The sequence below is a fragment of the Pseudomonas karstica genome, from assembly GCF_009707515.1.
Classification (GTDB): Bacteria; Pseudomonadota; Gammaproteobacteria; order Pseudomonadales; family Pseudomonadaceae; genus Aquipseudomonas; species Aquipseudomonas karstica.
On sequence record NZ_WLYI01000026.1, the window covers coordinates 1 to 98,415 of the forward strand.

Sequence of the window (98,415 nt, forward strand, 5' to 3'; positions counted from 1 at the left end):
GGTGGGCTGGAATCGATGGCGCGTTTATGGCGCAGGCCTGGGGCCGGTGGGGGATTTAACCCTGTCGGGTCATACTGAGGAACAGAAGAGGAGGGGCTGATTTGCATGGCAGGACCTCAGGACGCATAGCGTATGGACGGAGTTTTGGATCGTCCGTTTGTGTGGTCGCATGCGTGGGAAGAGTTCCAGTTGTTATGTAGGATGGCTGTACCTGCAACACGTCTGGTCAGGGGCTGAACGGTGCCTGAACAATTTGCGTCAGGGCGCACGGAGCCTTGAACCGATCGTTTATGATCGATTCAAACGCCTGTCATTTTTTCCTACGAGCCTGAACGATGAATCAGAACGCTGAGTACTCTGCGGTCAACGACGCGGTGCGTGGGCAATTTTTTCGCCGAACCTGGGCGATGATCACGCCCTATTGGCGCAGCGAAGAGAAGGGCAAGGCTTGGTTGTTGTTGGCGGCGGTGATCGGCCTGTCGCTGTTCAGCGTGGCCATTTCCGTGTGGATCAACCACTGGTACAAGGACTTCTACAACGCCCTGGAGAGGAAGGACACTGCTGCCTTCTGGCAACTGATCGGCTATTTCGGCGGGATCGCCGCCGTGGCCATTCTCGGTGCGGTATACCGTCTATACCTGACCCAGATGCTGACCATCCGTTGGCGGGCCTGGCTCACCGAAAAGCACTTCGCGCGCTGGCTCGCCGACAAAAACTACTACCAGTTGGAGCAGGGCGGCTACACCGATAACCCGGACCAGCGGATTTCCGAAGACCTCAACAACTTCACCTCCAGTACCTTGGGCCTAGGGCTTGGGTTGCTGCGCAACGTGGTCAGCCTGGTATCGTTCTCGATCATCCTGTGGGGCGTGTCGGGCAGCATCGAAGTGTTCGGTATTACCATCCCCGGCTACATGTTCTGGTGTGCACTGGTCTACGCGGGCGTGGGCAGTTGGCTGACTCATTTGATTGGCCGTCGCTTGATCGGCTTGAGCAATCAACAGCAACGCTTTGAAGCCGACTTGCGTTTCTCCATGGTGCGGGTACGCGAGAACGCTGAAAGCATTGCCCTGTACAACGGCGAGCCGAACGAAAATCAGCGTTTGAGCGCGCGGTTCGGCAAGGTCTGGCATAACTTCTGGGACATCATGAAGGTGTCCAAGCGCCTGACGTTCTTCACCGCCGGTTACAGCCAGATCGCGATTATCTTCCCGTTTATTGTCGCCGCGCCGCGTTACTTCACTGGCAAGATCGAGCTGGGTGAGTTGATGCAGATCAACTCTGCGTTCGGCAACGTGCAAGAGAACTTCAGCTGGTTTATTAACGCGTATTCGGACCTGGCCGGCTGGCGTGCTACCAGTGATCGTCTGCTGAGCTTCCATCAGGCCATGAGCGAAAATGAACAGCGCCCAGCGGCCATCGATGTGCGCGCGCAGGGCGAGCGCCTGGTGGTGCAGGGTTTGGGCATGAGCCTGGCCGATGGCCGCCACTTGCTGATCGATGGCAACATGATCGTGGATCCGGGACAACGCTTGATGCTCAGCGGCCGTTCCGGCAGTGGCAAAAGTACCTTGCTGCGTGCGATGGGCCATCTGTGGCCGGCGGGGCACGGCAGTATCCGCCTGCCGGCGGCGCGTTACCTGTTCCTGCCGCAGAAGCCTTATTTGCCGATTGGTACGCTGAAAACTGTGTTGAGTTATCCACAGGACGATAGCGTTTATCCGGCGCAACGTTACGCGCAGGTGCTGGAGACCTGCCGCTTGCCGCAGTTGGTCAGCCGACTGGATGAAGCCAACCATTGGCAACGCATGCTTTCGCCGGGAGAACAGCAACGCCTGGCCTTTGCTCGTGCATTGTTGTTCGCACCGCAATGGCTGTACATGGATGAAGCCACCTCGGCCATGGATGAAGAGGATGAAGCGATGCTGTATCAAGCGCTGATCGATGAATTGCCTGGCCTGAGCATCGTCAGCGTCGGCCATCGTAGTAGCCTCAAGCGCTTCCATGAGCGGCATGTGCGAATCGAGAACGGTCAGTTGCAAGAACAACCGGTATCCTGAAATTGGAAGCGGGCAAGCCGGGCTGCCGGCTCCCATAAGCCTGAGCGGTGAATGACCGATCAGGCACCCAACAAAAAGCCCGACTGATCATTGATCAGTCGGGCTTTTTAATCTCGCTTGAAGTGATATTACTTCTTCAATCCGTAATGCTTATCCAGCATGCCGGGGGCGTTCGGCGTTTTTGGCGCGTAGTCCCGAGGCGGTTCCTGATCCTCGCGTGGCGGGGTCAGGCGTTCCCGTGGCGCTTGTACCGCATCGGAATGCAGCGCGGCCAGGAGACGCTGGCGGGTGATGTCGTCCAGGGCCAGGCGGTTGGCACCCTCGGCGAGATGATCCTGTACTTCCTGATAGCTCTGAGTGAGCTTTTTCACCAGGGTCGCGGTGCTGTTGAAGTGGGTAACAACCTCGTTCTGATAACTGTCAAAACGTTCCTGAATGTCATCCAGCTGACGTTGCGTGCGGTTAGGCGCGGCATTCGGCAGCAGGCGAGCAACCAGGAATCCAATGGCGACACCGGCAACCAGGGCAAGAGTCGGCAGTAACCAAACTAAGAGCGAGTGTTCCACGAGTCCTTCCTCTATAAACGGCTTTGCTTTACGTTAACGGCTCGGACCTGCGCTGTATACCGCGATTAAGCTCGCAATGATGCAATGCACAGACTTTGTAGCTAGACGAGTCGACCCCATGAGAGGTCACGGAGTTCCTTCCTTGCTGATGCGTGAAACCCCCGTTTTGATCGATGGCCCGGTAGGCCAACTGGAAGCCCTGTACCTGGATCACCCCGAGCCACGTGGCCTGGCGCTGATCTGTCACCCTAATCCGGTGCAGGGCGGAACCATGCTCAATAAAGTGGTCTCGACTCTGCAGCGCACCGCCCGCGACGCTGGTCTGGTCACCTTGCGTTTCAATTATCGCGGTGTGGGTGCCAGCGCCGGAGTTCACGATATGAGCAGCGGCGAAGTGGATGACGCCGAAGCAGCTGTCACCTGGCTGCGTGAAAAGCACCCCAAGCTGCCCATCACCTTGCTGGGGTTTTCCTTCGGTGGATTTGTTGCAGCAAGTCTCGGCGGGCGCCTGGAAGCCAAGGGTGAAAAACTGGCGCACCTGTTCATGGTTGCTGCTGCGGTCATGCGCCTGCGGGATCAGGACGTGCTGCCGCAGAACTGCCCACTGACGCTGATCCAGCCGGAAACCGACGAAGTGGTCGACCCACAGATTGTCTACGACTGGTCGGCGGCTTTGAATCGCCCCCATACGCTTCTGAAAGTGGCAGAATGCGGCCACTTTTTTCATGGCAAGCTCACCGATCTCAAGGATCTTGTGCTGCCGCGCCTTTCGAATTGATAGCAGTCTGATAAGCGATTACCCATGACGACTCGTACCCGCATCCTTACCGGCATCACCACCACCGGCACGCCTCACCTGGGCAACTACGCAGGCGCCATCCGCCCGGCGATCCTTGCCAGCCAGGACACCAACGCCGACTCCTTCTATTTCCTGGCCGACTACCACGCCCTGATCAAATGCGATGACCCGCTGCGCATCCAGCGCTCGCGTATGGAAATCGCCGCGACCTGGCTGGCCGGTGGACTGGATGTGAATCGGGTGACCTTTTACCGTCAGTCGGATATCCCTGAAATCCCCGAGTTGACCTGGCTGCTGACCTGCGTCGCGGCCAAGGGCCTGCTCAACCGTGCCCACGCCTACAAGGCTTCGGTGGACAAGAACCTGGAAAACGGCGAAGACCCGGATGCCGGGATCACCATGGGCCTGTACAGCTACCCGGTGCTGATGGCAGCGGACATCCTGATGTTCAACGCCCACAAGGTGCCGGTGGGCCGTGACCAGATCCAGCACGTGGAAATGGCTCGTGACATCGGCCAGCGCTTCAACCACTTGTTCGGCAATGGCAAGGAGTTCTTCACCATGCCGCAAGCGCTGATTGAAGAAAGCGTTGCCACCTTGCCGGGCCTTGATGGCCGCAAGATGTCCAAGAGCTACGACAACACCATCCCGTTGTTCACCAGCGCCAAGGACATGAAAGACGCCATCTCGCGGATCGTCACCGACTCCCGCGCTCCGGGCGAAGCCAAGGACCCGGATAACTCGCACCTGTTTACCCTGTACCAGGCGTTTGCCACCAAGACCCAGGAAGAACAATTGCGCGGCGAACTGTTGCAAGGCCTGGGTTGGGGCGAGGCGAAGAGCCGTCTGTTCCAATTGCTGGACGATCAACTGGGCGAAGCCCGCGAGCGTTACCACCAGTTGATGTCCCGCCCTTCGGACATGGAAGACCTGCTGCAGATCGGTGCCAGGAAAGCTCGCGCGGTGGCTGCCCCATTCCTCGCCGAGTTGCGCGAGGCGGTAGGCCTGCGTTCGTTCGTCAATCAGGCTGCCGTCGCTGCCAGCACCAAGAAAAAGGCGGCGAAAGCCGCACGCTTTGTCAGCTTCCGCGAAGACGATGGCAGCTTCCGTTTCCGCCTGCTGGCGGCCGACGGCGAGCAACTGTTGCTGTCACGCAATTTTGCCGATGGCAAAGCAGCGGGGGCCGTGACCAAGCAACTGCAGTCGGGCGAAGCGCTGGATGTGCGCAGCGAAGCGCTGGGCTTCAGTGTCTGGCTGCAAGGTGCGGTCGTGGCCGACAGCCCGGCATTCGCTGACAGCGCCGCACGGGATACCGCCATCGAAGCCTTGCGCGTCGCGTTGACCCCACTCGAGGATTAACCCGACCAAGGGTTGATTGCCATTCTCCGGGGCCGTCGTTACAGTGACGGCCCGTTTTTGTTGCCTTGCTAACGAATTATGACGCCCCTAGAACGATATCAAGCTGATCTGAAACGCCCAGAATTCTTCCATGATGCTTCCCAGGAAACGGCGGTGCGTCATTTGCAGCGCCTGTATGACGACCTGGTCCAGGCTTCGCAGAACAAGCCTGGGATGTTCAGCAAGCTGTTTGGCAAGAAAGACCATGCGCCGGTCAAGGGCCTGTATTTTTGGGGTGGCGTGGGCCGAGGCAAGACTTACCTGGTGGACACCTTCTTCGAAGCGTTGCCGTTCAAGGAAAAGGTCCGCACTCACTTCCACCGCTTCATGAAGCGTGTGCACGAAGAGATGAAGACTTTGCCGGGCGAGAAAAACCCGCTGACCATCATCGCCAAGCGCTTCTCCGAAGAGGCGCGGGTGATCTGTTTCGATGAGTTTTTCGTTTCCGACATCACCGACGCCATGATCCTCGGCACGCTGATGGAAGAATTGTTCAAGAACGGCGTGACCCTGGTCGCTACCTCGAACATCGTGCCGGACGGGCTATACAAGGATGGTCTGCAACGGGCGCGTTTCCTGCCGGCCATTGCGCTGATCAAGCAGAACACCGACATCGTCAACGTCGACAGCGGCGTCGACTACCGCCTGCGCCACCTCGAGCAAGCAGAACTGTTCCACTTTCCGCTCGACGAGGCCGCTCAGGACAGTCTGCGTAAAAGCTTCCGCGCCCTGACGCCGGAATGCACCCAGGCTGTGGAAAACGATGTGCTGATCATCGAAAACCGCGAAATCCGTGCCTTGCGTACTTGTGACGATGTGGCTTGGTTCGACTTCCGCGAACTGTGCGACGGCCCTCGTAGCCAGAACGACTACATCGAATTGGGCAAGATCTTCCACGCTGTGATCTTGAGCGGTGTCGAGCAAATGAGCGTCACTACTGACGACATCGCCCGGCGCTTTATCAATATGGTCGATGAGTTTTACGACCGTAATGTCAAGTTGATCATCTCGGCCGAAGTCGAACTCAAGGACCTCTACACCGGTGGTCGCTTGAACTTCGAGTTCCAGCGGACCTTGAGTCGTCTGCTGGAAATGCAATCCCACGAGTTCCTGTCGCGGGCGCACAAACCCTAGTCGTACGATCGTTCCCACGCCCTGCGTGGGAACGATCAGGCCCTATTTATGCCGCCTGCTGGAATTGCTGGCGATACTGGTTCGGCGACAATTCCGTGTGCTGCCTGAACAGGCGCGCAAAGAAACTCGCATCGTCGTAACCCACCTCGTAACTGATGGTCTTGATGCTCTTGCGGCTGCCGGAAAGCAGGCCCTTGGCCGTCTCGATGCGCAGGCGTTGCAGGTAATGCAGTGGCTTGTCGCCGGTGGCGGTCTGGAAGCGGCGCATGAAGTTGCGGATGCTCATGCCGTGTTCCCGGGCGACGTCTTCGAAGCGGAATTTGTCGGCGAAGTGCTCTTCGAGCCAGTGCTGGATTTGCAGGATGATCACGTCCTGATGCAGTTTTTGGCCGCCGAAGCCGATGCGCCCGGGCGCGTAGTTGCGCTGCACCTCATAAAGAATGTCACGGGCCACGGCCTGGGCGATGTTGGCGCCGCAGAAGCGTTCGATCAAATAAATGTAGAGATCGCACGCCGAGGTAGTGCCGCCGGCGCAGTACAGGTTGTCGGCGTCGGTCAGATGCTTGTCCTGATTGAGTTGCACCTTGGGGAAGCGTTCGCTGAAGGCGTTGAAAAAGCGCCAGTAGGTGGTCGCCTCCTTGCCATCGAGCAGGCCCGCTTCAGCGAGCCAGAACACCCCGGTGGCTTCGCCGCAGAGTACGGCGCCACGGGCATGCTGCTCCCGTAGCCAAGGCAGGACTTGTGGATAGCGGATGCACAGGGCCTCGAAGTCGTCCCAGAAAGCCGGCAGGACGATGATGTCGGCGTTTTCCAGCCCGCCATCCACCGGCATGATCACATCGCTGAAGCTGCAGACGGGCTGCCCGTCGGGGCTGACCAGGCGTGTTTCAAAGGCCGGTGTAAGGCCCAGTCCTTGTTGTTTGCCGTAGCGCAGGCTAGCGAGGTGGAAAAAATCCTTGGCTTGCATGAGGGTTGAAGCAAACACCCGATCAATGGCCAAAATGCTGACGCGCCGCAAGGGCGTGGAGATTTGGTTGGACATAATTTCAATTATTCTTATAGGGGAAAGTGGTCACCAGACGGCTGGATCGTCTTATTTTTTGTCGCATGTGTCCAGTGTCCTGTGACGTGCGCGCAGCTTAGGCTCTGTGATCTTGTTCTTGTCTGACAGTCCTCACAGGTGACCCATGATTCCCAGAACCTTGTTCAGCTCTGAGCACGAACTCTTTCGGCAGAGCGTGCGTACCTTTCTCGAAAAAGACGCAGCGCCGTTCCATGCACAGTGGGAAAAACAGGGGCATATTGATCGCAACCTGTGGAACAAGGCGGGGGAGGTGGGGATGCTCTGTTCTCATTTGCCGCAAGCGTATGGCGGCTTGGGCGTGGACTTTCTCTATAGCGCCGTGGTGATCGAGGAAATCAGCCGGCTGGGTTTGACCGGGATTGGGTTTTCCCTGCATTCGGACATTGTGGCGCCGTACATCCTGCACTACGGCAGTGAAGCGCTGAAGCACAAGTACCTGCCAAAATTGATCAGCGGGGAGATGGTGACCGCTATCGCCATGACCGAGCCCGGCGCCGGTTCCGACCTGCAAGGGGTCAAGACCACCGCCGTGCTGGACGGCGATGAGTATGTGATCAATGGCTCCAAGACATTTATTACTAATGGTTTCCTGGCAGACCTGGTCATCGTTGTGGCCAAGACCGATCCCAAGGCTGGCGCCAAGGGCACCAGCCTGTTTCTGGTGGAGGCGAACACGCCGGGCTTCGATAAGGGCAAGCGTCTGGAGAAGGTGGGCATGAAGGCCCAGGACACCTCAGAGCTGTTCTTTCAGGATGTGCGGGTGCCCAAGGAGAACGTGTTGGGGCAGGCGGGGATGGGCTTTGCCTACCTGATGCAGGAGTTGCCCCAGGAGCGATTGACGGTGGCGATCGGTGCCTTGTCCTCAGCGGAAGCGGCTTTGCAATGGACCCTGGAGTACACCCGCGAGCGCAAGGCGTTTGGCAAGGCAATTGCCGACTTCCAGAACACTCGGTTCAAGCTGGCGGAAATGGCCACTGAAGTGCAGATTGGCCGGGTGTTTGTCGACAAATGCCTGGAGCAACACCTGGAAGGCAAGCTGGACGTGCCCACGGCGGCCATGGCCAAGTATTGGGCCACTGACTTGCAATGCAAGGTACTTGATGAGTGCGTGCAGCTGCATGGTGGCTACGGCTACATGTGGGAATACCCGATTGCCCGGGCCTGGGCCGATGCGCGGGTGCAGCGAATTTATGCGGGGACCAATGAAATCATGAAGGAGATTATTGCGCGGGCGCTGTAGGGCAGCAACGAGGGTTCCCATGCAGAGCATGGGAACCCTCGTTGCTGGTCAATCAAGGCGCAGGATTCGGATGATCCTTCTGAATGGCCTCAATCCCTGCCAGCACTTCATCCGACAGTTTCAGGTCGGCGCTGGCGATGTTGCTGTCCAGTTGCTCCAGCGTCGTGGCCCCAATGATGTTGCTGGTCACAAACGGCTGTTGCGTCACAAACGCCAGTGCCATCTGCGCGGGATCCAGGCCGTGTTCACGGGCGAGGCCGACGTAACGGCTGCACGCCGCTTCCGACTGTGCATTGAAATAGCGACTGAAGCGGCTATAGAGGCTCAGCCGACCTTTTGGCGGGCGGGCACCCCCTTCGTATTTGCCGCTCAGCATGCCGAATGCCAACGGTGAGTAAGCCAGCAGGCCGCATTGTTCACGGATTGCGATTTCCGCCAGGCCCACTTCAAAACTGCGGTTGAGCAGGTTATAGGGGTTCTGGATCGACACGGCGCGAGTCCAGCCACGCGCTTGGGCCAGGGCCAGGAACTTCATGGTGGCCCATGGGGTTTCATTGGACAGGCCAATGTGGCGGATCTTGCCTGCCCTGACTTGCTCGTCCAGGGCTTCGAGGGTTTCCTCCAGTGGCGTCAGGTCTTCTTCGGCCTTGTGCTTGTAGCCAAGCTGCCCGAAGAAGTTGGTGCTGCGCTCCGGCCAGTGCAACTGGTAGAGGTCGATCCAGTCGGTCTGCAGGCGCTTGAGGCTGGCGTCCAGGGCGTCGACGATGTGCTTGCGGTTGTGTTTGAGCTGGCCGTCGCGGATGTAGTCGATGGTGTTGCCGGGGCCGGCGATCTTGCTGGCGAGGATCCAGTCGGCACGGTCGCCGCGGCTTTTGAAGTAATTGCCGATATAGCGCTCGGTGGTGGCGTAGGTATCTGCCTTGGGTGGCACTGGGTACATTTCTGCCGTATCGAGGAAGTTGATCCCCGCAGCCTTGGCCCGTTCAATCTGTGCGAAGGCCTCTGCCTCGCTGTTCTGCTCGCCCCAGGTCATGGTCCCGAGACAGATCGAACTCACATTCAGATCGGTCCGGCCCAGTTGTCGATAATCCATCGGGTGCTCCTTCGGGGAAAACAATCATAAAAGCAGGTTGAATTTTTTTTCGCAATCTGCATAATTGCCCACCTCTTTCTGCAGTGGAAGTGATGCGCCGCCTGCCGAAGAATCTTGCCGTTGAACGGACGCGCTGACCCGAGCCCCCGATAGCGTCTGTATCCGGCTGCCTTTGACTTGTCAAAGTACGCACTATTCAGTAAGATCCGCCGTCTAATTTACAGGGCGGCCCCTGAGGCTATTAAAGAATGACAACTTTTACTGCAAAACCGGAAACAGTTCAGCGCGACTGGTTTGTCGTCGACGCCGCTGGTCAGACCCTGGGTCGTCTGGCCACTGAAGTCGCCAGCCGTCTGCGCGGCAAGCACAAGCCTGAGTACACTCCTCACGTTGATACCGGTGACTACATTGTCATCATCAACGCTGAGCAGGTTCGTGTAACCGGCAACAAAGCCCAAGACAAAATGTACTACCGTCACTCCGGTTTCCCAGGCGGTATCAAGTCTTCCAACTTTGAAGGCCTGATTGCCAAGAAGCCTGAAGCCCCGATCGAAATCGCGGTTAAAGGTATGCTGCCGAAGGGCCCACTGGGTCGCGACATGTATCGCAAGCTGAAAGTCTATGCGGGCGCTGCTCACCCTCATGCTGCTCAGCAGCCCCAAGAACTGAAGTTTTAACGGAATAGTTCATTATGTCGGCGACTCAAAATTACGGCACTGGCCGTCGCAAAACCGCAACCGCACGCGTTTTCCTGCGTCCGGGCACTGGTAACATCTCGATCAACAACCGCACTCTGGAAAATTTCTTCGGTCGCGAAACTGCCCGTATGGTAGTTCGTCAGCCGCTGGAATTGACCGAGACTGTTGAAAAGTTCGACATCTACGTCACCGTTATCGGTGGCGGTGTAAGTGGTCAAGCTGGCGCAATCCGCCACGGCATCACTCGCGCTCTGATGCAGTACGACGAAACCCTGCGTGGCGCTCTGCGCAAAGCTGGCTTCGTTACTCGCGATGCTCGTGAAGTTGAACGTAAGAAAGTTGGTCTGCGTAAAGCGCGTAAGCGTCCGCAGTACTCGAAGCGTTAATTCGCTTTTACGTTTCAGAAAACGCCCAGCCTCCTCACGGAGCTGGGCGTTTTTTATTGCCTGCTGTTTATAGGTAATTTTTTGCTGAGACAACTTGCCACATCTGTAGACCCCCTATACTGCAAGGCTTAGAGCTTGGGCTGGGGGTAATTACCTTGTCAGAGGTGGGGCTTTTCATTACCATTCGGCAAAATTTTTATAAGTTCAGATTTAACACTTAGTAGACGCCTGATTTAACAGGCCACAAAGCTGATGGGAGAGGACTGAATGAGCAATGACGGCGTGAATGCAGGCCGGCGTCGCTTCTTGGTAGCAGCCACATCCGTGGTGGGTGCTGCAGGAGCGGTGGGGGCTGCGGTCCCGTTCGTGGGGTCATGGTTTCCCAGTGCCAAGGCGAAAGCCGCAGGTGCACCGGTGAAGGTGAATGTCAGCAAGATCGAGCCAGGTCAGCAGATGATTGCTGAGTGGCGCGGCCAGCCAGTATTCATCGTTCGTCGTACCGAGGAAATCCTGGGGAATCTGAAGAAGATTGAAGGCCAGTTGTCTGACCCCAAATCTGAGAATTCCGACCAGCCCGCCTACGCCCAAAACGAAGTGCGCTCGATCAAGCCAGAGATTCTTCTGCTGGTCGGTCTCTGTACCCACCTGGGTTGCTCGCCTACCTTTCGTCCGGAGGTGGCACCTGTTGATCTGGGCAAGGACTGGGTCGGTGGTTATTTCTGCCCCTGCCATGGTTCCCACTACGATCTGGCGGGTCGCGTCTACAAGTCTCAGCCTGCGCCATTGAACCTGCCGGTCCCACCGCATAACTACGAATCTGACGACGTTATTGTCATTGGTGTCGATAAGGAGAGCGCGTGATGAGCAAGATCATGGATTGGGTTGATGCACGCTTCCCTGCCACTAAAATGTGGGAAGACCATCTCAGCAAGTATTACGCGCCAAAGAACTTCAACTTCTTCTACTTCTTTGGCTCCCTGGCCCTGCTGGTACTGGTCAACCAGATCGTTACCGGTGTCTGGCTGACCATGAGCTACACCCCGTCGGCGGAAGAGGCTTTTGCGTCTGTCGAAGGCATCATGCGCGATGTCAATCATGGCGCTATCTTGCGTCTGCTTCATGCCGTTGGCGCTTCGATGTTCTTCATCGTGGTCTATCTGCACATGTTCCGTGGCTTGCTCTACGGTTCGTACCAGAAGCCCCGTGAGCTGGTGTGGGTGTTCGGCATGCTGATCTACCTGGCGCTGATGGCAGAGGCCTTCATGGGCTACCTGCTGCCGTGGGGGCAGATGTCTTACTGGGGGGCCCAGGTGATTATCTCGCTGTTTGGTGCCATCCCGGTCATCGGCAACGACCTGACCCAGTGGATCCGTGGTGACTACCTGATTTCCGGTATCACCCTGAACCGCTTCTTCGCCTTGCATGTGGTGGCCTTGCCGATCGTTATTCTCGGCCTGGTGGTATTGCACGTCCTGGCGCTGCATGAAGTCGGGTCAAACAACCCGGACGGTGTAGACATCAAAAAACACAAGGACGAGAACGGCGTACCGTTGGACGGCATTGCCTTCCACCCGTACTACACCGTGAAAGATATCGTCGGCGTGGTGGTGTTCCTCTTCATCTTCTGCTCGATCGTGTTCTTTTTCCCGGAGATGGGCGGTTATTTCCTTGAGAAGCCGAACTTTGAGCAGGCGAACGCCTTCAAGACGCCGGAACACATTGCCCCGGTCTGGTACTTCACTCCGTTCTACGCCATTTTGCGGGCAATCCCCGACAAACTCATGGGCGTTATCGCCATGGGTGCAGCCATTGCTGTGCTGTTCGTCCTGCCGTGGCTCGACCGTAGTCCGGTCAAGTCCATGCGTTACAAGGGCTGGATGAGCAAGATCTGGCTGTGGGTGTTTTGTATTTCGTTCGTGATTCTGGGCGTACTGGGCGTATTGGCGCCGACCCCTGGGCGCACGCTGCTGTCGCAGGTCTGCACCTTCCTGTACTTCGCCTACTTCATTCTGATGCCGTTCTATACCAGGCTCGAGAAGACCAAACCGGTTCCGGAAAGGGTGACTGGCTGATGAAAAAATTATTCGTTGCATTGATTCTTGCGGCTCTGCCGGTACTGTCCTTTGCGGCCGAACATGGGCTGGAACTGGAAAAAGTCGATATCGACGTTTCTGACAAGGCCGCCATGCAAGACGGCGCACGTACCTTCGCCAACTACTGCATGGGCTGCCATAGCGCCAAGTTCCAGCGTTATGAGCGGGTTGCCGATGACTTGGGCATTCCCCATGAGGTGATGCTCAGCAACCTGGTGTTCACCGACGCGAAGATCGGCGACCACATGAACATTGGCATGCAGCCCGTGGATGCCAAGGCCTGGTTCGGGGCAGCGCCGCCCGACTTGACCCTGGTGGCCCGCGTGCGCGGCACCGATTGGCTCTACGGTTACCTGAAATCCTTCTACGAAGACCCGGCGCGTCCTTGGGGCGTGAACAACAAGGTATTTCCGAATGTCGGCATGCCTAATGTTCTGGTCGGCTTGCAGGGTCGCCAAGTGGTAGGATGCAAGCAGGTTCAGGTTGTTGAGAACGGCAAGAAGCAATATGACCCGTTGACCGGTACGCCGCTGACTCATGAAGCGTGCGATCAACTGACCATAGTGCCGAAAACCGGTACGCTGAACGAAGAGCAGTTCGACGAGAAGGTCAAGAACCTGGTGACCTTCCTGGCCTATTCGGCCAACCCGGTGAAACTGCAGCATCAGCGCATTGGTACCTATGTATTGCTGTACCTGGCTTTCTTCTTCGTGTTCGCTTACTTGCTCAAGCGCGAATACTGGAAGGATGTGCATTGATCCAACCGTAAGCAATTGCTGTTAATCTTGCGCGCCCAGCGGCATCTCTGAACAGGTAACGGTCTGGTTGATCCAGGCGTTACGGAGATGCTCACTGGGCGCGCTCGTTTTTGAGCGTTTCGATAATTTCAACAAGCGAGGAGGACCGCCATGGGCGTGACCAACCGGTTGGCCTGTTACTCCGACCCCGCCGACCACTATTCCCACCGAGTACGCATCGTACTCGCAGAGAAGGGTGTCAGCGCCGAGATCATCAGTGTGGAGGCGGGCCGTCAGCCGCCGAAACTGATCGAAGTGAACCCTTACGGCAGCTTGCCCACCCTGGTCGATCGTGACCTGGCGTTGTGGGAGTCAACCGTGGTGATGGAATATCTGGATGAGCGTTACCCACATCCGCCTTTGCTACCGGTGTATCCGGTGGCGCGTGCCAACAGCCGTCTGCTGATCCACCGGATTCAGCGTGACTGGTGTGGCCTGGTTGACGTGATTCTGGATTCGCGTAGCAAAGAAGCTGCCCGCGTTCAGGCTCGAAAGGAACTGCGCGAAAGCCTGACCGGTGTTTCGCCGTTATTCGCCGACAAACCTTTTTTCCTCAGCGAGGAACAAAGTCTGGTGGATTGCTGCCTACTACCCATACTCTGGCGCTTGCCGATTCTGGGCATTGAACTGCCGCGGCCTGCCAAGCCGCTGCTTGATTATATGGAGCGCCAGTTTGCGCGTGAGGCTTTCCAGGCGAGTTTGTCTGGCGTCGAACGTGATATGCGCTAAAAGGAGCCGCTAATGAACTCCAGTCGACCTTACTTGGTCCGCGCGCTCTATGAGTGGATTGTGGACAACGATTGCACCCCGCACATGCTGGTCAATTCCGAGTTTCCTGCGGTGCAGGTACCACAAGGTTTTGCCAGTGACGGTCAGATCGTTCTGAACGTTTCACCCAGTGCTGTGAGACACCTGCATATGGATAATGAAGCGGTCAGTTTCGAAGGGCGTTTCGGCGGTGTGCCGCATACGCTGCACGTGCCCATCGGCGCCATCCTGGGGATCTATGCCCGGGAGAACGGCCAGGGTATGGTGTTTGATCTGGAGTCGTCTCTTGAGGATGGCGACGGGATTGAGCTCGAAGGCGATGATGTGCCGCCACCAGATTCCGAGCCGCCGCGTCCTAGCGGTCGGCCTAGTCTGAAAGTGGTGAAGTAACAGATAACTGTCTTCGGGTGGTTGTGAAAAATGCCTTGGCTTTGCCGAGGCATTTTTTTGCGCGGGGAAAACCTGTAGGCCGTGGACGAAAATTGCAGCAAACAGTGATCGTACAACCACCTTGGGCTATGATGCTTCCTTAGTTCAACGCGAGACAGATGATCGACATGGAAAACGCCAGCAACGCCCTCCGTCAGCCCCGCAAGCGTCGCAGCCTTGCCCAGGAATTGGTCACGGTGTTGTCGGAGCAAATCCGTGACGGCCAACTCAAGCGTGGCGACAAGTTGCCTACCGAGTCGGCAATCATGGATGCCCACGGTGTCAGCCGTACCGTCGTACGCGAAGCCATCTCACGATTGCAGGCGGCAGGGCAGGTGGAAACCCGCCATGGCATCGGCACCTTCGTGCTGGATACGCCAAGCCCCAGCGGTTTTCGCATCGATCCGGCCACAGTCGTGACTTTGCGTGATGTGCTGGCCATCCTGGAGTTGCGTATCAGCCTGGAGGTGGAGTCCGCCGGCCTGGCAGCCCAGCGTCGCAGTGACGAGCAGTTGGCAGGTATGCGCTCTGCCCTCGATGCCCTGAACGAAAGTGCGGCCCACGCCGGTGATGCGGTGGCATCGGACTTCCAGTTTCACCTGCAGATTGCCCTTTCCACCGGCAACCGCTATTTCACCGACATCATGACCCATCTGGGTACCAGCATTATCCCGCGTACCCGATTGAACTCAGCGAGCCTGGCCCATGATGACCAACAGCACTACATGAACCGCCTGGGCCGTGAGCATGAGGAAATCTACGACGCCATTGCCCGTCAGGATTCGGATGCAGCGCGCGCGGCGATGAGGCTGCACCTGACCAATAGCCGTGAACGGCTGCGTCAGGCGCATGAAGAGGCGCAGGCGCAGCGGGGTTAAATGTGTAAGCGCGGCAGGCCCTGTGTGGGAGCTCGAGAGCTCCCACATTTGATCTTTGTTTAAGTGTCGCGCTCGCTTAACTGGCTGGCGTATTCGGCTTGTAGTCCTTGAGCAACCAATACGTACTCCAGCCCCACCAGTCGTTGGTCCACTGCTTGTCGTTGAGGTTACTGACGTCTTGGCGGCGTAGCACCTTGTCACCCTCGGCCTTGAATAACGGTGAAAAGTTATTGCCCGGGTTTTGCGCGGCATTCAGGTCCGGTACGTAGAGCGGGGCCCTGAAGTTGGCCGGGGAGGGCGCGATACCGCTGATGAACGTCTCGAAGATCTCGTCTGCTGAAGCCTGTACCGCACGCTTGACCTGGACCCGGTTAGCGCTGTCGTTGGTATCGAAATAGCGTTTATCACCGTAGGCATGCCATTGATCGCCCAAGGCGTTGCGCACGTTGAGCCCGAACTTGCTGTCTTCGTCGTGCATGAAGCGGCTGATCAGCGAGCCTAGCTCTCCCGGTGTCACCACGGCCGCCAACTGTTTGCGCGGCACACGCAGGTGGCCGGCTGAAAACAAGTCAGTCAAAAAGTGATCAGCGAAGCTGTTCATGGCGTAGGCCAATTCCAGTTGTTGTTCGCTGCCGCTTTGGCGCGCCACGAGGGCGTGTTGCAGCGCTGCGGTATGCCCTGCCAGATAAGCCGACAATGCCCACTCACCGAAATGGTCAGCGTTGTCGGCGGCCAATTTCAGGTATCGCCCCAGCGGGACCAGCCCCGACACGGCACTGCCGCCGCCGGTGATGCGGTTCCATTCCTCAGACAATGTATCACCTAGGGTGTCGTAGGCTTCATGGGGTTGTTTGCCGTCCTTGATTGCCTGGTTGACTGCATTGACCTCCTTTTGCATGACCGCAAGTATCTTGCCGGCTTCCTCTCGTGAAGCTGGCAGTACCGCCAACGAATTGAACGCCGCGATGAATCGCTGCACGCGATCGGTTGCCGAGGCAGCATCGCTGATGGGTTGGCCGGGGATGCCATAGAAGTCACCACCCAGGGAGATAATCTGACCGTAGGTCAGGGCCAGGCCGTTGGGTAAATGCAGCTTTACCTGTCGAGCGGAGATCGCCGGCGCATCGTTGATGAAGCGCAATAGGATGTCGTCGCCGATAGCGGTGTGTTCGCCACCTTCGAAACGTAAAGAGGGGGTTTTCGAGCGTGTTACCGATTTAAGTTCTGACATGTAAGCTCCTTGCTATGTCGTGGAATTTTCCTTTTTAGCTGTATGTATATACAGTTTTTTGATCATAGAGGAATAAATTCCTACGTCAAGAGGCCGTTATAGGCACTGCCAAAACCCAATCTGCCCGACAGGTAGGTGAATTGATGTTGACGAATATTTTTATAGTTGTACGATGACGTACGACAATGATCATCTCAACCTTTCACCGATAGTCTTTGCCCCAGGGTGTTCGAATAATGAATCCACAAGAACTGAAGTCCATCCTCTCCTCCGGTCTGCTGTCTTTCCCCGTGACCGATTTTAATGCTCAAGGCGATTTCAACCAGGCAGGTTACATCAAGCGTCTGGAGTGGCTGGCCCCATACGGTGCCACTGCCTTGTTCGCCGCAGGCGGTACCGGTGAGTTTTTCTCCCTGGCAGCCAGTGAATACTCCCAAGTGGTGAAAACGGCAGTCGACACCTGCGCCAACAGCGTGCCCATCCTTGCCGGTGTTGGCGGTTCGACCCGCCAGGCCATCGAGTACGCTCAGGAAGCCGAGCGTCTGGGCGCCAAAGGCCTACTGTTGCTGCCGCATTACTTGACCGAAGCCAGCCAGGACGGCGTTGCCGCCCATGTTGAAGCTGTCTGCAAATCGGTAAAAATCGGCGTGGTGGTCTATAACCGCAACGTTTGCCGCTTGACCGCTCCACTGCTGGAACGCCTGGCCGAACGCTGCCCGAACCTGATCGGCTACAAGGACGGCTTGGGTGACATTGAGTTGATGGTGTCGATCCGCCGTCGTCTGGGGGATCGTTTCAGCTATCTGGGCGGTTTGCCGACGGCAGAGGTTTATGCCGCTGCCTACAAGGCTTTGGGCGTTCCGGTGTACTCCTCGGCGGTGTTCAACTTCATCCCGAAAACCTCGATGGATTTTTACCACGCCATTGCCCGTGAAGATCACGCCACCGTTGGCAAGATCATCGACGACTTCTTCTTGCCGTACCTGGATATCCGTAACCGCAAGGCCGGTTACGCGGTGAGTATCGTCAAGGCCGGGGCGAAAATTGTCGGATACGATGCCGGCCCTGTGCGTACGCCGTTGACTGATCTGTTGCCGGAAGAATACGAAGCCCTGGCCGCGCTGATCGATAAGCAAGGCGCGCAATAACCCATTATCAAGGCCGCTGAGAGATCAGCGGCCTTTTGCGTCAGGAGAAGATTTGTGTCCCAAGCCAAGCGTTTTGACAATTACATCGACGGCCAGTGGGTCGCCGGAACCGATTACTCGGTCAATATCAACCCATCGGAGTTGTCCGATGTGATTGGCGATTACGCCAAGGCCGACGTCGCTCAGGTCCAGACGGCTATTGATGCCGCCCGCGCTGCATTCCCGGCCTGGTCGACCTCCGGTATCCAGGCCCGTCACGATGCCCTCGATAAAGTCGGCAGCGAAATCCTCGCCCGTCGTGAAGAGTTGGGCACTCTGCTGGCCCGTGAAGAGGGCAAGACCCTGCCCGAAGCCATCGGCGAAGTCACCCGCGCCGGTAACATCTTCAAGTTCTTCGCTGGCGAATGCCTGCGTTTGTCTGGCGACTACCTGCCATCGGTGCGCCCGGGGGTCAATGTTGAAGTGACTCGCGAAGCCCTGGGCGTGGTCGGCCTGATCACTCCGTGGAACTTCCCGATTGCCATCCCCGCCTGGAAAATCGCTCCGGCCCTGGCCTATGGCAACTGCGTGGTGCTCAAACCGGCGGAATTGGTGCCGGGTTGCGCGTGGGCCCTGGCGGAAATTATCTCCCGCGCAGGCTTCCCCGCCGGTGTGTTCAACCTGGTGATGGGCAGCGGCCGGGTGGTCGGTGACGTCATGGTCAACAGCCCGAAAGTCGACGGCATCAGCTTCACCGGTTCCGTAGGCGTTGGTCGGCAGATTGCGGTCAGTTGCGTGTCGCGCCAGGCCAAGGTGCAATTGGAAATGGGCGGCAAAAACCCGCAGGTCATTCTCGACGATGCCGACCTCAAACAGGCCGTCGAGTTGTCCGCCCAGAGTGCTTTCTACTCCACTGGCCAGCGTTGTACCGCTTCCAGCCGCTTTATCGTCACGGCCGGGATTCACGACCAGTTCGTCGCGGCCCTGGCTGAGCGAATGAAATCGATCAAGGTCGGCCATGCCCTGAAAGCTGGCACCGACATTGGGCCAGTGGTTTCCCAGGCGCAGTTGGATCAGGACTTGAAGTACATCGATATCGGCCAAAGCGAAGGTGCACGGCTGGTGAGCGGTGGTGGCCTGGTGACTTGCGACACCGAAGGCTACTTTCTGGCGCCGACGCTGTTTGCCGACAGCGAAGCCAGCATGCGCATCAGCCGTGAAGAAATCTTCGGCCCGGTGGCGAACGTAGTGCGTGTGGCGGATTACGAGGCGGCGCTGGCGATGGCCAACGACACCGAGTTCGGTCTGTCGGCAGGTATTGCCACCACTTCGCTGAAATACGCCAACCATTTCAAGCGCCATTCCCAGGCCGGGATGGTGATGGTCAACCTGCCGACGGCTGGTGTGGATTACCACGTTCCGTTCGGTGGCCGGAAGGGCTCATCCTATGGCTCGCGTGAGCAGGGTCGCTATGCGCAAGAGTTCTACACAGTGGTGAAAACCAGCTACATCGGTTCGTAAACGCAACACCAGGCCAGGCTTGTATGGGGCCTGCCTTGTGTAGGAGCCAGCGTGCTCGCTCCTACACAAGGCAGGCCTTGCAAGTTCGAACCACTGCAACACACAACAATTACCCGCAAAAAAAACAATTAGTGGGAGTACACCTCTACATGCAAGCGACCAAGCCCACGCACGTCCGCTATTTGATCCTGCTCATGCTGTTCCTGGTGACCACGATCAACTACGCCGACCGCGCAACTATCGCGATTGCAGGCTCCAGCCTGCAAAAAGACCTCGGCATCGACGCGGTCACCCTCGGTTATGTCTTCTCTGCATTCGGTTGGGCCTATGTGGCCGGGCAAATCCCCGGCGGCTGGTTACTGGACCGTTTTGGCTCGAAGAAAGTCTATGCCCTGAGCATCTTCACCTGGTCATTGTTCACCGTGCTGCAAGGCTATGTCGGTGAGTTCGGTGTCTCTACCGCCGTGGTGGCGTTGTTCATGCTGCGTTTTCTGGTGGGCCTGGCTGAAGCGCCATCCTTTCCGGGTAATGCACGTATTGTGGCCGCTTGGTTCCCCACTGCGGAACGTGGTACGGCCTCGGCAATCTTCAATTCGGCGCAGTATTTCGCCACCGTATTGTTTGCACCGCTGATGGGCTGGATCGTCTACAGCTTCGGTTGGCAGCATGTGTTTATCGTGATGGGTGTGATCGGCATTGTGTTCTCGCTGATCTGGCTGAAAGTTATCCACAGCCCACGTCAACATCCGATGATCAATGAGGCTGAGTTCAAGTACATTGCCGAAAACGGGGCCCTGGTCGACATGGACCAGGACAAGTCCAAGGACAAGAAAACCGACGGTCCGAAGTGGGATTACATTCGCCAACTGCTGACCAACCGCATGATGCTTGGTGTATACCTGGGTCAATACTGCATTAATGGCATCACTTATTTCTTCCTGACCTGGTTCCCGGTTTACCTGGTGCAGGACCGTGGCATGACCATCCTCAAGGCGGGCTTCATCGCCTCGCTGCCGGCGATCTGTGGCTTTATCGGTGGTGTGCTGGGCGGGGTGATTTCTGACTACTTGCTACGCAAGGGCCACTCCCTGACTTTCGCCCGCAAGGCGCCGATCATTGCCGGCCTGCTGGTCTCCAGTAGCATTATTGCCTGTAACTACGTGGACGTTGAGTGGATGGTGGTGGGCTTCATGGCCCTGGCTTTCTTCGGCAAAGGCGTTGGCGCACTGGGCTGGGCGGTGGTGTCCGACACTTCGCCGAAACAGATTGCCGGCTTGAGCGGTGGCCTGTTCAATACTTTCGGCAACCTCGCTTCTATCACCACACCGATAGTGATCGGCTACATCATCAGCACCACCGGGTCGTTCAAATGGGCCTTGGTGTTTGTCGGTGCCAACGCGCTGGTGGCGGTGTTCAGTTACCTGGTGATTGTCGGGCCAATCAAGCGCGTGGTGCTCAAGGAGCCACCAAGCAAAGGTCCTGATGGGCTGACCAACCTTTCCCAAGCGCATTATTGAGAGACCACGTGATGCAGTTGATTGAACATGCCGATTCACCACGCTCTATCCTTTTGCACGAGCGGGATAACGTAGTGGTTGTGGTCAATGACCAGGGTGTACCGGCGGGAACAGAGTTTCCCTACGGCCTGGTGACCGTGGACTTCATTCCCCAGAGCCACAAGGTGACGTTGGAAGATATCCCCGAAGGTGGGCATATCATTCGTTATGGTCAGACCATCGGCTATGCCTTGCAGCCGATCCCCAGGGGCAGTTGGGTCAAGGAGGACCAACTGCGCATGCCCATGGCGCCATCCCTGGACAACCTCCCGCTGGCCACCGAAGTGCCTGAGGCCCAGCCCCCCTTGGAGGGGTTTACTTTCGAGGGGTATCGCAATGCCGACGGTACAGTCGGTACGCGCAATATTCTCGGTATCACCACCACCGTGCAATGTGTGACCGGGGTTCTGGACCATGCGGTCAAGCGCATCAAGGATGAGTTGCTGCCCAAGTATCCGAACGTCGACGACGTAGTGGCCTTGACCCACAGCTACGGCTGCGGTGTGGCGATTACCGCTACCGATGCCTACATTCCGATCCGAACCGTGCGTAACCTGGCACGCAACCCAAACCTGGGCGGCGAAGCGTTGGTGATCAGCCTGGGGTGCGAGAAGTTGCAGGCCGGGCAGGTGATGCATGAGCACGACAGCTCCGTGGACCTTAGCGAGCCGTGGCTATACCGGCTACAGGACTCCAGCCACGGTTTTACCGAAATGATCGAGCAGATCATGGCGTTGGCTGAAACCCGCTTGAAGAAACTCGATCTGCGCCGACGGGAAACCGTGCCGGCCTCTGAGCTGATCCTCGGCATGCAATGCGGGGGTAGCGATGCGTTTTCCGGTATCACCGCCAACCCGGCGCTGGGTTACGCATCGGACCTGTTGCTGCGGGCGGGTGCGACGGTGATGTTTTCCGAAGTCACTGAAGTGCGCGATGCCATTTACCTGTTGACCTCTCGCGCCGAGACCGAGGAAGTTGCCCGGGAACTGGTACGGGAAATGGACTGGTACGATCGTTACCTGGCCAAGGGCGAAGCCGATCGCAGCGCCAACACCACGCCGGGTAACAAGAAGGGTGGTTTGTCGAACATCGTCGAGAAGTCATTGGGCTCTATCGTCAAGTCTGGTAGCAGCGCCATCAATGGGGTGCTTGGTCCTGGCGAGCGCTTCAAGCAAAAGGGCCTGATTTTTTGTGCGACGCCGGCCAGTGATTTTGTCTGCGGCACCTTGCAGTTGGCAGCGGGGATGAACCTGCATGTGTTTACCACGGGACGCGGCACGCCTTATGGGCTGGCAATGGCGCCGGTGGTGAAGGTTTCGACCCGGACCGAGTTGGCCGAGCGTTGGCCGGACTTGATCGATATCGATGCCGGACGGATTGCTACCGGGCGCGCGACGATCGAGGAGCTGGGCTGGGAGTTGTTCCACTTCTACCTGGATGTGGCCAGCGGCAAGAAGCAGACCTGGGCTGAACAGCACAAGCTGCACAACGACATTACCTTGTTCAACCCTGCACCCATCACCTAACCCCTTGTAGGAGCGAGCTTGCTGGCGAAACACGCAGCGACAACGCGTTAAACCAGCATGCTCGCACCTACAAAGGCCTACGCTGGCTTATCATGGGAGCCCTGATCACAGGCCCCAAGGTTTAACCCGCATGCTGGCAATCTTCCTCCAAACCCTGAATATCACCGCGCCGGTGTTTGCCATGCTGTTTCTTGGTGTGCTGCTCAAGCGCATCAACTGGATCAACGATAACTTCATCCACACTGCATCGGCCCTGGTGTTCAACGTCACCATGCCGGCGTTGCTGTTTCTCGGGATCCTGCATGCGGACCTGCACTCGGCGCTCAAGCCAGGGCTGTTGATTTACTTCGCTGTTGCCACGCTGTTGAGTTTCGCCCTGGCCTGGGGCTGGGCCATCTGGCGTTGCCCACGGGAAGATCGAGGCGTTTACGCCCAGGGTGCGTTTCGCGGTAACAACGGGGTGATCGGCCTGGCGTTGGCGGCGAGCATGTATGGCGATTATGGGATTTCCCTGGGGGCAATTCTCGCGGCGTTGGTGATCCTGTTCTACAACACCTTGTCGACCATTGTGTTGGCGGTGTACAGCCCGGTGATCAAGTCTGACCCGTGGAGCATCTGCAAGAGCGTGGTGGCCAATCCGCTGATTATCAGTGTGGTTGGGGCGGCACCCTTTGCCTATTTCCAGCTGGGTCTGCCCGGCTGGTTGCAAACCTCCGGGCAGTACCTGGCGGACATGACCTTGCCATTGGCCTTGATCTGCATCGGCGGAACGTTGTCATTGGCGGCATTGCGCAAGAGCGGCGATATGGCATTGAGCGCCAGCCTGGTGAAGATGATCGGCCTGCCGGTACTGGCGACCCTGGGGGCCTGGCTGTGTGGTTTCCGTGGGCCGGAGTTGGGAATTCTCTTCTTGTACTTCGCCAGCCCGACCGCGGCTGCCAGTTTCGTCATGACGCGGGCAGCCGAGGGTAATCATGAGCTGGCGGCCGCGATTATCGTGATCACCACCTTGATGGCAGCGCTGACCACCAATATCGGGATCTTCGTGTTGCAGGCCGGTGGCTGGATCTAACATCTTTTGTGTTCTTACCCGTGACGGCTATCTGCTATTTAGTTCTGATCAATCATTGCGATTCTTTCTTGTGTTGGCGGCGCCAAGCTCGCAGCGAGGTAAATAACAAGAACGCTACCAGTGCGGGCAGGACGTAAAACAGCATCAGTTGTTCCAGCTTGTTGGCCAGGAGCATACCTGTGGTGAACGAGATCACGTGCAGCCCATAGGCCAGGTACAGCCCCAGTAGCAGCAAACCTTCGGCGCGAGTGATTCGATAACCGGAATAGAACACTGGCAGGCACAAGACCGCGACACCCAGCATCACCGGCAAGTCGAAGGCCAGGGCATTGGGCGATACCGACAGCGGCGAAGGCGCCACCAGGGCAGTAAAGCCCAGCACCCCCAGCAAGTTGAAAAGGTTACTGCCGATCACGTTGCCCACGGCAATCTCGCGCTCTCCCCGCAGGGCGGCAATCAGCGAGGTTGCCAGGCACGGCAGCGAGGTGCTGACGCCGACGATGGTCAAGCCGATGACCCGCTCGGACAAACCCAGGTCACTGGCCACTTCCACTGCCGCGCCCAGCAACAGGTGCCCGGCCAATACCAGCAACAGCAGGCCGGCGATCATCCAGAGCAAGCAGCTCAACCATGGTGCTTGCGCCACCATATCGCGGGTGCGAGGGCGACGGGAGTGGCGAGTCTGGTAGAGCAGCAAGCCAAGGTAAGCCACCAGGGCTGTCAGCAGGAACAGGCCGTCCAGCGGCGTCAGCGTTTCGTTGGCAGCACACGCGAACACCAACAGGCTGGCGAGGATCATCACCGGGATGTCCAGGCGCACCAGTTGCCGGGAGACGCGCAAGGGAATGATCAGCGCCGACAGCCCCAGGGTGACGAGGATATTGAAGATACTGCTGCCGATCACGCTGCCCACGGCAATGTCGGTATTGTCCCCCAGGGTTGCTTGCAGGCTGATGGCCATCTGTGGCGCGCTGCTGCCAAATGCGACGATGCTCAGGCCAATGATCAGCGGCCGTACTTTGAGACTGGCGGCCAGGCGAACGGCGGCGCGCACCAACACTTCGGCACCGAGAATCAACAGCACCAGGCCACTGATGAGCTCGATAAGGCTTAAGGGCGAAAGGGCGGTTAGTCCGAAAATGGTCAGGGCTCCGTCAATCAATTGCTCAGGGCTTGTACGCGAACGCGCGCGGTTCCGCTGCGCAGCATACCCACCTGCTCGGCGGCCTTGCGTGAAAGATCGATCAGGCGGCCGCGGGTGTACGGGCCGCGATCATTGATTCGGACCACGACGCTTTTGTTGTTGCCCAGATTGGTAACCCGCACCCGCGTGCCGAAGGGCAGGCGACGGTGGGCGGCGGTCAGGCCATTCTGGTTGAAAGATTCACCACTGGCGGTTTTTTTGCCGTGGTGCCTGGCGCCGTAGTAGGACGCGGTGCCGGTTTCATCGTAGCCGTTGGGGTCGATGAGGCCGCTGGCGCAGCCGGTAAGCAGGGAGAACAGGGCCAGGAGGCCGAATAGACGCTTCATTCAAGTGTCCCGATGATCGTTCCCACGCTCCGTGTGAGAGTGCAGACGGTGGCGCTGCGCGTTACAAAAGCGGATGCGTAGCGCCCTGTGAAACGTTCCCACGCAGAGCCTGGGAACGATCATTTGATCAGCCTTCGAGCTTGCTTTTCAGCAGTTCGTTGACTTGTTGCGGGTTGGCCTTGCCCCTGGAGGCTTTCATTGCCTGGCCGACGAAGAAGCCGAACATCTTGCCGCGCTTGGCTTCATCCGCTGCGCGGTATTGCTCGACCTGTTCGGCATTGGCCGCCAGCATCTCGTCGAGTACCGCCGAGATCGCGCCACTGTCGGTGACTTGCTTGAGGCCCTGCTTCTCGATGATCTCGTCGGCGCTGCCTGCACCACTGGCCATGGCTTCAAACACGGTCTTGGCGATCTTGCCCGAGATGGTGTTGTCTTTGATCCGCAGCAACATGCCACCCAACTGTTCGGCCGAGACCGGGGCTTCGTCGATTTCCAGGCCCTGTTTGTTCAACAGGCTGCCCAACTCGACCATGACCCAGTTGGCTGCCAGTTTGGCATCGCCGGCGATGCTTACTACTTTTTCGAAGTAGTCCGCTTGCTCGCGGCTCGAAGCCAGCACGCTGGCATCGTAGACCGACAGGCCGAACTGTTCCTGGAAGCGCACGCGTTTCTGCGGCGGCAATTCCGGCAGGGTGGCGCGGATGTCATTGAGGAACGAATCCTCGATGACTACCGGCAACAGGTCTGGATCGGGGAAGTAACGGTAGTCGTTGGCTTCCTCCTTGCTGCGCATGGCGCGGGTTTCGTCTTTGTTCGGATCGTACAGGCGGGTTTGCTGGATCACCTTGCCGCCGTCTTCGATCAGCTCGATCTGGCGTCGCACTTCGGTGTTGATCGCCTTCTCGATGAAACGGAACGAGTTGACGTTCTTGATCTCGCAGCGGGTGCCGTACTCGACCTGGCCTTTTGGCCGGATCGACACGTTGCAGTCGCAACGCAGCGAGCCTTCGGCCATGTTGCCGTCGCAGATGCCCAGGTAGCGCACCAGCGCGTGGATCGTCTTGACGTAGGCCACGGCTTCCTTGGCGCTGCGCATGTCCGGCTCGGAAACGATCTCCAGCAACGGCGTGCCGGCCCGGTTCAAGTCGATACCGGTGGCACCTGGGAATTCTTCGTGCAAGCTTTTGCCGGCGTCTTCTTCCAGGTGGGCGCGGGTAACGCCGACACGCTTGATGGTGCCGTCTTCCAGCGGAATGTCCAGATAGCCCTTGCCGACGATCGGCAATTCCATCTGGCTGATCTGGTAGCCCTTGGGCAGGTCCGGGTAGAAGTAGTTCTTGCGGGCGAACACGTTGTGCTGGCCGATCTCGGCGTCAATCGCCAAGCCAAACATCACCGCCATGCGCACCGCTTCCTGGTTCAGCACCGGCAGTACGCCGGGCATGCCCAGGTCGACCAGGCTAGCCTGGGTGTTCGGCTCGGAACCGAAGGTGGTGGCGCTACCGGAGAAAATCTTCGATTGGGTGGCGAGCTGGGTATGAATCTCCAGCCCGATCACGACTTCCCATTGCATAATGTTTTCTCCTCAGAAGCCGGTTGGGGTGCGAGTGTGCCAGTCAGTGTTCAACTGGTACTGGTGCGCCACATTGAGCAGGCGGCCTTCCTGGAAATACGGTGCGAGCAGTTGCACGCCCACCGGCAGGCCATCGACGAAACCTGCAGGCATGGACAAGCCCGGCAGACCCGCGAGGTTGGCGGTGATGGTGTAGAAGTCTTCCAGATACGCAGCGATCGGGTCGTCGTTCTTGGCGCCGATCTTCCAGGCCGGGTTAGGCGTGGTTGGGCCGAGAATCACATCGACTTCATTAAAGGCTGTCATGAAGTCGTTCTTCACCAGGCGACGGATCTTTTGCGCCTTGAGGTAGTACGCGTCGTAGTAACCGGCCGACAGGGCGTAGGCGCCCACCATGATCCGGCGCTGTACTTCGGCACCGAAACCTTCGCCACGGGAGCGCTTGTACAGGTCGGTGAGGTCTTTCGGGTCTTCACAGCGATAGCCAAAGCGCACGCCGTCGAACCGCGAGAGGTTGGAGGAGGCTTCAGCCGGGGCGATCACGTAGTACGCAGGAATGGCGTGCTGGTTGTTCGGCAGGCTGATTTCCTTGATCACCGCGCCGAGCTTTTCCAGCTCTTTCACGCTGTTATGTACCAGTTCGGCAATACGCGGGTCGAGGCCGGCGCTGAAATACTCTTTTGGTACGCCGATACGCAGGCCTTTGAGCGAGGTATTGAGGCTGGCGCTATAGTCCGGCACCGGCTCATCGATGCTGGTGGAGTCCTGCGGATCGAAGCCTGCCATGCCTTGTAACAATATTGCGCAGTCTTCAGCCGTGCGCGCCAGAGGACCGCCCTGATCGAGGCTGGAAGCGTAGGCAATCATGCCCCAGCGGGAAACGCGACCGTAGGTCGGCTTCAAACCGGTGAGGTTGGTGAACGCCGCTGGCTGGCGGATCGAACCGCCGGTATCCGTGGCCGTGGCCGCAGGTAACAGACGAGCGGCAACAGCCGCTGCCGAACCGCCGGATGAGCCACCTGGCACGTGTTCCAGGTTCCACGGGTTCTTTACCGCGCCGTAGTAGCTCGACTCGTTGGCCGAGCCCATGGCGAATTCGTCCATGTTGGTCTTGCCCAGGGTCACGGCCCCGGCGGCAGCCAGCTTGGCAACCACAGTGGCATCATAGGGCGCCTTGAAGTTGTCGAGCATCTTCGAGCCGCAACTGGTGCGAATGCCCTGGGTGCAGAACAGGTCCTTGTGGGCAATCGGCGCACCCAGCAGCGCGCCGTTCTCGCCGTTGGCGCGGCGGGCGTCGGCGGCCTTGGCCTGGCTCAGGGCCAGCTCTTCGGTAAGGCTGATGAAACTGTTGAGCGCAGGATCCAGCTCGGCGATCCGCGCCAGCAAGGTCTTGGTCAGCTCTTCGCAAGAAAACTTTTTATCGGCGAGACCGCGAGCGATCTCGGCCAGAGTCAATTGATGCATTGCAGGCTCTTTCCCTTTAGTCGATGACTTTCGGAACCAGGTACAGGCCGTTTTCGACCGCTGGTGCGATGGACTGATAGGCCTCGCGATTATTGCGTTCGGTCACGACGTCTGCGCGCAGGCGCTGACTGGCTTCCAGTGGGTGAGCCAGGGGCTCGATGCCGTCTGTATTCACAGCCTGCATTTGGTCGACCAGCCCGAGAATGCTGTTCAGGGCTGCTGTGGTCTGTGGAAGATCGGCTTCATTGAGGCCCAGGCAGGCCAAATGAGCGATTTTTTCCACGTCGGAGCGTTCAAGTGCCATGGGATTCTCCAGTGGAAAACAGAACGTGTGTTAGATTGTCGGAACACTACCGCATTTCTACGGTCATAAGGCCGCGATTGTGGGGGTTGGTGCACAGAAAGTCGGCCAATTTAGCACATTGGCGCCTTGCCCAAAATCCCTGTCGTTGTTAGAGTTTGCCGCACTTTTTTTACCCACGCGTTGCCTAGGGTCCTTTCCCCATGTTCAAGAAACTGCGTGGCATGTTTTCCAGCGATCTTTCCATTGACCTGGGCACTGCCAACACCCTTATTTACGTGCGCGAGCGCGGTATCGTCCTGAATGAGCCATCGGTTGTGGCTATTCGGACCCATGGTAATCAGAAAAGTGTCGTTGCCGTAGGCACCGAGGCCAAGCGCATGCTCGGCCGTACACCTGGCAACATTGCTGCCATTCGTCCGATGAAGGATGGTGTGATTGCCGACTTCAGCGTCTGCGAGAAGATGCTGCAGTATTTTATCAACAAGGTTCACGAAAACAGTTTTCTGCAGCCCAGCCCTCGTGTGCTGATCTGCGTTCCGTGCAAGTCCACCCAGGTGGAGCGTCGTGCCATCCGTGAATCGGCCCTTGGTGCCGGCGCGCGTGAAGTGTTCCTGATCGAGGAGCCAATGGCTGCTGCGATCGGTGCCGGCCTGCCGGTTGAAGAAGCGCGCGGTTCGATGGTGGTGGATATCGGTGGTGGCACCACTGAAATCGCCCTGATTTCCCTGAATGGTGTGGTTTACGCCGAATCCGTACGGGTTGGCGGCGACCGTTTCGATGAAGCGATCATCACCTATGTGCGTCGCAACTATGGCAGCCTGATCGGCGAGTCCACCGCCGAGCGCATCAAGCAGGAAATCGGTACTGCTTACCCGGGCGGCGAAATTCGTGAAGTCGATGTTCGCGGTCGCAACCTGGCCGAGGGCGTGCCACGTGCCTTCACCCTGAACTCCAATGAAGTACTGGAAGCTCTGCAAGAGTCTCTGGCTACCATCGTTCAGGCAGTGAAAAGCGCTCTGGAGCAATCGCCTCCGGAACTGGCTTCCGACATCGCCGAGCGCGGCCTGGTACTGACCGGAGGTGGCGCCTTGCTGCGTGACCTCGACAAGTTGCTGGCCCAGGAAACCGGTCTGCCGGTGATCGTCGCCGAAGACCCGCTGACCTGTGTTGCCCGTGGCGGTGGTCGTGCACTGGAAATGATGGATAAACACACCATGGATCTGCTCTCCAGCGAATAAGATTCCCTGGGTCATCCATGTTTCGCTCACAGGCAGCACTTTGCAGTGCTGCCTGTTGGCGTTTATCTTCTTCAATCTGCATCCGGGCCGGTTTGATGCCGTATGAATAACCTGAACATTTGCCTGGGAGGAGCGGCCTATTAAACCGCTTTTCACCAAGGGTCCTTCGCTGGGCGTGCGCCTGTTGGTGCTGGTCGTGCTATCGGTCGCGCTGATGGTGGTCGATGCCCGCTTCACACTGCTCAAGCCAGTGCGTAGCCAGATGTCGCTGGTATTGATGCAGTCCTACTGGATCACTGACCTGCCGCAGCGGCTATGGCAGGGCGTGTCCAGCCAGTTTGGCAGCCGTACCGAACTGGCGGCCGAAAACGAAAAACTCAAGACCGAAAACCTGCTGCTGCAGGGGCGCATGCAAAAGCTCGCGGCCCTGACCGAGCAGAACGTCCGGCTGCGCGAGTTGCTCAATTCTTCCGCGTTGGTCAACGAGAAGGTCGAAGTGGCCGAGTTGATCGGCATGGACCCTAATCCCTTCACTCACCGTATCATCATCAATAAGGGTGAGCGCGACGGCGTGGTCCTCGGCCAGCCAGTGCTGGATGCCCGCGGACTGATGGGCCAGGTGGTGGAGTTGATGCCGTATACCTCTCGCGTCCTGTTACTCACTGACACGACCCACAGCATCCCGGTGCAGGTCAACCGCAACGGCCTGCGAGCGATTGCCAGCGGTACTGGCAACCCCGAGAGCCTGGAATTGCGGCATGTTGCCGATACTGCCGACATCAAGGTGGGCGACCTCTTGGTCAGCTCTGGCCTGGGACAGCGTTTCCCTGCGGGTTATCCGGTGGCGACGGTCAAGGAAGTGATTCACGATTCTGGCCAGCCGTTTGCTATTGTGCGTGCCGTTCCAACTGCCGCGCTGAATCGCAGCCGCTACCTGCTGCTGGTATTCAGCGACAATCGCACTCCGCAAGAGCGCGCCAACGATGCAGCCCTGGCTCAAGAAGAGGAAGACAGGCAAAACGGCATCACCCCCAATATACCGGTGACGGTGCCGCCACCCGTGCCGCCCGCGGCACCGGCAGTCGTTCCGGTTCCGCCTGCGACGCCGGTGGCTACGCCAGTCAGTGCACGTCCCGCCAATCCCGCGACCGCACCGGCCGCTGCCAAACCACCTGCTGCAGCGCCCGCCATCGTCCAACCGGCGGTGGCTCCGGCAGCTACTCGTCAGAGGGAGGAATAATGGCCGGTACTCATTCGCGCAATGGCTGGATCGTCTGGCTGACTTTCGCCATCGGCTTGTTGCTCAGTGTCTCGCCGCTGCCGCAATTCATGGAAATCCTGCGCCCGTTGTGGCTGGCGCTGTTGCTGGCGTTCTGGTCCCTGGCGCTGCCCCATAAGGTCGGCATGGTCACGGCCATGTGCCTGGGGTTGGCAGAGGATGTGCTCTACGGCACTTTGCTTGGCCAGAACGCGTTGATCCTGACCCTGATTACCTTTCTGGTACTGTCGTTGCAACAGCGCCTGCGGATGTTCCCGATGTGGCAACAGTGCCTGGTGATTCTGGTGATCTTTGGCCTCGCCCAGTTGGTACAGCTATGGCTCAGCGCCTTGACCGGCAATCGCCAACCAACACTGGCACTGGTGCTGCCCGCGTTGGTCAGTGCACTGCTGTGGCCCTGGGTCAGTTTTGGCCTGCGTGGATTGCGTACTCGCTATAAAATCAATTGAATGGATCGCGAGGCTCTGCCTGGTTATCGAACCCTACAGGGAGAGTCTGGAATGAATTCGCTTTATCTGGCCTCTGGTTCCCCCCGGCGGCGTGAGCTGCTGACGCAAATCGGTGTGCCTTTTACCGTGATCAGCGCGGCCATTGATGAAACTCTCCTGAGTGATGAACCGGCGGCGTCCTATGTGGAACGCCTTGCCCGTGGCAAGGCGCTGGCCGGTCGTACCGCGCTGGCGGATACCGCGGGCGCCTGCGTGCTGGGCGCCGATACTGCCGTGATCCTCGACGGCCGGATCCTCGGTAAGCCGCGGGATCAGGCCGACGCCTTGGCCATGTTGCTGGCCCTTTCTGATCGTGAACACGAAGTCCTTACCGCCATCGCCCTGCTTGACGACCAGCGTTGTGAAACGCGGCTGGTGAGCAGTCGCGTGCGCTTTCGCAGGATTTCAGCGGACGAAGCCACCACTTACTGGCACAGCGGCGAACCCCAGGACAAGGCAGGCGGCTATGCTATTCAAGGGCTGGCGGCGGTGTTTGTGGCCGGGCTCAATGGCAGTTATTCCGCGGTTGTCGGCCTGCCCGTGTGTGAAACCTTCGAGCTGCTGGGACAATTCGGCATACCCTGTTGGCAAAATCTTATCGTGCGCTAAACGCAGTACTTGCGCGCCAAGCCTAAGCGATCGGTCATTATTGTGAAAACGCCTGAACGAGACCCAGCCATGAGTGAAGAGATTCTGATCAATATCACGCCGATGGAATCACGCGTGGCGGTGGTAGAAAACGGCGTTTTGCAGGAAGTGCATGTCGAGCGCACCCAGAAGCGCGGGATCGTCGGCAATATCTATAAAGGTAAAGTGGTGCGGGTGTTGCCGGGTATGCAGGCGGCCTTTATCGACATCGGCCTGGACCGTGCTGCTTTTATCCATGCCTCGGAAATTTCCCTGCGCGAAGGCCAGGCGGTTGAAAGCATCAGCGCCCTGGTGCACGAAGGGCAAAGCCTGGTTGTGCAGGTCACCAAGGACCCGATTGCTTCCAAAGGCGCGCGGCTGACGACCCAGCTGTCGATTCCCTCCCGCTACCTGGTGTACATGCCGCGCACCGCCCACGTTGGCATTTCCCTGAAGATTGAAGACGAAGCTGAGCGTGAGCGTCTGAAAAAAGTGGTCAGCGATTGTGTGGCCCAGGAAGGAATCAAGGAAGCGGGTGGCTTTATTTTGCGTACCGCCGCTGAAGGTGCCGGTGCCGATGAAATCCTTATGGATATCCGCTACCTGCGGCGCCTGTGGGATCAGATCGACGCGCAGATCAAGACCATTGGCGCACCGAGTGTCATCTATGAAGACCTGGGCCTGGCCCTGCGCACCTTGCGGGACCTGGTCAGCCCGAAAATCGAGAAAATTCGCATAGACTCTCGGGAAACATTCCAACGCACTACGCAATTTGTCGCTGAACTGATGCCGGAAATTGCCGATCGTCTGGAGCATTACCCAGGCGAGCGGCCGATCTTCGATCTGTATGGCGTCGAGGATGAAATCCAGAAAGCGTTGGAGCGCAAGGTGCCGCTCAAGTCTGGCGGCTACCTGGTGATCGACCCGGCGGAAGCCATGAGCACTATCGACGTCAACACGGGCGCCTTTGTCGGCCATCGCAACCTTGAAGAAACCATCTTCAAGACCAACCTTGAAGCGGCCACGGCCATTGCCCGTCAACTGCGCCTGCGCAATCTGGGCGGGATCATCATCATCGACTTCATCGACATGGAAGATGAAGATCACCAGCGCCAGGTGCTGCGTACCCTCGAAAAGCAGCTGGAGCGCGACCACGCCAAGACCAACATTATCGGCATCACCGAGTTGGGGCTGGTGCAGATGACCCGCAAGCGTACTCGCGAAAGCCTTGAGCAAGTGCTGTGCGAACCGTGCAGCAGTTGCCAGGGTCGCGGCAAGTTGAAAACCCCGGAAACGGTTTGCTACGAAATTTTCCGGGAAATCCTGCGTGAGGCTCGCGCCTATCAGGCCGAGGGCTATCGGGTGCTTGCCAACCAGAAAGTGGTCGACCGGCTGTTGGATGAAGAGTCAGGTAACGTGGCGGAGCTTGAAGGTTTTATCGGGCGTACGATTCGTTTCCAGGTTGAAACCATGTATTCACAGGAACAATACGACGTGGTGCTGCTCTGATTTTCATCCATTTTTTTCAACGAAACCGGCAGGCGTTGATCTGCTGTCCGCCTACTGCACAGAGGGTCGCCTGACATGGAGCGTCTGATACGCTTTTTTGCCGCATTGACCCGCTGGGGCCTGGGCTTGTGTGCCCTGCTGCTGGTTCTGGCAGCGATCTACGTCAGCCTGGGCCGTGAGTTGACGCCGCTGGTGGCGGAATACCGGGGTGAAATCGAAGCCAAGGCGCAGGCTGCGGTGGGTATGCCTTTGAGCATTGGCAGCCTGGAAGGACGCTGGAGCGGCTTTGCGCCGGTGTTGCTGGCTCACGACGTGATGGTCGGCGAGGGGAGCAACGCTTTGCGTCTGGATCAGGTGCAAGTGGTGCCGGATGTCTGGGCCAGCCTGCTGGCGCGGGAAGTACGCCTTGCACATCTACAAGTCAGTGGCTTGCAGGTCAGCGTCAAGGAGGACAAGGACGGTCATTGGGTGCTGCAAGGTTTGCCGGTGCAGGACGATCAACCACTGGATCCGCAGCAGTTGCTCACGCGCATGCAAAGGGTATCGCAGCTATCGCTGCTCGATAGCCAGGTGACTTTGCAGCCGTTCGGTCAGGCGCCATTGACCCTGACCTATGTCGGCGCGAGCCTTGAAACCGGCAGCACCCATCAACGGCTGGACGCCCGCTTGACCTTGCCTGATGGTCAGCCTCTGGCACTGAACCTGCGCACCCGGATACGGCCCAGCCAGTGGAAGGATGCACAGGTCCAGGCCTACCTGAGCCTGCCCCAAAGTGACTGGGCCCGCTGGATTCCGGCGAGTTTGACCCAGCAATGGAAGCTCAGTGAGTTGAAGGCCGGTGGCGAATTCTGGCTGACCTGGAGCCAAGGTAGGGTGCAAAGCGCTGTTGCCCGCCTCAATGCCCCGCAACTGCGTGGCAGCTATGCTGACCGCAAGCCGGCCCATATCGAAAACCTGGCGCTGACTGCGTATGTACAACGTAGCGACAGCGGCCTCAAGGTACTCTTCGACTCCTTGGCGATGAGCCTGGGGGATACTCGTTGGGAGTCGCGTCTTCAGTTGCAGCAGACCCTGGCCACGGGCACGGCCCAGGAGGTCTGGAACCTGCAGGCTGATCGTCTGGACCTGACCCCCATCACGCCTTTGCTCAATGCCCTGGCGCCCTTGCCGGAAGGCGTTGCCACTGCGGTGGAGCACCTGAAAGCCACTGGGATGCTACGGAATGTTCTGGCCGCTTACCGTCCTCAGGACACCAGCGACCAGCGTGTCAGTTTTGCCGCCAACCTTGACCGGATCGGTTTTGATGCCTATTTCGGCGCCCCGGCGGCCCGCAATGTCACCGGCAGTATCAGCGGTAATTTAGGCCATGGCGAACTGCGCATGGACAGCAAGGACTTTTCCCTGCACCTGTCGCCGATTTTTGCCAAGCCCTGGCAGTACATCCAGGCCAATGCCCGGCTGACCTGGAAGTTGGATAAAGCAGGCTTCACCCTGGCTGCGCCGTATATCAAGGTGTTGGGTGAGGAGGGCAAGATCGCTGCCGACTTCCTGATTCGCCTGCACTTCGACCACAGCCAGGAAGACTACATGGACCTGCGGGTTGGGATGGTCGATGGCGATGGGCGTTTTACCTCCAAATACCTGCCGGCCGTCCTCAGCCCGGCGCTGGATGAATGGCTGCGCACGGCGATCCTCAAGGGCGCGGTAGATCAAGGGTTCTTCCAGTACCAGGGCTCGCTGAACCACAATGCCCCCATGGCGGCGCGTAATATCAGCCTGTTTTTCAAGGTGCATGACGCCGAACTGGCGTTCCAGCCGGGCTGGCCCCATGTCAGCAAGGTTGCCGGTGAAGTATTTGTCGAAGAGAGCGGCGTGCGGATCCTGGCCAGCAAGGGGCAGTTGCTCGACACCCAGGTCAAGGATATCTACGTCAATATTCCTCACGCCCCCACTGGCCAGCACAGTCACCTGTTGTTGACCGGCGGCTTTGCGGGAGGTTTGGGCGATGGTCTGAAAATTCTCCAGGAAGCGCCGATTGGTACGGCGTCGACCTTTGCCGGCTGGAAAGGCGAGGGTGACTTACAGGGCAAGCTTGATCTGGACATTCCACTGGCCAAGGGGGCCGAGCCCAAGATTGTCGTGGACTTCAATACCAACAAGGCGCGGCTGCAACTGGCCGAGCCTGCCTTGGACCTGAGCCAGCTCAAGGGCGATTTCCGCTTTGACAGTGCCAAGGGCCTCAGCGGACAGAAGATCAGCGCCCAGGCGTTTGATCGGCCGATCACCGCGCAAATCTTTGCTGATGGCAAGCCGGGCAATATCAGTACCCGGGTCACTGCCAAAGGCCAGGTGACGGTCAAGAAACTGACCGATTGGCTCAAAGTCGATCAGCCCTTGCCTGTTACCGGTGACATTCCTTACCAACTGCAATTGACTCTGGACGGCGCCGATAGCCAATTGATGGTCAGCTCTAACCTCAAGGGCGTGGCGGTGGATCTGCCGGCGCCGTTCGGCATGCCGACCAGCCAAGGGCGCGATAGCGTGTTCCGCATGACGTTGCAGGGCAAGGAGCGCCGCTACTGGTTCGATTATGGCGAGTTGGCGAACTTTACCTTTGCCGCGCCGGTGGATAATTTCGCCGGCGGTCGTGGTGAGTTGTTCCTGGGTGATGGCGATGCGTTGTTGCCAAGCGCCAAAGGCCTGCGCATTCGCGGCGTGTTGTCGGAGCTGGATATCGAGCCTTGGAGAAACCTGGTGGGCCGCTATGCCGGCAATGACCCAGGCGGTAGTGCCAAGCAGCTATTGAGCGCAGCCAACTTCAAAGTTGGCAAGCTGACCGGCTTTGGTACTCAGCTCGATCAGGTCACTTTGCTGTTGGATCGAAAACCGGCTGCCTGGGGTTTGCAGCTCGACAGTCAGCAGGCCAAAGGCATTGTGGGGGTGCCGGATGCCAAGGGCGCACCGATTACGATCAATTTGCAGTACGTGAAGCTGCCGGCGGTCGACCCATCGGTGCAGGCCGATGAAAATGCACCGGATCCGTTGGCGGATGTGGATCCCAAGCAGGTCCCGGCGCTGGATATCGCCATTGATCAATTGTTCCAGGGGCCGGATCTGATTGGGGCCTGGTCGCTGAAAGTACGTCCGACGGCCAAAGGCATGGCGTTCAGCAACCTCGACCTTGGCCTCAAGGGTATGCAATTGAAGGGCGCAGGCGGCTGGGAAGGCGTACCAGGCGCCAGCAGCAGTTGGTACAAAGGGCGCCTGGACGGCAAGAATATTGCCGATGTGCTCAAGGGCTGGGGTTTTGCCCCGACCGTGACCAGCGAGGATTTCCATCTGGATGTGGATGGACGCTGGCCGGGTTCGCCGGCCTGGGTTGGCCCCAAGCGTTTCTCCGGCAGCCTGGACGCCAGTTTCCGCAAAGGCCAGTTTGTGGAGGTGGAAGGTGGTGCCCAGGCTTTGCGAGTGTTTGGCCTGTTGAACTTCAACTCCATTGGCCGGCGCTTGCGCCTGGATTTCTCTGACTTGCTCGGCAAGGGGCTGAGCTATGATCGGGTCAAGGGTTTGCTGGCGGCCAGTAATGGGGTGTTTGTCACCCGTGAGCCCATTACCCTGACCGGACCCTCGAGCAACCTGGAGATCAATGGCACCCTGGATCTGGTGGCGGACCGGGTCGATGCCAAGTTGTTGGTAACCTTGCCGCTCACCAACAACCTGCCGATTGCGGCGTTGATCGTCGGTGCGCCGGCTATTGGCGGTGCGTTGTTTTTGATCGATAAGCTGATTGGTGATCGGGTTGCTCGTTTCGCCAGCGTGCAATACACGGTGCAAGGCCCCTGGAAGGACCCCAAGATCACGTTCGACAAGCCATTTGAAAAAACACGATAAGCGCCCGCAGCCGCAGCCGCAGCCGCAGCACAAGGCTACGATGCGGTCCCCAGGATCGCCCTTACAGTGTCATGGTCTATTACGTCCCGAACACAGGAGCCCGTCATGTCCATCGCCGTCATTCAAATGGTCAGCCAAAGCGACGTACCGGCCAATCTGGTCCGGGCACGTCACTTACTTGAGCAAGCCGCTGCCGGCGGTGCACGGCTGGCAGTCCTGCCGGAAAACTTCGCCGCCATGGGCCGTCGCGACATTGTCGATATTGGCCGCGCCGAGGCTTTGGGCGAAGGCCCGATCCTGCCCTGGTTGAAACAGGCTGCCCGCGACCTCACCTTATGGATAGTGGCAGGCACATTGCCGCTGCCGCCGGAGGGGAGACCGACGGACAAGTCTAATGCTTGCTCGTTGCTGATCAATGAGCACGGTGAAACCGTCGCTCGTTATGACAAGCTGCATTTGTTTGATGTAGACGTCGCTGACAGTCGGGGTCGTTATCGGGAGTCCGATGACTATGCTTATGGCAATCGGGTGGTGGTAGCGGATACCCCGGTGGGTCGCCTGGGGCTGACAGTCTGTTATGACTTGCGCTTCCCGGAGCTGTACAGCGAGTTACGTGCGGCGGGAGCCGAGTTGATTACCGCACCGTCGGCCTTTACGGCAGTGACCGGGGCCGCGCATTGGGATGTGTTGATTCGGGCGCGGGCCATTGAAACCCAGTGCTACCTGCTGGCGGCCGCTCAAGGCGGCGTACATCCGGGGCCACGGGAAACTTTCGGGCATGCAGCGATTGTCGACCCCTGGGGGCGAGTACTGGCACAACAGGATCAAGGCGAAGCGGTGTTGCTGGCCGAACGCGATAGCAGTGAACAGGCGTCGATACGGACGCGCATGCCGGTGGTAGGCCATCGGCGCTTTTTTTCGCAGGGCGCGCAGCGACCTGCTTCAGAACGATGAATTTAAGGCCAAACCTATGAGCGAGTTGTTGTCCTCAGTCAGTGAACATCTCCTGGCGCCCGGTGGCGTGACCATCGAAAGCTTGCAAGCCGTGCTGGGCGATTTGGCCGGGCCGGGTATCGACGCTGCCGACTTGTATTTCCAGGGACAGATCTCCGAGTCCTGGGCCCTGGAAGACGGCATCGTCAAGGAAGGTAGCTTCAACCTCGACCAGGGTGTGGGCGTGCGAGCGCAATCCGGTGAAAAAACCGGTTTTGCCTACAGCAACGCCATCACCCTCGAAGCGTTGGGCCTGGCTGCCCGTGCCGCCCGTTCGATCTCCCGCGCGGGTCAGAACGGCACAGTGCAGGCGTTCAGCACCCAGGATGTGGCCCAGTTGTATGCCCCGGATAACCCGTTGGAAGTGATCAGTCGTGCCGAAAAAGTCGAACTGCTCAAGCGTATTGATGCCGCAACCCGTGCCCTGGACCCACGCATCCAGCAAGTGAGCGTGAGCATGGCCGGCGTCTGGGAGCGAATCCTGGTGGCGTCCACCGACGGCAGCCTGGCGGCAGATGTGCGGCCGTTGGTGCGTTTCAATGTCAGTGTGATCGTTGAGCAGAACGGTCGTCGCGAGCGGGGCGGCCATGGCGGCGGCGGGCGCACGGACTACCGTTATTTCCTCACCGACGACCGTGCCATGGGGTACGCCCGTGAAGCACTGCGTCAGGCACTGGTCAACCTGGAAGCCATTCCGGCGCCGGCCGGTACGCTGCCGGTGGTGCTGGGCTCGGGTTGGTCCGGCGTGTTGCTTCACGAAGCTGTGGGCCATGGCCTGGAAGGTGATTTCAACCGCAAGGGCAGTTCGGCCTACAGCGGACGCATGGGCGAGATGGTTGCGTCCAAACTCTGCACCATTGTCGATGATGGCACCCTGGCCGGGCGTCGGGGCTCGCTGAGCGTTGATGACGAAGGCACCCCGACCGAGTGCACTACCCTGATCGAAAACGGCGTGCTCAAGGGCTACATGCAAGACAAACTCAACGCCCGCCTGATGGGCGTAGCCCGTACCGGTAACGGTCGTCGTGAGTCCTACGCGCATCTGCCGATGCCGCGCATGACCAACACCTACATGCTTGGTGGCGAAAGCGATCCTGCCGAAATCATCGCTTCGGTGAAACGCGGTATCTACTGTGCCAACCTCGGTGGTGGGCAGGTGGACATCACCAGCGGCAAGTTCGTGTTCTCCACCAGCGAGGCGTATTTGATCGAAGACGGCAAGATTACTGCGCCGGTCAAAGGAGCAACGTTGATTGGCAACGGCCCGGAAGCCATGAGCAAGGTGTCGATGGTCGGTAACGACCTGTCGCTGGACAGTGGCGTGGGGACATGTGGCAAAGACGGGCAGTCGGTGCCGGTGGGTGTCGGCCAGCCAACCTTGAAAATTGATGCGATCACCGTGGGTGGCACGGGGTCATAAGCCAAGAGCTTCGGGTGGTGAAGATCACCACCCGGGGAAGAGGATCAGCGCAGGCCGCGTTGAGTCTCGTCCAGCTCACGGATGTACTTGAAGATTTTACGACTGGTGGCCGGTGGCTTGTTCTGCGCCAGTTCGTGCTGGGCCTGACGGGTCAGGGAGCGCAGTTGCTGGCGATCGGCATCCGGGTATTCCAGGACGAACTTCTCCAGGACGGCGTCGTCGCCCGCGATCAAGCGGTCACGCCAGCGTTCCAGATTGTGAAAACGTTCGTTGTACTGGCGCGTGGAGGCATCCATTTGGTCGAGCAAGGTCAGAATGGCGTCAGTGTCCTGGTCGCGCATCAGCTTGCCGATAAACATGATGTGCCGTTTACGCGCGATATTCGCGGTGTGCTTGGGCGCATCGGCCAAGGCCCGGCGCATGGCGTCGGTCAAGGGCAGTTTTGCCAGCAAGTCAGGCTTGAGTGTTGTAAGGCGCTCGCCAAGGTCAACCAGAGCATGCAGCTCGCGTTTGACCTGGGTTTTGCTTTTCTCCCCATCGAGGGAGTCGTCGTAAGAATCAACCATGGTGGCAGTCCGCAAAGAAACGCCGCCATGATAACCAGTCGGGGGCCGCTTGTCCGGCCCGGTCGCTCGAAGGCCTTAACCGAAAGCAGAATTTGAGTGGAGAGAACCATGAGTGCAGCCCAAAGCGTCGGTCCGCAAGCGTTACCGGCACTGCAGGAACAAGTCGAGCAGATCCTTGCCGAGGCCAAGCACCAAGGGGCCAGTGCCTGTGAAGTGGCGGTGTCCCTGGAGCAGGGCCTGTCGACGTCGGTGCGTCAGCGGGAAGTGGAAACCGTTGAGTTCAACCGCGACCAGGGGTTTGGCATCACCTTGTACGTCGGCCAGCGCAAAGGTTCGGCCAGCACCTCTGCCAGCGGCCCGGAAGCGATCCGCGAGACTGTTGCCGCGGCATTGGCCATCGCCAAGCACACATCCGAAGATGAAAGCTCGGGCTTGGCCGATGCGGCCTTGATGGCCAGGGACCTGAAGGACTTTGATCTGTTTCATGCCTGGGATATCACCCCGGAGCAAGCCATCGAGCAGGCGCTGACCTGCGAAGCGGCGGCGTTTGATGCCGACAGCCGCATCAAGAACGCCGATGGCACGACCTTGAGTACGCATCAAGGCTGCCGCGTGTATGGCAACAGCCACGGTTTTATCGGTGGTTATGCCTCCACTCGCCACAGCTTGAGTTGTGTGATGATCGCCGAGGCCAATGGCCAGATGCAGCGCGATTATTGGTATGACGTCAATCGCCAGGGCGAATTGTTGGCTGACCCGGTGAGTATCGGCCAGCGCGCCGCACAACGGGCGGCGGGCCGCCTGGGCGCACGTCCGGTGCCGACCTGCGAAGTGCCGGTGTTGTTTTCGGCGGAACTGGCCGGTGGCTTGTTCGGCAGTTTCCTGGGGGCGATTTCCGGCGGCAACCTGTACCGCAAGTCATCGTTCCTGGAAGGCGCGATTGGCCAGAGGCTGTTCCCTGAATGGCTGACCATTGATGAGCGCCCGCATTTGATGCGCGCCATGGGCAGTTCGTCGTTCGACGGTGATGGCCTGGCGACCTATGCCAAGCCGTTCGTCGAGAAAGGTGAGTTGGTGTCTTATGTGCTGGGTACCTATGCCGGGCGCAAACTCGGCCTGCCAAGCACCGCCAACTCCGGTGGCGTGCACAACCTGTTTGTGACTCATGGCGATGAAGACCAGGCGGCGTTGTTACGACGTATGGGACGTGGTTTGTTGGTCACCGAATTGATGGGCCATGGCCTGAACATGGTCACGGGCGACTACTCCCGTGGCGCGGCAGGTTTCTGGGTAGAAAACGGCGAAATTCAATTCGCCGTCCAGGAAGTGACCATCGCTGGCAATATGCGCGACATGTTCAAGCAAATTGTCGCGGTGGGTAATGACCTTGAACTGCGCAGCAACATCCGTACGGGCTCGGTGTTGATTGAGCGGATGACGGTCGCCGGCAGCTAACCCTGCGAGGTGTCAAATAGGCGCGCCACCCTTTGGGTGGCGCGCTTTTTTTTGCCTGGAATATCCGGGAGATTAATTTGATGCGCTTGTGTTGATTCTCAATATCATTTAATAATAAGTATCATTATCGAGTGAGCATGGATCATGAGTTCTGTCCTGCATGAGGATCCTTACCTGGAAAGTTGGCGCTGGATGAGTCGTCAGATTCGCTGCGGCCTTGATCCCAATGAACCTCGCCTGATCGAACATTACCTCAACGAAGGCCGATACCTGGCGTGTTGCACTGCGACTCACCCGTGGACCATCGCCGAAACCTCATTGCGCCTGCTGCTTGATACCGCCGCCGACATTGCCTTGCCTTGGCACTGGCGCTCCATGTGCCTGGACCAGGCCTGGCGCCCCTTGCGCGACCTGGAAAACCTATCCCGCTGTGCCTGCCGCCTCAAGCGCTGGCAGGCCTTTGCCTGGCAATTGGCAACCTGCGAATTGCTGCCGTCTATTTCTCACTCTGACTTGGTGCAAGGATCTTCTGATGAGTAACACCCGTATCGAACGCGACAGCATGGGCGAACTGCAAGTACCCGCCGAAGCTCTGTATGGTGCGCAAACCCAGCGTGCAGTGAATAACTTCCCCATCAGCCACCAGCGTATGCCGGCGCAATTCATTCGCGCACTGATCCTGGCCAAGACCGCTGCTGCCAAGGTCAATGTCGACCTCAAACAGATCGGCGAAGCCCAGGGCAAGGCCATCGTCGATGCTGCCCAAGGCCTGCTGGAAGGCGACTTCATGCAGCACTTTCCGGTGGATATCTTCCAGACTGGCTCCGGCACCAGTTCCAATATGAACGCCAACGAAGTTATTGCCACCCTCGCCAGCCGTCTGCTGGGCGAGCCGGTCAATGCCAATGATCACGTCAATTGCGGGCAAAGCAGCAACGACATCATCCCGACCACCATCCACGTCAGCGCGGCGCTGGTCCTGCATGAACAACTGCTGCCGGCGTTGCTGCACCTGGTGCAGGTGATCGAGCACAAGGCCGAAGAGGTTCACCCGTTCATCAAGACCGGCCGTACCCACCTGATGGACGCCATGCCCGTGCGCATGAGCCAGGTGCTCAATGGTTGGGCGCAGCAGCTCAAGGCCAATATCGGCCACTTGCAAGACTTGCTACCGAGCCTGCAGGCACTGGCCCAGGGCGGCACGGCGGTAGGTACCGGGATCAACGCCCATCCAGAATTCGCCGCGCGCTTCAGCCAGCAGCTCAGCCACTTGACCGAAGTGCAGTTCACACCAGGCAAGAACCTGTTTGCGTTGATCGGCTCTCAGGACACCGCAGTCGCTGTTTCTGGGCAACTGAAAGCCACTGCTGTTTCGTTGATGAAGATCGCCAACGACCTGCGTTGGATGAACTCGGGGCCGCTGGCCGGTCTCGGTGAGATTGAGCTGGAGGGCTTGCAGCCGGGTTCTTCGATCATGCCGGGCAAGGTCAACCCAGTGATTCCGGAGGCTGCGGCGATGGTCGCCGCGCAGGTGATCGGCAATGACACGGTCATCACCGTCGCTGGCCAGTCCGGCAATTTCGAACTGAACGTCATGTTGCCGATCATCGCCCAGAATCTGCTCGGCAGCCTTGAACTGCTGGCCAACATCAGCCATTTGTTGGCGGACAAAGCGATCGCCAGCTTCAAGGTCAACGAGGGCAAGCTCAAGGAGGCGCTGTCGCGAAACCCGATCCTGGTCACTGCACTCAACCCGATCATTGGTTACCAAAAGGCCGCTGAAATCGCCAAGAAGGCCTATCAACAAGGCCGACCGGTGATTGAGGTTGCGCTCGAACATACCGACTTGTCCCGCAGCCAACTGGAAATCCTCCTGGATCCGGAAAAGCTCACGGCGGGTGGCGTGTAATCACCGACTCTGCTTGGAGGCTCACCATGGAGCACTGGAAACGCACGATCGAAAGGGCCAATCGCTGCTTTATGCAAGGCGAATTGGTGGATGCCCGCGAGCATTACCTGCAGGCCCTGGCCTTGGCCCAAGTGTTGTTCGAGCGCTGGGCCGATGCTGATGAAGCGGTGGCGGCTTGCGTCATTTCCCATCACAACCTCGCAGACCTGCACCTGCGTCTTAATCAGCCGGAAGAGAGTGCGCAATACCTCTGCGCCATCCACCAGTGCTTGTTGCAGACCATGCAGGACACCCGCCTGAGTCCGCTACTGCGGGAGGCGGCCTTGCGTCAGAGCAGCAAGACCTACGTCGAATTGCTGAATTTTATCAGTGAGCACGGCGAATACCCTCGTACTTATCGCTTATTGGGCAGCAGCGTGGCGCGATCAGATGCATCGACCCGCAGCAGCCATTTTTATGGAGCGCATTGATATGTCCTACACCTTGCCTGCCTTGCCTTACGCCTACGACGCCTTGGAGCCCCATATTGATGCACAAACCATGGAAATTCACTACACCAAGCACCACCAGACCTATATCAATAACCTGAACGCTGCAGTCCAGGGTACCGAGTGGGCTGGGTGGCCGGTGGAGAGGCTGGTGTCCAGCGTTCAGCAACTGCCGGAAAAACTGCGGGCAGCAGTGATCAACCAAGGCGGTGGCCATGCCAACCACTCGTTGTTCTGGGCGGTCATGTCGCCCAAGGGCGGTGGCGCGCCGGTCGGCACGTTGGGCAAGGCCATAGATGAGCAGTTGGGTGGCTTTGACAGTTTCAAGGAGGCCTTCACCAAGGCGGCTCTGACACGTTTCGGCAGTGGCTGGGCGTGGTTGAGCGTTACCCCGCAACAGACCCTGGTGGTAGAAAGCAGTGGCAACCAGGACAGTCCGCTGATGAATGGTAATACACCCATTCTTGGACTGGACGTGTGGGAGCACGCTTATTACCTGCTGTACCAGAACCGCCGCCCGGAATACATCAACGCGTTCTACAGCGTCATCAACTGGCCGGAAGTTGCTGAGCGTTATCAGGCCGCGCTTGCTTAATGCTTTTTTCATAACAAGATCTAAGGCCGACTATGGGCACTGAAACACTGGCGATTGGCAGCGTACGAATGTTTCGTTATGCGTTTGGCTCGCTGTTGCTGCTGGCGGGAATTGCATTGCTGGTGGCTCAAGGGCTGGACTGGCTCGACCTGGAACCACGCATCTTGCGTGCATTGCAGGGCGGGGCTCTTTGCGCCCTGGGTACCGCATTGGGCGCAGTACCGGTCCTGGTGATCCGCCGGATGCCATTGGCGGTGAGCGATACATTACTGGGTTTCGGCGCGGGGGTGATGTTGGCGGCGACGGCGTTTTCGTTGATCGTGCCAGGTATCGCCGCTGCCGAAAAGCTGGGTTTATCGCCGTGGTCGTCTAGTGGGTTGATCAGTTTCGGCATCATGCTGGGGGCTTTCGGGTTGTTTCTGGTGGATCGCAAGGTTTCCGGCGCCAGCCCGCAAGTGCTGGTGGGCACATTGGAGCGCCCGGTTATCCCGCCGCGTATCTGGTTGTTTGTGTTCGCCATCATTGCCCATAACATTCCCGAAGGCATGGCTGTAGGGGTGTCGGCGGGTGGCGGCATGCCTGACGCCGACAGCCTCGCCATGGGCATCGCACTGCAGGATGTGCCGGAAGGCCTGGTGATTGCCTTGGTGTTGGCGGGTGCGGGGATGTCGCGGGTCAAAGCGTTCCTGATCGGCGCGGCGTCCGGATTGGTCGAGCCGGTATTCGCCGTTTTGTGCGCCTGGCTGGTAAGCCTGGCCGAGGTGTTATTGCCGTTGGGGTTGGCGCTGGCGGCGGGTGCCATGTTGCTGGTGGTGACTCACGAAGTGATACCCGAATCGCGGCGCAACGGTCACGACAAGCTGGCCAGCCTGGGGTTGTGTGTCGGGTTTTGCTTGATGATGGTGATGGATACGGCGCTGGGGTAGGGCGCTTCCAATGATCGTTCCCGCCGGAGGGAACGATCACGGTCAAGAGAGGGCTTACTCGCCCTCGTCAAAGTAGTCATTGATCAGTTTTACCAGAGCGGCCATCGCTTCATCCTCTTGGTCGCCTTCCGTTTTCAGGTGGATCTTGGTGCCTTTGCCCGCAGCCAGCATCATCATGGCCATGATGCTTTTGCCATCGACCATGGACTCCGGGGTGCGACCGGCCCGGATCTGGCAGGGAAACTGCCCCGCAACGCCGACAAATTTGGCTGAAGCTCGAGCATGTAAACCCAGCTTGTTGATGATTTCAATTTCCAGAGCGGGCATCGCGCAGGTGTTCCTTTCAGCTAAGGTCGCGGTGGCGTACCTGGACGTTCTTGAGGGTTTGCTGCAACACCTGGCCCAGGCGCTCGGTCAGATAGACAGAGCGGTGATGTCCGCCGGTGCAGCCAATGGCGATGGTGACATAAGCTCGGTTGCTGGCAGCAAAGCGCGGCAGCCATTTGAGCAGGTAGCTGGAGATGTCCTGGAACATCTCCTCGACATCCGGTTGTGCGGCCAGGTATTCGGCCACCGGCTGGTCCAGGCCGGATTGGTCGCGCAATTCCGGCTTCCAGTAAGGATTGGGCAGGCAGCGCACATCAAATACCAAGTCGGCATCCACCGGCATACCTCGCTTGAAGCCAAACGACTCCACCAGGAATGCCGTGCCAGGTTCCGGCTGGTTCAGCAGGCGCAGCTTGATGGCATCGCGTAGCTGATACAGGTTCAGGTTTGTGGTGTTGATCTTCAGATCGGCCAAATCAATGATCGGCCCCAGCAGTGTGCTCTCGTCCTCGATGGCTTCGGCGAGTGAACGGTGCGAGCTGCTCAGCGGGTGACGTCGACGGGTTTCGGAGAAGCGCTTGAGCAGGGTTTCTTCGTCGGCGTCCAAGTACAGCACATCGCAATGAATGTGCTTGCTGCGCACTTCCTCAAGCAGTTCGGGGAAGCGACTGAGGTGGCTGGGCAGGTTGCGGGCGTCAATGGACACGGCCACCAGCGGTTGCGACAGCTCCGTGTGGATCAAGGCGCGCTCCGCCAGTTCAGGCAACAGGCCGGCAGGCAGGTTATCGATGCAATAGAAGCCGTTGTCCTCAAGAACATTGAGGGCAGTGCTTTTACCTGAGCCGGAGCGGCCACTGACGATGATCAAGCGCATGATTACTGCCCGTTCTGCTCATCCAGGACGACTTGATACAACGCTTCATTGGTGCTGGCGCTGCGCAGTCTGTCGCGTACTTCTTTGCGGTCGAGCATGCTGGCGATCTGCCGGAGCAGTTCCAGGTGCGCATCGGTGGCGGCCTCAGGGACCAGTAGAACAAACAACAGGTCTACCGGCGCGCCGTCGATGGCATCGAAATCGATAGGGAGGTCCAGGTGCAGCAGGGCGCTGACGGGGTCTTTGCAGCCTTTGAGGCGGCAATGAGGAATTGCGATGCCGTTGCCAAAACCGGTCGAGCCAAGTTTTTCACGGGCGATCAGGGCCTCGTACACATCTTGCGTATCCAGTTCTGGCACTTCGCGGCCGATCAGGTTGGCAATTTGTTCGAGGGCACGCTTTTTACTGCCGCCCGGCACGTTCACGAGGGAACGGCCGGGGGTCAGGATGTTTTCAAGTCGGATCATGGGGGGAGAGTTAACGACCTGTACCTTGCATCAGGTGCAGATTCTTTTCCTTATGCTTTATGAGTTGGCGGTCCAGCTTGTCGTACAGCGAGTCGATCGCCGCGTACATGTCGTCATGTTCGGCATTGGCGACGACCTTGGCGTTCGGTATGTGCAGGGTGGCCTCGATTTTCTGCTTGAGCTTATCGACCTCCATGATGACCTGCACGTTGGTGATCTTGTCAAAATGCCCCGCAAGCTTGTTCAACTTGCTCTCGGTGTACTCACGCAGGGGTTTGGTGACTTCAAGCTGGTGTCCACTGATGTTGACTTGCATACAGCTTCTCCTTCGTTGCCAGTGCATAAAGCGACAGGCAAATGCCTGCCACTGGAACGCTGTGGCCCGTCCGTCACATTAACCGCTTACGCTCGCTGGAAGGCGAGATCCCTAGGGACTCGCGGTACTTGGCGACGGTTCGACGGGCGACCTGAATACCTTGTGCCTCCAGTAAACCAGCGATCTTGCTGTCACTCAACGGCTTTTTCTGATTTTCCGCGGCAACCAGTTTTTTGATGATCGCGCGGATTGCCGTTGACGAGCATTCGCCGCCTTCGGAGGTACTGACATGGCTGGAGAAAAAGTATTTCAGCTCATATATACCTCGCGGGGTATGCATGAATTTTTGCGTGGTGACTCGGGAAATTGTCGATTCGTGCATACCCACCGCTTCGGCAATATCGTGCAGGACCAACGGTTTCATTGCTTCATCGCCGTACTCAAGGAAGCCGCGCTGATGCTCGACAATCTGGGTGGCTACCTTCATCAGGGTTTCGTTGCGGCTCTGCAGGCTCTTGATGAACCAGCGAGCTTCCTGCAACTGGTTGCGCATGAAAGTGTTGTCGGCGCTGGTATCGGCACGACGGACGAAGCCTGCGTATTGCGGGTTGACCCGCAGGCGTGGCACTGACTCCTGATTCAGCTCCACCAGCCAGCGTTCGTTGTCCTTGCGCACGATCACATCGGGAACCACGTATTCGGCTTCGCTGGACTCGATTTGCGAGCCCGGGCGCGGGTTGAGGCTCTGTACCAGTTCGATGATCTGGCGCAGGTCGTCTTCCTTGAGTTTCAGCCGGCGCATCAGTTGGCTGTAGTCGCGGCTGCCCAGCAGGTCAATGAAGTCAGTGACCAGGCGTTGTGCTTCGGCCAGCCATGGGGTTTTGGCCGGCAGTTGGCGCAGTTGCAGTTGCAGGCACTCGCTGAGGCTGCGAGCGCCAATGCCGACGGGCTCGAACTGTTGGATGCGGTGCAGGACGGCCTCTATTTCGTCCAGCTCTATGTCCAGTTCCGGGTCGAAGGCCTCGAGGATCTCTTCGAGTGTCTCCTCCAGGTAGCCCTGATTGTTGATGCAGTCAATCAAGGTGACAGCGATCAGGCGATCGGTATCGGACATTGGTGACAGGTTCAGTTGCCACAGCAAGTGACTCTGCAGGCTCTCGCCGACGGACGTGCGGGTGGTGAAGTCCCACTCGTCATCGTCATTGCTGGGCAGGCTGCTGGCGCTGGTCTGGTACACGTCTTCCCAGGCGGTGTCGACGGGCAACTCGTTGGGAATACGTTCGTTCCATTCTCCTTCTTCCAGGTTATCCACCGTCGGGGCGGTTTCCTGATAAGAGGGTTCCTGGATATCGGGGTTGGGTTTTTGCTCGACGTTATCGGCCAGCGGGTCGGCGTTATCGAAGTCGTCGCCTTCTTCCTGGCGTTCGAGCATCGGATTGGACTCCAGGGCCTCCTGGATTTCCTGTTGCAGGTCCAGGGTCGACAATTGGAGCAGGCGGATAGCCTGTTGCAGCTGCGGTGTCATCGTCAGCTGCTGGCCCATTCTCAGTACTAGCGATGGTTTCATGGCAGGGGCTTAACACCTTATTCGCCGGCGCAGTGCGCCATCCACGACAGGGCGCCTGAGCGCCAAACATAAGCAAATTATATGCCTGATATCGGGGGCTTTGCCTAGAGCGCGGTAACAATAAAAATCCTGAGGTTTTTATTGCCACTCGCGCGCCTTGGCGAAGGGCCAGACACCATGCTGCTTGCAGGGCGATACTTACAGGCGGAACTCGTGGCCCAGGTAAACTTCCTTGACCAGTTCGTTGGCCAGAATGGTGGCGGAGTCGCCTTCGGCAATCAGCTGTCCATCGTTGACGATATAGGCGGTTTCGCAGATATCGAGAGTCTCGCGGACGTTGTGGTCGGTAATCAATACACCGATGCCCTTGGCCTTGAGGTGATGGATAATCTGCTTGATGTCGCCGACCGAGATCGGGTCGACACCGGCGAAGGGTTCGTCCAGCAGGATGAACTTCGGAGCAGTGGCCAGGGCGCGGGCGATTTCCACACGACGACGCTCGCCGCCGGAAAGGCTCATGCCGAGGTTGTCGCGAATGTGGTTGATGTGGAATTCCTGTAGCAGGCTTTCCAGCTCCTTCTTGCGCCCGGCACGGTCAAGCTCCTTGCGGGTCTCGAGGATGGCCATGATGTTGTCGGATACCGACAGTTTGCGGAAGATCGACGCTTCCTGGGGAAGATAGCCAATCCCGGCCCGTGCACGACCGTGCATGGGCTGGTGGCTGACGTCCAGGTCGTCGATCAGTACGCGACCCTGGTCGGCCTGCACCAGGCCGACAATCATGTAGAAACAAGTGGTCTTGCCGGCACCGTTGGGGCCAAGCAGGCCGACGATCTGGCCACTGTCGATCGACAGGCTGACGTCACGCACGACCTGACGGCTTTTATAGGCCTTGGCCAGATGCTGGGCTTTCAGGGTCGCCATTACTCGGCCTTCTTCTTCGGCTGGATAACCATGTCGATGCGTGGGCGTGGCGTGGTGACCTTGTTGCCATTGGCCCGGCCAGCCTGGGCGACCTGGGTCTGGGTGTTGTAGATGATCTTTTCGCCTTCGGTAGAGTTACCGTCGCTGCTGAGTACTTTGGCGCGGTCGATCAGGACAATGCGATTCTGTTGGGCGTGATATTGGATCGTCACGCCATAGCCCTTGATAGGGCCTGGATCGGCGGCTTTCTGTTGTTGCTCGAAGTAGGCCAGGTTGCCCACGGAGGTCACCACGTCGATGTCGCCCGCTGGAGTCCGGGTGAGCGTCACGGTGTTGCCCGTGATCTTCATCGAACCCTGGGTGATGATGACGTCACCCTTGTAGGTTGCGACACCTTGCTTGTCATCCAGTTGAGCGTCGTCAGCCTGGATGTGGATCGGTTGCTGGCTATCGTTCGGCAGAGCCCAGGCGCTCACGCTTCCCAGTGCTGCGCCCAGACCGAGCAAAATAGGGAGGGTTTTAACGAGCCTCATACTGTCCTCTTACGTTCGATAGCAGGTGTATCCTGCTTTCTTTCAAATACGCTTTCATTCCCTTGCCAGTCGATACACCGCCAGCGCCGTCGATTCTAACGTCTTGCTCGGTCTGCGCATATTGCTTCTGTGGGAATACGGTCATGCGACTGCTGGTAATAAGCGTGTTGCGGTTCTTTGCGTCGGTACGAGCCACGCGAACCGAGTCGATCAATTCGACCTCGGTGCCGTCGGGATTGACCTCGCCACGCTCGCTGGTGACGTGCCAGGGGAACTCGGTGCCGCGATACAGGTTCAAGTCCGGTTTGGTCAGCAAAGTGACCTCCGATACCTTCAGGTGTTCGACCTTGTCCGCGGTCATTTCATACTGGACCTTGCCATCCGGCAGGAACTGGACGCTGTAGGCATTGGTGGCGTAATAGTCGATAGCGCCTTCGTTGACCTTGGCAACAGGCTGGTCGAGAAAGCGCTCCGGGCTGATATTCCAGTAGCCGACCGCTGCGAACAGCAGGGCGATAACGGCGAATATCAGGAAATTGCGAATCTTTTTGCTCAGCATAGAAAGCTCTATAGGTAGGCGGCGTGGGCCGCTTCAAGGCTGCCCTGGGCACGCAGGATCAGCTCGCAGAACTCGCGGGCGGCGCCTTCACCACCACGGGCCGTCGTGACGCCATGGGCATGCTCTCGGACAAAGGCTGCGGCATTGGCCACCGCCATGCCCAGGCCGACCCGTCGAATCACCGGCAGGTCAGGCAAGTCGTCGCCCAAGTAGGCAACCTGTTCATAGCTTAGGTTGAGTTGGCCAAGAAGCTCGTCCAGTACGACCAGTTTATCCTCGCGGCCCTGATAGAGGTGAGCAATCCCCAGGTTTTGTGCGCGACGTTCCACTACCGGGGTCTTGCGACCGCTGATGATGGCCGTTTGCACGCCTGAAGCCATCAACATCTTGATGCCTTGGCCGTCGAGGGTGTTGAACGTCTTGAATTCGCTGCCGTCTTCGAGGAAGTACAGGCGGCCATCCGTCAGCACGCCATCGACGTCGAAAATCGCCAATTTGATGGATTTGCCACGTTGCAGCAGGTCGGTGGTCATTTACATCACTCCTGCACGCAGCAAGTCGTGCATGTTCAGGGCGCCAATCGGGTGATCATTGCTATCGACCACCACCAGGGCGCCGATCTTGTGGTCTTCCATGATCTTCAGCGCTTCGGCTGCGAGCATCTCGGCACGGGCGGTCTTGCCATGGGGGGTCATTACATCGTCGATGGTGGCGGTGTGGATATCAATGGTGCGGTCCAGGGTGCGGCGCAGGTCGCCGTCGGTGAAAACCCCGGCCAGGCGGCCGTCGGCCTCCAGGATGACCGTCATGCCCAGGCCCTTGCGGGTCATTTCCATCAGCGCGTCCTTGAGCAGCGTACCGCGCTGGACCTGTGGTAATTCGTCGTCGGTGTGCATGACGTTTTCCACTTTCAACAGCAACCTGCGGCCCAGTGCGCCGCCCGGATGGGAAAACGCGAAATCTTCGGCGGTAAAACCGCGGGCTTCCAGCAGGGCTACCGCCAGCGCATCGCCCATCACCAGGGCGGCGGTGGTAGAGGAGGTCGGGGCCAGGTTCAGTGGGCAGGCTTCATGGGCCACATGCACATTCAAATTCACTTCGGCTGCCTTGGCCAGCGTCGAGTCCGGGTTGCCGGTGAGGCTGATCAGCTTGATGCCCAGGCGCTTGATCAGCGGCAGCAGGGTGACGATTTCATTGGTGCTGCCGGAATTGGACAGCGCCAGGATGATGTCATCCCGGGTGATCATGCCCATGTCGCCGTGGCTGGCTTCGGCCGGATGTACGAAAAATGCCGTGGTCCCGGTGCTTGCCAGGGTGGCGGCAATCTTGTTGCCAACGTGGCCGGATTTGCCCATGCCGACTACCACGACGCGGCCTTTGCTGGCCAGGATCATCTCGCACGCACGTACGAAATCTGCGTCGATATGGGCCAGCAAGCCTTCCACGGCTTCAAGCTCGAGGCGGATGGTGCGTTGTGCAGATTGAATAAGGTCGCTGGATTGGCTCATGTCTTAATCGTATAGCCTGACGAAAAGTCAGCGATTATAGCGGTAATGATCAATTCCCTCACGCAAGTTCGTCAGCCTTTGGTTCGGGGCAGGGTTGCAGGAGCACGCTCAAATACAATTTTTTACCTGCCTTCATTCCAAACAAGCTCTGTTCCGGCCTTGGGGGCTCTGTATCGACAGTGATATAGTTCGCCGCCAGTTCGGTCCGTGCAGCCTTTGTTTTGATTTATCGCAAGCATTTATCCGAAACACGTTGTCTGAGCGAGAGGCTGCACCCCCAAGGAGTTTAGATGAGTGCCGATAACGCCTACGCGGTCGAGCTGAAGGGCCTTTCCTTCAAGCGCGGTACGCGCAGCATCTTCAATAATGTGGATATTCGCATTCCCCGCGGCAAGGTCACAGGCATCATGGGGCCTTCCGGTAGTGGCAAGACTACATTGCTGCGCCTGATGGGCATGCAATTGCGCCCCAGCGCCGGCGAAGTGTGGGTCAATGGTCAGAACCTGCCAAAACTGTCGCGTAGCGATCTGTTCGATGCCCGCAAGCAAATGGGCGTCCTGTTTCAGAGCGGCGCGCTGTTCACTGACCTGGACGTGTTCGAGAATGTGGCGTTCCCACTTCGGGTGCACACCCAGCTGTCCGATGAAATGATTCGTGACATTGTGTTGCTGAAGCTGCAGGCCGTGGGGCTGCGCGGTGCTATCGACCTGATGCCCGACGAATTGTCCGGCGGCATGAAGCGTCGAGTGGCGCTGGCGCGCGCCATTGCCCTGGACCCACAGATCCTCATGTACGACGAACCTTTCGTCGGCCAGGATCCGATTGCCATGGGTGTGCTGGTGCGCTTGATCCGTCTGCTCAACGATGCCCTGGGTATCACCAGTATCGTGGTTTCCCACGACCTGGCCGAAACCGCGAGCATTGCCGACTACCTCTATGTAGTGGGCGATGGCCAGGTACTGGGGCAAGGTACACCTGAAGAACTGATGAACACGGATAACCCCCGCATTCGCCAATTCATGACGGGCGATCCCGATGGCCCGGTGCCTTTTCATTTTCCGGTGGCGGACTACCGCTCAGATCTTCTGGGGAAGCGCTGATGCGCAAGACATCTTTAATCGAAAAGGTTCGGCTTTTTGGTCGTTCGGGCATCGACATTGTCGAAGTGCTCGGCCGTTCGACGATTTTCCTGTTTCATGCCTTGCTTGGTCGTGGCGGTATCGGCGGCAGTTTCGGCCTGCTGATCAAGCAACTGCACTCGGTGGGCGTGATGTCCCTGGTGATCATCGTGGTCTCCGGCGTATTTATCGGCATGGTGCTGGCATTGCAGGGCTTCAGTATTCTCTCCAGCTACGGTTCCGAGCAGGCGGTAGGGCAGATGGTCGCCCTGACGTTGTTGCGTGAACTGGGGCCGGTGGTTACGGCGCTGCTGTTTGCCGGCCGTGCCGGTTCTGCGCTGACGGCGGAAATTGGCAATATGAAGTCCACCGAGCAGTTGTCCAGCCTGGAAATGATTGGTGTGGACCCGCTCAAATATATTGTTGCCCCGCGTCTGTGGGCCGGCTTCATTTCCTTGCCACTGCTGGCGATGATTTTCAGCGTGGTCGGGATCTGGGGTGGCTCGTGGGTGGCGGTGGACTGGCTGGGGGTCTACGAAGGCTCTTATTGGGCCAACATGCAAAACAGTGTGACGTTCACGGGTGATGTGCTCAACGGCATCATCAAGAGCATTGTCTTTGCCTTTGTAGTGACCTGGATCGCCGTATTCCAAGGCTACGACTGTGAACCCACCTCGGAAGGGATCAGTCGCGCCACCACCAAGACCGTTGTGTACGCCTCGCTGGCGGTACTGGGCCTTGACTTCATTTTGACTGCCTTGATGTTTGGAGATTTCTGATGCAAAACCGCACTGTGGAAATCGGTGTCGGCCTTTTCTTGCTGGCTGGCATCCTGGCTTTACTGTTGCTCGCCCTGCGGGTCAGTGGCCTTTCGGCCAGCCCTACGGCCGATACTTATAAACTTTATGCCTACTTCGACAATATTGCCGGTTTGACTGTCAGAGCTAAAGTGACCATGGCCGGTGTCAACATCGGCAAGGTCACGGCAATCGATCTGGATCGCGACAGCTTCACCGGCCGAGTGACGATGCAGTTGGACAAGAAGGTGGATAATCTGCCGACCGACTCCACGGCCTCTATTCTCACGGCGGGCCTGCTGGGCGAGAAGTACATTGGTGTCAGCGTGGGCGGGGAAACAGCCTTGCTCAAGGATGGCTCGACCATCCACGACACACAGTCGTCGCTGGTGCTGGAGGACTTGATCGGTAAATTCCTGCTTAATACGGTTAGCAAAGACGCCAAATGAGGAGTTTGTTCATGATCTCAACCTTGCGACGTGGCCTGTTGGTGCTGCTGGCATCCCTGCCGTTGATGGCTAGCGCCGTGGCAGCGCCTTCGGCACACGACATCGTCCAGGACACCACCACCCGTTTGCTGGCAGATCTTGCCGCGAACAAGGAAAAGTACAAGCAAAGTCCGGGCGAGTTCTACGACGCCCTCAACGGCATTGTTGGCCCGGTGGTGGATGCCGATGGCATCTCCCGTAGCATCATGACCGTCAAGTATTCGCGCAAGGCCACGCCTGAGCAAATGCAGCGTTTCCAGGAAAACTTCAAGCGCAGCCTGATGCAGTTCTATGGCAATGCCTTGCTTGAATACAACAACCAGGGCATCACCGTGGATCCAGCCAAGGATGAATCCGGTGACCGCACCAGTGTGAATATGGCCGTCAAGGGCAGTAGTAACTCGGTCTACCCGGTTTCCTACACCCTTGTGAAGATCAACGGTGAGTGGAAAGTGCGCAACGTGGTCATCAACGGTATCAACATTGGCAAGCTGTTCCGTGACCAATTTGCGGACGCGATGCAGCGCAATGGCAACGACCTGGACAAAACCATCAATGGTTGGGCCGGTGAAGTGGCCAAGGCCAAGGAAGAAACCGATAAAGCCACAGAGAAGCCAGCCCAATGAGTGAGTCGGTTGTCCGTCTCGGCCAGGCCGGTGAGTTGCTGCTCAGTGGCGTGCTGGACTACCGCACCGGGCCTGACCTGCGCAAGCAAGGCCAGGCGCTGATCAATGCCAGTACCGCGCCTGCGCTGGTGCTCGATTGTTCGGCGGTGGTAAAGTCCAGCAGCGTTGGTTTGTCACTGTTGCTGTGTTTTATGCGCGATGCGGCAGCGGCCAGAAAGCCGGTCAGCATCCGTGCGTTGCCCGAAGACATGCGTGAAATTGCCCAGGTTTGCGGTTTGACCGAGCTGTTTGCGCATCCTTAATACACATTATCCAGAAAGCCCCCCGTCAGAGTCCTGCCATGCGGGGTTCGCAGGCGCGGGGCTTTTTTGTATGATGTCCGACCCGCGCGCACTGGGCGCCGATAGAGGTTGAGCATGCAGGCCAACGAAGTGAAGAGCTTCCTTGAAGGAAAGCTGTCAGATAATCTTTTACAAGTGCAGGTAGAAGTTGAGGGCGAAGGCTGCAACTTCCAGCTGAACGTGATTAGCGATGAACTGGCGGCATTGAGCCCGGTCAAGCGTCAGCAGCAGATCTATGCCCATCTGAACCCATGGATCACCGATGGCAGCATCCATGCGGTCACTATGAAATTTTTCAGCCGCGCGGCCTGGGCCGAGCGCACCTGAGCCCCCTAGGCGTCGAGATTCTTATGGATAAATTGATTATTACCGGTGGCGCTCGCCTTGATGGCGAGATCCGCATTTCCGGGGCGAAGAACTCCGCCCTGCCGATCCTGGCGGCGACCCTGCTGTGCGATGGCCCTGTCACTGTGGCCAACCTGCCGCACCTGCACGACATCACCACCATGATCGAGCTGTTCGGTCGCATGGGCATTGAGCCGGTGATCGACGAGAAACTCAGCGTCGAAATCGACCCGCGCACCATCAAGACCTTGATCGCACCGTACGAACTGGTGAAAACCATGCGTGCCTCGATCCTGGTGCTGGGCCCAATGGTTGCTCGTTTCGGTGAAGCCGAAGTGGCGTTGCCTGGCGGTTGCGCCATTGGCTCCCGTCCGGTGGACCTGCACATCCGTGGCCTGGAAGCCATGGGCGCGACCATCGACGTCGAAGGTGGCTACATCAAGGCCAAGGCCCCGGAAGGCGGCCTGCGTGGCGCCAACTTCTTCTTTGATACCGTCAGTGTGACCGGTACCGAGAACATCATGATGGCCGCTGCACTGGCCAACGGCCGCAGTGTCCTGCAAAACGCCGCACGCGAACCTGAAGTCGTCGACCTGGCGAACTTCCTGATTGCCATGGGCGCCAACATTACCGGTGCCGGCACCGACACCATCACCATCGACGGTGTGAAACGTTTGCATTCGGCCACCTACAAAGTGATGCCGGACCGTATCGAGACCGGTACCTACCTGGTTGCCGCTGCCGTGACCGGTGGTCGCGTCAAGGTCAAGGACACCGATCCGACCATCCTTGAAGCCGTCCTGGAAAAACTCAAGGAAGCCGGTGCTGAAATCACCACTGGTGAAGACTGGATCGAGTTGAACATGCACGGCAAGCGGCCAAAAGCCGTCAATGTGCGTACCGCTCCGTACCCGGCGTTCCCGACCGATATGCAGGCGCAGTTCATTTCCCTGAACGCGATTGCCGAAGGCACTGGCGCGGTAATCGAGACCATCTTTGAAAACCGCTTCATGCATGTGTATGAACTGCACCGCATGGGCGCCAAGATCCAGGTCGAAGGCAACACTGCCATCGTTACCGGTATCGAACAGCTCAAGGGCGCGCCAGTAATGGCCACCGACCTGCGAGCCTCTGCCAGCCTGGTGATTTCGGCACTGAGCGCCGAAGGTGACACCCTGATCGATCGCATCTACCACATAGACCGTGGCTACGAGTGCATCGAAGAGAAACTGCAGATGCTCGGCGCGAAAATTCGCCGCGTACCGGGCTAGTGCTCACCATGGGCACAGGGACGTGCCCAACGATTTGGTTTCAAGTCGAGGTCTGTGAAGGCCTCGATCTGTGTCCGGCGCCGATTGCGACCGGGCAGCAATAGCCTGATGAAGGACTGACGTTTCCCATGTTGACCATTGCACTGTCCAAGGGCCGCATCCTTGACGATACATTGCCGCTTCTGGCTGAAGCGGGCATCGTGCCGACCGAGAATCCGGACAAGAGCCGCAAGCTGATCATCCCCACGACTCAGGACGACGTACGCCTGCTGATCGTGCGGGCCACCGACGTGCCGACCTATGTCGAACATGGTGCGGCTGACCTGGGTGTCGCCGGTAAAGACGTGCTGATGGAATACGGTGGCCAGGGCCTCTACGAGCCATTGGACCTGCGTATTGCCTTGTGCAAGTTGATGACCGCCGGCCGTGTCGGCGACGTCGAACCCAAGGGCCGCCTGCGGGTTGCCACCAAGTTCGTCAACGTTGCCAAGCGCTACTACGCCGAACAAGGCCGTCAGGTCGACATCATCAAGCTCTACGGCTCGATGGAGCTGGCGCCGTTGATCGGCCTGGCAGACAAGATCATCGACGTGGTCGACACCGGCAACACCCTGCGCGCCAATGGCCTGGAACCCCAGGATTTCATTGCTGACATCAGCTCCCGGCTGATCGTCAACAAAGCTTCGATGAAAATGCAGCACGCCCGTATCCAGGCGTTGATCGATACCCTGCGCAAGGCAGTGGAGTCTCGACACCGCGGTTGACCCATTCGCGCGGCCTTAGGCCGCGCCCGTCTATCCGCCTCATAGCCAGAATTCTCAGGTGCCCAAGCGGAGCGAACGGTAGTTTAGGGCGCCTGAGTTTTTGCCATTCTATTGAGGCCCTCGCTATGACCACGTCCACTGCAATTGCCCGACTCAACGCTGCCGATCCTGATTTCGCGCATCATCTGGATCACCTGCTGAGTTGGGAAAGTGTGTCCGACGACTCGGTCAACCAGCGGGTGCTCGACATCATCAAGGCCGTGCGTGAGCGTGGTGATGCGGCGTTGGTGGACTTCACCCGGCAGTTCGATGGCCTGGATGTCGCTTCCATGGCCGACCTGATCCTGCCGCGTGAACGCCTGGAGTTGGCCCTGACCCGCATCACTGCGCCCCAGCGTGAAGCACTGGAAGTGGCGGCAGCGCGGGTGCGCAGCTATCACGAAAAGCAGAAACAGGACTCCTGGAGCTACACCGAAGCTGACGGCACGGTGCTGGGCCAAAAGGTCACGCCGCTGGACCGCGCTGGCCTGTATGTGCCGGGTGGCAAGGCGTCCTACCCCTCCTCGGTGCTGATGAATGCCATCCCGGCCAAAGTCGCCGGGGTGATCGAAGTGGTCATGGTCGTGCCTACCCCACGCGGTGAAATCAACGAATTGGTCCTGGCTGCAGCCTGCATTGCCGGCGTCGATCGCGTCTTCACCATCGGCGGTGCCCAGGCCGTGGCGGCACTGGCCTACGGTACCGAGAGCGTGCCGAAGGTCGACAAGGTGGTCGGCCCTGGCAACATTTACGTCGCCACCGCCAAGCGCCATGTATTTGGCCAGGTCGGTATCGACATGATCGCCGGGCCTTCGGAAATCCTCGTGGTATGTGACGGCCAGACCGACCCGGACTGGATCGCCATGGACCTGTTTTCCCAGGCCGAGCACGACGAAGATGCCCAGGCGATCCTGGTCAGCCCCGATGCCGAGTTCCTCGACAAGGTGGCCGCCAGCATCGCCAAGCTGCTGCCGACCATGGAGCGTGCCGAAATTATCGAGAAATCGATCAATGGTCGTGGTGCGCTGATCCTGGTGCGTGACATGGAGCAAGCCATCGAAGTGGCCAACCGTATCGCGCCGGAGCACTTGGAGCTGTCCGTAGCCGACCCACAAGCCTGGTTGCCGTCGATTCGCCATGCCGGCGCGATCTTCATGGGCCGCCACACCAGCGAAGCCCTGGGCGACTACTGCGCCGGTCCCAACCACGTATTGCCGACCTCCGGTACCGCGCGGTTCTCATCGCCATTGGGGGTGTATGACTTCCAGAAGCGTTCGTCGATCATCTTCTGCTCGCCACAAGGTGCGTCGGAACTGGGCAAGACCGCCTCTGTGCTGGCTCGTGGTGAATCCCTGAGCGCTCACGCCCGTAGTGCTGAATACCGCATTCTTGACGACACGCAGGGGAACTGAGACATGAGCAAATTCTGGAGCCCCTTCGTCAAGGACCTCGTACCTTATGTGCCTGGCGAGCAGCCAAAGCTGACCAAGCTGGTCAAGCTCAACACCAATGAAAACCCTTATGGCCCTTCGCCCAAGGCGCTGGCGGCGATGCAGACCGAGTTGAATGATAACTTGCGCCTGTATCCAGACCCCAACAGCGACTTGCTCAAGCAGGCCGTGGCCAAGTATTACGGGATTGACGCGGGTAAAGTGTTCCTCGGCAACGGTTCCGATGAAGTCCTCGCGCACATCTTCCACGGCTTGTTCCAGCACGAGTTGCCGCTGTTGTTTCCGGACATCAGCTACAGCTTCTACCCGGTGTACTGCGGCCTCTATGGCATCAAGTCCGATCCGGTGCCGCTGGACGAGCAGTTCCAGATCCGCGTGGCGGATTACGCCAAACCCAATGGCGGGATCATCTTCCCCAACCCGAACGCGCCCACCGGCTGCGTGCTGGCGCTGGACGCAGTCGAGCAGATCCTTAAAGCCAACCCGGACTCGGTGGTGGTGGTCGATGAAGCCTATATCGACTTCGGCGGCGAAACCGCCATCAGCCTGGTGGACCGCTACCCGAACCTGCTGGTGACCCAGACCCTGTCCAAATCGCGCTCCCTGGCGGGCCTGCGGGTAGGGCTGGCGGTAGGCCACCCGGACCTGATCGAGGCGCTGGAGCGGGTCAAGAACAGCTTCAACTCCTACCCGCTGGATCGCCTGGCGATTGTTGGCGCGGCGGCGGCATTCGAAGACCGTGAATACTTCGAGAAGACGTGCCAGCGGGTAATCGACAGCCGCAACAAGGTGGTCGCGCAATTGGAAGGCAAGGGTTTTGACGTGTTGCCGTCAGCGGCAAACTTCATCTTTGCCCGTCACCCGCAACACGATGCAGCCGGCCTGGCCGCCAAGTTGCGTGAGCAAGGGGTGATTGTGCGGCACTTCAAGCAGGAGCGGATTGCCCAGTTCCTGCGGATCAGCATTGGTACGCCTGAGCAGAACCAAGCGCTGATTGATGCCCTGGGCGATCTCTAATTGCTTGATCGTTCCCACGCTCCGCGTGGGAATGCATCCCGTGACGCTCCGCGTCACGCCCTTCGCAGGACTTGAGGCCTACGCCGGCAGTGGGACGCAGAGCGTCCCAGGCGGCATTCCCACGCAGAGCGTAGGAACGATCTGGTTACAGCAGCGGCTCATCCGGCTTCTTGTTCTTCCAGCCATCATTGCCCGGCAGCAGCAGGTTCAAGGCAATCGCTACCACCGCACACAGGGCGATGCCCTTGAGGCCGAAGTCATCCGGGCCGGTGCCGGTGCCGACCAGCACACCGCCAATCCCGAATACCAGGGTCACTGAGACAATCACCAGGTTGCGCGCTTCTCCCAGATCGATCTTGTGGCGAATCAACGTATTCATCCCCACTGCGGCAATCGAGCCGAACAGCAGGCATAGGATCCCGCCCATCACCGGCACCGGGATACTTTGCAGCAGTGCGCCGAACTTGCCGATAAACGCCAGGCCGATAGCAAACACGGCCGCCCAGGTCATGATTTTCGGGTTGTAGCTCTTGGTCAGCATCACCGCACCCGTTACTTCTGCGTAGGTGGTGTTGGGTGGGCCGCCGAACATGCCAGCAGCGGTGGTGGCGATCCCATCACCCAGCAGTGTGCGATGTAGGCCGGGCTTTTTCAGGTAGTCGCGACCGGTCACGCTGCCAACGGCAATCACCCCACCGATGTGTTCGATGGCCGGCGCCAGGGCCACTGGGACGATAAACAGAATCGCCTGCCAGTTGAACTCCGGTGCGGTGAAGTGGGGCAGGGCGAGCCACGGCGCAGCCGCAATCTTCGCCGTGTCCACCACGCCAAAGTAGAATGCCATGGCAAACCCCACCAGCACGCCCGAGATGATCGGCACCAGGCGGAAAATGCCTTTGCCAAACACCGCCACGATCAGTGTGGTCAGCAGTGCCGGCATCGAAATCATCATTGCTGTCTGGTAATGAATCAGCTCGGCGCCGTCGCCCGACTTGCCCATGGCCATGTTGGCGGCGATCGGTGCCATGGCCAGGCCGATGGAGATAATCACCGGCCCGATCACCACTGGCGGCAGCAGCCGGTCGATGAAACCGGTGCCCTTGATCTTCACCGCCAGGCCCAGGAAGGTATAAACGAAACCGGCCGCCATCACGCCGCCCATGGTCGCCGCGAGGCCGAATTGGCCCTTGGCGAGAATGATCGGGGTGATGAAGGCAAAGCTTGAGGCCAGGAACACCGGCACCTGGCGCCCGGTGACAAGCTGGAACAGCAGCGTGCCCAGGCCCGCGGTAAACAGTGCGACGTTCGGATCCAGGCCTGTGATCAGCGGCATCAACACCAACGCGCCAAATGCTACGAAGAGCATCTGTGCACCAGACAGGATCTGGCGCCAAAGCGGGTCGTTGAATTCATCCTGCATGCTTACGCGTCCTTCTGCTTGGTACCGAAGATCTTGTCACCGGCATCGCCCAGTCCGGGGATGATGTAGCCGTGTTCGTTGAGGCACTCATCGATGGAGGCGGTGTAGATCTGCACGTCCGGGTGGGCCTTCTCGACGGTGGCGATGCCTTCGGGCGCGGCCACCAGCACCATGGCGCAGATGTCTTTGCAGCCGGCTTTTTTCAACAGGTCGATGGTGGCAACCATGGAGCTGCCGGTGGCGAGCATCGGGTCGATGATCATCGCCAGGCGCTCGTCGATTTCCGGCACCAGTTTTTCCAGGTAGGTATGGGCTTGCAAGGTTTCTTCATTGCGGGCCACGCCCACGGCGCTGACCTTGGCGCCCGGGATCAGGCTCAGCACGCCTTCGAGCATGCCGATACCGGCGCGCAGGATCGGCACCACGGTAATTTTCTTGCCGGCGATTTTCTCGACCTTGACTGGACCACTCCAGCCTTGGATCTCATAGATTTCCAGCGGCAAGTCTTTGGTCGCTTCATAGGTCAGCAACGCTCCGACTTCCTGAGCAAGCTCACGGAAGTTCTTCGTGCTAATGTCGGCGCGGCGCATAAGGCCGAGCTTGTGTCGGATCAACGGGTGGCGGATCTCACGGATGGGCATGGGGAAAGGCTCCGGCGGCAGGCAAAAAAACCGGCCTAGATTAATCTATCCGAGGGTGTTGTCCTATAGACATCACCTACGTTAGTCCATAAAGGCTTGAACGATGGGCCTCACATGCGTACCTTTGCCCGCTTTTCTTGCCACAGCACCCCCTGGAGAGCGTCATGTCTGCTGATCTCGAGCATATCCGTCAAATCATGCGAGAGGCTGACTGCCTGTACACCGAGTCGCAAGTCGAAGCCGCGATCGCCAAAGTCGGCGCGCAGATATCTCGCGAAATGGCCGATACCAACCCGGTGGTTTTCTGTGTGATGAACGGCGGTCTGATTTTCGCCGGTAAATTGCTTACCCATCTGCAATTCCCGCTGGAGGCGTCCTATCTGCATGCCACCCGCTATCGCAATGAAACCAGTGGCGGAGACCTGTTCTGGAAGGCCAAGCCGGAAGTATCGTTCATCGACCGTGATGTGCTGATCATCGACGACATCCTCGATGAAGGTCACACCTTGGGCGCGATCATCGACTTCTGCAAACATGCCGGCGCCCGCAAAGTCCACACCGCCGTGCTGATCGACAAGGACCATGACCGCAAGGCGCGTCCGGACCTGAAGGCCAATTACGTGGGCCTGCCGTGCATTGACCGTTATATCTTCGGCTACGGCATGGACTACAAAGGCTACTGGCGCAACGCCAACGGGATCTACGCCGTTAAAGGAATGTAATCAATGGCCCGTTTTCTTGATCAATCGTTGTTTGCCGAATTGGCCGAGAAAGCGGCCGACAGCCCGCGTGGCCGGCATCACCACAACTTCCACCAGATGGAAGAACCGTGCCATCGGATGGCCGTGGGTTTGCAGCCCAACACCTACGTGCCGCCCCATCGGCACCTGAGCGCAGACAAGGCGGAAACTTTGCTGGTGCTCAAGGGGCGCCTGGGTTTGTTGATCTTCAGCGAAAGCGGCGAAGTGCTGGCCAAGCGTGTGATGCTGGCTGGCGGCGACTGTCCAGGTGTCGATCTGCCGCCCGGGGTATTTCATGGTCTCGTGGTGTTGGAGCCCGATACCGTGATGTTCGAATGCAAAGCCGGGCCGTATCGCCCGGTGGGCGAGGGCGAGTTGGCAGACTGGGCTCCCCGTGAGGGTGAGGCCGGCATGGCCGAATATCATCGCTGGATGCTTGCCCAGTTCGATTGAGCTACAGGTTTCCTCACCTGCGGCTCACAGGTAGACTTCCAGTCCCGTGTAAATGTCTGCAGGCTGGAGTCGGTAATGCGTAAAGATAAGAAACAGGTGATTGGTGATGAAATCGGTGATGAGCAGATCAAGCTGTTCCTGGATTTCGAGCCGGTAGACGCCACTTCGCCGTCCCTGCATAAACTGATCAAGGCTTATCGTGGCCTGCGCATCGACGACTTCGAGCGGTTCCTGGGGTTCTTCAAGGACGCCGGCCTAGACTTGGATGGCAAGGATGAGCACGGCCTGACGTTCGTTGAAGCGATCAAGGACCAGCGCAACGCCGCCGAGTACATCGAGCTGATCGAAAAAGCCCGCGGCTGATTTGCCCTGACTGACAAGAAAACGCCCCGTCCTCCAAAAGAGAGCGGGGCGTTTTTGCTTTTACTGTAGGAGCGAGGGGGGCGCCTAGCCCTTACTCGCGAAGAACCTGAGAGCCCGCGTTAAACCAAGCGCGCTGCGTCATCGCTAACGGTTTTCGCGAGCAAGCTCGCTCCTGCATCAACCAGTCCCAGGCTGATGTTGTTCTGCGTATTGATCTTGCGATACAGCTCGGCATCGGTCTCCAGGATCTTTTCCCGAGCCGGGAAGATTTCCTGCAACTTGGCGGCCCACTCGCCGTTGGTCTTGCCCGGGAAACAGCGCTCGATCAGTTCCAGCATGATCGACACGGTTACCGAAGCACCTGGAGAGGCCCCCAACAGCGCTGCCAGCGAACCGTCCTTTGCTGCCACCAGCTCGGTACCGAATTGCAGTACGCCACCTTTTTTCGGGTCTTTCTTGATGATCTGCACCCGTTGGCCGGCCACTTCCAGGCGCCAGTCTTCGGCTTTCGCCTCGGGGTAGAAGCGACGCAGGGATTCCAGGCGTTGCTCCATGGACTGCATGACTTCGCTGACCAAATACTTGGTCAGGTCCATGTTGTCCCGAGCCACGGCCAGCATCGGGCCGATGTTGCCGGCGCGAACCGACATCGGCAGGTCGAGGAACGAACCATGCTTGAGGAACTTGGTGGTGAAACCGGCATAAGGCCCGAACAACAGGGACTTCTTGCCGTCGACCACACGGGTGTCCAGGTGCGGCACGGACATCGGTGGCGAACCCACGGCGGCCTGGCTGTAGACCTTGGCCTGGTGGTGTTTGACCACTTCCGGGTTGTCGCAGCGCAGCCACTGGCCGCTGACCGGGAAACCGCCAAAACCTTTGCTTTCTTCGATACCCGAGGCTTGCAACAGCGGCAGGGCCGCGCCACCGGCGCCGAGGAATACGAAGTTGGTGTCGACGTCACGGGAATTCCCGCTGTTGACATCCTTGATGCTCACGGTCCAGCCGGCGCCGTTGCGCTTGAGGCCAGTGACGCGCTTGCTGTACTTGACCTGGGCATCTGCCGAACTGCTCAGGTGCGAGAGCAACTGGTTGGTCAGGGCGCCAAAGTTGACGTCGGTACCGTTCATCACGCGGGTGGCGGCATTTTTTTCGTCCAGCGGGCGGCCGGGCATCATCAGCGGCATCCACTCGGCCATCTCGCTACGGTCTTCGGTGTAGTGCATATCCGCGAAGGCGTGATGCTGGCTAAGGGTTTCAAAACGCTTCTTGAGAAATGACACGCCTTTTTCGCCCTGCACGAAGCTCAGATGCGGTACTGAGCTGATAAAGGACTTGGACGAACCAAAGGAGCTTTTCTTGGTGAGATAGGCCCAGAACTGCTTCGACACTTCAAACTGAGTGTTGATGTGCACGGCTTTCTTGATGTCGATGGAATCATCGCCAGCCTGGGGCGTGTAGTTCAGCTCACATAGCCCTGCATGGCCGGTACCGGCGTTATTCCACGGGTTGGAACTTTCCGCGGCACCCGAATCCATCAGCTCAACGACTTCCAGCTTGAGACCGGGGTCGAGCTCTTTGAGCAGTACGGCGAGGGTGGCACTCATGATGCCCGCACCTACCAGTACTACGTCGACTGCTTCGTTATGCGCCATTAACGCGTCTCCAAAATCTGCAGCACCAAATTGACGGCATGGCTGCCAGGAGTGACGGGGCGTTCACGTGATGCCCCAGATTACCCATGGCCAGGATCGCCATGTCCGCTTCGCAATTTTTCGCAACTCTTTGCAAGTTCGGCGCACGCTGCCAACCGGGCCTGATCTGCGTATGAACGCATTTAAGGCGACCTGTGGCAATTCGACTTATGGTCAAGTGCGTCCGATCATGCAACCGAATCCGTAGCGGACAGGCTTCAAGCGCAAATATCTAAGGAGCACTCGATCCTGTGTGGTGGGGCTGTTCCAGATGCTGATGGTGCTTGTACAAACGCAAAACTATTCATTTGCTCGCCACACTCTTGTGAAGTTGTGAAAACCCGTTTTTTCACGCTCTTTTGAAGACGTGAACCTCAAAAAAGGGCTGCCCCAGCCTGGCACCTGGCCCGATATCACTGCCGACAGACGGCATGACGGGCAAACAACTCAAGTGGCCGAGCGCAATGGCAGCTCTGGCAGATTCGGTAAAGGCGGTGGTTTTGCAGATAAAACAGCAAGCTCGCCAGCTTCACTCGATCTGTGTGGGCGGCTCTCTGTGGGCGGTGCGGGGAGCTAATACCAAGGCATTAGCGATGCTGCGAGGCCCGATCAGGAGACGTCCTTATAATCGGGGGGAGATTGTAGCGAAGAAATGCGCGCAAATGGTCCTGTTTACTGACTTTTATTAAGCATCTGGTCAGGAGGCCAACGCTTGCCGGGCATGCGCATGCAAAATTCGTGGGCTGATCCGTGCGCTGGCAGGCAGCGGGCGGTGCATCCAGCTCAACCGAACCTCTTCGACTTCCACCCAGCCATCGCCGACAGGCGGCAAGCTGCAGTGTTTGAACGCCAGGCAGCAGCCTTTGGCATCAAGCAAGGCAAAATTACGCTGAGGTGTGTGGGGCATGAATAATGATTTGAGAAGGCGCATGACGATGTACCTGATCCGTTACATGCTGCGAAGCTTGGCAGCCCTGGATGACAGGGGAATGACACGGTCCCGGCAAGATTGTAATTTTGTTTTCAGCTCGGTCGGTGTTCAGGATATCTGGTGAGTGACGCCCGTGCGCCGTTATACTGGCGCTCTGTTTGCATCTAGTTCTGGAGAAATGAGTATGTTGCAACGCCTGTTGTTCGGTTTGATCACTGTGACCAGTTTGACCCTGGTTGGCTGCGCCCACAGCCCGCAACAACTCAGCCCGCAACCGAAAATCACCACGCAGTTGGCTGCCGTGGGCCATGGCCAGCCGGTGTCGGTACGCGTGGTGGATGGCCGTCCGTCGCCAACCCTCGGCACTCGCGGTGGTTTGTACCCGGAAACCAGTGCCATCACCGTGACCGGTACCGACCTGCTGCCCAAGCTGCAAGCCCAGGCCGAAGCGGCTGTGCGTCTGCTCGGGTTCACACCGACCAGTAATTCCCCTGGCGCCCCGCAATTGACCGTGACCCTGGCGGAGCTGAAGTATCAGTCGCCCAAGGAAGGCCTGTATGTGACTGAGGCCACCATTGGCGCGACCTTCCGCTCTGATGTGTCCGCCGGCACCCGTCGCTACAACGGCCGTTACGCGGCGTCCCTGGACCAGCGCTTCGGCATGGCGCCGAACCAGGAAACCAACACCAAGCTGGTCAGCGATGTCCTGAGTGATGCCCTGACTCGCCTGTTCAAGGACCCAAGCATCGGCCAGCTCCTCGGTTCGCAATAATTGTTATAAAAAAAGCCGGGCTCAGTGATGAGTCCGGCTTTTTTATGTCCGCGGTTTTATGCGGCCGCTTCTACGTAGAAGTCCAGCACGCTTACCCCTGTCAGCAGGTCCACCTCCGGCAGATCGGCGTGCTGGTGCCCGCCGAGGGCGCAATATACCAACCAATGTCGGTCCTGGACATTAAATGCCAGGCCGCCGACAAGCGCCTCTTGCTCATCGCTTTGGGTCATCAGATACAGGCGATCCTGATTTTGTGCGTGCAGCATGACAAATCCCCGGGCTTTGGAAGGGCAACAGAGTGGCTTGTTAAGGTGACGTTCAGGTGACGGCAGAAATTACTGGATACATTAACCGTCAATGGGGGAGGGAGCAGGCAAGCGCAGGCAGCGCATATCGTTCAGGTTTGTAGCTGAACTGGGTCCAGGCACGGTTATACCGAGGTTTTTGATGTCGCTGACCGCACTGCTGGTCAACATTTTTGCTTTGCTGGTGGCCTGCCTTGGTGCAGTGCTGCTGCTTACCACCCATCTACGACGACAGCGGGCGATGGCCAGGCTTGCCGCGCAAAGCGAAGCGCGCGCGGTTGACCAGCCGATGCTGTTTCTGGACGGGAGGACCGAACGGGTCCACCGTCTTTCTTATCGACTTGGATTTGCGTGTCTCGGGCTGGCGATGCTGGCGTCCTGGGTCAGTACCCGATTGTAAGAGCCCCAGGCACATATGAACGCGATTACAGCGCAATCCCCGCCTTGACCCGATACTGGTTGCGCACCGGCGTCGCATATTGCTGCACCAGGTACGGCCGATGTTCTGCCGGGCAGGCATTCAACCGTCGCTCCCACTCCGCCTTTGCCTTGGCCAGCTCTTCGGCTGGGAACACCTCGGCTGCGGTCGGTACCTGCAATTGCCGATCGGCGTCGCTCCATTGGGCGTACGCGAGGTAGTGCACCGGAAACAGGCGATAACCGCCGAGTATCTGCCGGTCCATCTCGGTCGCCAACAACTTGGTGTCTTCAAACCGCTCGGTGATCGGCAGTGCGAAGTTGACGTGGACCCGCCCCTTGTAACCGGTGATGCCCAGGGCAATGCTCACATCGTCCTCACCCGGCGCCTTGCTGTAGGTGCCGGTGGTGGCGCGGATATACAGTTCGCGGGCTTTGGCTGCATCGCATGGGTCGTATTCGTAGCTGATGGACACGGGCGTCAGGTTCAGTGACTGGATAACCTCGGCAAACGGCTCATCCTTGCGGCTCATGTGGAACATCTTGAGGATCGCCGATTCGGTGCGATCGTCCCCATCCTTGGCACGCCCTTCGGCCTGGGCGATCCAGATCGACTGGATGTCGTTGCGAATCGAATGGTTGATGTAGGCCGAGAGCAACTGATACGCCGCCATCTTCTCGCGCCGCCCGGTAATGGAGCGGTGCACGATAAAACTCTTGTTCAAGCGCATCAGGTCGCTGACGAAGGGCTTTTGCAGCAGATTGTCGCCAATGGCAATACGCGGCGTCGGCAGGCCGGCGTGGTATACCGCATAGTTGACGAAGGCCGGGTCCATCACGATGTCACGATGGTTGGCCAGAAACAGGTAGGCCGTGCCGGACTTCAATTGCTCGACGCCGGTATAAGTCACGCCGTCGGTGGCCCGGTCAATGGTATGGTCGACATAGAACTCGACTTTGTCTTGCAGGGTGGCAACCGTGGTTACGCCGGCGAACTCGCGGCGCAGGCGATGGCTGATCAGGGGCTTGAGCAGCCAACCAAAGGCGCCGGCAAAGCGCGGGAAGCGAAAGTGGGTCAGGATGTCCAGAAAGGCCTTGTCACTGAACAGCCGGGCCAGCACTGCCGGGACTTCGCTGTCGTTGTAAGGTCGGATGGTATCGAATTCGCCCATCATGCTCTCTTGTTAGAAACGGCTAGGGTAAGTAAAGGTTTGGATTGGTAAGTGACAGGGCGCGGTCTGAACAAATGGCGTCAAACGAAAATAGCCCTGCAAATAGACCGGCGATTATACGCACAAGTCACTTGGGAGGCCGCGATGCTGGAAACCGAGTTCTATGATTGTCCTTATTGCGGTGAGCCGGCTGAGGCGGTGCTGGATCTGTCCGGTGGCGATCAGACTTATATAGAAGACTGCCCGGTGTGCTGTCGACCCATCATTTTCGTGCTGCAGATTCACGATGATGAATGGATGCTCGAAGTGCGTAGCGAGAACGAATAAAAGGTACGCCCATGCAGCGAATCTATGAACCGGAAAACCTGATGGAAGGCGAGTTGCTGCAAGGCATGCTCGAAAGCGAAGGCATCAAGGCGCACCTGGTGGGGCGCGATTTGCTCGGTGGTACCGGGGAGTTACCGATATACGGCTTGCTGGCGCTGGCGGTGGAGAACGATCAAGCCGACTATGCCCGGGAACTGATCAGCGCTTATAACAACGCGCTGCCCCTGTCGGGGGATGAACCCGACAGCTTCCCTGACGTGCTGGTCTGTTAGGCTGTCGGCCAGTTTTCCAAGAGTCGTGTTGCCCCATGTGTGGACGTTATGCCCTGTTTCGCTGGAACCCTGCTTTTGCTGCCTTGCCGGGCTTCCCGGCGGACCAGCAAGCCCAGTGGAACATCTCTCCCAATGATTCGGTACTGATCCAGCGCGCCACCGACGGCCAGCGTACGCTGGCGCGGGCACGCTGGGGCCTGACTCCGCCCTGGCTGACCGATCTGTCCCGCACGCCGGCCCATGCCCGGGCGGAAACCCTGGCCGAGCAGCCGATGTTTCGTGAGGCCTTTCGCCAGCGGCGCTGTCTGCTGCCAGCCAATGGTTTCTACGAGTGGCGCGGTACCCAGCGCAAGCGGCCGTACTGGCTGACACCAGGAGAGGGTTCTACGCTGTTCTTTGCGGCAATCTGGGAGGTGTACCCAGTGCAGGAGCAGGAGTGGTTGAGTACGGCAGTGGTGACCCAGGCCGCATCGAATCAGCGACGGCCATTGATTCTCGACGCGGCGGGGCAGGAGGCATGGCTCAACCCCGAAACCCCGCTGCACACCTTGCAGGCACTGTTGGCCGGTGAGCCTGCGGTATTGCGCGAGCGGGTCCTGGCCAACATGGTGAATGATCCGAAGCTCAATGGGCCGGAGTGCTTGACCCCGGGTTAAGCCTGTAAGGCCCTTGAGGTCGCAAATGGACGGTCAGCGACCGATCATGAGTTTTTCGTGACGTTGTGGGGGGGATCCGAAATTCGTCGGTTAAATGACGGGTGTATCTGGCGCCGATACAATTGACCGCCTACGATACGCGCCATGTTTTCAGGGAGTGTGATCATGAACAAATCATTGTCGATGTGTGCATTGGCGGCAGCGGTGCTACTCGCCGGTTGTCAGTCGGTCAACACGACCAGCGGCGGTGCCGTAGGTGTTGAGCGCAAGCAGTATATGTTCAGCATGTTGTCGAGCCAGGAAGTCGACCAGATGTATGCGCAGTCCTACCAGCAGACACTGGGGGAGGCCAGCGGCAAAGGTTTGGTGGACAAGTCCAGTGCCAACGCCAAGCGCGTGCAGGCGATTGCTCGTCGCCTGATAGCCCAGGCGCCGACCTTTCGCCCGGATGCATCCCAGTGGAAGTGGGAAGTTAACCTGATCAAAAGCGATGAGATGAACGCCAACTGCGGGCCGGGCGGCAAGATCCTGGTCTACAGCGGGTTGATCGAAAAGCTCAAGCTGACGGACGATGAACTCGCTGCCGTGATGGGTCATGAAATTGCCCACGCTTTGCGCGAGCACGGCCGTGAAGCCATGTCCAAGGCCTACGGTATCCAGATGGCCAAACAGGGGGCGGGTGCGTTGTTCGGCTTGGGCCAGGACAGTCTGGCGCTGGCCGATACCGTGGCCAACTATGGCATGACCTTGCCCAACAGCCGCGGCAATGAAAACGAAGCCGACCTGATCGGCCTGGAGTTGGCGGCCCGTGCCGGTTACAACCCGAACGCGGCAATCACCCTGTGGAATAAAATGGCCAAGGCCTCCGAGGGTGCGCCACCTGAGTTCATGAGCACTCACCCGGCTTCTGACAGCCGGATCGCCTCGTTGCAGTCGGCGATTCCGAAGGTGATGCCGCTGTATCAGCAGGCCAAGAAGTCCTGAGCTTTCTGTAGGCGCGAGCTTGCTCGCGAAGAACCTGAGAGCGCCGCGTTAAACCAGATGCGCTGCGTTATCGTTAATGATCTTCGCGAGCAAGCTCGCGCCTACATGGGGTGGTTTATATCCACCCACTGCTTTGCATGGCCTTGTACACCGCCACTAACGCCAGGATGAAAAACGCCGACGCCGCCAGTCGACGAATCAACGTCAGTGGCAATTTTTCCGCCGCAAAATTTCCCGCCAGTACCACCGGCACGTTAGCAATCAGCATGCCCAGGGTCGTACCGATAATCACCAGCCACAATTCAGGGTATTGCGCCGCCAGCATCACCGTGGCGATCTGCGTTTTGTCACCGATTTCGGCGATGAAGAATGCAATCAGCGTGGTCAGGAACGGCCCGAACTTGCGGGTGGTGCTGGCTTCATCATCGTCGAGCTTGTCCGGCACCAGGGTCCACAGGGCAGTGGCGCAAAAGCTTGCGGCCAGGATCCAGTGCAGCACCGCATCCGAGAAGAAGCTGCCAAACCAGGCACCCACTGCACCTGCGGCGGCATGGTTAGCCAGGGTCGCGGCAACGATACCGGCAATGATCGGCCAGGGTTTGCGAAAGCGTGCAGCGAGAATGAGGGCGAGCAGTTGCGTCTTGTCGCCAATTTCGGCCAGGGCAACAATTGCGGTGGGGACGAGCAGAGAATCCAGCATCAGGTAAGTTTCCAGGGGCGGGTCGACACGGCTATGACACGTACAGCCTTCCCGCCCCGGGTAAGGTGTGCGTGTCATAGGTCTTGTCAAACCCCGGTCCGTCTGTGCGGACTCCTGGGTTGCATACGCCATGGTCTGCTGACCAAGTATGTTGACGTATGCCGGACGAGCGTGGGCTCGTGGGAGACTACTCCCCTAGGACGGAGCGGATTCTGCCTTGGCAAAACCCATTCGGCAAGCCTTCTTTTGGAAAAAGACTTCAGCCGCGCTTGGCACGGTAAATGCGAAAGCCCTGGCCTTCGGCCTTGATTGCGCACACGCCCAGATGCTCTTCAATCAGCGGTTGGTACTTTAGGAAGCTATTGGCAACAAGCCGAAGTTCGCCACCTTTTGCCAGATGTTTTGCCGCTTTTCGCAGCAAGTTCTCGGTAGCAAAATAATCGGTATGCACCCCGACATGGAACGGTGGGTTACTCAGAATCGTGTTCAGATTCATCGGCGCGGCGTCGATGCCATCACCGGTCAACACCTCGGCTTCCAGGCCATTGGCCGCTAATGTCAGGCGACTGCTGGCAGCGGCGAAGGCATCCACGTCGAGCATCGTGACCGTGTTATGCGGGTAGCGACGCTTGACCGCCGCCCCGAGTACGCCCGCACCACAACCGAAGTCCAGCAAATGACCGCTTGGCAATTTATCCAGATGCTCCAGCAACAGCGCAGTGCCACGATCCAAACGACCATGACTGAATACGCCTGGCAAACTCACCACTTTGAGCGGGCCTTCAGCCAGCGGCACCTCGAACACCTGCGCCAGGCTTTCCAGTTCTACCGCCGCCGGGGCGTTGGCCACGGTGACTTGCCACAACTGGCAATGCCGTGCGTTATCGAGCTTGCGCGGTTTGCCGAACGGGTTCAGTTGCTTGGCCGCGCTTTCGATGCCGCCTTTCTTTTCCCCCACCAGGTACACCTCTTTGCCGGGCAAACGCGCCGCCACGGCATTGAGCAGGTAGTCGGTGAGGTCCTTGGACTTGGGCAGGAACACCACCACCGTCTCGAACGAGCGCTCGGGCACGTTCACGCCAAAATGGCTGCGCTCGGTAAAACGTGCCTCCAACGCGGCCTGATCGCCTGCGTGCCAGCACCAGCCATGGGCGTTGGGTAGGCGACCCAGCAGGTCGTCAGCGGGCAAACCGACCAACAGCACGTCACCTTGAAAAAGTTCGGCCTGACGAAGCAGTACTTCGCTGCGCGGATCCATGGTCTGCTCCTTGAAAAGGGGCGCAGTTTATCAAGTGACGACGCGCAGCGGGGTGCCGCTGAAAAAGCCCTGTGTGTTTTCCGTCAGTTGGCCGACGACTCGCTGTCGGGCTTCGCGACTGCCCCAGGCGTTGTGAGGCGTGACGATCAGGCGCGGGATATCACTCGCCAACAGCGGGTTGCCGGTAGTCGGTGGTTCGACGCTCAGCACATCCGTGGCCGCACCACCTAGATGGCCACTGCGCAGGGCGTCGGCCAGGGCTTGCTCGTCGATCAGGCCACCGCGGGCAGTATTGACTACAAACGCGCCGGGCTTGAGCAGCGCGAGCTCCCGGGCTGCGATAAAGTGGTGGGTGTGCTCGTTGAGCGGGCAGTGCAGGGTCAGTGCATCGATTTGTGGCAGTAATTGATCCAGCGGTACCCGATCGGCGCGGGGCGGGCGCCCTGGTATCGCGCCCAGCACCACGCGCATGCCAAAGGCTTCGGCCAGGCGCGCCACTGCGCTCCCCAACTCACCATGGCCCAGCAGGCCGAGGGTCTTGCCTTCCAATTCGACGATGGGATGGTCCAGCAGGCAGAACTGCCTGGCGTGTTGCCAGAGGCCAGCGTCGACATCCCGTTGATAGTCTTTCAAGCGAGTGGCCAGGTTCAGCAGCAGCATGAGGGTGTGCTGGGCCACTGACGGCGTGCCATAACCCTGGCAGTTGCTCACGGTAATGCCCTGGGCGCTGGCGGCGGCGAGGTCTACGTTATTGGTGCCGGTGGCGGCGATCAGGATCAGTTTCAGCTCGGGGCAGGCGGCCAGGGTCTCGGCATTGAGCAAGATCTTGTTACTGATCGCTACCTGGGCGCCTTGCAGGCGTTCGACCACGTTCTGCGGGGTGGTTTGCTCCCACAGCCGCAACTCGCTGAAGCTGTCCCTCAATCTGCTCAGGTCGAGGTCTCCCTGGTCCAGGGAAGGGTGATCGAGGAAGACGGCGCGGCGATTGTTCGACATCAACTGTACCTTTTGCGACAGGGTTTGAAGGCGTAATCTGCTGAGCCTATCAGATGAAATAATTCGTTACTTCCTGGAGTGTGTATGTACCTCACCGAGTTCTTGACCGTGGTCTTGATTCACCTGTTGGCGGTGGCCAGTCCTGGGCCGGATTTCGCCGTGGTCGTGCGTGAGAGCGTGACCCATGGCCGTCGTGCCGGGACCTGGACAGCATTGGGCGTCGGTTCGGCGATTTTTCTGCATGTGGGGTATTCGTTGCTTGGCATCGGCCTGATCGTTTCCCAATCCATCGTACTGTTCAACGCGCTGAAATGGGCGGCGGCGGCTTACCTGCTGTACATCGGCTTCAAGGCTTTGCGTGCGCAACCGGCCAAGCCTGCCGGCGAAGAAGGCTTGCACCGTGAAGTGGGCGAGCGCACTGCGCGAGGGGCATTTACTTCGGGCTTTGTCACGAACGGCTTGAACCCCAAGGCCACGCTGTTTTTCCTGTCACTGTTCACCGTGGTTATCAACCCCCACACGCCGCTGGCGGTCCAGGCCGGTTACGGCGTTTACCTGGCAGTGGCGACGGCCCTCTGGTTCTGCCTGGTGGCCGTGTTGTTCAGCCAGCAGCGGGTGCGTGCCGGTTTTTCCCGGATGGGCCACTGGTTTGACCGGACCATGGGGGCGGTGCTGATTGCCATTGGTGTGAAGTTGGTTTTCACCGAAAGGTAGGTGGTAGCGCAAAGCTAGCATTCGTTGGGTTCTGCAAATCATTCCTTTGGCTGATTTGGCTGACACATAAGGTCTCTAAAGTGCAGATCTGTCAGCCAAGACCGTGCAGTCACATAAGGGATTCGTATGTTGCAGACTCGTGTTATCCCGCCCGCCGAAGGCGCCTACCAATACCCGCTGTTGATCAAACGCTTGTTGATGTCCGGTACTCGCTACGAGAAGACCCGGGAAATCGTCTATCGCGACAAACTGCGTTACACCTATCCGACCCTGATCGAGCGCGTTGCCCGCCTGGCCAACGTGCTGACGGCCGCCGGAGTCAAGGCCGGCGATACCGTCGCGGTCATGGACTGGGACAGTCACCGTTACCTGGAATGCATGTTCGCGATCCCGATGATCGGCGCGGTTATCCATACCATTAATGTGCGCCTGTCGCCGGAGCAGATTCTCTATACCATGAATCACGCCGAGGACCGCTTTGTGCTGGTCAACAGTGAGTTCGTGGGACTCTATCAAGCCATTGCCGGGCACCTGACGACTGTCGACAAAACCCTGCTGTTGACCGATGGCGAGGAAAAAACCGCCGAGCTGCCGAACTTGGTGGGTGAGTATGAAACGCTGCTGGCGGCGGCGAGCCCCCAGTACAACTTCCAGGATTTCGACGAAAACTCGGTAGCTACCACCTTTTACACCACGGGTACCACTGGCAACCCGAAGGGCGTGTACTTTACCCATCGTCAACTGGTGCTGCACACCATCGGCGTGGCGACCATCATGGGCAGCATCGACAGCGTGCGCCTGTTGGGCACCAATGATGTCTACATGCCAATCACGCCGATGTTCCATGTGCATGCCTGGGGCCTGCCGTATGTCGCGACGATGCTCGGCCTGAAACAGGTCTACCCCGGCCGTTACGATCCGGAATACCTGGTGGAGTTGTGGCGCAAGGAGAAGGTCACCTTTTCCCATTGCGTGCCCACCATCCTGCAAATGGTGCTCAACGCCAAGGCGGGCCAGGGCGTTGATTTCGGTGGCTGGAAGATCGTCATTGGTGGCAGTGCCCTCAACCGTTCGCTGTATGAGGCGTCCAAGGCGCGTGGCATCCAACTGACCGCCGCCTACGGTATGTCCGAGACCGGACCGTTGGTGTCCTGTGCCCACCTCAACGCAGAGTTGATGGCCGGCAGCGAAGATGAACGCACCACCTATCGCATCAAGGCTGGCGTGCCGGGGCCGCTGGTGGAGGCGGCGATCATCGACGCCGATGGCAATTTCCTTCCCGCCGACGGCGAGTCCCAAGGTGAGTTGGTGCTGCGCGCACCTTGGCTCAGCGAAGGCTATTTCAATGAGCCGCACAAGGGGGCCGAGCTGTGGGCCAGTGGCTGGATGCACACCGGTGACGTAGCGACCCTCGATGCCTTTGGTGTGATCGACATTCGTGACCGCATCAAGGACGTGATCAAGACCGGTGGCGAATGGATCTCTTCCCTGGCCCTGGAAGACCTGATCAGCCGCCACCCGGCGGTACGCGAAGTAGCGGTGGTGGGGATTGCCGATCCGCAGTGGGGCGAGCGTCCGTTTGCCTTGCTGGTGGTGCATGATGGCCATGTGATAGGGGCCCGGGAGCTCAAGGAGCACCTCAAGCCTTTTGTGGAACAGGGCCATCTGAGCAAGTGGGCAATTCCAAGCCAGATTGCCATTGTTACGGAAGTTCCCAAGACCAGTGTCGGCAAGCTCGACAAAAAACGTATCCGTATTGACATCATTGAATGGCAAGCCAATAACAGTACCTTCCTCTCCACGCTGTGAGGCCTCATGTCGTGCTCTTCGGAGCACGGCAATGCTCTATTACGGGCCTTTGTCTTGTTAATTCCAGTTTTTCAGCCATCCTTGCCTCGTCAGCCCTGGCTGACATGGCGAAAGGACTGTGGCAGACGGGTTGGTGATGCAAATCACACTTTAGAGGGATCAAGCAGTACCCCCTGCTGGCTATAGTTCATCCCAGAGTTTTTCAAGTGTGCGCAGTTGCGAGTCATTGGGGTTTGATGACCGCCGGGGTATTGGAATCGTTGTATTCCTCCCGATACAAGCATTCAAGAAAGAGCTCACTGCCATAACAATAATGTGCACATGGAGTAGCGTCGATGACCTCAGTAAACCAGTTCTGGCGCCGGGCAAGACTGCCCCTGGCCGTCAGTCTCGCTTCTACGCTCGCCGGGCCCGCATTCGGCGTCAGCTTCAATATCGGTGAAGTCGAGGGCAGCTTCGACTCGTCCCTGTCAGTGGGTGCAAGCTGGTCCACTGCCAAGCCCAACAAGGACCTGATTGGTGCCAATAACGGAGGACGGGGTTTGTCCCAGACTTCCGATGACGGCCACTTGAATTTCAAACGAGGAGAAACGTTCTCGAAGATCTTCAAGGGTATTCATGATCTGGAGCTGAAGTACGGCGATACCGGGGTGTTTGTGCGTGGCAAGTACTGGTATGACTTTGAGCTCAAGGACGAAAGCCGTCCGTTCAAGGACATCAGCGACAACAACCGCAAAGAGGGCGCCCAGTCCTCCGGCGGGCAAATTCTCGATGCCTTCGTCTATCACAACTACAGCATTGCCGATCAGCCGGGTAACGTACGGTTAGGCAAGCAGGTGGTGAGCTGGGGTGAAAGTACCTTCATCGGCGGCGGCATCAACTCCATCAACCCGATCGATGTGTCGGCGTTCCGTCGTCCGGGAGCTGAAATCAAGGAAGGCCTGATTCCGGTCAACATGTTCTACGTGTCACAAACCCTGACCGATAACTTGTCTGCCGAAGCGTTCTATCAATTGGAGTGGGACCAGACCGTTGTAGACAACTGCGGCACTTTCTTCTCCCAGCCGGACGTCATTGCCGACGGTTGCAGCGACAACCTGCGGGTATTGAACAAGAGCGCCACCATTCCGGGGGCTGCAATGCCGACGCTCAACGCCCTTGGCGTGGATGTCAACAGCGAAGGCGTCCTGGTACGCCGTGGCCCCGATCGTGACGCACGGGACAGCGGCCAGTTCGGCGTGGCTTTGCGCTACAACTTTGCACCGTTGGACACTGAGTTCGGTGCTTACTTCATGAACTACCACAGCCGTGCGCCAATCTTCAGTGCCCAGGGTGCGCCGTCCTCGGCTTACACCCGGCCTCTGGGACCGTTGGCGGCACTTCGGCCGTTGATTGTCGCGGGCAGTTCCAACTACTTCGTCGAGTATCCGGAAGATATCCGTCTCTACGGCTTGAGCTTCTCCACGATGCTGCCTACCGGCACCGCCTGGAGTGGTGAGTTGAGTTACCGGCCAAATGCTCCGGTGCAACTGAGTACCACTGACATCCTCTTCGCAGGCGTCACCCCGATTCCCGGCTACGGCAATGCTTCGGTATTAAAAGGCACGCCAGGGCAGGACCTGCATGGTTACAACCGCAAGGAGATCACCCAGTTCCAGACCACCTTTACGCACTTCTTCGACCAAGTCATGGGCGCCAGTCGCCTGACCACGGTCGGTGAAATTGGTGTGACTCACGTCGGTGGATTGGAAAGCAAATCCGAGGCTCGTTATGGCCGTGATCCGGTCTTCGGTCCTGGCAGTCTGCCCGGCGGCTTCTGTAATGCCCTCAACAACTCGACGGCCAACGGCGCGGGTTTGCCCAATGCCGACGGTTTGAACACCAACTGCAACAACGATGGCTACACCACGGCGACTTCCTGGGGCTACCGCGCCCGGGCCATCTGGGAATACCCGGACGTGTTCGCGGGTGTGAACCTCAAGCCCAACGTGGCCTGGTCCCATGACGTGAAGGGGTACTCGCCAGGCCCTGGCGGTAACTTCGAAGAAGGTCGCAAGGCTGTCAGCCTGGGTATCGACGCCGAATACCAGAACACCTACACCGCCAGCCTGAACTACACCAACTTCTTCGGTGGTGAATTCAGCACGGTCGATGATCGGGACTTTGTTGCCCTCAGCTTCGGCGCGAACTTCTAAGCACATGCATTTCAGGAAGACCAGAACATGAAAATAACTAAAAGCCTGCTGCACGTGGGTGTGCTTGGACTGTCGATCATGGCCTCCAGTGTCATGGCGGCGGTATCGGCGGATGAAGCCGCCAAACTGGGTACGACCCTGACCCCAATGGGTGCGGAAATGGCCGGTAACGCGGCCGGCACTATCCCCAAGTGGTCGCCGTTGCCGACCAATGCCGGCGCCGTGGATGCACGGGGCTTCCTGGCCAACCCTTACGCCAGTGAGCAACCGCAGTTCACCATCACCGCGCAGAACGTAGAGCAGTACAAGGACAAGCTGGCACCGGGGCAGTACGCGATGTTCAAGCGCTATCCCGAAACCTTCAAGATGCCGGTCTATCCGACCCACCGTGGAGCCACGGTACCGGCGGATGTGTTTGCCTCAATCAAGAAGAACGCCACCAGCACCACGCTGGTGTCCGGTGGCAACGGCCTGGAAAACTTTGAAACCGCCGTGCCGTTTCCGATTCCAAAAAGCGGTGTCGAGGTGATCTGGAACCACATCACCCGCTATCGCGGTGGTAGCGTGACTCGCCTGGTAACCCAGGCCACGCCCCAGGCCAACGGCTCGTACAGCCTGGTGTACTTCCGTGACCAGTTTGTATTTCGCGACAAGATGAAGGATTTCGATCAGAAGAACCCCGGCAACGTACTGTTTTACTTCAAGCAGGAAGTCACCGCCCCTGCACGTCTGGCGGGGGGCGTACTGTTGGTACATGAAACCCTCGACCAAGTGAAGGAGCCGCGTTCGGCGTGGGTCTACAACGCCGGCCAACGTCGTGTGCGCCGGGCACCGCAAGTGTCTTATGACGGCCCGGGTACCGCCGCCGATGGCCTGCGTACTTCCGACAACCTCGACATGTACAACGGTGCGCCGGATCGCTACGACTGGAAGCTGGAAGGCAAGAAGGAAATGTACATCGCCTCCAACAGCTACAAGATCGACGATCCGAAGCTCAAGTACGCTGACATCATTAAGGCTGGCCATATCAATCAGGACCTGGCTCGCTACGAGTTGCGCCGGGTCTGGCATGTGGTCGCGACCTTGAAAGCAGGCCAGCGCCACATTTACGCCAAGCGTGATTTCTACATTGATGAAGACACCTGGCAAGCAGCCGTGATTGATCACTACGATGGCCGTGGCCAACTGTGGCGTGTGGCGGAAGCCCACTCCGAGGACTACTACGATAAGCAGGTGCCGTGGTATGCACTGGAAACCCTCTACGATCTGCAGTCCGGTCGCTACCTGGCCCTGGGCATGAAGAATGAAGAGAAAAAGGCTTATGACTTCGGCTTCACCGCTACCACATCCGAATTCTCCCCGGCAGCCCTGCGTCAGGCCGGTGTTCGCTAACGTACCTTAACCGAGGCCGCACCCTCGAAACAAAGCCCCGACTGGTTCGCAATGCTGCTCAGTTAAGGCTTTCTGTAGGAGCGAGCTTGCTCGCGAAGAACTCACAGGCGACGCGTTTATCCAGGATGCACGCGTTATCGTTGACGTTTTTCGCGAGCAAGCTCGCTCCTACAGTGGCCGATATTCACTTAACTGAACGACATTGCCGACTGGTTCGGGGCTTTGTTTATCTGGTGATATTTTTTGTCTTAGTCTTTTTCAGATAAATGTTGCGAATATCTACAAAGTCGCCGTTTTTACCGCTAGTCTGCGGACATCTACAATGCCGACAACAGCCTTCTACAAGAGCCCGGCGATGACTGATTTGTCCCGAATCCATGGGTCTGCCAGTGCGGTGATCCCTACCCTGGAAGGTCGCTTCTATCGACCCCCGTTGCCTGATGGCTACGTGTTGCGACCCCGCCTGTGCGAGCGCCTGAGCGAAGGGTTGGGTGGCCGCCTGCTGCTGGTCAGCGCACCGGCGGGGTTCGGCAAAAGCTCATTGGCGGTGGAGTTTTGCCAAAGCCTGCCGGCGCATTGGCAGAGTTTGTGGCTGGGATTGAACCCCAGGGACAACGACCCGGGGCGTTTTCTCGAGCGCCTGCTCGAAGGTTTGCAACAGTATTTCCCGCAACTGGGCGGCCAGTCATTGGGCCTGCTGAAAATGCGCCAGCGGCATCAGCCATTCGCCTTTGAAGAGTGGCTCGACGGGCTGCTCGATGAGCTGGCGGTGCACTTGTCCACCTGCACGCCCTTGTTGTTGGTGCTGGATGACTATCATTTGGTCCAGGGCCCTGTACTTGACCGGTGCCTGCAGTTTTTCCTGAATCATCTGCCTGACGGTTTACTGGTGCTGGTGACTAGTCGCCAGCGTCCCGACTGGCACCTGGCGCGACTGCGCCTGTCCCGGCATTTACTGGAACTGCATGAGCAAGACTTGCGCCTGACGAACGACGAGTCCTTGGCTCTGCTCGACCGCCATAGCAGCTCATTGCGTGGCGAGGCCCTGGATAACCTTATCCGGCGTAGCGAGGGCTGGGTCGCCGGCCTGCGTTTCTGGTTACTGGCTGCCTCTGAAGCTGGCAATGATGCGGCCTTGCCCCAGGGCTTGCACGGTGGAGAAGGGCTGATCCGCGACTACCTGTTGGAGGAGGTGATCGACTGTTTGCCGACAGAAGTACAAGGGTTCCTCTACGACACTGCCCCCCAGGAGCGCTTTTGCAGCGAGCTGTGCGACGCTGTGCGTGAAGCTCACGACAGCGCGGAGATTCTCCGTTACCTGCAATCTCACCAAGTGTTTCTGGTGCCGCTTGACGAGCAGGGACACTGGTTCCGTTATCACCATCTGTTTTCCGATTTGCTGCGTACTCGGCGTGGCATCAACGCCGTGTTGCCGGTTGCCAGTCTGCATCTGCGAGCTTGTCGCTGGTTCAATGCCCAGGGCTTGATCGACGAGGCGGTGGAGCAGGCGTTGCGTGCTGGTCATCTGGATGTGGCGGCGAGCCTGGTACAGAATCTTTCCGAAGAGCAACTGCTGTCGGAACAAAATGTTGGCATGCTCCTGCGCTGGAAGATGGACTTGCCTGACAGCCTGTTGATCAGCACGCCACGCTTGATCGTGCTTTATAGCTGGGCTCTCGGGCTGGCCTGCCAATTGGATGCTGCGGAGGAGTTGTCCAGCCACCTCAGTCGCTTCCTTCCGGCCCCGTCGGCCACCGCCCAGAAATCGATGCTGGCCCAGTGGCTGGCCCTTAGCGGGATCATTGCCCGTGGTCGTGGCAATCGTGAATTGACCCAGCTGTATTGCACCGAGGCCTTGGAAAGCTTGCCGCAGAAACGCTACGGCCAGCGTCTGATGTGCTTGTCTACACTGTCCAACCTGGCCATTGTCGATGCTGACCTGTGGCGTGCCCGTGGCTTGAATCGCGACTCACTGGAGTTGGCGCAGCGGGTTGGCAATCCGTTGTTCGAGGCTCTGGCCCATTACGACCGTGCACGGGTGTTGCAGGCCCGTGGTGAGGTCCTGCGGTCACTGGATGAAGTCCGTCAAGGCTTGCAACGTTTGCATGGGCTGGCCCCTCAACGGTTGTACGCGGTGCGTGCCCGCCTGGCGTTGTATGAGGGTTACTTGTTGCTGGTGCGCTGTCAGCCCGAGGCCGGCATCATTCGCCTGCGTGCCGGCTTGAACGAGGCCCGTGCCTGCCGGGATATCAGCGTCTTGATCGGCCATTGCGTGATTGCCAGTTTCGAAGGCCGTCGTGGGGACTACCCCCAAGCGTTTATCGAGTTGGCCGAGGCCGAGCGATTGATGCACATCTGGGACGTGCCGCCGATCTACTACCTTGCGATGATCACCCTGATCAAGTGCGAGCTGTGGCTGGCCCAGGGACGTACTGACCTGGCTGACGCCTGGTTGACGCGATTGGGGCAGACCTATAACGGTGAACAGGCTGCCGCGGCACCGGAGTTTCATCCTCACTTGCCGCAGCATATCGAACTGCAACAAGCGGCGCTGGAGGCGATTCGCCAACAGCCTGCTGCTGCGCTGCAACGGCTTGAAGAGCTGGAGCGACAAGCCCATGACGACGGCCGACAGATGATCAGTCTTATGGCGCTGACCCAGCAGGTGTTGTTGCTGCTGGAAAGCGGCTGGGAGTCCCAGGCTCGCCCAGTGTTTGCTCGGGCACTTGAAGCTGCCGTCGGTGGCGCCCTGCAGCCCTTTCAACGGTTACTTGAACGCTACCCCGGCTGGACGCGAGAGCAACTGGCCCGGAATCCCCACAGCCTGTTGAACCAAGGCTTGCTGGCACTCTTGCCTGCGATTGTCGCTGTTGAAGCATCGCCCACCCATGAAACCCTGAGCACCCGCGAGCTTGCAGTGCTGCACCTGATTGCCCAGGGCTGTTCGAACCTGGAGATCAGCAATCAGCTGTTTATCTCCCTGCATACGGTCAAGACCCACGCCAGCCATATCAATAGCAAGCTTGGGGTGGAGCGGCGCACGCAGGCAGTGGCGCGGGCGCAGGAGATGGGATTGTTGGGGTGAGCAGGACCGATTAATCGGCCCGAAAGCCTCAGGCGTTTTCCACCACGCGCTTGGCGACCAGCACCTAGACCAAAACAAGTAACACTCATGCTGTGGCATCAGCACAAGTCCTCCTGCAGATTCAGCGGCGGAAAATCGGCTGAGGACCGACGTTATAAGCAGTGTTTAACGAGACACGCGAGCATTCCACTTCATGATCAGATGGGCGCAAAAAGACCCGGTCAGTACCACGCCAATGAGCCTCAAGGTTTGCAGTGCGACCACGAAGCTGGCGTCTGAACCCGTTTCCACGGCAATGATTGCCATGGCGTCCAGCCCCCCTGGGCTCGTGGCCAGGAAGACCGAGAGGAAGTCCTTTCCAAACAGGTAACTCAGCGGCCAGGCTAATGCGCTACAAAGCAGGATGAGCACCACGTTGGCAGCGACGATCACCGGAATCAACCTGGCGACGTGCTTGACCGTCGCACGGTCAAAGCGCAACCCGATATAGCTCCCGATGACGCCATAGGCGAGTGTGACAAGCGTACCGTTCAGGGTGATATCCAGCCACCCAGTGAGCTGTAAGGCACTCCCGAGGATAACGGTAGTCAGCAACGCGCCGGCCGGGAGCAAGTTGCCACTCAACGCGCCCAGGAAGGCGATGGCAAGGCTCATCCCAAGGCCGATCCAGGTGAAAGGGAGCTCGGCAGCGATGGGCGGGAGATGGGTATCACCGGCCCCCACGAAGAGGTGAGAAATCCAGGCGCCCAGCATGACCACACAGACAACCCGCACATATTGCATGCACGCCACCAGGCGTCCGTCCGAGCCATTTTCCTCGGCCATCGCTATCATTGCCGACGCAGCCCCGGGAGCCGTTCCCCATGCTGAAGCGTCTGCGGGTATGGAGCTGAAACAGGCCAAGCCGAGGCCGACACCGGCGCTTATCAATAGGGTGATCGCAGTGACCAGCAGCATCAGGTACCAGTCTTCACTCAACGCCAGGAGCACTCCGAGTGTCACGGATTTGGCGACCATCAACCCGACAATACCCTGACCTGATCGGAACATCAGCCGCGGCACTCGAATACGCGTGCCGGCGACGCCCATGCAGATAGCAACGGCTAAGGGACCGAGCAGCAGGGCAGCGGGTAATCCCGTCTGGTGCAGGGCATAACCTGCAAGCCCGCCACCCCCGGCTAACACTGCCCACTGCAGTCCGATCGGTAGTTTTGCGAGTGCAATGAAGGAAAATCTCTTCACGTGATTCTCCTGAGGCCACGTTTATGGCAGCGCAATGGTGTACCCGATGATGAAACGGTTTTCATCAATATCGCGCGAGAAACTGGCGCGATAAAACCCGTTGCGATAACGCAGTGAGGGGGCGTTCAACCAGCCCGGACCTAAGCCGTGCCCGTTCTGCCAAGCCTAATTGGATGGGCCGTACGCCAGCTTTCAAATAACTCATCCGCGTATGACTTTTGGTAAAACCGCTATTTCGACGCTTCGTTATGATGGGGTCACGAGAAGCCCAGCCGGGTTGCCACGCTATTACTTTCAAGCGCAGGCCACTGGGTGATCCTGAACAGCCAAGGTTAAAAACTGGACGGGGTCAGGGGGTCATGAGGGGCATCGTCCAAACTCAAGTATCGAGGTTTGAAATGCAGAACAACAAGAACAAGAACGACAAATCGAAACTGAAGACACTGGCGGTTATGGGGTGTGCGGGTTTGCTGCTCACTACGGTCTGCGCTCATGCTTCGCAGTTGTCGATTGCGACAGGAGGTACGACCGGCGTCTTCTATGCGTACGGTGGCGCGCTGGCCAATATCGTAAGTAAAAAAAATTCGGACATTTCCATGGTCGCTGAGTCCACCGGCGGGACGGTGGAAAATATCAAGATGCTGGCCAAGGGGCAGGCGGATCTGGCGACCGTATCTGCCGACGTGGTGTATGAGGCTTACACCAACTACAAAAAATCCAAGCATTTTCGTGAAAAGGTCGAGATGTATGGCCTGTTCAATATGTACCAGCAGCCCCATCACATCGTCACTTTGAAAAACAGCGAAGTGAAGGGGCTCGACGATATTCGCGATAGGCGCGTGGTGGTTGGAGCACCTGGCTCCGGGACTGAAGTGAAGACGCGGATGATGCTTGAGTCAGTGGGTATCACCTATCGAGACTTCAAACCTGAGTACCTGACCTTTGGTGAAGGCGTCGAGGCGTTGCAGGATGGCACCGTGGAAGCCGTCTTCCTTGGGGTTAACTACCCTGCCCCGGCGGTCATGAGTTTGGCGATGACCAACCCGATCAACCTGTTGTCCCTGACCGATGATCAGGTCAGCAGCATACGCAAGGACTATCCGTTCCTTGACCGGGTCGTCATCCCTGCGAACACCTACAAAGGTGTCCCTCACGACGCGCAGACGGTATCGGTACAGACGCTGGTGGTCGCCGGCACGAAACTGTCCGAGGAAGAGGCCTACCAGATCGTTAAAACAGTCTTCGAAAACAAGCCAGAGCTGGAAGGTATCAATCACGCCTTCAAGTTGACCACGTTGCAAAACGCATCCAATACAGCGGTGCCGCTGCACCCGGGTGCGGCTCGCTACTTCCGCGAGGTAGGCGTTCTGCAGTGACAAATGGAGGCACGTGCCTCCTCTGGTTGATTGTTTTTGCCGGTGCTCTGGCAGAGGAAAAGTATTATGACGTCTAGGAAAACCCTGGGAGCGACGATTATCGTCCTCTCCCTGTTGTTCACCGCTTTCCAGGTCTACACAGCCAGCACTGGCTTGATGACTGCGTTGCTCCAGCGCAGTGTCCACCTGTCTTTCGTACTGGCGTTGGTGTTTTTGTTCTTCCCGGCATTCAAGGATTCGAAAAGCACCTTCCTGATTGATATTCCTTTGGTGCTGGCCGCTCTTGTCAGCGGCATCTACCTGTATTTTTCCTTCGATGACCTGGTCTATCGCATCGGTGATCCGACAGGTATGGATCTAATCATTGGCTGCGTGACATTAGCCGTATTGCTTGAGGCAACCCGCCGCACCGTCGGCTGGGTGATGACCTTGCTGGCTCTGATTGCCCTGCTTTACAGCTATTTCGGTCGTTACCTGCCCGAGCCGTTTGGCCATTCCGGTCGTGATGTGGAGCGCATTGTCACTCAGATGTTCTACTCCACTGAGGGTATCTACGGCGTACCGTTGGGCGTGGCGGCGACCTACGTGTTTCTGTTCATCCTGTTCGGCTCCTTCATGGAAAAGTGCGGGGTGGGCAACATTTTCATCAACCTGGCCAACGCCTTCGCCGGCAAATACCAGGGTGGCCCGGCTAAAGTGGGCATCATTGCTACCATGACGGTTGGCATGGTGTCCGGCAGTCCTGTATCGGATGCGGCGACCACCGGCGCCTTCACCATTCCGATGATGAAACGGGTGGGCTACAAGGCGCGTACAGCGGCGGCGATTGAGGCGGTAGGCGCGTCCGGCGCGTCGCTGATGCCGCCGGTGATGGGTGCCGGTGCTTTCGTGATGGCGGACATGACTGGCGTGCCCTACAGCCAGATCATCCTGCACGCGATTATTCCTGCGCTACTGTTCTATGCAGCCTTGATGTTTGTGGTCGGCAACGAAGCGCGTAAAGACAACCTGAAATCACTTCCCGCCGATGAAATACCAGGTAAGCGCGACGCATTGATGAAGAGTCTGCGTTTGTTGATTCCGCTGAGCGTGCTGATCATTTCGCTTGCGGTGTTGCAGGTGTCGCCGTTGCGCGCAGCGTTATTCGCTACTGCCGTGATCCTGGTCACGACGCTGGTCTACAACTTCTTCAAACCCGAACTTAAAGTGCCGATGATGCATCTCGTAGAGGCATTGATCGAAACCCCGAGGAAAGTGCTCGTGGTCTCGGTAGCCTGTGCCACGGCGGGTATCATCATCGGCATGCTGGGTATGACGGGGCTGGGCCTCAAATTGTCGGACATCTTGATGTCGGCGTCTCACGGTTATCTGCCGCTGGCACTGCTGTTTGCGATGGTTATTTCCATTGTTCTGGGCATGGGATTGCCGCCGACTGCCGCTTATATCGTGATGGCCGTGACGGCTGCGCCGTTCCTTGTACAGATGGGTGTTCCGCTGATCGTGGCGCACTTCTTCGTATTCATTTATTGCTGCTACGCACCGATCACACCACCTGTGGCATTGGCGGCGTTCACCACGGCGGGCATCGCTGGGTGCGATCCGTTCAAGGCCGGGCTTGAAGCGTTCCGTATCAGCTTGACCGGTTTTGTCCTTCCCGTGATGGTGGTCTACAACAATGCGCTGCTGGGTATGGGCGAATGGCATCAAATTATCGCGGCCGCCATCCTGGCGCTGTTCGCGGTGTGGATGATGTCCATTGCGCTGGTTGGATGGTATCAACGCCATGTGAACGTCGCCTGGCGATTGCTGCTCGCATCTGCTGCGATGTGCTGTCTGGTGCCTATGCTGTGGGCGAACATGATTGCGCTGGGAGTGTTGGCGATCTTCGCCCTGACCCAGACTTCGCTGCTGAAACGGGGCCAGCCGGTCGCTAACCTCACCTGATGTTCCGTCCCGCCAGCGGAAAGCCTGTGTACAGGCTTTCCGTGACTCGGGGCGGCGGCTTTTAGGTAGCAGCGTCAAGCAGCTGTTATGGCGTAGGCTTGCTGCAATTAACCGAGCAAAGGCTACCTGTCATGTCCAATACACCCCCTCTGAATGCGCTGCGTGTGTTCGAGTCTGTTGCTCGCCTCAAGAGCTTTTCCAAAGCTGCAGAGGAGCTGCATGTCAGTCAGTCGGCAGTGAGTCGTCAAATCAGTTTGCTGGAGGGTTACCTGGAGGTGCAGTTCTTCCATCGGGATCGCACGGGTATCCGCCTGACCGAACTCGGCCAACAGTACTTCGAGGGCATACAGCCTGCGTTCGAGCGGATTGCCGACGCTACTCGCGGCTTGACCGCACATTTGGAAGACGAACCCTTGCGCATCCGCGTTTACTCGACGTTTGCGGCCCGCTGGCTTATGCACCGGCTACCCAGGCTGAATAAAGCTCATCCACACTTGCGAATTCGCATTACCACGGCGATCGCTCCCGTGGATTTCACCAGCGAGCGCGTTGATGCCGCTATCCAGCTCGGTGACGGAGAGTGGGAGGGTTTGCATTCCGACTTCCTGTTCGTGGACGAATTGCGTCCAGTCTGCCGGCCGAAGCTGGTCTCCGGCCTGCCCACCAGCCGAACCCCCGAGCAAGTCTTCAAACATCGCCTGATCCACTCCTATTATCGCAAGCAGGACTGGTCCGACTGGTTTGCTTCGGCCGGTATCGAATACAGCATGGAGCAAGACCCTTTCATGCTGCCGAGCTCTCTGCTGGCCTATCAGGCGGCGCACGATGGTCTCGGTATCGCCATAGCGCAGACGCGCATGGTGGAGCAGGAGTTGCGCTCCGGCACGCTTATTTATTTCTGTGAACACACCTTTACCCGTGGTCTGGGCTACTACCTCGTTAGCCAGCCGAACTCACCTCGAGAAAGCAAGATCGCCTGCTTCCGGGACTGGCTGATGGAAGAAATCGGCTCAAAGCTTTTACCGGGGCAACAACCCAATCCGTAACGAAAGGTATCCCATGGCAACACTAATAGAGCAATTGGCAGACTACAGCGTCCATGAGGCGAACTCGACGTTGCGCGGCGATGTACAGCACCATGCCAAGCGTGCGGTACTCGACTGGTTCGCTGCGTTGTACCCAGGCACGCGTGAACCGGTCGCCGAGCGACTCGCCCAGTCCTACGCCGATGAGCGTGGCACTGGCCGCAGCAGCCTTCCCGGTTACGGTGCCACGGCTCTGCCGACGACAGCGGCGTGGATCAATGGCACCTCATCGCATGCTGTCGAGTTCGACGACATTTTCAAGGATGCGATCTATCACCCCGGCGTGCCGACAATATCGGCGGCGTTGGCTATGGGGGAGCACATCGGTGCCAGCGGCGGGGAGTTCCTTCGTGCCGTGGTGGTGGGTTACGAAATATCCACCCGCATCGGTGCGGCGGTCCAGCCGTCCCATTACCATTTTTTCCATACCACCGGCACCATAGGCTGCTTCGCCAGCGCCGCCGCTGCGGCTTTCCTGTTGGCACCCAAGGATCGTCAGGTCATGGCCCATGCCCTGGCAACGGCTGGATCGTTTGCCGCCGGCCTGCAGCAGGCGTTCCGTTCTGACTCGATGACCAAAGCCCTGCATGGCGGCCACGCTGCGTCGGCGGGTATCACCGCTGCGCGAGCAGCGGCCAGCGGTGTCACCGGCGCACTGGATATCCTTGAAGGCGAGGTTGGCTTCGGTGCGGCCATGAGTACCAATCCACAATGGCACAAGGTGACCGAGGGTCTTGGCAGCAGCTACAACATTACTCGCATCACGCAGAAGACCCATTGCTGCTGCGGCCACACCTTCGCGGCCATCGACGCTGTGCAGCTCTTGCGCGAACAGTTGTCGCAAACCGAGCGCGACCAAGTGGTGCGCATTGAAGTGGACACCTACAAGACCGCACTCGACGTGACCGGCAACTACGCGCCGGTTTCCGCCTACCAGGCCAAGTTCAGCATGCCTTACGTGCTGGTGCAGGCGCTGCGTTACGGCAGCGTGCGTCTTGAGGCCTTTTGCGCTGAACGCCTGGCCGAGCCCGCGAGCCTTTTGATGATGCAAAAGGTGGTGATGAATGCCTGCCCTGAGTTGACCCGCCAATTCCCGTTGGCCCGTGCAGCGCGGGTGCGTCTGGTACTGCAGGATGGCCGCGTGCTGGAACACTTTTCGCCTTTTCGCAAGGGTGATCCGGAAGCGCCATTGACCGATCTGGAGCTGGAGCAAAAATTCGCTGAACTGGTCACTCCGGTCATTGGCTGCGACGCCACGCGTTGGCTCGGGAGCCAGGTCTGGAAATTGGAAGAGCTACAGCTGTCGGACCTGAACTTGGTCTCTTTGGGCTGATAGGTGGGGCCACCGGATGCGCTCCGGTGGTCTTTCTGAAGCGCTAACCCCCGCAATGCTCCAGGCGAGTGATGGGGCTACCTCGGTGACGTGCGGCCCATTCGATTCGCAGAGACAGCAAGGCCCCGAGCAGTCTCCTGCACGGGGCCTGGCTGTTCAATGAAGCGTGTTCAGGCGGTGGAAGCCCCCTGTTGCAGGGCATCCAGGTGATGGAACATCGCCAGGTCACCTTTTACGAAGCCAGGTCCGCTGGTGCTGGCCATCGTTTCCAGGCGGGCCATGAGATTGCTCAGCGACTGACGGGCGGCCCAGAACGAGGGGCCACCTTCCCACTTAGGAAAACCGAAGCCATTGATCATGACCAGGTCAATGTCGCTGGAGCGAGTGGTGACACCCTCGGCCAGCAGCAGTGCAGCTTCGTTGGCCATCGTCAGCAATGCGCGGTCGACAATATTGTCACGGCTGAAGGCGCGGCGCTCAATGCCCTTGCGCATGGACTCCTGGACGATAAGGTCGCTCACACTTGGATCTTCGCTGCGGCGCCCTTGCTCGTCATAAAGGTAATACCCCGAACCGGTCTTGCGCCCGAAGTGGCCTTTCTCGCATAGCAGGTCGGGGATGTCCACGTAGCGTGCGTTGCCATCGCGCAGAGGCGAGCGTGCCTGACGCATGCGCCAAGCGATGTCGAGACCGGACATGTCGGCAACGGCGAAGGGGCCCATCGCCATCCCGAAGGACTCCATGGCGGCGTCGATTTGCGCCGGCAGCGCGCCTTCTTCCAGCATCAACTCACACTCACGGCGGTAGGCTGCGTAAATGCGGTTACCGATGAAACCGAAAGCGTTGTTGGCAAGGATCGGCAGTTTACCCAGGCGGCGTACCACCGCAAAGCCGGTGCTCAGGGCTTCCGCCGCGGTGTACATGCCGCGCACTACTTCCACCAGGCGCATGACGTTGGCCGGGCTGAAGAAGTGTAAGCCGATGACCCGCTGAGGGTACTTGGCCACCTCGGCGATCTGGTCCACGTCCAGATAGGAGGTGTTGGTGGCGAAAATGGCGTCCTTGTCCATCAACGGTTCGATTTGACGCAGCAGGTTGCGCTTGACGGTGAGGTCTTCGAAGACCGCTTCAATAACCAGATGCACCGAGGCAATGTGCGCCCAGTCCGTGCTGGCGTGCAGGCGGCTCAGTTCGGTGTCTGCCTGGGCCTGGCTAATACGGCCCGCCTTGACCCGGCGCATGTACTCGCCGGCAATGCGCTCCTGACCACGGCGCAGGGCCGCTTCATCCTGTTCCAACAGCACCACGTCGAGACCGGCCTGAAGGATGGCCAGGGAAATACCACTGCCCATGGTGCCAGCGCCGATGACGGCTACTCGGCTGACGGGCTGGGGCTCGACATTTTTCAGCTCCACACGCTTTGCCGACTGGCGCTCAGCGAAGAACAGGTGACGCAATGCCAACGCTTCATTCGACATCCGCAGCTGCTGGAAGACCTCGCGCTCAGAGGTCAGGGCCAGGTCTATCGGCTGGTTGGCAGCGTTCAGCACGGCATCGATAGCCAGCCTGACCTGCGGGCGGTTCTTGCCCGCCTTGAGGGCCTTGGCACTGACAAGCTCGATCTGGCTCGCGTCGCAGGGTTGGGGATGGCGGTCGCGAACCCGGCATTTTCCATTCATGTTACGTACGTAGTTGGCCGCGAAACTGGCCAGGTCGCCTTCTGCAATGGCATCGATCATCCCAAGCGCGAGGGCATCGGCAGTTGAGACACGGGTGCCCGCGCAGATCAGCTCGATCGCCTTGGGAATGCCGGTCAGGCGCGGAAGGCGTTGGGTGCCGCCCGCGCCCGGTATCATGCCCAGGGTCACTTCGGGCAAGCCGAGCAAGCTGCCTTCGCAAGCGACGCGGGCGTCGCAGCCCAAGGCCAGTTCGAAACCGCCGCCCAGCGCCGCCCCGTGAATCGCGGCGATGATTGGCTTGGAGCATTGCTCAATGGCGCTGATGACTTCTGGCAACTGCGGATTTTCCAGGGGCTTGCCGAACTCGCTGAGATCGGAGCCTGCAATGAACATCTTGCCGGCGCCAATCAAGACCGCGCCGATCAGGTCCGAGCTGTCCTCGACCTGCTTGATCGCCTCGAGCAGGCCCTGGCGGACCCCCAGCGACCCGGCGTTGACCGGAGGATTGTTGATATAAACCAGCGCGACGTTGCCGTCACGCTCAAGGGTGATGAGCGTGTTCATGGGCTTCTCCTCAGGCAGTCCTGACCAATGCATCGACCGCGACCACACCCTCGCCTTTGGCTTTCACCAGCAGTGGGTTCATCTCGGCCTCCAGCACCTGGCAATCCTGTTGCAAGGCCAGTTGGGAAAATGCGCTCACGGCCTGGGCAACGGCTTCCAGGTCACCTTCCTGACGGCCGCGATAGCCGGCAAGTGCTTTCAATGCCTTTACTTCACCCACCATCTCACGTGCCTGTTCGACGCTGACCGGGGCCAGGCGCATGGCGCGGTCGCAGTAGATTTCAGTGAGAATGCCACCGGCCGCCAGCATCACCAGCGGACCGACATCGGGGTCGCGGCGGTAGCCTACCAATACTTCACCCAGGCCCTTGCCCATGGCTTGAACCAGGACTTTGTCCACGGTCAAATGCGGCAAATGGGTGGCAACGTTGTCGATGATGCGGCGCATGGCTTCTGCCAGTTGCGCGGCATCATGTACGGGCAGCACCACGCCTCCGACATCGGTCTTGTGGGCGATGTCCGCATGCAGCACTTTGACCACCACGGGATAGTCGAAGGGCAGGTCGGGCAATGGTTGGTTTACATCCAGCACGGCATACGCCGCATGGGGCACACCCAATGGCGCAATCATTGCGTAGGCGTCCGCCTCGTTGAGCATGCGCTCGCCTTGCGGTGCCGCAGGTGCAGGGGCTGGTTCGCTGGGGTTGCGGCGGGCGAAACAGGCGGCGATGACGTCACCACAGGCTTCCGGGGTACGGAAGCATGGGACACCTGCTTCAGTCAGTAACTGCAAGGCGGAAGCTGCTTCCGGGACCACGAAACAGGCCAGGGGCTTGTCGCTGAAACCAAACGAGTCGACCACCGGTTTAACCGCCAGATCCGGGTTGTAGCGCGCCGAGGAGCCGACAGTGGCCACCACCATGTCGAACTCCGGTGCGGTCAGCAAGACCTCGATGGCCGCTTTCATCACGTCATACTTGGTGCCGGCCAGCGTGAGGTCGACAATGCCGCCGTGGTTCACCACGATGCCGCGCTCAGCCAGGCGAGCCAGGGTTGCGTCGGTGGGTGGTACCACCGAGACTCCGCGTATGCCGAGTTGATCGACAGCCATGGCAGCGCCGCCGCCGGTGGTCGTGACCACGCCGACTGTTGGTTTTCTGCCCGCCGTGCTGCGCAGGTTTTTCAACGGCAGTTGGGCCAATAACGGCAACGCTTCGAGGAAACCCTCCAGGGTTTCCACTCGGGCTATGCCACAGTCACGGAAAAATGTTTCGGCCACCGCGTCTTCGCCGGCCAGTGCTCCCGTATGGGAAACCGCCAGTTCGGCAGCGACGTCGGAGCGGCCTAATTTATAAGCCACCACTGGCTTGCCGCGTTTGGCAGCACCCAAGGCGAAACGGCGCATATCTTCGCCGTGGTGCAGTGATTCGAGGAACAGCATGTAGCCGGTGATGCTTGGATCATCCAGCGTGCTTTCACAGATCTGCCCGATGCTCAGGTCGGTTTCGCTACCCACCGAGACCAGGCCGGCAAAGCCCACACCCTTGGTGCGCCCACGAGAGGCCAGGGCACCTAGCATGCTGCCACTGTGCGAGGCGCAAAAGATCCCGCCCACGGGCAGGTCGGGTTCGGCGAAGGCCGCGTTGGCCGTCAGAACCAACTGTTGATGCAGGTTAACCACGCCGAGACTGGACGGCCCAAGAATGCGTACACCGGTTTGTTCGGCGATCTGGCGCAGGCGCAGTTCACGGGCGCAACCTTCAGGCCCGGACTCGGAGAAACCGCCGGCCAGGATGGTCGCCACGCGAATGCCCAAGCGTCCGCACTCGGCGACCGCCTCAACGGCCAAATCGGAGTTGGTCAGAATGAATGCGTGCTCCGGTACTTCCGGCAATGCGCAAAGGGACGGATAGGCCTTCTCGCCCTGAACTTCAGAACGGCTGGGGTTGACGTTATAGATGGTGCCGGCATAGCCGGCAGCCCTTAGAAAGCGCAGCGGGCGGGATGCTGTTTTGGCAGGGTCATCGGAAATACCCACCAGCGCAATGCTCTTGGGTCGCAGCAGGGCACTCGCCACATCCTGATCGATCATCTTATGCATGCTTAACCCCTTCAACTTTCGGCGGACGCTGGTCGAAACGACGATCGAAGACGTCTTCGGCAATGCGGTTCTTCAGCACTTCTATGGAACCGCCAGCAATCATCCAGCCACGGATACGTTTGACGCAGTATTCGACCAGCGCCTCGGAGGAGTAACCGTAGCCTCCCATGGCCTGCAACGCTTCGTTGGAGACTTCCCATCCGGCCATGTTACAGGCGAACTTGGCCACGCTGGTTTCGTAGGCGGAGGGCAGGCCGCCGTCAGCATTAACCGCCGCGCGGTAAAGCAGCAGTTGGGCCGATTCCAGCTTGACCGCCATCTCGGCGAACTTCCATTGCAACCCCTGAAACTCGCAAAGCTTACGACCGAACTGCTCACGAGTCAGGCAATGTTCGCGGGCAACGTTGAACGCATGGCGTCCCAGCGCCAGAGAGCGGGAAGAGTTACCGATACGCTCAACATTGAATCCGGAAATCTGCTTTTTAAAGCCGCCCGGGCCGAGCAGGACGTTGGCCTTGGGAATGCGGCAATCGGTGAAGTACAGCTGGCACCACTCTTCGCCGCTCATGAAGGGCGATGGTTGGCCGATGTCGAAGCCGGGTGTTCCACGCTCGATGATCACCGAGCCAATCCCGTTCAAGCCCGGCCCGAAGCGTACATAAATAAGGAAAGTATTCGCATGCGGGCTGTGAGTGGAAAACACCTTGGAGCCGTTGATGATGAAATGGTCTCCATCTTCGACCGCCGAGGTTTTCAGCTCGGTCACGGCGGAACCCGCACCCGGTTCGCTCATGCCCAACGCCAACAGGCTTTTGCCAGCAATCAGGTCGGGCAGGAAGCGCTCCTTCAGTTCTGGAGAAGCATATTCGGCAAAAGTACGAATGGCCCCGAAGTTGCCAGCTTGCACCACGTCAGCACTCTTGGGGCATACCAGCGCAAGTTCCTGAATCGCGATTACTGCATCCATCAGGGTGCCGCCAATGCCGCCATCTTCTTCTTTAATCGTGATGCCCAGCAGCCCTTGATGGGCAAGTTTGGCGGCGATTTCCCAAGGGTAGTCCTGAGAGTGCGCGCGCTCCAGTGCACCGTCGGCCAACTCGCGCTGAGCGAAACGACGTATGACGTCGGAGAATGCTTGTTGTTCTTCAGTGAAATGGAAATTCATGGCACAGATCCGCTGATTGATGATTGATGAACGGATGCTAACTAATGCGGTGGGGTATCTGTTTTCCCAAAAATCATCCTCACATGACATATTCGAAACCTTGTATGCCCGTGCGTCTGGATAACATCCCTGTGTTTTCCACCTATTGGAGCACTGTCCATGCATACCTATATCTGTGACGCAATTCGTACACCCATCGGCCGTTTTGGTGGCGCGTTGGCTTCGGTTCGCGCAGATGATCTCGCGGCGATACCCATTCGTGCGCTGATCGAGAGAAATCCCGGGGTCGACTGGTCGGCCGTGGACGACGTCATCTACGGCTGCGCCAACCAGGCTGGCGAAGACAACCGTAACGTCGCGCGCATGGCGCTTTTACTTGCCGGCCTGCCAGACACCGTACCGGGTGGCACTGTCAACCGTCTCTGCGGCTCTGGCCTGGATGCCATCGGCACTGCTGCTCGGGCTATTAGCTCCGGCGAATGCCAAATGATGATTGCTGGCGGTGTTGAGTCGATGAGTCGCGCACCCTTCGTGATGGGTAAAGCGCAAGCCGCATTCGCGCGCGACATGTCCATGCAGGACACCACTATTGGTTGGCGTTTCATCAACCCTCTGATGAAGAAGCTCTACGGTGTCGATGCCATGCCGCAAACCGCTGAGAACGTCGCGGATGAGTTCGGTATTTCCCGTGAGGATCAGGATCGTTTCGCGCTGCGCAGTCAGGAGAAAACTGCCATCGCCCAGGCTGAAGGCCTGTTTGCCGACGAGATCGTGCCGGTACATGTGCCCCAGCGTAAGGGCGCAACACTTGTGGTCGAGCGCGACGAGCATCCGCGAACCACCTCGTTGGAAGCGTTGACCCAGTTAAAGGCGGTTGTACGTACTGGCGGCACTGTCACAGCAGGCAATGCCAGTGGTGTAAACGACGGGGCCTGTGCCTTGTTAATGGCCAGCCTGGCCGCCTGCGAAGTCCATGGCCTGAAACCTCGCGCGAAAGTCCTCGGCACCGCTACCGCAGGCGTGGCCCCGCGGGTCATGGGCATGGGGCCGGTACCTGCGACCCTTAAGGTGCTGCAACTGACGGGACTCAAATTGGACGAGATGAACGTCATTGAACTTAATGAAGCTTTCGCCAGCCAGGGGCTTGCCGTTCTTCGACAACTGGGATTGGCCGACGACGACGTTCGGGTCAACCGCTATGGCGGCGCTATTGCCCTGGGCCACCCGTTGGGTATGAGCGGCGCACGCTTGGTCACCACTGCGCTCAATCAGTTGGAACGCACTGGGGGCCGTTATGCCTTGTGCACGATGTGCGTAGGTGTGGGGCAGGGCATTGCGATGGTTATCGAGCGTGTCTGAGTGACTATTTGCCCATCGTTGAAGATTGTCCTTTTTAAACTGTGATAAGTGAGCCCATGAAAATCCTGGTAGCTGTAAAACGCGTTGTGGATTACAACGTCAAGGTTCGCGTCAAGGCGGACAATTCCGGCGTCGATCTCGCCAACGTCAAAATGTCGATGAACCCTTTCTGCGAAATTGCCGTGGAAGAAGCGGTACGCCTGAAAGAACTGTCGATAAAAGAAGGGC

General features: G+C 58.7%; 94 protein-coding genes, 1 pseudogene and 1 riboswitch. Of the genes and pseudogenes, 62 read left to right on the forward strand and 33 right to left on the reverse strand.

The genetic code is table 11. The features are described from left to right. Positions 1–335: 335 nt before the first annotated feature. Complete coding sequence (locus GIR22_RS18340; protein WP_154744686.1) at positions 336–2,060, forward strand: ABC transporter ATP-binding protein/permease; 1,725 nt, start codon at positions 336–338, stop codon at positions 2,058–2,060. Positions 2,061–2,188: 128 nt separating this feature from the next. Here the strand turns inward: GIR22_RS18340 and GIR22_RS18345 are convergent, their stop codons facing one another. Continuing rightward, a complete protein-coding gene (locus GIR22_RS18345) occupies positions 2,189–2,626 on the reverse strand; it encodes a ZapG family protein (RefSeq protein WP_178122345.1) in 438 nt (145 codons plus the stop codon). 148 nt (positions 2,627–2,774) lie between these two features. Between GIR22_RS18345 and GIR22_RS18350 the strand changes: the two genes are divergently transcribed. From GIR22_RS18350 to zapE, 3 genes are all read left to right on the forward strand, one after another. Beyond that, entirely contained in the window at positions 2,775–3,404 is a 630-nt protein-coding gene (locus GIR22_RS18350) for an alpha/beta hydrolase (protein WP_154744768.1), read from the forward strand. A gap of 24 nt (positions 3,405–3,428) precedes the next feature. Beyond that, entirely contained in the window at positions 3,429–4,784 is a 1,356-nt protein-coding gene (locus GIR22_RS18355; RefSeq protein ID WP_154744687.1) for a tryptophan--tRNA ligase, read from the forward strand. 78 nt (positions 4,785–4,862) lie between these two features. Continuing rightward, positions 4,863–5,957 (forward strand): cell division protein ZapE, encoded by a 1,095-nt coding sequence (zapE, locus tag GIR22_RS18360; protein ID WP_154744688.1) that lies wholly within the window; start codon positions 4,863–4,865, stop codon positions 5,955–5,957. 46 nt (positions 5,958–6,003) lie between these two features. On the opposite strand, the gene GIR22_RS18365 is transcribed toward zapE, so the two are convergent. Beyond that, entirely contained in the window at positions 6,004–6,924 is a 921-nt protein-coding gene (locus tag GIR22_RS18365) for a GlxA family transcriptional regulator (RefSeq protein ID WP_178122349.1), read from the reverse strand. Between the two features lie 220 nt (positions 6,925–7,144). On the opposite strand from GIR22_RS18365, the gene GIR22_RS18370 reads away from it, so the two are divergent. Beyond that, the gene (locus GIR22_RS18370; protein ID WP_154744690.1) at positions 7,145–8,281 is read left to right on the forward strand and encodes an acyl-CoA dehydrogenase family protein; all 1,137 of its coding nucleotides are present in this window, start codon (positions 7,145–7,147) and stop codon (positions 8,279–8,281) included. Positions 8,282–8,333: 52 nt separating this feature from the next. On the opposite strand, the gene GIR22_RS18375 is transcribed toward GIR22_RS18370, so the two are convergent. Continuing rightward, positions 8,334–9,374: an NADP(H)-dependent aldo-keto reductase gene (locus GIR22_RS18375; RefSeq protein ID WP_154744691.1), complete on the reverse strand. Its 1,041-nt coding sequence runs from the start codon at positions 9,372–9,374 to the stop codon at positions 8,334–8,336. 248 nt (positions 9,375–9,622) lie between these two features. Here GIR22_RS18375 and rplM point away from each other — a divergent pair, with 248 nt between their 5' ends. The 8 genes from rplM to GIR22_RS18415 all read left to right on the forward strand — a co-directional run bounded on the left by rplM (position 9,623) and on the right by GIR22_RS18415 (position 15,423). Next, the gene (gene rplM / locus GIR22_RS18380; protein WP_154744692.1) at positions 9,623–10,051 is read left to right on the forward strand and encodes a 50S ribosomal protein L13; all 429 of its coding nucleotides are present in this window, start codon (positions 9,623–9,625) and stop codon (positions 10,049–10,051) included. Positions 10,052–10,065: 14 nt separating this feature from the next. Beyond that, positions 10,066–10,458, forward strand: coding sequence for a 30S ribosomal protein S9 (gene rpsI / locus GIR22_RS18385; protein WP_003216038.1), 393 nt, complete (start codon positions 10,066–10,068; stop codon positions 10,456–10,458). Positions 10,459–10,725: 267 nt separating this feature from the next. Continuing rightward, entirely contained in the window at positions 10,726–11,319 is a 594-nt protein-coding gene (gene petA, locus GIR22_RS18390) for a ubiquinol-cytochrome c reductase iron-sulfur subunit (RefSeq protein ID WP_154744693.1), read from the forward strand. Next, the gene (locus GIR22_RS18395; RefSeq protein ID WP_154744694.1) at positions 11,319–12,530 is read left to right on the forward strand and encodes a cytochrome b; all 1,212 of its coding nucleotides are present in this window, start codon (positions 11,319–11,321) and stop codon (positions 12,528–12,530) included. The genes petA and GIR22_RS18395 overlap by 1 nt, the downstream gene beginning before the upstream one ends. After that, entirely contained in the window at positions 12,530–13,309 is a 780-nt protein-coding gene (locus GIR22_RS18400; RefSeq protein ID WP_154744695.1) for a cytochrome c1, read from the forward strand. Before GIR22_RS18395 ends, GIR22_RS18400 begins: the two co-directional genes overlap by 1 nt. A 150-nt stretch (positions 13,310–13,459) precedes the next feature. Next, positions 13,460–14,077 carry a glutathione S-transferase N-terminal domain-containing protein gene (locus GIR22_RS18405; RefSeq protein ID WP_084376331.1) on the forward strand — a complete coding sequence of 206 codons (618 nt, stop codon included), beginning with the start codon at positions 13,460–13,462 and terminating at the stop codon, positions 14,075–14,077. A 12-nt stretch (positions 14,078–14,089) separates the two neighbouring features. Further along, complete coding sequence (locus GIR22_RS18410) at positions 14,090–14,506, forward strand: ClpXP protease specificity-enhancing factor (RefSeq protein ID WP_154744696.1); 417 nt, start codon at positions 14,090–14,092, stop codon at positions 14,504–14,506. A 167-nt stretch (positions 14,507–14,673) separates the two neighbouring features. Then, a complete protein-coding gene (locus tag GIR22_RS18415; RefSeq protein ID WP_154744769.1) occupies positions 14,674–15,423 on the forward strand; it encodes a FadR/GntR family transcriptional regulator in 750 nt (249 codons plus the stop codon). A 76-nt stretch (positions 15,424–15,499) separates the two neighbouring features. On the opposite strand, the gene GIR22_RS18420 is transcribed toward GIR22_RS18415, so the two are convergent. Beyond that, entirely contained in the window at positions 15,500–16,654 is a 1,155-nt protein-coding gene (locus tag GIR22_RS18420) for a phospholipase (RefSeq protein ID WP_154744697.1), read from the reverse strand. 236 nt (positions 16,655–16,890) lie between these two features. On the opposite strand from GIR22_RS18420, the gene kdgD reads away from it, so the two are divergent. The 5 genes from kdgD (at position 16,891) to GIR22_RS18445 (ending at position 23,456) form a co-directional block, all read left to right on the forward strand. Then, a complete protein-coding gene (gene kdgD / locus GIR22_RS18425; protein ID WP_154744698.1) occupies positions 16,891–17,802 on the forward strand; it encodes a 5-dehydro-4-deoxyglucarate dehydratase in 912 nt (303 codons plus the stop codon). 54 nt (positions 17,803–17,856) lie between these two features. Next, the gene (locus tag GIR22_RS18430) at positions 17,857–19,302 is read left to right on the forward strand and encodes an aldehyde dehydrogenase family protein (RefSeq protein WP_178122346.1); all 1,446 of its coding nucleotides are present in this window, start codon (positions 17,857–17,859) and stop codon (positions 19,300–19,302) included. Positions 19,303–19,451: 149 nt separating this feature from the next. Continuing rightward, positions 19,452–20,819 carry an MFS transporter gene (locus GIR22_RS18435; RefSeq protein ID WP_154744699.1) on the forward strand — a complete coding sequence of 456 codons (1,368 nt, stop codon included), beginning with the start codon at positions 19,452–19,454 and terminating at the stop codon, positions 20,817–20,819. An 11-nt stretch (positions 20,820–20,830) separates the two neighbouring features. Then, the gene (garD, locus tag GIR22_RS18440; protein ID WP_154744770.1) at positions 20,831–22,384 is read left to right on the forward strand and encodes a galactarate dehydratase; all 1,554 of its coding nucleotides are present in this window, start codon (positions 20,831–20,833) and stop codon (positions 22,382–22,384) included. 130 nt (positions 22,385–22,514) lie between these two features. Continuing rightward, positions 22,515–23,456, forward strand: a complete 942-nt coding sequence (locus GIR22_RS18445) for an AEC family transporter (protein ID WP_154744700.1) — start codon at positions 22,515–22,517, stop codon at positions 23,454–23,456. Between the two features lie 52 nt (positions 23,457–23,508). Here the strand turns inward: GIR22_RS18445 and GIR22_RS18450 are convergent, their stop codons facing one another. From GIR22_RS18450 to gatC, 5 genes are all read right to left on the reverse strand, one after another. Then, positions 23,509–24,552 (reverse strand): calcium/sodium antiporter, encoded by a 1,044-nt coding sequence (locus GIR22_RS18450; RefSeq protein ID WP_377663163.1) that lies wholly within the window; start codon positions 24,550–24,552, stop codon positions 23,509–23,511. 62 nt (positions 24,553–24,614) lie between these two features. Next, on the reverse strand, positions 24,615–24,986 hold the full coding sequence (locus tag GIR22_RS18455) for a septal ring lytic transglycosylase RlpA family protein (protein ID WP_154744701.1): 372 nt from the start codon (positions 24,984–24,986) through the stop codon (positions 24,615–24,617). 127 nt (positions 24,987–25,113) lie between these two features. After that, positions 25,114–26,559: an Asp-tRNA(Asn)/Glu-tRNA(Gln) amidotransferase subunit GatB gene (gene gatB / locus GIR22_RS18460; RefSeq protein WP_154744702.1), complete on the reverse strand. Its 1,446-nt coding sequence runs from the start codon at positions 26,557–26,559 to the stop codon at positions 25,114–25,116. Positions 26,560–26,571: 12 nt separating this feature from the next. Then, complete coding sequence (gene gatA / locus GIR22_RS18465; RefSeq protein WP_154744703.1) at positions 26,572–28,023, reverse strand: Asp-tRNA(Asn)/Glu-tRNA(Gln) amidotransferase subunit GatA; 1,452 nt, start codon at positions 28,021–28,023, stop codon at positions 26,572–26,574. A gap of 16 nt (positions 28,024–28,039) precedes the next feature. Next, entirely contained in the window at positions 28,040–28,327 is a 288-nt protein-coding gene (gatC, locus tag GIR22_RS18470; RefSeq protein WP_003216077.1) for an Asp-tRNA(Asn)/Glu-tRNA(Gln) amidotransferase subunit GatC, read from the reverse strand. Between the two features lie 200 nt (positions 28,328–28,527). Between gatC and mreB the strand changes: the two genes are divergently transcribed. From mreB to tldD, 8 genes are all read left to right on the forward strand, one after another. Then, positions 28,528–29,565: a rod shape-determining protein MreB gene (mreB, locus tag GIR22_RS18475; protein WP_015093487.1), complete on the forward strand. Its 1,038-nt coding sequence runs from the start codon at positions 28,528–28,530 to the stop codon at positions 29,563–29,565. Between the two features lie 139 nt (positions 29,566–29,704). Then, positions 29,705–30,805, forward strand: coding sequence for a rod shape-determining protein MreC (mreC, locus tag GIR22_RS18480; RefSeq protein ID WP_178122350.1), 1,101 nt, complete (start codon positions 29,705–29,707; stop codon positions 30,803–30,805). Next, positions 30,805–31,293 (forward strand): rod shape-determining protein MreD, encoded by a 489-nt coding sequence (mreD, locus tag GIR22_RS18485; protein WP_154744705.1) that lies wholly within the window; start codon positions 30,805–30,807, stop codon positions 31,291–31,293. The genes mreC and mreD overlap by 1 nt, the downstream gene beginning before the upstream one ends. Positions 31,294–31,344: 51 nt before the next feature. Continuing rightward, positions 31,345–31,941: a Maf family protein gene (locus GIR22_RS18490; RefSeq protein WP_154744706.1), complete on the forward strand. Its 597-nt coding sequence runs from the start codon at positions 31,345–31,347 to the stop codon at positions 31,939–31,941. Between the two features lie 69 nt (positions 31,942–32,010). After that, positions 32,011–33,468: a ribonuclease G gene (rng, locus tag GIR22_RS18495; RefSeq protein ID WP_154744707.1), complete on the forward strand. Its 1,458-nt coding sequence runs from the start codon at positions 32,011–32,013 to the stop codon at positions 33,466–33,468. A 75-nt stretch (positions 33,469–33,543) separates the two neighbouring features. Next, positions 33,544–37,359 carry a YhdP family protein gene (locus GIR22_RS18500; protein WP_154744708.1) on the forward strand — a complete coding sequence of 1,272 codons (3,816 nt, stop codon included), beginning with the start codon at positions 33,544–33,546 and terminating at the stop codon, positions 37,357–37,359. A 105-nt stretch (positions 37,360–37,464) separates the two neighbouring features. Then, positions 37,465–38,313, forward strand: coding sequence for a carbon-nitrogen hydrolase family protein (locus GIR22_RS18505; protein WP_154744709.1), 849 nt, complete (start codon positions 37,465–37,467; stop codon positions 38,311–38,313). A gap of 16 nt (positions 38,314–38,329) precedes the next feature. Beyond that, positions 38,330–39,772, forward strand: a complete 1,443-nt coding sequence (tldD, locus tag GIR22_RS18510) for a metalloprotease TldD (RefSeq protein ID WP_154744710.1) — start codon at positions 38,330–38,332, stop codon at positions 39,770–39,772. 44 nt (positions 39,773–39,816) lie between these two features. Here the strand turns inward: tldD and yjgA are convergent, their stop codons facing one another. Beyond that, positions 39,817–40,338, reverse strand: coding sequence for a ribosome biogenesis factor YjgA (gene yjgA, locus GIR22_RS18515; protein WP_154744711.1), 522 nt, complete (start codon positions 40,336–40,338; stop codon positions 39,817–39,819). 108 nt (positions 40,339–40,446) lie between these two features. On the opposite strand from yjgA, the gene pmbA reads away from it, so the two are divergent. From pmbA to GIR22_RS18545, 6 genes are all read left to right on the forward strand, one after another. Continuing rightward, positions 40,447–41,793 carry a metalloprotease PmbA gene (gene pmbA / locus GIR22_RS18520; protein ID WP_154744712.1) on the forward strand — a complete coding sequence of 449 codons (1,347 nt, stop codon included), beginning with the start codon at positions 40,447–40,449 and terminating at the stop codon, positions 41,791–41,793. 144 nt (positions 41,794–41,937) lie between these two features. Then, complete coding sequence (locus GIR22_RS18525; protein ID WP_154744713.1) at positions 41,938–42,333, forward strand: FagA protein; 396 nt, start codon at positions 41,938–41,940, stop codon at positions 42,331–42,333. After that, complete coding sequence (locus tag GIR22_RS18530; protein WP_154744714.1) at positions 42,326–43,702, forward strand: class II fumarate hydratase; 1,377 nt, start codon at positions 42,326–42,328, stop codon at positions 43,700–43,702. Before GIR22_RS18525 ends, GIR22_RS18530 begins: the two co-directional genes overlap by 8 nt. Before the next feature lie 26 nt (positions 43,703–43,728). Beyond that, positions 43,729–44,172: a hypothetical protein gene (locus GIR22_RS18535; protein ID WP_154744715.1), complete on the forward strand. Its 444-nt coding sequence runs from the start codon at positions 43,729–43,731 to the stop codon at positions 44,170–44,172. A 1-nt stretch (position 44,173) separates the two neighbouring features. Continuing rightward, positions 44,174–44,785, forward strand: a complete 612-nt coding sequence (locus GIR22_RS18540) for a superoxide dismutase (RefSeq protein WP_154744772.1) — start codon at positions 44,174–44,176, stop codon at positions 44,783–44,785. Between the two features lie 32 nt (positions 44,786–44,817). Continuing rightward, positions 44,818–45,711, forward strand: a complete 894-nt coding sequence (locus GIR22_RS18545) for a ZIP family metal transporter (RefSeq protein ID WP_154744716.1) — start codon at positions 44,818–44,820, stop codon at positions 45,709–45,711. 54 nt (positions 45,712–45,765) lie between these two features. On the opposite strand, the gene GIR22_RS18550 is transcribed toward GIR22_RS18545, so the two are convergent. From GIR22_RS18550 to GIR22_RS18595, 10 genes are all read right to left on the reverse strand, one after another. Beyond that, positions 45,766–46,038, reverse strand: coding sequence for an HPr family phosphocarrier protein (locus tag GIR22_RS18550; protein WP_154744717.1), 273 nt, complete (start codon positions 46,036–46,038; stop codon positions 45,766–45,768). A gap of 16 nt (positions 46,039–46,054) precedes the next feature. Next, on the reverse strand, positions 46,055–46,912 hold the full coding sequence (gene rapZ, locus GIR22_RS18555; RefSeq protein ID WP_154744718.1) for an RNase adapter RapZ: 858 nt from the start codon (positions 46,910–46,912) through the stop codon (positions 46,055–46,057). A 2-nt stretch (positions 46,913–46,914) separates the two neighbouring features. Continuing rightward, complete coding sequence (gene ptsN / locus GIR22_RS18560) at positions 46,915–47,379, reverse strand: PTS IIA-like nitrogen regulatory protein PtsN (RefSeq protein ID WP_154744719.1); 465 nt, start codon at positions 47,377–47,379, stop codon at positions 46,915–46,917. A 10-nt stretch (positions 47,380–47,389) separates the two neighbouring features. Further along, positions 47,390–47,695, reverse strand: a complete 306-nt coding sequence (gene hpf, locus GIR22_RS18565) for a ribosome hibernation-promoting factor, HPF/YfiA family (RefSeq protein WP_154744720.1) — start codon at positions 47,693–47,695, stop codon at positions 47,390–47,392. Between the two features lie 73 nt (positions 47,696–47,768). Continuing rightward, positions 47,769–49,262 carry an RNA polymerase factor sigma-54 gene (locus GIR22_RS18570; protein ID WP_154744721.1) on the reverse strand — a complete coding sequence of 498 codons (1,494 nt, stop codon included), beginning with the start codon at positions 49,260–49,262 and terminating at the stop codon, positions 47,769–47,771. Between the two features lie 198 nt (positions 49,263–49,460). Next, positions 49,461–50,186 carry an LPS export ABC transporter ATP-binding protein gene (lptB, locus tag GIR22_RS18575; protein WP_154744722.1) on the reverse strand — a complete coding sequence of 242 codons (726 nt, stop codon included), beginning with the start codon at positions 50,184–50,186 and terminating at the stop codon, positions 49,461–49,463. Further along, positions 50,186–50,719, reverse strand: a complete 534-nt coding sequence (gene lptA, locus GIR22_RS18580; RefSeq protein WP_154744723.1) for a lipopolysaccharide transport periplasmic protein LptA — start codon at positions 50,717–50,719, stop codon at positions 50,186–50,188. The genes lptB and lptA overlap by 1 nt, the downstream gene beginning before the upstream one ends. Continuing rightward, positions 50,706–51,278, reverse strand: coding sequence for an LPS export ABC transporter periplasmic protein LptC (gene lptC, locus GIR22_RS18585; protein ID WP_154744724.1), 573 nt, complete (start codon positions 51,276–51,278; stop codon positions 50,706–50,708). Before lptC ends, lptA begins: the two co-directional genes overlap by 14 nt. Positions 51,279–51,286: 8 nt before the next feature. Then, complete coding sequence (locus tag GIR22_RS18590) at positions 51,287–51,811, reverse strand: KdsC family phosphatase (protein ID WP_154744725.1); 525 nt, start codon at positions 51,809–51,811, stop codon at positions 51,287–51,289. After that, positions 51,812–52,786, reverse strand: a complete 975-nt coding sequence (locus GIR22_RS18595; protein WP_154744726.1) for a KpsF/GutQ family sugar-phosphate isomerase — start codon at positions 52,784–52,786, stop codon at positions 51,812–51,814. It abuts the gene before it with no gap. A 290-nt stretch (positions 52,787–53,076) separates the two neighbouring features. Here GIR22_RS18595 and GIR22_RS18600 point away from each other — a divergent pair, with 290 nt between their 5' ends. From GIR22_RS18600 to hisC, 10 genes are all read left to right on the forward strand, one after another. Further along, a complete protein-coding gene (locus GIR22_RS18600; protein ID WP_154744727.1) occupies positions 53,077–53,886 on the forward strand; it encodes an ATP-binding cassette domain-containing protein in 810 nt (269 codons plus the stop codon). Next, a complete protein-coding gene (gene mlaE / locus GIR22_RS18605) occupies positions 53,886–54,683 on the forward strand; it encodes a lipid asymmetry maintenance ABC transporter permease subunit MlaE (protein ID WP_154744728.1) in 798 nt (265 codons plus the stop codon). The genes GIR22_RS18600 and mlaE overlap by 1 nt, the downstream gene beginning before the upstream one ends. Continuing rightward, positions 54,683–55,150, forward strand: a complete 468-nt coding sequence (mlaD, locus tag GIR22_RS18610; protein ID WP_154744729.1) for an outer membrane lipid asymmetry maintenance protein MlaD — start codon at positions 54,683–54,685, stop codon at positions 55,148–55,150. Before mlaE ends, mlaD begins: the two co-directional genes overlap by 1 nt. A gap of 11 nt (positions 55,151–55,161) precedes the next feature. Then, entirely contained in the window at positions 55,162–55,815 is a 654-nt protein-coding gene (locus GIR22_RS18615; RefSeq protein WP_154744730.1) for an MlaC/ttg2D family ABC transporter substrate-binding protein, read from the forward strand. Beyond that, entirely contained in the window at positions 55,812–56,117 is a 306-nt protein-coding gene (locus tag GIR22_RS18620) for an STAS domain-containing protein (RefSeq protein WP_154744731.1), read from the forward strand. Before GIR22_RS18615 ends, GIR22_RS18620 begins: the two co-directional genes overlap by 4 nt. Positions 56,118–56,231: 114 nt before the next feature. Then, complete coding sequence (locus GIR22_RS18625; RefSeq protein ID WP_154744732.1) at positions 56,232–56,483, forward strand: BolA family protein; 252 nt, start codon at positions 56,232–56,234, stop codon at positions 56,481–56,483. A gap of 23 nt (positions 56,484–56,506) precedes the next feature. Beyond that, a complete protein-coding gene (gene murA, locus GIR22_RS18630; RefSeq protein WP_154744733.1) occupies positions 56,507–57,772 on the forward strand; it encodes a UDP-N-acetylglucosamine 1-carboxyvinyltransferase in 1,266 nt (421 codons plus the stop codon). Positions 57,773–57,900: 128 nt separating this feature from the next. After that, entirely contained in the window at positions 57,901–58,536 is a 636-nt protein-coding gene (gene hisG, locus GIR22_RS18635) for an ATP phosphoribosyltransferase (RefSeq protein WP_003188599.1), read from the forward strand. A 125-nt stretch (positions 58,537–58,661) separates the two neighbouring features. Beyond that, on the forward strand, positions 58,662–59,987 hold the full coding sequence (gene hisD / locus GIR22_RS18640) for a histidinol dehydrogenase (RefSeq protein WP_154744734.1): 1,326 nt from the start codon (positions 58,662–58,664) through the stop codon (positions 59,985–59,987). A gap of 3 nt (positions 59,988–59,990) precedes the next feature. Continuing rightward, complete coding sequence (hisC, locus tag GIR22_RS18645; protein ID WP_154744735.1) at positions 59,991–61,043, forward strand: histidinol-phosphate transaminase; 1,053 nt, start codon at positions 59,991–59,993, stop codon at positions 61,041–61,043. A 145-nt stretch (positions 61,044–61,188) separates the two neighbouring features. Here hisC and GIR22_RS18650 read toward each other — a convergent pair whose 3' ends face one another. Beyond that, positions 61,189–62,463: a uracil-xanthine permease family protein gene (locus GIR22_RS18650; protein ID WP_154744736.1), complete on the reverse strand. Its 1,275-nt coding sequence runs from the start codon at positions 62,461–62,463 to the stop codon at positions 61,189–61,191. Between the two features lie 2 nt (positions 62,464–62,465). Next, on the reverse strand, positions 62,466–63,104 hold the full coding sequence (upp, locus tag GIR22_RS18655) for a uracil phosphoribosyltransferase (protein WP_154744737.1): 639 nt from the start codon (positions 63,102–63,104) through the stop codon (positions 62,466–62,468). Between the two features lie 164 nt (positions 63,105–63,268). On the opposite strand from upp, the gene GIR22_RS18660 reads away from it, so the two are divergent. The 3 genes from GIR22_RS18660 to GIR22_RS18670 all read left to right on the forward strand — a co-directional run bounded on the left by GIR22_RS18660 (position 63,269) and on the right by GIR22_RS18670 (position 64,660). Next, a complete protein-coding gene (locus GIR22_RS18660) occupies positions 63,269–63,826 on the forward strand; it encodes a hypoxanthine-guanine phosphoribosyltransferase (RefSeq protein ID WP_154744738.1) in 558 nt (185 codons plus the stop codon). Positions 63,827–63,829: 3 nt separating this feature from the next. Beyond that, a complete protein-coding gene (locus tag GIR22_RS18665; RefSeq protein ID WP_154744739.1) occupies positions 63,830–64,297 on the forward strand; it encodes a WbuC family cupin fold metalloprotein in 468 nt (155 codons plus the stop codon). Positions 64,298–64,372: 75 nt separating this feature from the next. Continuing rightward, positions 64,373–64,660, forward strand: coding sequence for a PA4642 family protein (locus GIR22_RS18670; protein WP_154744740.1), 288 nt, complete (start codon positions 64,373–64,375; stop codon positions 64,658–64,660). 119 nt (positions 64,661–64,779) lie between these two features. Here the strand turns inward: GIR22_RS18670 and mqo are convergent, their stop codons facing one another. Beyond that, positions 64,780–66,315, reverse strand: a complete 1,536-nt coding sequence (mqo, locus tag GIR22_RS18675; protein WP_154744741.1) for a malate dehydrogenase (quinone) — start codon at positions 66,313–66,315, stop codon at positions 64,780–64,782. A gap of 736 nt (positions 66,316–67,051) precedes the next feature. Then, complete coding sequence (locus GIR22_RS18680; RefSeq protein WP_154744742.1) at positions 67,052–67,285, reverse strand: hypothetical protein; 234 nt, start codon at positions 67,283–67,285, stop codon at positions 67,052–67,054. A 184-nt stretch (positions 67,286–67,469) separates the two neighbouring features. Between GIR22_RS18680 and GIR22_RS18685 the strand changes: the two genes are divergently transcribed. Beyond that, positions 67,470–68,057, forward strand: a complete 588-nt coding sequence (locus GIR22_RS18685) for a YajG family lipoprotein (RefSeq protein WP_154744743.1) — start codon at positions 67,470–67,472, stop codon at positions 68,055–68,057. 56 nt (positions 68,058–68,113) lie between these two features. Here the strand turns inward: GIR22_RS18685 and GIR22_RS18690 are convergent, their stop codons facing one another. Continuing rightward, positions 68,114–68,323 (reverse strand): hypothetical protein, encoded by a 210-nt coding sequence (locus GIR22_RS18690; RefSeq protein ID WP_154744744.1) that lies wholly within the window; start codon positions 68,321–68,323, stop codon positions 68,114–68,116. A gap of 181 nt (positions 68,324–68,504) precedes the next feature. On the opposite strand from GIR22_RS18690, the gene GIR22_RS18695 reads away from it, so the two are divergent. After that, entirely contained in the window at positions 68,505–68,762 is a 258-nt protein-coding gene (locus tag GIR22_RS18695; protein ID WP_154744745.1) for a hypothetical protein, read from the forward strand. Positions 68,763–68,787: 25 nt separating this feature from the next. On the opposite strand, the gene GIR22_RS18700 is transcribed toward GIR22_RS18695, so the two are convergent. Further along, positions 68,788–69,951, reverse strand: a complete 1,164-nt coding sequence (locus tag GIR22_RS18700; RefSeq protein WP_154744746.1) for a 1-acyl-sn-glycerol-3-phosphate acyltransferase — start codon at positions 69,949–69,951, stop codon at positions 68,788–68,790. A 144-nt stretch (positions 69,952–70,095) separates the two neighbouring features. Here GIR22_RS18700 and GIR22_RS18705 point away from each other — a divergent pair, with 144 nt between their 5' ends. From GIR22_RS18705 to GIR22_RS18720, 4 genes are all read left to right on the forward strand, one after another. Beyond that, positions 70,096–70,278: a CPXCG motif-containing cysteine-rich protein gene (locus GIR22_RS18705; RefSeq protein ID WP_154744747.1), complete on the forward strand. Its 183-nt coding sequence runs from the start codon at positions 70,096–70,098 to the stop codon at positions 70,276–70,278. 11 nt (positions 70,279–70,289) lie between these two features. Continuing rightward, positions 70,290–70,550: a putative signal transducing protein gene (locus GIR22_RS18710; protein ID WP_154744748.1), complete on the forward strand. Its 261-nt coding sequence runs from the start codon at positions 70,290–70,292 to the stop codon at positions 70,548–70,550. 35 nt (positions 70,551–70,585) lie between these two features. Continuing rightward, positions 70,586–71,206: an SOS response-associated peptidase gene (locus GIR22_RS18715; RefSeq protein WP_154744749.1), complete on the forward strand. Its 621-nt coding sequence runs from the start codon at positions 70,586–70,588 to the stop codon at positions 71,204–71,206. Between the two features lie 165 nt (positions 71,207–71,371). Next, a complete protein-coding gene (locus GIR22_RS18720) occupies positions 71,372–72,190 on the forward strand; it encodes a M48 family metallopeptidase (protein WP_154744750.1) in 819 nt (272 codons plus the stop codon). 115 nt (positions 72,191–72,305) lie between these two features. Here GIR22_RS18720 and GIR22_RS18725 read toward each other — a convergent pair whose 3' ends face one another. The 3 genes from GIR22_RS18725 to GIR22_RS18735 all read right to left on the reverse strand — a co-directional run bounded on the left by GIR22_RS18725 (position 72,306) and on the right by GIR22_RS18735 (position 75,144). Further along, positions 72,306–72,890 carry a TMEM165/GDT1 family protein gene (locus GIR22_RS18725; RefSeq protein WP_154744751.1) on the reverse strand — a complete coding sequence of 195 codons (585 nt, stop codon included), beginning with the start codon at positions 72,888–72,890 and terminating at the stop codon, positions 72,306–72,308. Between the two features lie 63 nt (positions 72,891–72,953). Then, positions 72,954–73,099: riboswitch (yybP-ykoY riboswitch) on the reverse strand. A 50-nt stretch (positions 73,100–73,149) separates the two neighbouring features. Continuing rightward, entirely contained in the window at positions 73,150–74,148 is a 999-nt protein-coding gene (locus tag GIR22_RS18730) for a methyltransferase (protein ID WP_154744752.1), read from the reverse strand. Positions 74,149–74,178: 30 nt separating this feature from the next. Then, a complete protein-coding gene (locus GIR22_RS18735; protein ID WP_154744753.1) occupies positions 74,179–75,144 on the reverse strand; it encodes a 2-hydroxyacid dehydrogenase in 966 nt (321 codons plus the stop codon). 84 nt (positions 75,145–75,228) lie between these two features. On the opposite strand from GIR22_RS18735, the gene GIR22_RS18740 reads away from it, so the two are divergent. The 5 genes from GIR22_RS18740 to GIR22_RS18760 all read left to right on the forward strand — a co-directional run bounded on the left by GIR22_RS18740 (position 75,229) and on the right by GIR22_RS18760 (position 84,339). Continuing rightward, complete coding sequence (locus tag GIR22_RS18740; protein WP_154744754.1) at positions 75,229–75,858, forward strand: LysE family translocator; 630 nt, start codon at positions 75,229–75,231, stop codon at positions 75,856–75,858. A 126-nt stretch (positions 75,859–75,984) separates the two neighbouring features. Continuing rightward, positions 75,985–77,667 (forward strand): fatty acid--CoA ligase, encoded by a 1,683-nt coding sequence (locus GIR22_RS18745; protein WP_154744755.1) that lies wholly within the window; start codon positions 75,985–75,987, stop codon positions 77,665–77,667. 335 nt (positions 77,668–78,002) lie between these two features. Continuing rightward, complete coding sequence (locus GIR22_RS18750; protein WP_154744756.1) at positions 78,003–79,862, forward strand: DUF1302 domain-containing protein; 1,860 nt, start codon at positions 78,003–78,005, stop codon at positions 79,860–79,862. A 27-nt stretch (positions 79,863–79,889) separates the two neighbouring features. Beyond that, positions 79,890–81,254, forward strand: coding sequence for a DUF1329 domain-containing protein (locus tag GIR22_RS18755; protein WP_154744757.1), 1,365 nt, complete (start codon positions 79,890–79,892; stop codon positions 81,252–81,254). 355 nt (positions 81,255–81,609) lie between these two features. Beyond that, a complete protein-coding gene (locus tag GIR22_RS18760; protein ID WP_154744758.1) occupies positions 81,610–84,339 on the forward strand; it encodes a winged helix-turn-helix domain-containing protein in 2,730 nt (909 codons plus the stop codon). A 165-nt stretch (positions 84,340–84,504) separates the two neighbouring features. Here the strand turns inward: GIR22_RS18760 and GIR22_RS18765 are convergent, their stop codons facing one another. Further along, a complete protein-coding gene (locus GIR22_RS18765; RefSeq protein ID WP_178122347.1) occupies positions 84,505–85,581 on the reverse strand; it encodes an AbrB family transcriptional regulator in 1,077 nt (358 codons plus the stop codon). Positions 85,582–85,979: 398 nt separating this feature from the next. Between GIR22_RS18765 and GIR22_RS18770 the strand changes: the two genes are divergently transcribed. The 4 genes from GIR22_RS18770 (at position 85,980) to GIR22_RS18785 (ending at position 91,319) form a co-directional block, all read left to right on the forward strand. Next, positions 85,980–86,957 carry a TAXI family TRAP transporter solute-binding subunit gene (locus GIR22_RS18770; protein WP_178122348.1) on the forward strand — a complete coding sequence of 326 codons (978 nt, stop codon included), beginning with the start codon at positions 85,980–85,982 and terminating at the stop codon, positions 86,955–86,957. 66 nt (positions 86,958–87,023) lie between these two features. Beyond that, positions 87,024–88,901, forward strand: a complete 1,878-nt coding sequence (locus tag GIR22_RS18775) for a TRAP transporter permease (RefSeq protein ID WP_154744760.1) — start codon at positions 87,024–87,026, stop codon at positions 88,899–88,901. A gap of 98 nt (positions 88,902–88,999) precedes the next feature. Next, positions 89,000–89,947: a LysR substrate-binding domain-containing protein gene (locus GIR22_RS18780; RefSeq protein WP_154744761.1), complete on the forward strand. Its 948-nt coding sequence runs from the start codon at positions 89,000–89,002 to the stop codon at positions 89,945–89,947. Positions 89,948–89,960: 13 nt separating this feature from the next. Further along, the gene (locus tag GIR22_RS18785; RefSeq protein WP_154744762.1) at positions 89,961–91,319 is read left to right on the forward strand and encodes an MmgE/PrpD family protein; all 1,359 of its coding nucleotides are present in this window, start codon (positions 89,961–89,963) and stop codon (positions 91,317–91,319) included. A gap of 170 nt (positions 91,320–91,489) precedes the next feature. On the opposite strand, the gene GIR22_RS18790 is transcribed toward GIR22_RS18785, so the two are convergent. From GIR22_RS18790 to GIR22_RS18800, 3 genes are read right to left on the reverse strand one after another with little or no spacing between them, the layout of a single operon-like run. Then, complete coding sequence (locus GIR22_RS18790) at positions 91,490–93,562, reverse strand: 3-hydroxyacyl-CoA dehydrogenase NAD-binding domain-containing protein (protein WP_154744763.1); 2,073 nt, start codon at positions 93,560–93,562, stop codon at positions 91,490–91,492. A 10-nt stretch (positions 93,563–93,572) separates the two neighbouring features. After that, entirely contained in the window at positions 93,573–95,663 is a 2,091-nt protein-coding gene (locus GIR22_RS18795; protein ID WP_154744764.1) for an acetate--CoA ligase family protein, read from the reverse strand. After that, a complete protein-coding gene (locus GIR22_RS18800; protein WP_154744765.1) occupies positions 95,656–96,828 on the reverse strand; it encodes an acyl-CoA dehydrogenase family protein in 1,173 nt (390 codons plus the stop codon). Before GIR22_RS18800 ends, GIR22_RS18795 begins: the two co-directional genes overlap by 8 nt. A gap of 159 nt (positions 96,829–96,987) precedes the next feature. Between GIR22_RS18800 and pcaF the strand changes: the two genes are divergently transcribed. Both pcaF and GIR22_RS18810 read left to right on the forward strand, forming a co-directional pair. After that, complete coding sequence (gene pcaF, locus GIR22_RS18805; RefSeq protein ID WP_154744766.1) at positions 96,988–98,187, forward strand: 3-oxoadipyl-CoA thiolase; 1,200 nt, start codon at positions 96,988–96,990, stop codon at positions 98,185–98,187. A 56-nt stretch (positions 98,188–98,243) separates the two neighbouring features. Next, a pseudogene (locus GIR22_RS18810) lies at positions 98,244–98,415 on the forward strand (electron transfer flavoprotein subunit beta/FixA family protein); the annotation flags it as partial.

Coding starts and splice junctions, on each gene's coding strand:
- yjgA (WP_154744711.1), bottom strand. CDS start 40,338: ATGGTTGATTCTTACGACGACTCCCTCGATGGGGAGAAAAGCAAAACC.
- GIR22_RS18735 (WP_154744753.1), bottom strand. CDS start 75,144: ATGTCGAACAATCGCCGCGCCGTCTTCCTCGATCACCCTTCCCTGGAC.
- GIR22_RS18525 (WP_154744713.1), top strand. CDS start 41,938: ATGAGTTCTGTCCTGCATGAGGATCCTTACCTGGAAAGTTGGCGCTGG.
- GIR22_RS18730 (WP_154744752.1), bottom strand. CDS start 74,148: ATGGATCCGCGCAGCGAAGTACTGCTTCGTCAGGCCGAACTTTTTCAA.
- ptsN (WP_154744719.1), bottom strand. CDS start 47,379: ATGATCCGACTTGAAAACATCCTGACCCCCGGCCGTTCCCTCGTGAAC.
- GIR22_RS18400 (WP_154744695.1), top strand. CDS start 12,530: ATGAAAAAATTATTCGTTGCATTGATTCTTGCGGCTCTGCCGGTACTG.
- GIR22_RS18375 (WP_154744691.1), bottom strand. CDS start 9,374: ATGGATTATCGACAACTGGGCCGGACCGATCTGAATGTGAGTTCGATC.
- mreB (WP_015093487.1), top strand. CDS start 28,528: ATGTTCAAGAAACTGCGTGGCATGTTTTCCAGCGATCTTTCCATTGAC.
- gatB (WP_154744702.1), bottom strand. CDS start 26,559: ATGCAATGGGAAGTCGTGATCGGGCTGGAGATTCATACCCAGCTCGCC.
- GIR22_RS18755 (WP_154744757.1), top strand. CDS start 79,890: ATGAAAATAACTAAAAGCCTGCTGCACGTGGGTGTGCTTGGACTGTCG.
- GIR22_RS18670 (WP_154744740.1), top strand. CDS start 64,373: ATGCGTAAAGATAAGAAACAGGTGATTGGTGATGAAATCGGTGATGAG.
- garD (WP_154744770.1), top strand. CDS start 20,831: ATGCAGTTGATTGAACATGCCGATTCACCACGCTCTATCCTTTTGCAC.
- GIR22_RS18770 (WP_178122348.1), top strand. CDS start 85,980: ATGCAGAACAACAAGAACAAGAACGACAAATCGAAACTGAAGACACTG.
- GIR22_RS18760 (WP_154744758.1), top strand. CDS start 81,610: ATGACTGATTTGTCCCGAATCCATGGGTCTGCCAGTGCGGTGATCCCT.
- GIR22_RS18600 (WP_154744727.1), top strand. CDS start 53,077: ATGAGTGCCGATAACGCCTACGCGGTCGAGCTGAAGGGCCTTTCCTTC.
- tldD (WP_154744710.1), top strand. CDS start 38,330: ATGAGCGAGTTGTTGTCCTCAGTCAGTGAACATCTCCTGGCGCCCGGT.
- GIR22_RS18775 (WP_154744760.1), top strand. CDS start 87,024: ATGACGTCTAGGAAAACCCTGGGAGCGACGATTATCGTCCTCTCCCTG.
- GIR22_RS18740 (WP_154744754.1), top strand. CDS start 75,229: ATGTACCTCACCGAGTTCTTGACCGTGGTCTTGATTCACCTGTTGGCG.
- lptB (WP_154744722.1), bottom strand. CDS start 50,186: ATGGCGACCCTGAAAGCCCAGCATCTGGCCAAGGCCTATAAAAGCCGT.
- GIR22_RS18455 (WP_154744701.1), bottom strand. CDS start 24,986: ATGAAGCGTCTATTCGGCCTCCTGGCCCTGTTCTCCCTGCTTACCGGC.
- GIR22_RS18650 (WP_154744736.1), bottom strand. CDS start 62,463: ATGCAGGATGAATTCAACGACCCGCTTTGGCGCCAGATCCTGTCTGGT.
- GIR22_RS18590 (WP_154744725.1), bottom strand. CDS start 51,811: ATGACCACCGACCTGCTGCAACGTGGCAAATCCATCAAATTGGCGATT.
- GIR22_RS18355 (WP_154744687.1), top strand. CDS start 3,429: ATGACGACTCGTACCCGCATCCTTACCGGCATCACCACCACCGGCACG.
- lptA (WP_154744723.1), bottom strand. CDS start 50,719: ATGAGGCTCGTTAAAACCCTCCCTATTTTGCTCGGTCTGGGCGCAGCA.
- GIR22_RS18395 (WP_154744694.1), top strand. CDS start 11,319: ATGAGCAAGATCATGGATTGGGTTGATGCACGCTTCCCTGCCACTAAA.
- GIR22_RS18445 (WP_154744700.1), top strand. CDS start 22,515: ATGCTGGCAATCTTCCTCCAAACCCTGAATATCACCGCGCCGGTGTTT.
- GIR22_RS18435 (WP_154744699.1), top strand. CDS start 19,452: ATGCAAGCGACCAAGCCCACGCACGTCCGCTATTTGATCCTGCTCATG.
- pcaF (WP_154744766.1), top strand. CDS start 96,988: ATGCATACCTATATCTGTGACGCAATTCGTACACCCATCGGCCGTTTT.
- hisG (WP_003188599.1), top strand. CDS start 57,901: ATGTTGACCATTGCACTGTCCAAGGGCCGCATCCTTGACGATACATTG.
- GIR22_RS18725 (WP_154744751.1), bottom strand. CDS start 72,890: ATGCTGGATTCTCTGCTCGTCCCCACCGCAATTGTTGCCCTGGCCGAA.
- kdgD (WP_154744698.1), top strand. CDS start 16,891: ATGAATCCACAAGAACTGAAGTCCATCCTCTCCTCCGGTCTGCTGTCT.
- rplM (WP_154744692.1), top strand. CDS start 9,623: ATGACAACTTTTACTGCAAAACCGGAAACAGTTCAGCGCGACTGGTTT.
- GIR22_RS18715 (WP_154744749.1), top strand. CDS start 70,586: ATGTGTGGACGTTATGCCCTGTTTCGCTGGAACCCTGCTTTTGCTGCC.
- GIR22_RS18685 (WP_154744743.1), top strand. CDS start 67,470: ATGTTGCAACGCCTGTTGTTCGGTTTGATCACTGTGACCAGTTTGACC.
- GIR22_RS18415 (WP_154744769.1), top strand. CDS start 14,674: ATGGAAAACGCCAGCAACGCCCTCCGTCAGCCCCGCAAGCGTCGCAGC.
- GIR22_RS18535 (WP_154744715.1), top strand. CDS start 43,729: ATGGAGCACTGGAAACGCACGATCGAAAGGGCCAATCGCTGCTTTATG.
- GIR22_RS18705 (WP_154744747.1), top strand. CDS start 70,096: ATGCTGGAAACCGAGTTCTATGATTGTCCTTATTGCGGTGAGCCGGCT.
- hisD (WP_154744734.1), top strand. CDS start 58,662: ATGACCACGTCCACTGCAATTGCCCGACTCAACGCTGCCGATCCTGAT.
- gatA (WP_154744703.1), bottom strand. CDS start 28,023: ATGCATCAATTGACTCTGGCCGAGATCGCTCGCGGTCTCGCCGATAAA.
- GIR22_RS18750 (WP_154744756.1), top strand. CDS start 78,003: ATGACCTCAGTAAACCAGTTCTGGCGCCGGGCAAGACTGCCCCTGGCC.
- gatC (WP_003216077.1), bottom strand. CDS start 28,327: ATGGCACTTGAACGCTCCGACGTGGAAAAAATCGCTCATTTGGCCTGC.
- GIR22_RS18665 (WP_154744739.1), top strand. CDS start 63,830: ATGGCCCGTTTTCTTGATCAATCGTTGTTTGCCGAATTGGCCGAGAAA.
- GIR22_RS18500 (WP_154744708.1), top strand. CDS start 33,544: ATGGAGCGTCTGATACGCTTTTTTGCCGCATTGACCCGCTGGGGCCTG.
- GIR22_RS18490 (WP_154744706.1), top strand. CDS start 31,345: ATGAATTCGCTTTATCTGGCCTCTGGTTCCCCCCGGCGGCGTGAGCTG.
- GIR22_RS18710 (WP_154744748.1), top strand. CDS start 70,290: ATGCAGCGAATCTATGAACCGGAAAACCTGATGGAAGGCGAGTTGCTG.
- GIR22_RS18350 (WP_154744768.1), top strand. CDS start 2,775: ATGCGTGAAACCCCCGTTTTGATCGATGGCCCGGTAGGCCAACTGGAA.
- GIR22_RS18595 (WP_154744726.1), bottom strand. CDS start 52,786: ATGAGCCAATCCAGCGACCTTATTCAATCTGCACAACGCACCATCCGC.
- GIR22_RS18540 (WP_154744772.1), top strand. CDS start 44,174: ATGTCCTACACCTTGCCTGCCTTGCCTTACGCCTACGACGCCTTGGAG.
- GIR22_RS18530 (WP_154744714.1), top strand. CDS start 42,326: ATGAGTAACACCCGTATCGAACGCGACAGCATGGGCGAACTGCAAGTA.
- mlaE (WP_154744728.1), top strand. CDS start 53,886: ATGCGCAAGACATCTTTAATCGAAAAGGTTCGGCTTTTTGGTCGTTCG.
- hisC (WP_154744735.1), top strand. CDS start 59,991: ATGAGCAAATTCTGGAGCCCCTTCGTCAAGGACCTCGTACCTTATGTG.
- GIR22_RS18800 (WP_154744765.1), bottom strand. CDS start 96,828: ATGAATTTCCATTTCACTGAAGAACAACAAGCATTCTCCGACGTCATA.
- lptC (WP_154744724.1), bottom strand. CDS start 51,278: ATGCTGAGCAAAAAGATTCGCAATTTCCTGATATTCGCCGTTATCGCC.
- pmbA (WP_154744712.1), top strand. CDS start 40,447: ATGAGTGCAGCCCAAAGCGTCGGTCCGCAAGCGTTACCGGCACTGCAG.
- GIR22_RS18795 (WP_154744764.1), bottom strand. CDS start 95,663: ATGCATAAGATGATCGATCAGGATGTGGCGAGTGCCCTGCTGCGACCC.
- GIR22_RS18365 (WP_178122349.1), bottom strand. CDS start 6,924: ATGCAAGCCAAGGATTTTTTCCACCTCGCTAGCCTGCGCTACGGCAAA.
- petA (WP_154744693.1), top strand. CDS start 10,726: ATGAGCAATGACGGCGTGAATGCAGGCCGGCGTCGCTTCTTGGTAGCA.
- GIR22_RS18340 (WP_154744686.1), top strand. CDS start 336: ATGAATCAGAACGCTGAGTACTCTGCGGTCAACGACGCGGTGCGTGGG.
- rpsI (WP_003216038.1), top strand. CDS start 10,066: ATGTCGGCGACTCAAAATTACGGCACTGGCCGTCGCAAAACCGCAACC.
- GIR22_RS18660 (WP_154744738.1), top strand. CDS start 63,269: ATGTCTGCTGATCTCGAGCATATCCGTCAAATCATGCGAGAGGCTGAC.
- hpf (WP_154744720.1), bottom strand. CDS start 47,695: ATGCAAGTCAACATCAGTGGACACCAGCTTGAAGTCACCAAACCCCTG.
- GIR22_RS18505 (WP_154744709.1), top strand. CDS start 37,465: ATGTCCATCGCCGTCATTCAAATGGTCAGCCAAAGCGACGTACCGGCC.
- mqo (WP_154744741.1), bottom strand. CDS start 66,315: ATGGCGCATAACGAAGCAGTCGACGTAGTACTGGTAGGTGCGGGCATC.
- GIR22_RS18420 (WP_154744697.1), bottom strand. CDS start 16,654: ATGTCAGAACTTAAATCGGTAACACGCTCGAAAACCCCCTCTTTACGT.
- GIR22_RS18790 (WP_154744763.1), bottom strand. CDS start 93,562: ATGAACACGCTCATCACCCTTGAGCGTGACGGCAACGTCGCGCTGGTT.
- GIR22_RS18745 (WP_154744755.1), top strand. CDS start 75,985: ATGTTGCAGACTCGTGTTATCCCGCCCGCCGAAGGCGCCTACCAATAC.
- GIR22_RS18615 (WP_154744730.1), top strand. CDS start 55,162: ATGATCTCAACCTTGCGACGTGGCCTGTTGGTGCTGCTGGCATCCCTG.
- GIR22_RS18620 (WP_154744731.1), top strand. CDS start 55,812: ATGAGTGAGTCGGTTGTCCGTCTCGGCCAGGCCGGTGAGTTGCTGCTC.
- GIR22_RS18405 (WP_084376331.1), top strand. CDS start 13,460: ATGGGCGTGACCAACCGGTTGGCCTGTTACTCCGACCCCGCCGACCAC.
- GIR22_RS18690 (WP_154744744.1), bottom strand. CDS start 68,323: ATGCTGCACGCACAAAATCAGGATCGCCTGTATCTGATGACCCAAAGC.
- GIR22_RS18720 (WP_154744750.1), top strand. CDS start 71,372: ATGAACAAATCATTGTCGATGTGTGCATTGGCGGCAGCGGTGCTACTC.
- GIR22_RS18545 (WP_154744716.1), top strand. CDS start 44,818: ATGGGCACTGAAACACTGGCGATTGGCAGCGTACGAATGTTTCGTTAT.
- GIR22_RS18700 (WP_154744746.1), bottom strand. CDS start 69,951: ATGGGCGAATTCGATACCATCCGACCTTACAACGACAGCGAAGTCCCG.
- mreD (WP_154744705.1), top strand. CDS start 30,805: ATGGCCGGTACTCATTCGCGCAATGGCTGGATCGTCTGGCTGACTTTC.
- rapZ (WP_154744718.1), bottom strand. CDS start 46,912: ATGCGCTTGATCATCGTCAGTGGCCGCTCCGGCTCAGGTAAAAGCACT.
- zapE (WP_154744688.1), top strand. CDS start 4,863: ATGACGCCCCTAGAACGATATCAAGCTGATCTGAAACGCCCAGAATTC.
- GIR22_RS18695 (WP_154744745.1), top strand. CDS start 68,505: ATGTCGCTGACCGCACTGCTGGTCAACATTTTTGCTTTGCTGGTGGCC.
- mlaD (WP_154744729.1), top strand. CDS start 54,683: ATGCAAAACCGCACTGTGGAAATCGGTGTCGGCCTTTTCTTGCTGGCT.
- GIR22_RS18680 (WP_154744742.1), bottom strand. CDS start 67,285: ATGCGCCTTCTCAAATCATTATTCATGCCCCACACACCTCAGCGTAAT.
- GIR22_RS18785 (WP_154744762.1), top strand. CDS start 89,961: ATGGCAACACTAATAGAGCAATTGGCAGACTACAGCGTCCATGAGGCG.
- GIR22_RS18570 (WP_154744721.1), bottom strand. CDS start 49,262: ATGAAACCATCGCTAGTACTGAGAATGGGCCAGCAGCTGACGATGACA.
- GIR22_RS18410 (WP_154744696.1), top strand. CDS start 14,090: ATGAACTCCAGTCGACCTTACTTGGTCCGCGCGCTCTATGAGTGGATT.
- murA (WP_154744733.1), top strand. CDS start 56,507: ATGGATAAATTGATTATTACCGGTGGCGCTCGCCTTGATGGCGAGATC.
- GIR22_RS18370 (WP_154744690.1), top strand. CDS start 7,145: ATGATTCCCAGAACCTTGTTCAGCTCTGAGCACGAACTCTTTCGGCAG.
- GIR22_RS18550 (WP_154744717.1), bottom strand. CDS start 46,038: ATGCCCGCTCTGGAAATTGAAATCATCAACAAGCTGGGTTTACATGCT.
- upp (WP_154744737.1), bottom strand. CDS start 63,104: ATGCCCATCCGTGAGATCCGCCACCCGTTGATCCGACACAAGCTCGGC.
- rng (WP_154744707.1), top strand. CDS start 32,011: ATGAGTGAAGAGATTCTGATCAATATCACGCCGATGGAATCACGCGTG.
- GIR22_RS18625 (WP_154744732.1), top strand. CDS start 56,232: ATGCAGGCCAACGAAGTGAAGAGCTTCCTTGAAGGAAAGCTGTCAGAT.